The 113291-nt window shown below is 37.6% G+C and carries 106 protein-coding genes, 20 tRNA genes and 2 pseudogenes (1 of these 128 cut by a window edge); 39 read left to right on the plus strand and 89 right to left on the minus strand.

The window, feature by feature from the left end; genetic code table 11:
* The 3 genes from ENH66_00595 to ispH all read right to left on the minus strand — a co-directional run.
* A protein-coding gene (locus ENH66_00595; protein ID HDZ54200.1) for a DUF1858 domain-containing protein crosses the window boundary here: on the minus strand, window positions 1–79 show its start. Its footprint begins 134 nt before the window's first position; only the first 79 of its 213 coding nucleotides appear in the window; it begins with the start codon at window positions 77–79; its stop codon lies off the left edge, out of view.
* The gene (locus ENH66_00600) at window positions 67–1134 is read right to left on the minus strand and encodes a flavodoxin-dependent (E)-4-hydroxy-3-methylbut-2-enyl-diphosphate synthase (GenBank protein HDZ54201.1); all 1068 of its coding nucleotides are present in this window, start codon (window positions 1132–1134) and stop codon (window positions 67–69) included. Before ENH66_00600 ends, ENH66_00595 begins: the two co-directional genes overlap by 13 nt.
* Window positions 1135–1314: 180 nt before the next feature.
* On the minus strand, window positions 1315–2154 hold the full coding sequence (gene ispH / locus ENH66_00605; protein HDZ54202.1) for a 4-hydroxy-3-methylbut-2-enyl diphosphate reductase: 840 nt from the start codon (window positions 2152–2154) through the stop codon (window positions 1315–1317).
* Window positions 2155–2229: 75 nt separating this feature from the next.
* Here ispH and ENH66_00610 point away from each other — a divergent pair, with 75 nt between their 5' ends.
* Window positions 2230–3309: an RNA 3'-terminal phosphate cyclase gene (locus tag ENH66_00610; GenBank protein HDZ54203.1), complete on the plus strand. Its 1080-nt coding sequence runs from the start codon at window positions 2230–2232 to the stop codon at window positions 3307–3309.
* A 172-nt stretch (window positions 3310–3481) separates the two neighbouring features.
* Here ENH66_00610 and ENH66_00615 read toward each other — a convergent pair whose 3' ends face one another.
* The 13 genes from ENH66_00615 to ENH66_00675 all read right to left on the minus strand — a co-directional run bounded on the left by ENH66_00615 (window position 3482) and on the right by ENH66_00675 (window position 14040).
* The gene (locus tag ENH66_00615) at window positions 3482–4132 is read right to left on the minus strand and encodes a hypothetical protein (protein ID HDZ54204.1); all 651 of its coding nucleotides are present in this window, start codon (window positions 4130–4132) and stop codon (window positions 3482–3484) included.
* A gap of 107 nt (window positions 4133–4239) precedes the next feature.
* Window positions 4240–5334, minus strand: coding sequence for a CapA family protein (locus tag ENH66_00620; GenBank protein HDZ54205.1), 1095 nt, complete (start codon window positions 5332–5334; stop codon window positions 4240–4242).
* A 119-nt stretch (window positions 5335–5453) separates the two neighbouring features.
* Window positions 5454–5816 (minus strand): hypothetical protein, encoded by a 363-nt coding sequence (locus ENH66_00625; GenBank protein HDZ54206.1) that lies wholly within the window; start codon window positions 5814–5816, stop codon window positions 5454–5456.
* A 4-nt stretch (window positions 5817–5820) separates the two neighbouring features.
* Window positions 5821–6603, minus strand: a complete 783-nt coding sequence (locus ENH66_00630) for a metallophosphoesterase (protein HDZ54207.1) — start codon at window positions 6601–6603, stop codon at window positions 5821–5823.
* A gap of 53 nt (window positions 6604–6656) precedes the next feature.
* The gene (locus ENH66_00635) at window positions 6657–7613 is read right to left on the minus strand and encodes a 2-hydroxyglutaryl-CoA dehydratase (protein ID HDZ54208.1); all 957 of its coding nucleotides are present in this window, start codon (window positions 7611–7613) and stop codon (window positions 6657–6659) included.
* Window positions 7614–7679: 66 nt separating this feature from the next.
* Window positions 7680–8729, minus strand: a complete 1050-nt coding sequence (locus tag ENH66_00640; GenBank protein ID HDZ54209.1) for a hypothetical protein — start codon at window positions 8727–8729, stop codon at window positions 7680–7682.
* Between the two features lie 150 nt (window positions 8730–8879).
* Window positions 8880–9875, minus strand: a complete 996-nt coding sequence (locus ENH66_00645; GenBank protein HDZ54210.1) for a hypothetical protein — start codon at window positions 9873–9875, stop codon at window positions 8880–8882.
* The gene (locus ENH66_00650) at window positions 9799–11046 is read right to left on the minus strand and encodes a DNA helicase UvrD (protein HDZ54211.1); all 1248 of its coding nucleotides are present in this window, start codon (window positions 11044–11046) and stop codon (window positions 9799–9801) included. Before ENH66_00650 ends, ENH66_00645 begins: the two co-directional genes overlap by 77 nt.
* 328 nt (window positions 11047–11374) lie before the next feature.
* The gene (locus tag ENH66_00655; GenBank protein HDZ54212.1) at window positions 11375–11566 is read right to left on the minus strand and encodes a hypothetical protein; all 192 of its coding nucleotides are present in this window, start codon (window positions 11564–11566) and stop codon (window positions 11375–11377) included.
* A 63-nt stretch (window positions 11567–11629) separates the two neighbouring features.
* On the minus strand, window positions 11630–11776 hold the full coding sequence (locus ENH66_00660; GenBank protein ID HDZ54213.1) for an MgtC/SapB family protein: 147 nt from the start codon (window positions 11774–11776) through the stop codon (window positions 11630–11632).
* 113 nt (window positions 11777–11889) lie between these two features.
* Window positions 11890–12150, minus strand: a complete 261-nt coding sequence (locus ENH66_00665) for a hypothetical protein (GenBank protein ID HDZ54214.1) — start codon at window positions 12148–12150, stop codon at window positions 11890–11892.
* A 618-nt stretch (window positions 12151–12768) separates the two neighbouring features.
* Window positions 12769–12842, minus strand: a tRNA-Arg gene (locus tag ENH66_00670).
* 436 nt (window positions 12843–13278) lie between these two features.
* On the minus strand, window positions 13279–14040 hold the full coding sequence (locus ENH66_00675; GenBank protein HDZ54215.1) for a class I SAM-dependent methyltransferase: 762 nt from the start codon (window positions 14038–14040) through the stop codon (window positions 13279–13281).
* Window positions 14041–14042: 2 nt separating this feature from the next.
* Between ENH66_00675 and ENH66_00680 the strand changes: the two genes are divergently transcribed.
* Window positions 14043–15812: a tRNA uridine(34) 5-carboxymethylaminomethyl modification radical SAM/GNAT enzyme Elp3 gene (locus ENH66_00680; GenBank protein HDZ54216.1), complete on the plus strand. Its 1770-nt coding sequence runs from the start codon at window positions 14043–14045 to the stop codon at window positions 15810–15812.
* Here ENH66_00680 and ENH66_00685 read toward each other — a convergent pair.
* The 6 genes from ENH66_00685 to ruvA form a co-directional block, all read right to left on the minus strand.
* Complete coding sequence (locus ENH66_00685; protein ID HDZ54217.1) at window positions 15807–16349, minus strand: uracil-DNA glycosylase; 543 nt, start codon at window positions 16347–16349, stop codon at window positions 15807–15809. The two genes, ENH66_00680 and ENH66_00685, sit on opposite strands and share 6 nt — an antisense overlap.
* 217 nt (window positions 16350–16566) lie before the next feature.
* Window positions 16567–17757: a DUF763 domain-containing protein gene (locus ENH66_00690; protein ID HDZ54218.1), complete on the minus strand. Its 1191-nt coding sequence runs from the start codon at window positions 17755–17757 to the stop codon at window positions 16567–16569.
* A 292-nt stretch (window positions 17758–18049) separates the two neighbouring features.
* Window positions 18050–19495, minus strand: a complete 1446-nt coding sequence (locus ENH66_00695; protein ID HDZ54219.1) for an RtcB family protein — start codon at window positions 19493–19495, stop codon at window positions 18050–18052.
* 612 nt (window positions 19496–20107) lie between these two features.
* Window positions 20108–21883, minus strand: a complete 1776-nt coding sequence (gene murE, locus ENH66_00700; GenBank protein HDZ54220.1) for a UDP-N-acetylmuramyl-tripeptide synthetase — start codon at window positions 21881–21883, stop codon at window positions 20108–20110.
* Window positions 21883–22707, minus strand: a complete 825-nt coding sequence (aroF, locus tag ENH66_00705; GenBank protein ID HDZ54221.1) for a 3-deoxy-7-phosphoheptulonate synthase — start codon at window positions 22705–22707, stop codon at window positions 21883–21885. Before aroF ends, murE begins: the two co-directional genes overlap by 1 nt.
* Before the next feature lie 102 nt (window positions 22708–22809).
* Window positions 22810–23382, minus strand: coding sequence for a Holliday junction branch migration protein RuvA (ruvA, locus tag ENH66_00710; GenBank protein HDZ54222.1), 573 nt, complete (start codon window positions 23380–23382; stop codon window positions 22810–22812).
* A 193-nt stretch (window positions 23383–23575) separates the two neighbouring features.
* Between ruvA and ENH66_00715 the strand changes: the two are divergent.
* Window positions 23576–24832 (plus strand): annotated as a pseudogene (locus ENH66_00715) (excinuclease ABC subunit B).
* Window positions 24833–26148: 1316 nt separating this feature from the next.
* Window positions 26149–26415, plus strand: coding sequence for a 30S ribosomal protein S20 (gene rpsT / locus ENH66_00720; GenBank protein ID HDZ54223.1), 267 nt, complete (start codon window positions 26149–26151; stop codon window positions 26413–26415).
* Window positions 26416–26491: 76 nt separating this feature from the next.
* Here the strand turns inward: rpsT and holA are convergent, their stop codons facing one another.
* From holA to tsaE, 13 genes are all read right to left on the minus strand, one after another.
* A complete protein-coding gene (holA, locus tag ENH66_00725) occupies window positions 26492–27427 on the minus strand; it encodes a DNA polymerase III subunit delta (GenBank protein HDZ54224.1) in 936 nt (311 codons plus the stop codon).
* 78 nt (window positions 27428–27505) lie between these two features.
* Complete coding sequence (gene mutM / locus ENH66_00730) at window positions 27506–28426, minus strand: DNA-formamidopyrimidine glycosylase (GenBank protein HDZ54225.1); 921 nt, start codon at window positions 28424–28426, stop codon at window positions 27506–27508.
* A gap of 93 nt (window positions 28427–28519) precedes the next feature.
* Window positions 28520–28888, minus strand: a complete 369-nt coding sequence (locus tag ENH66_00735) for a response regulator (protein HDZ54226.1) — start codon at window positions 28886–28888, stop codon at window positions 28520–28522.
* Between the two features lie 120 nt (window positions 28889–29008).
* Entirely contained in the window at window positions 29009–29380 is a 372-nt protein-coding gene (locus tag ENH66_00740; protein ID HDZ54227.1) for a response regulator, read from the minus strand.
* 155 nt (window positions 29381–29535) lie between these two features.
* Entirely contained in the window at window positions 29536–31176 is a 1641-nt protein-coding gene (locus ENH66_00745; GenBank protein HDZ54228.1) for a PAS domain-containing sensor histidine kinase, read from the minus strand.
* Window positions 31177–31779, minus strand: coding sequence for a hypothetical protein (locus ENH66_00750; protein HDZ54229.1), 603 nt, complete (start codon window positions 31777–31779; stop codon window positions 31177–31179).
* A gap of 7 nt (window positions 31780–31786) precedes the next feature.
* Entirely contained in the window at window positions 31787–32521 is a 735-nt protein-coding gene (locus tag ENH66_00755) for a methyl-accepting chemotaxis protein (GenBank protein HDZ54230.1), read from the minus strand.
* A gap of 426 nt (window positions 32522–32947) precedes the next feature.
* Window positions 32948–33469, minus strand: a complete 522-nt coding sequence (locus tag ENH66_00760) for a PAS domain-containing protein (GenBank protein ID HDZ54231.1) — start codon at window positions 33467–33469, stop codon at window positions 32948–32950.
* Complete coding sequence (locus ENH66_00765) at window positions 33460–34056, minus strand: hypothetical protein (protein ID HDZ54232.1); 597 nt, start codon at window positions 34054–34056, stop codon at window positions 33460–33462. The genes ENH66_00760 and ENH66_00765 overlap by 10 nt, the downstream gene beginning before the upstream one ends.
* Before the next feature lie 136 nt (window positions 34057–34192).
* Window positions 34193–35068: a hypothetical protein gene (locus ENH66_00770; protein HDZ54233.1), complete on the minus strand. Its 876-nt coding sequence runs from the start codon at window positions 35066–35068 to the stop codon at window positions 34193–34195.
* A 14-nt stretch (window positions 35069–35082) separates the two neighbouring features.
* Entirely contained in the window at window positions 35083–35943 is an 861-nt protein-coding gene (locus ENH66_00775; GenBank protein ID HDZ54234.1) for a hypothetical protein, read from the minus strand.
* 79 nt (window positions 35944–36022) lie between these two features.
* A complete protein-coding gene (locus ENH66_00780) occupies window positions 36023–36922 on the minus strand; it encodes a hypothetical protein (GenBank protein ID HDZ54235.1) in 900 nt (299 codons plus the stop codon).
* Between the two features lie 3 nt (window positions 36923–36925).
* Window positions 36926–37486, minus strand: coding sequence for a tRNA (adenosine(37)-N6)-threonylcarbamoyltransferase complex ATPase subunit type 1 TsaE (tsaE, locus tag ENH66_00785; GenBank protein ID HDZ54236.1), 561 nt, complete (start codon window positions 37484–37486; stop codon window positions 36926–36928).
* 116 nt (window positions 37487–37602) lie between these two features.
* Here tsaE and ENH66_00790 point away from each other — a divergent pair, with 116 nt between their 5' ends.
* The 6 genes from ENH66_00790 (at window position 37603) to ENH66_00815 (ending at window position 46300) form a co-directional block, all read left to right on the plus strand.
* Window positions 37603–38928: a type II/IV secretion system protein gene (locus ENH66_00790; GenBank protein HDZ54237.1), complete on the plus strand. Its 1326-nt coding sequence runs from the start codon at window positions 37603–37605 to the stop codon at window positions 38926–38928.
* 256 nt (window positions 38929–39184) lie between these two features.
* On the plus strand, window positions 39185–40225 hold the full coding sequence (gene ruvB / locus ENH66_00795; protein HDZ54238.1) for a Holliday junction branch migration DNA helicase RuvB: 1041 nt from the start codon (window positions 39185–39187) through the stop codon (window positions 40223–40225).
* A gap of 497 nt (window positions 40226–40722) precedes the next feature.
* The gene (locus ENH66_00800) at window positions 40723–42567 is read left to right on the plus strand and encodes a hypothetical protein (GenBank protein ID HDZ54239.1); all 1845 of its coding nucleotides are present in this window, start codon (window positions 40723–40725) and stop codon (window positions 42565–42567) included.
* Window positions 42568–42571: 4 nt separating this feature from the next.
* Window positions 42572–43303: a YebC/PmpR family DNA-binding transcriptional regulator gene (locus ENH66_00805; protein HDZ54240.1), complete on the plus strand. Its 732-nt coding sequence runs from the start codon at window positions 42572–42574 to the stop codon at window positions 43301–43303.
* 73 nt (window positions 43304–43376) lie between these two features.
* On the plus strand, window positions 43377–43922 hold the full coding sequence (gene ruvC, locus ENH66_00810; protein ID HDZ54241.1) for a crossover junction endodeoxyribonuclease RuvC: 546 nt from the start codon (window positions 43377–43379) through the stop codon (window positions 43920–43922).
* A 458-nt stretch (window positions 43923–44380) separates the two neighbouring features.
* Window positions 44381–46300 (plus strand): PBP1A family penicillin-binding protein, encoded by a 1920-nt coding sequence (locus tag ENH66_00815; GenBank protein HDZ54242.1) that lies wholly within the window; start codon window positions 44381–44383, stop codon window positions 46298–46300.
* Window positions 46301–46337: 37 nt separating this feature from the next.
* Here ENH66_00815 and dnaN read toward each other — a convergent pair whose 3' ends face one another.
* Window positions 46338–47462, minus strand: a complete 1125-nt coding sequence (gene dnaN / locus ENH66_00820) for a DNA polymerase III subunit beta (GenBank protein HDZ54243.1) — start codon at window positions 47460–47462, stop codon at window positions 46338–46340.
* 184 nt (window positions 47463–47646) lie between these two features.
* Window positions 47647–48999, minus strand: a complete 1353-nt coding sequence (gene dnaA, locus ENH66_00825) for a chromosomal replication initiator protein DnaA (GenBank protein HDZ54244.1) — start codon at window positions 48997–48999, stop codon at window positions 47647–47649.
* A gap of 208 nt (window positions 49000–49207) precedes the next feature.
* Between dnaA and ENH66_00830 the strand changes: the two genes are divergently transcribed.
* From ENH66_00830 to ENH66_00850, 5 genes are all read left to right on the plus strand, one after another.
* The gene (locus tag ENH66_00830) at window positions 49208–49342 is read left to right on the plus strand and encodes a 50S ribosomal protein L34 (protein HDZ54245.1); all 135 of its coding nucleotides are present in this window, start codon (window positions 49208–49210) and stop codon (window positions 49340–49342) included.
* Window positions 49343–49447: 105 nt separating this feature from the next.
* Window positions 49448–49813 carry a ribonuclease P protein component gene (gene rnpA, locus ENH66_00835; GenBank protein ID HDZ54246.1) on the plus strand — a complete coding sequence of 122 codons (366 nt, stop codon included), beginning with the start codon at window positions 49448–49450 and terminating at the stop codon, window positions 49811–49813.
* Window positions 49794–50000 (plus strand): membrane protein insertion efficiency factor YidD, encoded by a 207-nt coding sequence (yidD, locus tag ENH66_00840; protein ID HDZ54247.1) that lies wholly within the window; start codon window positions 49794–49796, stop codon window positions 49998–50000. Before rnpA ends, yidD begins: the two co-directional genes overlap by 20 nt.
* Before the next feature lie 6 nt (window positions 50001–50006).
* Entirely contained in the window at window positions 50007–50744 is a 738-nt protein-coding gene (locus tag ENH66_00845; GenBank protein HDZ54248.1) for a membrane protein insertase YidC, read from the plus strand.
* Between the two features lie 3 nt (window positions 50745–50747).
* A complete protein-coding gene (locus ENH66_00850; GenBank protein HDZ54249.1) occupies window positions 50748–51227 on the plus strand; it encodes a KH domain-containing protein in 480 nt (159 codons plus the stop codon).
* 79 nt (window positions 51228–51306) lie between these two features.
* On the opposite strand, the gene ENH66_00855 is transcribed toward ENH66_00850, so the two are convergent.
* From ENH66_00855 to ENH66_00890, 8 genes are all read right to left on the minus strand, one after another.
* A complete protein-coding gene (locus ENH66_00855; protein ID HDZ54250.1) occupies window positions 51307–52797 on the minus strand; it encodes a hypothetical protein in 1491 nt (496 codons plus the stop codon).
* A gap of 18 nt (window positions 52798–52815) precedes the next feature.
* On the minus strand, window positions 52816–54129 hold the full coding sequence (locus ENH66_00860; GenBank protein HDZ54251.1) for a hypothetical protein: 1314 nt from the start codon (window positions 54127–54129) through the stop codon (window positions 52816–52818).
* 14 nt (window positions 54130–54143) lie between these two features.
* A complete protein-coding gene (locus tag ENH66_00865; protein ID HDZ54252.1) occupies window positions 54144–56381 on the minus strand; it encodes a M23 family metallopeptidase in 2238 nt (745 codons plus the stop codon).
* Entirely contained in the window at window positions 56378–56794 is a 417-nt protein-coding gene (locus ENH66_00870; protein ID HDZ54253.1) for a hypothetical protein, read from the minus strand. The genes ENH66_00865 and ENH66_00870 overlap by 4 nt, the downstream gene beginning before the upstream one ends.
* Before the next feature lie 45 nt (window positions 56795–56839).
* Window positions 56840–58627, minus strand: coding sequence for a DUF87 domain-containing protein (locus ENH66_00875; GenBank protein ID HDZ54254.1), 1788 nt, complete (start codon window positions 58625–58627; stop codon window positions 56840–56842).
* Window positions 58628–58691: 64 nt separating this feature from the next.
* A complete protein-coding gene (locus tag ENH66_00880; GenBank protein HDZ54255.1) occupies window positions 58692–59333 on the minus strand; it encodes a hypothetical protein in 642 nt (213 codons plus the stop codon).
* Between the two features lie 77 nt (window positions 59334–59410).
* Window positions 59411–59830, minus strand: a complete 420-nt coding sequence (locus tag ENH66_00885; protein HDZ54256.1) for a PrgI family protein — start codon at window positions 59828–59830, stop codon at window positions 59411–59413.
* A gap of 198 nt (window positions 59831–60028) precedes the next feature.
* Window positions 60029–60367 carry a hypothetical protein gene (locus tag ENH66_00890; GenBank protein HDZ54257.1) on the minus strand — a complete coding sequence of 113 codons (339 nt, stop codon included), beginning with the start codon at window positions 60365–60367 and terminating at the stop codon, window positions 60029–60031.
* 445 nt (window positions 60368–60812) lie between these two features.
* On the opposite strand from ENH66_00890, the gene ENH66_00895 reads away from it, so the two are divergent.
* Entirely contained in the window at window positions 60813–61985 is a 1173-nt protein-coding gene (locus tag ENH66_00895; protein HDZ54258.1) for a hypothetical protein, read from the plus strand.
* 50 nt (window positions 61986–62035) lie between these two features.
* Here the strand turns inward: ENH66_00895 and ENH66_00900 are convergent, their stop codons facing one another.
* The 3 genes from ENH66_00900 to rsmA are packed head-to-tail and all read right to left on the minus strand — an operon-like array spanning window position 62036 to window position 65472.
* On the minus strand, window positions 62036–62596 hold the full coding sequence (locus ENH66_00900; protein HDZ54259.1) for a hypothetical protein: 561 nt from the start codon (window positions 62594–62596) through the stop codon (window positions 62036–62038).
* 16 nt (window positions 62597–62612) lie between these two features.
* Window positions 62613–64499 carry a hypothetical protein gene (locus tag ENH66_00905; protein ID HDZ54260.1) on the minus strand — a complete coding sequence of 629 codons (1887 nt, stop codon included), beginning with the start codon at window positions 64497–64499 and terminating at the stop codon, window positions 62613–62615.
* A 43-nt stretch (window positions 64500–64542) separates the two neighbouring features.
* Window positions 64543–65472: a ribosomal RNA small subunit methyltransferase A gene (gene rsmA, locus ENH66_00910; protein ID HDZ54261.1), complete on the minus strand. Its 930-nt coding sequence runs from the start codon at window positions 65470–65472 to the stop codon at window positions 64543–64545.
* Window positions 65473–65720: 248 nt separating this feature from the next.
* On the opposite strand from rsmA, the gene ENH66_00915 reads away from it, so the two are divergent.
* Window positions 65721–66875 carry a LysM peptidoglycan-binding domain-containing protein gene (locus tag ENH66_00915; GenBank protein HDZ54262.1) on the plus strand — a complete coding sequence of 385 codons (1155 nt, stop codon included), beginning with the start codon at window positions 65721–65723 and terminating at the stop codon, window positions 66873–66875.
* A gap of 56 nt (window positions 66876–66931) precedes the next feature.
* On the opposite strand, the gene ENH66_00920 is transcribed toward ENH66_00915, so the two are convergent.
* The 6 genes from ENH66_00920 to ENH66_00945 form a co-directional block, all read right to left on the minus strand.
* Window positions 66932–68491 (minus strand): ATP-binding protein, encoded by a 1560-nt coding sequence (locus tag ENH66_00920; GenBank protein HDZ54263.1) that lies wholly within the window; start codon window positions 68489–68491, stop codon window positions 66932–66934.
* Window positions 68492–68618: 127 nt separating this feature from the next.
* Window positions 68619–69017, minus strand: coding sequence for a hypothetical protein (locus tag ENH66_00925; protein HDZ54264.1), 399 nt, complete (start codon window positions 69015–69017; stop codon window positions 68619–68621).
* Between the two features lie 120 nt (window positions 69018–69137).
* Window positions 69138–69746 (minus strand): rhodanese-like domain-containing protein, encoded by a 609-nt coding sequence (locus ENH66_00930; GenBank protein ID HDZ54265.1) that lies wholly within the window; start codon window positions 69744–69746, stop codon window positions 69138–69140.
* Between the two features lie 5 nt (window positions 69747–69751).
* Window positions 69752–70129, minus strand: coding sequence for a hypothetical protein (locus tag ENH66_00935; protein HDZ54266.1), 378 nt, complete (start codon window positions 70127–70129; stop codon window positions 69752–69754).
* A 195-nt stretch (window positions 70130–70324) separates the two neighbouring features.
* Window positions 70325–71701: a hypothetical protein gene (locus tag ENH66_00940; GenBank protein ID HDZ54267.1), complete on the minus strand. Its 1377-nt coding sequence runs from the start codon at window positions 71699–71701 to the stop codon at window positions 70325–70327.
* A 571-nt stretch (window positions 71702–72272) separates the two neighbouring features.
* A complete protein-coding gene (locus ENH66_00945; protein HDZ54268.1) occupies window positions 72273–72665 on the minus strand; it encodes a hypothetical protein in 393 nt (130 codons plus the stop codon).
* 524 nt (window positions 72666–73189) lie between these two features.
* On the opposite strand from ENH66_00945, the gene ENH66_00950 reads away from it, so the two are divergent.
* Window positions 73190–73372: a hypothetical protein gene (locus ENH66_00950; GenBank protein HDZ54269.1), complete on the plus strand. Its 183-nt coding sequence runs from the start codon at window positions 73190–73192 to the stop codon at window positions 73370–73372.
* 132 nt (window positions 73373–73504) lie between these two features.
* Here ENH66_00950 and ENH66_00955 read toward each other — a convergent pair whose 3' ends face one another.
* From ENH66_00955 to ENH66_00990, 8 genes are all read right to left on the minus strand, one after another.
* Complete coding sequence (locus ENH66_00955; GenBank protein ID HDZ54270.1) at window positions 73505–73873, minus strand: TraR/DksA family transcriptional regulator; 369 nt, start codon at window positions 73871–73873, stop codon at window positions 73505–73507.
* Window positions 73866–76424 carry a hypothetical protein gene (locus ENH66_00960; protein ID HDZ54271.1) on the minus strand — a complete coding sequence of 853 codons (2559 nt, stop codon included), beginning with the start codon at window positions 76422–76424 and terminating at the stop codon, window positions 73866–73868. The genes ENH66_00955 and ENH66_00960 overlap by 8 nt, the downstream gene beginning before the upstream one ends.
* Window positions 76425–76429: 5 nt before the next feature.
* The gene (gene pnp / locus ENH66_00965; GenBank protein HDZ54272.1) at window positions 76430–78553 is read right to left on the minus strand and encodes a polyribonucleotide nucleotidyltransferase; all 2124 of its coding nucleotides are present in this window, start codon (window positions 78551–78553) and stop codon (window positions 76430–76432) included.
* A gap of 1 nt (window position 78554) precedes the next feature.
* Window positions 78555–79061, minus strand: coding sequence for an NYN domain-containing protein (locus ENH66_00970; GenBank protein HDZ54273.1), 507 nt, complete (start codon window positions 79059–79061; stop codon window positions 78555–78557).
* The gene (locus ENH66_00975; GenBank protein ID HDZ54274.1) at window positions 79061–79327 is read right to left on the minus strand and encodes a 30S ribosomal protein S15; all 267 of its coding nucleotides are present in this window, start codon (window positions 79325–79327) and stop codon (window positions 79061–79063) included. Before ENH66_00975 ends, ENH66_00970 begins: the two co-directional genes overlap by 1 nt.
* 105 nt (window positions 79328–79432) lie before the next feature.
* Window positions 79433–79505, minus strand: a tRNA-Lys gene (locus ENH66_00980).
* A gap of 18 nt (window positions 79506–79523) precedes the next feature.
* Window positions 79524–79994 (minus strand): hypothetical protein, encoded by a 471-nt coding sequence (locus tag ENH66_00985; GenBank protein ID HDZ54275.1) that lies wholly within the window; start codon window positions 79992–79994, stop codon window positions 79524–79526.
* A 57-nt stretch (window positions 79995–80051) separates the two neighbouring features.
* Window positions 80052–80123: transfer RNA gene (locus ENH66_00990), tRNA-Arg, on the minus strand.
* Window positions 80124–80363: 240 nt separating this feature from the next.
* Here ENH66_00990 and ENH66_00995 point away from each other — a divergent pair.
* The 18 genes and pseudogenes from ENH66_00995 to ENH66_01080 all read left to right on the plus strand — a co-directional run bounded on the left by ENH66_00995 (window position 80364) and on the right by ENH66_01080 (window position 90914).
* Entirely contained in the window at window positions 80364–81812 is a 1449-nt protein-coding gene (locus ENH66_00995) for an HD domain-containing protein (protein ID HDZ54276.1), read from the plus strand.
* 127 nt (window positions 81813–81939) lie between these two features.
* Window positions 81940–82013: transfer RNA gene (locus tag ENH66_01000), tRNA-Pro, on the plus strand.
* Window positions 82014–82077: 64 nt separating this feature from the next.
* Window positions 82078–82151 (plus strand) — tRNA-Ala (locus tag ENH66_01005).
* Between the two features lie 74 nt (window positions 82152–82225).
* Window positions 82226–82690, plus strand: a complete 465-nt coding sequence (locus ENH66_01010; protein ID HDZ54277.1) for a YraN family protein — start codon at window positions 82226–82228, stop codon at window positions 82688–82690.
* A 110-nt stretch (window positions 82691–82800) separates the two neighbouring features.
* Window positions 82801–83304, plus strand: a complete 504-nt coding sequence (locus tag ENH66_01015; protein ID HDZ54278.1) for an NYN domain-containing protein — start codon at window positions 82801–82803, stop codon at window positions 83302–83304.
* 179 nt (window positions 83305–83483) lie between these two features.
* Window positions 83484–84890 (plus strand): hypothetical protein, encoded by a 1407-nt coding sequence (locus ENH66_01020; GenBank protein ID HDZ54279.1) that lies wholly within the window; start codon window positions 83484–83486, stop codon window positions 84888–84890.
* A gap of 313 nt (window positions 84891–85203) precedes the next feature.
* Window positions 85204–87090 (plus strand): ATP-dependent metallopeptidase FtsH/Yme1/Tma family protein, encoded by a 1887-nt coding sequence (locus tag ENH66_01025; protein ID HDZ54280.1) that lies wholly within the window; start codon window positions 85204–85206, stop codon window positions 87088–87090.
* Window positions 87091–87100: 10 nt separating this feature from the next.
* A tRNA-Ile gene (locus ENH66_01030) sits at window positions 87101–87175 on the plus strand.
* 122 nt (window positions 87176–87297) lie between these two features.
* A tRNA-Val gene (locus ENH66_01035) sits at window positions 87298–87371 on the plus strand.
* Window positions 87372–87432: 61 nt separating this feature from the next.
* Window positions 87433–88161 carry an RluA family pseudouridine synthase gene (locus ENH66_01040; protein ID HDZ54281.1) on the plus strand — a complete coding sequence of 243 codons (729 nt, stop codon included), beginning with the start codon at window positions 87433–87435 and terminating at the stop codon, window positions 88159–88161.
* A gap of 40 nt (window positions 88162–88201) precedes the next feature.
* The gene (locus tag ENH66_01045; protein HDZ54282.1) at window positions 88202–88654 is read left to right on the plus strand and encodes a 50S ribosomal protein L19; all 453 of its coding nucleotides are present in this window, start codon (window positions 88202–88204) and stop codon (window positions 88652–88654) included.
* Window positions 88655–88741 (plus strand) — tRNA-Leu (locus ENH66_01050). It begins immediately after the preceding gene.
* Window positions 88742–88893: 152 nt separating this feature from the next.
* Window positions 88894–89310, plus strand: coding sequence for a DUF523 domain-containing protein (locus tag ENH66_01055; GenBank protein ID HDZ54283.1), 417 nt, complete (start codon window positions 88894–88896; stop codon window positions 89308–89310).
* A 183-nt stretch (window positions 89311–89493) separates the two neighbouring features.
* Window positions 89494–89566, plus strand: a tRNA-Val gene (locus tag ENH66_01060).
* 90 nt (window positions 89567–89656) lie between these two features.
* A tRNA-Phe gene (locus ENH66_01065) sits at window positions 89657–89732 on the plus strand.
* A 43-nt stretch (window positions 89733–89775) separates the two neighbouring features.
* Window positions 89776–90033: pseudogene (locus tag ENH66_01070) on the plus strand (GIY-YIG nuclease family protein).
* A gap of 28 nt (window positions 90034–90061) precedes the next feature.
* Window positions 90062–90133, plus strand: a tRNA-Gly gene (locus tag ENH66_01075).
* Window positions 90134–90380: 247 nt separating this feature from the next.
* Entirely contained in the window at window positions 90381–90914 is a 534-nt protein-coding gene (locus ENH66_01080) for a hypothetical protein (GenBank protein ID HDZ54284.1), read from the plus strand.
* Between the two features lie 52 nt (window positions 90915–90966).
* Here the strand turns inward: ENH66_01080 and ENH66_01085 are convergent.
* The 9 genes from ENH66_01085 to ENH66_01125 all read right to left on the minus strand — a co-directional run bounded on the left by ENH66_01085 (window position 90967) and on the right by ENH66_01125 (window position 95584).
* Window positions 90967–91056 (minus strand) — tRNA-Leu (locus tag ENH66_01085).
* Between the two features lie 6 nt (window positions 91057–91062).
* A tRNA-Cys gene (locus ENH66_01090) sits at window positions 91063–91138 on the minus strand.
* Window positions 91139–91268: 130 nt separating this feature from the next.
* On the minus strand, window positions 91269–91610 hold the full coding sequence (gene rbfA, locus ENH66_01095; GenBank protein ID HDZ54285.1) for a 30S ribosome-binding factor RbfA: 342 nt from the start codon (window positions 91608–91610) through the stop codon (window positions 91269–91271).
* Window positions 91611–91612: 2 nt separating this feature from the next.
* Window positions 91613–93133: a translation initiation factor IF-2 gene (gene infB / locus ENH66_01100; GenBank protein ID HDZ54286.1), complete on the minus strand. Its 1521-nt coding sequence runs from the start codon at window positions 93131–93133 to the stop codon at window positions 91613–91615.
* A 179-nt stretch (window positions 93134–93312) separates the two neighbouring features.
* On the minus strand, window positions 93313–93774 hold the full coding sequence (locus ENH66_01105) for a DUF4446 family protein (GenBank protein HDZ54287.1): 462 nt from the start codon (window positions 93772–93774) through the stop codon (window positions 93313–93315).
* Between the two features lie 201 nt (window positions 93775–93975).
* A tRNA-Ser gene (locus ENH66_01110) sits at window positions 93976–94063 on the minus strand.
* A 148-nt stretch (window positions 94064–94211) separates the two neighbouring features.
* The gene (locus ENH66_01115) at window positions 94212–95168 is read right to left on the minus strand and encodes an FAD-dependent oxidoreductase (GenBank protein ID HDZ54288.1); all 957 of its coding nucleotides are present in this window, start codon (window positions 95166–95168) and stop codon (window positions 94212–94214) included.
* Window positions 95169–95308: 140 nt separating this feature from the next.
* Window positions 95309–95379, minus strand: a tRNA-Ala gene (locus ENH66_01120).
* Window positions 95380–95511: 132 nt separating this feature from the next.
* A tRNA-Arg gene (locus ENH66_01125) sits at window positions 95512–95584 on the minus strand.
* Between the two features lie 256 nt (window positions 95585–95840).
* On the opposite strand from ENH66_01125, the gene ENH66_01130 reads away from it, so the two are divergent.
* Complete coding sequence (locus ENH66_01130) at window positions 95841–96869, plus strand: trypsin-like serine protease (protein HDZ54289.1); 1029 nt, start codon at window positions 95841–95843, stop codon at window positions 96867–96869.
* 429 nt (window positions 96870–97298) lie between these two features.
* Here the strand turns inward: ENH66_01130 and ENH66_01135 are convergent, their stop codons facing one another.
* The 16 genes from ENH66_01135 to ENH66_01210 all read right to left on the minus strand — a co-directional run bounded on the left by ENH66_01135 (window position 97299) and on the right by ENH66_01210 (window position 110562).
* On the minus strand, window positions 97299–98459 hold the full coding sequence (locus tag ENH66_01135; GenBank protein ID HDZ54290.1) for a hypothetical protein: 1161 nt from the start codon (window positions 98457–98459) through the stop codon (window positions 97299–97301).
* A 234-nt stretch (window positions 98460–98693) separates the two neighbouring features.
* A complete protein-coding gene (locus tag ENH66_01140) occupies window positions 98694–99287 on the minus strand; it encodes a hypothetical protein (protein ID HDZ54291.1) in 594 nt (197 codons plus the stop codon).
* A 91-nt stretch (window positions 99288–99378) separates the two neighbouring features.
* Window positions 99379–99451 (minus strand) — tRNA-His (locus ENH66_01145).
* Window positions 99452–99481: 30 nt separating this feature from the next.
* Window positions 99482–99556 (minus strand) — tRNA-Arg (locus tag ENH66_01150).
* 42 nt (window positions 99557–99598) lie between these two features.
* Window positions 99599–99922, minus strand: a complete 324-nt coding sequence (locus tag ENH66_01155; GenBank protein ID HDZ54292.1) for a hypothetical protein — start codon at window positions 99920–99922, stop codon at window positions 99599–99601.
* Window positions 99919–100431 carry a hypothetical protein gene (locus tag ENH66_01160; GenBank protein ID HDZ54293.1) on the minus strand — a complete coding sequence of 171 codons (513 nt, stop codon included), beginning with the start codon at window positions 100429–100431 and terminating at the stop codon, window positions 99919–99921. The genes ENH66_01155 and ENH66_01160 overlap by 4 nt, the downstream gene beginning before the upstream one ends.
* Window positions 100428–100964, minus strand: coding sequence for a hypothetical protein (locus ENH66_01165; protein HDZ54294.1), 537 nt, complete (start codon window positions 100962–100964; stop codon window positions 100428–100430). The genes ENH66_01160 and ENH66_01165 overlap by 4 nt, the downstream gene beginning before the upstream one ends.
* 122 nt (window positions 100965–101086) lie before the next feature.
* Window positions 101087–102217, minus strand: coding sequence for a type IV pilus assembly protein PilM (pilM, locus tag ENH66_01170; protein HDZ54295.1), 1131 nt, complete (start codon window positions 102215–102217; stop codon window positions 101087–101089).
* Window positions 102218–102292: 75 nt separating this feature from the next.
* Complete coding sequence (locus ENH66_01175) at window positions 102293–104122, minus strand: hypothetical protein (GenBank protein ID HDZ54296.1); 1830 nt, start codon at window positions 104120–104122, stop codon at window positions 102293–102295.
* Entirely contained in the window at window positions 104119–104664 is a 546-nt protein-coding gene (locus tag ENH66_01180; protein ID HDZ54297.1) for a type II secretion system protein, read from the minus strand. The genes ENH66_01175 and ENH66_01180 overlap by 4 nt, the downstream gene beginning before the upstream one ends.
* The gene (locus ENH66_01185) at window positions 104661–105143 is read right to left on the minus strand and encodes a hypothetical protein (GenBank protein HDZ54298.1); all 483 of its coding nucleotides are present in this window, start codon (window positions 105141–105143) and stop codon (window positions 104661–104663) included. Before ENH66_01185 ends, ENH66_01180 begins: the two co-directional genes overlap by 4 nt.
* A gap of 11 nt (window positions 105144–105154) precedes the next feature.
* Window positions 105155–106030 (minus strand): hypothetical protein, encoded by an 876-nt coding sequence (locus ENH66_01190; GenBank protein ID HDZ54299.1) that lies wholly within the window; start codon window positions 106028–106030, stop codon window positions 105155–105157.
* Window positions 106031–106061: 31 nt separating this feature from the next.
* Entirely contained in the window at window positions 106062–107288 is a 1227-nt protein-coding gene (locus ENH66_01195; GenBank protein HDZ54300.1) for a type II secretion system F family protein, read from the minus strand.
* Window positions 107289–107317: 29 nt separating this feature from the next.
* A complete protein-coding gene (locus ENH66_01200; protein HDZ54301.1) occupies window positions 107318–109066 on the minus strand; it encodes a type II/IV secretion system protein in 1749 nt (582 codons plus the stop codon).
* A 57-nt stretch (window positions 109067–109123) separates the two neighbouring features.
* Window positions 109124–109492: a response regulator gene (locus ENH66_01205; GenBank protein HDZ54302.1), complete on the minus strand. Its 369-nt coding sequence runs from the start codon at window positions 109490–109492 to the stop codon at window positions 109124–109126.
* An 83-nt stretch (window positions 109493–109575) separates the two neighbouring features.
* Window positions 109576–110562, minus strand: coding sequence for a HAMP domain-containing histidine kinase (locus ENH66_01210; protein ID HDZ54303.1), 987 nt, complete (start codon window positions 110560–110562; stop codon window positions 109576–109578).
* Window positions 110563–110624: 62 nt separating this feature from the next.
* Between ENH66_01210 and ENH66_01215 the strand changes: the two genes are divergently transcribed.
* Window positions 110625–110697 (plus strand) — tRNA-Pro (locus ENH66_01215).
* Between the two features lie 284 nt (window positions 110698–110981).
* A tRNA-Gly gene (locus tag ENH66_01220) sits at window positions 110982–111052 on the plus strand.
* A gap of 87 nt (window positions 111053–111139) precedes the next feature.
* Here ENH66_01220 and rny read toward each other — a convergent pair.
* Both rny and ENH66_01230 read right to left on the minus strand, forming a co-directional pair.
* Window positions 111140–112669 carry a ribonuclease Y gene (gene rny, locus ENH66_01225; GenBank protein ID HDZ54304.1) on the minus strand — a complete coding sequence of 510 codons (1530 nt, stop codon included), beginning with the start codon at window positions 112667–112669 and terminating at the stop codon, window positions 111140–111142.
* A gap of 366 nt (window positions 112670–113035) precedes the next feature.
* The coding region (locus ENH66_01230; GenBank protein ID HDZ54305.1) for a PKD domain-containing protein at window positions 113036–113291 on the minus strand (256 nt) is incomplete at its 5' end.

The following is a 113291-nucleotide window of genomic DNA, read 5'->3' on the forward strand; positions in this document are numbered from 1 at the left end:
GATCAATAAAAACGGAGGCGGTTTCCGGGTACTTCTGAGCAATCTCTTTAATTGTCATTTCTTTTGTTATTTTTTCCATAAAACTTTCTTTAGAAAAGATTTTACCTCTGTTGGTTTAATATTTTGAATAAATTTCCCCTTTTTAAAAATTGCGGCTTTCTTGTTTTCCATTCCTACGATCGCCAAATCTACTTCCCGAGCTTCTCCTAATCCGTTAACAATACAACCCATTATTGCGATTTTAAGGGGTTTTTCTTCAAATTTATCGGAAAAACCTTCAATATATTTTACAATATCTTCGACTGGAATTTTAGTCCTGGCGCAGGTTGGACAGCTAATAATCGTTAGTCCTCGGTCTCTTAGTCTTAAGCTTTTTAAAATTTCCCAGCCAACTTTCACTTCTTCAATGGGCGAACCGCTCAAAGAAATCCTAATGGTATCGCCAATGCCTTCTAAGAGTAAACTGCCAATACCAATGGAAGATTTGACGATTCCTGTTCTTGCCCTTCCGGCCTCGGTAATTCCTAAATGAAGCGGCCAATTCCCTCTGCCAGCCAAAATCTTATAAGCTCTAATAGTGGTTAAAACATCAGTTGCTTTTAAAGAAACTACTATATCTTTAAATTTCAGCTTCTCTAAAAATCTAATTGACCTCATTGCAGATTCAACTAAAATTTCAGCTGTAATCTTTTCTCGATATTTTTTTAATAAATCTAATTCCAAAGAACCGCTATTGATCCCTATCCTTATTGGAATATTCTTCTTCTTAGCTTTTTCAACTATCGCCTTTACTTTCTCTTTGTCGCCTATATTGCCCGGGTTAATTCGAATCTTATCGGCTCCCTGATTTATTGACTCAATGGCTAATTTATAATCAAAGTGAATATCAACAACTAAAGGAATATTTATTTGTTTTTTTATTTTTCTTATTGCTTTGGCTGATCTCATATCCGGCACCCCAACCCGTACTATTTCGCAACCTGATCTTTCTAGCTCTTTAATTTGTCTTACTGTCGCTTTTACGTCTTTAGTTGCGGTATTGGTCATTGACTGAACAGAAATAGGATTTTTACCGCCAATTTTTACATTGCCTACTTTTATTATTCTAGTTTTTCTTCTGTTTATCTTTTGCATACCCCGTAGGAAATTAAATATTTTCCGTTGTTATATTAAGACCTTTGGATATCTCCATAATTATTGTTATTTACATAATCAAGGGTTTTTGAAGGGAAAATATTTGAAAATGTCTATGTCCCAAGGAAATCTAATATTGAACGCGCCATCTTGTCTTATCCACGAAAACCCTCTTGTTTCCTACGGGGCATAGCTTTTTAATTTTTGAATTACTTCTTTAATCAACCAATCGGGAGTAGATGTGCCAGTGGCTATCCCTAATGTTTTGACATTCAAAAACCGTTTCTTTTTTAATTGGCTTGCGTTTTCAATATGATAAACTGGTTTTCCAACTGCTTTGGCAATTTCTACCAGCCTATTAGTATTAGCACTGGTTTTCGACCCAATAATTAACAATAAATCTACTCTTAAGGCTAATTCTTTTAGCCCTTCTTGATAGGCTGAAACACTTGGGCAAATGGTATTATAAAATTTAAGATTTTTAAATCTCTTCTTAAGTACTCTTATAATTTCTTTAACTTTTACTGGATTCTGAGTAGTCTGGGCTATTATTGCTAAAGACTTATTTTTTATTTCTAGCCTAAAGGCCTCTTCTTCACTATCGATAATGATTCCTCTTCTTTTTATAACTGCCTGAATTGATCTGATTTCTTTGTGTTCTTTGTCGCCAATAATAATTATCTGGTTTCCTTTCTCGTGAAGATCTTTCGTTAAGTCTTGAACATTTTTTACTAAAGGACAGGTCGCATCAACCATTTTAATGCCCATCTCCTTTATCCTTTGCAGGACTTCTGGATCCTCTCCATGAGTAGGAATGATTATCACACCACTTTTTGCTTCATCTAAAGAATTAATAAATTCTACGCCTGATTCTTGAAGTTTTCTTATAACGCTTTCGTTGTGAACCAAAGGGCCCAACACCTGACAAGGTCTTACTGCTTTTGACGTCTTTAATGCTAAATTAAAAGCTCTTTTTACCCCAAAACAAAATCCTACCTTTGTAGCTAAAATTATTTCCATAAACAGTAATTTTTCAAATTTTAATTGGTACTCCTTTTACACCTCTTGTTCTTATTATAGAATAAATAGAGATTTATGAATAACGATTTAATTGAAATTGACGGATCTATTGGTGAAGCTGGCGGCCAAATATTAAGGACAGCTGTGGCTTTGGCGGCAGTAACTAAAAAACCCTGCCATGTATTTAATATTCGAGAGGGCAGGCCAAAGCCGGGGTTAGCAACCCAACATCTTTTGGGAATTCAGGCCTTAGCTCGGCTCTGTGATGGAAAATTAGAAGGAGATTATCTGGGTTCAGAAGAAATTAAATTCTATCCAGGTGAAGTTTACAGAGGCCGGGCCTCTGTTAATATTACTACTGCAGGAAGTATAGCTTTGGTTTTGCAAGCTTTAATTTTGCCGGCTTTGTTCGCCCCAGAACCAATTAAAATTTATTTTGACGGTGGATCTACCGACACCTTTTTCTCTCCAACCATTGACCATTTCCGCTATGTATTTTTAAAAATCTTAGAAAAGATGGGGATGAAAATAGAGATAAATATAATCAGACGAGGTTTTTATCCTGAAGGTGGTGCAAAAGTTGAAGTTATAGTTCATCCCCTCCTTCGGCAAGCCCGCCTGCCGGCGAGGCAGGGTTCCGGCGGGCAGGCCTCTAAACTAAACAGTGTGAATTTAATTGAAAGAGGTAAGCTTAAAAAAATTACAGTAACTTCAGGCGCTTCAGAATTTTTACAAGACAAAAAGGTAGCTGAAAGGCAATTAGCTGGAGTAAAAGAAATTTTAGGAAAATTAAAATTGTCCCTTGAAGAAAAAATTGAATATTATCAAACTTCCTGTCCGGGAAGCCAAATCTGCTTAATTGCTGAATTTAAAAATACAGTCATTGGGACTGATAATTTGGGGAAATTAGGGAAAAGAGCTGAAGATGTCGGCAAAGAAGCTGCTTTAGAATTATTAAAAGAACAAAAATCTGAAGCTTGTTTAGATAAACATTTAGCCGACCAAATTTTACCCTATATGGCTCTTGCCAAAGGCAAATCCCAAGTAACCGTCTCAGAAATAACCGATCACTGCAAAGCCAACATCTGGGTAATTGAAAAATTCATTGATGGAAAGTTTAAGATAGATGGTAATTTAATATCTTGGAGTCCATAAAAAATATTGTCTGTTGGGATAAAAAAGCCCGCGCTAAAGCGCGGGCTTTTACAATCTCTTGCTAAAAATTTACGGAACTTGCCCCGTGGTCCTGAGGTCATCGAAGGATTTTACGGGGAAAACCGAAAAGTAGAATAGTCAGTCAATAAATGTAATAGCAGAGAGGATTTGGTTATTCAGGAAGCTTAAAACTGTTCACAACAGTCTCAAATTCTTCTCGAAACTCATATTTTCCGTCTTTTACTTTTGGTGCGCCTGTGAGCCATAGACGGTAAATGTATTTTTTGCCGTAGAGAATATAGGTTTCACCCCAAGATGTTTCACCTTTAAGATCCTCAATATCAAAGATTACTTGGCCAGGAATATTATTAATGGTTGTATTTTGTACTTTTCTTGTCAGGATTGCTCCATATGATGTTTTTTCTTGGTCTATCTCTTCATACTTAAACGTCTCTCTTTCTGAAAGATTATGCACATTTAAATAGACGAGGAATGTACCTGCCCAAATGGTTATCACTCTCCCTGGTGACTCTGGAAATCCTTCATATAAAGTCCATTGACTAGGGTAAGCTAGAGAATAAAAGTATTCCGGGCTTTCATATCGAATTGTTTGTGGTATGGGGGTTAGTGTCACTTCCTCTGGGACTTCTATTGCTGGTGGCTTTACTTCGGGTAGTCTTATTTCTATTTCAGCTAATCTTGTTTCCAGGCCTGCTATCCATAAATAGTAATAACCTAAAGTCCCTCCGCCAACAATGGCAGCCAAAACAACAACAATTAAGATGTATTGCAGATTAATTTTACCTTGGGTAATGAATGGCATATTGGGTTATTATAGCATGTTTAACACCCGACGTTAAACATCTTTACCACTTTTTTGATTATTCATATTTTCATTCTCCAACGATTTCTGGCTGGCCCCGTTAGAAATTAATCAGTAATTTCTAAGCGGGGCTGGAAGAATTGATTAATTCTAATTTCGATTGGGATGACTTCTTTTAATTCCGCGCGGAACGAGGAATCAAGGTTCTGAGGGACTTTACTCCTCACGGTTCTTATTTTACCGTCTTCAATCACAACTTTCAACATTAAGCCCTGCATTGTTTCTTTTGAAAAACCCTGGTCGAAAATAAAATTTCCTAAGGAATAGGCGATATAACCATCTTTATAGCGTTCGATTTCTTGAACAACATGGGGATGATGGCCAATTATTAAATCTGCCCCAGTATCAATAGCTAGACGGGCGAAGTATTTTTGTTCTGAAGTTGGTTGGGATTTATATTCCTCGCCAAAATGCATTGAAACAACGATTAAATCTGCCTGATTTTTAGCTTTTTTTATATCTTCTTCTAATCTTTCTTCTGTCAGCCAGCTAATTCCTGAACGTTTTCCTGTAGCTTCCCAATTTTTAGAACCTAAATTAGTATAAGCTAAAAAGGCAATTTCTATATCATTAATCTCTTTTATTATCGGCGAGTAAGCCTCTTTTTCGCTAAATCCTCCGCCAACATAATCTATTCCGGCCTCTCTTAGTCTCAAAAAAGTATCTTCCATTGCTTCCCGGCCATAATCAAAAATGTGATTATTAGCAACTGATAAAATATCAAAACCAGCATAATTGAATCCTTCGATTGCTTTAGGATTTGTCCGAAAAGAATAAATTGAGCCGACTTTGCTGCCTTTATCAGAAATTGGGCTTTCTAAATTTCCGAATAAAATATCGGCCTTCTCTAAGTCTTCAGCAATTTCCAAAAATGGGAATTTCCAATCTCCTTTGCCGTATTTATTTATCGACCATTCCACTCCCCGATTAAGCATAATATCTCCGACGAAAAATAAAGTTATTTCTGAGGGTGGCTTTTTAAAAGATATTAATACTTGAGCTTGAGAAATTTCTGAAATTTCCTTTTCAAATTTCTGGAATTCAACAATAAAAAAGCTACTACCAAAGGCAGCGATTAGTAAAATAATCAAAATAAAAATGAGTAAGTTTTGATACTTTTTTTTGAAAAAAAGAACGTGCATGTTACTTTCTTAGTATAACAAAAAACCCCACGCGTGAAGCACGGGGTTGTCATACGCAAAAACCCCGCGTCTGACGCAAGGCTTTTTTGACTAACGGCAAAGCTGATTGCTTTATCTATTTAGCAGGTCAAATGAAAAAGGCCAATAACTTTATCTTGTTCTCCTTCTTCCTCTTCTGATTCTTCGTTTATTACATTAAAAGTTTTAGTAGCTTGCTCGGTTAAGTCAATTATCAATTCAATCCCTTTCGATTTTATCTCGTTTTTAGCGGCTTCGGTAACTTCAGCCATCCCAGATTCCCCGGTCCCAATAATAATAGTGTCTGGATTTTGTTTTATTGCCCTTTTTATGTCTTCCACGCCTATAATATGACCTTCTTTTCTCCACCATTTCAAAACTTCGTCCGTCCATCTAAGCTCAACGTCGTGATTATAAATTTTTCTATTCATAGTGATTGAACCAAATTTATACTCTTCAATCATATTTTTACTTTAGCTCAATTAAAGCAATTTCTGGGGGAGCGTTAAATCTAATTGGCAAAAGAGTTGTTCCAATGCCTCGGCTTACATAAAGAAAAGTAGAATTCTCTTCAAAAAGCCCACTTTTATATTTCTTATCGTATTTTAAGGGCAGTAAAAGATTGGTGATAAAAGGAATATTTATTTGACCTCCGTGGGTATGGCCAACAAGAACTAGGTCCACACCTTTTCCCTTCACTTTTCTAAAAATCTCCGGAGAATGGGCAATTAATATTTTTGATGCACCAGCTTCAATGCCTGCCATTGCTTTTTCAACGTCATCGTAGCCTTCATGTGGATCATCGACGCCAATAAGGTAAACCCCGTTAGAAATCGAAAGCTTTCTAATGGGGTGAATAAAATCTTCATTTCTCCTTAATATTACTGCTTCGTTCTCAAGGATTTTAATTCCGCTTTCTTCCAAAAGATTATTTATAATTTTAAATTGTGGATGATAATGATCATGGTTTCCTAATACTCCGAAAACCTTTTTTGAATAACTTTCGGAAAGTTTTTTCCAAAAATTTTGACAAGACTCTAGATCTTTAGTCGTCTCATTTATAAAATCGCCGGTGATGAAAATAAAGTCTGGATTTAATGATTGTAAAATTTCTAAAACTTTATTCTCTTTTTCACTAAAATTCTTTGAATGCAAATCAGAAAGATGCGCGATTTTAACTCCTCTAAAAGACGGGGGTAGGTTTTTTATTTCTATCGAAAATCTCTCGATTTTAATAGTTTTTGATTGCATAAAAAAATCATAAATCCTAATAAAATAGCGGAAAACCAGATAGGCAATTAACCTTATTGAAATTTAAGGCTGGAATATTTACCACAACGGTCATTCCACATAGAAACTACTTTTCCTTCAATTCTGGCTTCAATGACCTCACATAAGTTGGGACAACCTTTACATTGAAAAGAGGTACACTTTATGTCTTGATCGGAAACTCCCCAGCCCCTAAATTTGGTTTTCCCTTGGATATTTTCTTTGGCTAAAAGGGCTGCCCCCAAGGCTCCCATTACCGTGTTATGTTTTGGCACAATAACTTCTTCTCCTAAAACGTTATTAAAAGCTTTTCTCATTCCCAAATTTTCTGAAACCCCGCCTAAAAAAACTATTGGAGGTAAAATCTTTTTTCCTTTAGCTATATTGGCCAAAAAATTTCTGGCCAAACCGTGGCAAAGACCAGCAACAATATCTTCTCTGGAATGACCTATCTGCTGTTTGTGAATCATATCAGATTCAGCAAAAACCGTGCACCTGGAACCTACGATTGTTGGTTGTTTTGATTTTAAAGCAATTTGGCCGAATTCTTCTATTGGAATTCCCAACCTAAAAGCTTGGGCGTCAAGAAAACTTCCGGTACCCGCAGCACAAATAAGATTCATGGCAAAATCAACCACCACTCCGTTTTCTAAAATAATAATTTTCGAATCTTGTCCACCAATTTCAATAACTGTTTTGACTTCAGGAATAAAAAAGTTTACCCCCTTGGCGTGGGCAGAAATCTCATTCTTAACTAAATCGGCTCCAACTACTACTCCGGCTAAATATCTGGCAGATCCTGTTGTTCCTACTCCGGTAATTTCGATATTGTGAGGAGTCTTTCCTCGAAGGCGTTTCAAACCATTCTGAATCGCCCTAATAGGATTACCTTCCGTTCGAAGATAAAGAGCGCACAACACATGGTTATTTTCGTCAATTAAGGTCAATTTTGTTGAAATAGAACCAACGTCAACGCCAAGATAAGTATTCATAATAAAGATAAAATTATTGATTACCTGCTCCGCACTGTTTCGAAGGAATTAGTGCGTGGTTAATTATTACTTTGATTTCATTAAATCGACGAAAGCTTCTAATCTGGTTTGGATCCCTGCTTCGGCCGTCTGTTCATCTAAAGAGATAGAAAGAAATGGAAGTTTTTTTTCTTGGCTAATTTTTTGTAAGATTGGCCTAACGGTAACTTCCGGCATACAACCGAATGGTAATAAGTGAATAACACCGTCGAATCCCTTTCTAGCATATTCCAGTATTTCTTCAATTGCCTGACGACCGTGGCCGCCAACCGTTGTTTTTAGGTACGGATTTACTTTCCTTTGAAGTAACCATTCATTCCAGGGAGGAAAACCGCCCTTTAAGTGCTGAGTAAGGTTTAATTTCCTATGCACCGTAATGTTCATCTCGCCTAATTTTTTATCTAAATCAAAATTGACCCCTCCATCGATAATGGTATAAATTTCTCCGACTATCCCTACGCTCAAAATCTTTCGATTTTGATCTATTTTAATTTCGGAGAATTTTCCCCAAGTCTCTTTTTTAAGTTCAGATATTTTTTTTAAACTAGTGGTCTGCGTTAGTTTTTTTAGGGCCGTATTTAAAACTTTGTCTGTCTGACCCTTTTCTTTTTCTCTTGGTCTAAAGTATTGAGCTTTTTCTTCCAGTTTTTCAATAAAATTAATTTCTTTAAAAAAAACGCGGACTGCCTCGAGAAGTTTCCAAAATGAAATTTTGTTTGATTTTTTTATTTCTAAAATCCGGGAAAGAAGGTTTTGGGAATTGAAATTTAAAACTTTTATCTTGAAACCGGCCTCTCTTAAGGCTTTTTCTTGAATTATCCAATAATATCTCAACCTACAACTCCCTCCAAGATTTTCCCACATTATAACGGTATCGGCTCCTTTTCTTATGGCTGGGAGATAGTTTCCAATATTAACCTTCAGTGGAAAACAAAAAAGTTCTGGAGAAAGTTTTACCCCTTCTTCAATGACTTTTGGGTTGGTTTTTTCCGGTAAGATAACTTCGAAGCCTAATTTTCGAAGCAAGGTTTGAAAAGCTATGGTGTAATTTCCCCAATCTGCAAAAGTAATTTTCATAAACTTTATGGATTGCCTAATGTTTACATACAGCAAATTTATATTCACCCCGCACCTAATCTTTGTAATAAATTCGCCTTAGACTTATAGTGGAGGCGAAAACCGTAAACCATAAGAGATTAGATGCGGGGCGGATATGCGGATTTTTAACTAATGTAATGTGTCGAAAAAAGCTTCTAATCTAGTTTGGAGGCCGGCCTCACCGGTGTGTTCGTCAATTAAAAGATACAAGAAAGGAATCTTTTTGTTTTTAAATTCTTTTTCGACGAATTCTTTTAAAACTGCATCGCAACCACATTGAAAAGCAGATATTTCAATTGCTCCCGATATACTATCTTTAGCAATACCTTTAACCTGAGTCAATATTTCCTGCCCGAATTCCCAATGAAATTTAGGTGAAATATTTTCTTGATTTCCTGGTGATTGCCGGACAGGAACTTCGTCAATAAATATAACCTCTGCCCCTAGATCAATAATCTTCTTTTTTATGCCTAAGTTAATATAATCATCATATAAATTATAAGGGTGGCTAACAATAATTATTTTTTTCTTTTGAGATTGGATTTTCTTTAAATAGCCTTCTTCAATTCTTAATTCTTCTTTTTTTTCTTTCAAGAAAGCAGCCTTAATGGCTATTTTAACTAATTCTTTTTCCTTGCCAATCTTCCTGCTGAATTTCATTAAAATATCTTCGAGATTGGATTTGTCCAAATCAAGCCAGGGCGATAGAAGAGGAGTTTTTATCAATAAAGAAAACAAATCGGGTAGGGCGAAAAATTTGGGACAATATTCTAATTTTGCTTCACTTTTCAGTAATCTAGGGATAAAAATAAAATCTACTTTCCCGTCTAGCCATAAAATGTGGCCGTAAAGAACTTTAACAGAAAAACAAGACTCTGGATCTGCCGCCTTTATTCCGATTTCAATAATCTCTTTATTGCTCTCTGGGGAAAGAAGAACTTGGAAACCAAGCTTTTCGAAAAAGACTGGCCAGAAAAAAGGTTTTTTCCAATAGAATAAGGCTCTTGGAATACCAACCGTCGGTCTTTTTTGTTTGGACTCTTTCATGTTAAAAAAGGGTTTTTTGGCGAGATGAAAGTTTTTTTCCTTCCTCTCCAAAAATCTTAATTTTCCCGTAAACACCATCGTAACCAGGTTCAATTTGAATTTTTCCTCCCCTAACCTTTACGATGCCTTCGCCGATTTCAGGTAAAGTGGCGGCTCTAAGGTCTGATTCGGAAACTTCAAGTAAAATATTCAATTCGTTACCGAATTTTTTAATCAGATTATTATATTCTTGAATTCCTTGCTTTGTTCCGGGTGAAACGCCCAGGGCATCGGCAATTATTTCTTCTAGAGGAATAAGGCTCTTGAAAGGAATTGCATTTTCTGGTTTAAATCCTGCTTTTCTGTCGGCCAACTGCTCAACTCGATTTAAAACCCCAATTGTTAAAGGTTTTCTGCAGTTCGGGCAAATATTATTATACTTTTTTGTTTCTTGGGGATGAATATTAACCTGACAGTTTCGATGACCATCGTAATGGTATTTTCCTTCTTGAGGAAAGAATTCAATTGTGTAAAGAAATTTTTGAGGGTTTCTGGATTTTATAGCCTCTATAATTGCAGGATAACTAATTTCGGTATCAAAAACATTTGCCTCCCGGCCTATTTTTGCCGGACTATGGCTGTCGCTATTTGAAATCAAGGTAATCTTGTCTAGGGCTGACAATCGCCAGTTCATTTCAGGGTCTGAAGACAATCCTGTTTCTAGGGCGAAAATATATTTTGAATATTCCTCGAAACACTCTTCAATTGAGTCAAAACCAGAACGAGAACCAAAGAGGCTAAACCAGGGCGTCCAAATATGTGCCGGCACTATGAAACAACTCTCTGATACATCTAGAACAATCTTCGCCAACTCTTTGGCGTCTAGACCCAGAATTGGCCGGCCATCGGATTTTAAATTACCGATCCAACCAAGATGAGTATTAATTTTTTCAACGGCCTCAAAGGAAGGAGCAAAAACTATAATATGAATCTTCCGAACTCTTTCTTTTTTAGAATAGATGCAGCTAATTTCGGTAGTCAGAATAAATCTTGTTTCTGAATGATTAGTTTTTAGCCGAAATAAACTTTCTTCAGCCGGCTCCAGCTTCTCTTTTAAGTTTTTAAACCATTCAGGATGAGTGAAATCCCCTGTGCTTAAAACCCTAATTCCCTTTATCTTTGCCCACCTATCTAGGTTCTCCAGGTCCATATTCTTGGAAGTGGCTCGAGAATATTTAGAATGAAGATGAAAATCAGCAATAAATTTCATACCCCGTAGGAAGTTAAATATTTTCCGTTGTTATTATATTTAGACCCTCTAAACAATTTTCTAATCATAGTGATTGATATAAAAAGGTTTTTGGATAGAAAATATTTGAGTTTTTATATATGCCTCGAAGAAACTTACTTTTTATATTCTGTCTCGTTTTATCGACGAAAACCTTCTGTTTTCCTGCGGGCATATTTTTCCCTCTTTCATTTATATCATTTCTTGCATTAAAAAGAAATAAATAAAACCCGTTTTAATAACGGGCGGAGGAATAGCTTTGTTTGGTCTTCTTTAAGGCTCTTGGCTGCTTTTTCTCGTAACTCTTTCTTCAAACCATCTTAGGCAAGTTAAAATTATAATCGCAAAAGGTAACAAAAATGGCGGTCCAGTAAAGTTTTACGGCTACGGCCACCCCAATGCCCGCAGCAACCCAAAGACCAGTAGTAGTGGTTAGGCCTTCAACATGAAATTGTCGATAGATAATTAGACCGGCCCCAATAAAACCCACCCCCAAGACAATTTAACCAATTATCCGCGAAGGATCAAAATTAACACCAGACTTATCCCAAAACATTGCAGAAGCTTAAAAAGCAACAATTACAAATAAAGCTGCGCCCAGAGAAACCAGACTATACGTTCTCAATCCGGCTTCTTTTCTTTTATACTCCCGCTCTAGTCCCACTAGAGCTCCAAGAAAAGCAGCAAGTAGTAATTGAAAAACAATTTGAATTTAGGGATTTTCTAAAAACCCAGCCACATATTAAACACTAATTTTAATCACTAATTATCGCGAATAAATTATCAGCAGTTACTCGTGATTGAAATCCGTGCTTCTATTAGTGATTACACTTTATAAACCGAATAACCCTCTCGAATCTTTTGTTCCACCTTTAAGCCAACAGATTCTCCAGTTTTAGCCTCGTCGACTTTTTGGTGTTCAACTTCCATCGATTCAACGCTCTGAGTAAAATCAATTTCTCCGCCAACTATTCGGATGTTATCGCCAGCCTTTAAAGTATCGGAAAGTTTAATTACCGCTACTCCAATTTTTCCAAAATAGTGAGTAATTTTACCTATTAATTGGCCTTCAATTTTTTCTGGCATATTTTTTTTAAAAATTAGCTATTATCTCGTCGACCTCGGGCCTTGTTCTGGTGTTTCTCTTTGTCAATAAGTTTAATTAATTTTTTGACTAGTTTTTTAGGATCTTTCTCATAAATATTTTTTTTACCGCCCCCGAAAAGGGCCAGTTATTGTTCACGAAAATCCTTGTGTCTTCCTACGAGGCATATTTCTAAAGATATATTAATATTTTTATTATAACAAATGTAAAAAAAATAAATAGGCGTTAGATAACACCTACTTATTTTTGAGGGGGAGCAGTCTTAACAAACTCGGTTTGCGCCTTAGGCTGGACGGACAATTAGCCAGGGATATCCTTGATAACCTCCTTCATTAAGTTCCGCCTGTCCTTTGAGAATAAAATCTCGCACCCCCTCAATTCTTTATCTTAGTTTTTTAAAAATATCTGTCAAGAAGTGTTAAAGGCTACCTTATCCACATTCTATCCACAGTTTTTTATAGGTGCTTGGAAATTGTATTCTCAGTAAGAATTTTCACCCCGCACCAGATGCTTTTTAATTATTGTACCACGAGGGGAGTCGAACCCCTGTCTCAGGCTCCGGAGGGCTACATAGCACTTGTCCCGCACTAAATTTAATGTGTCCTCAGCGCGACTCGAACGCGCAACCTTCAGCTCCGGAGGCTGACGCTCTATCCAATTGAGCTACGAGGACATATTGGTGAGGGTATCCAATTAAGCTATAGGGACTCTTTTTTATTATACCTTAATGAAGTTATATTCAAAAAGGCCCTCAGATAGGTTGATGTTGTATCATCTTCGGGCCCTTTGCCGCAGTATTGCAGCAGCGGTTCGAGTGGCTTTACTGTAAGCCACGGGGGAAATCCAGAGCGATTCTTTGCTCCAAATCCTTGCACCATCCAATCTCATTCTGCCTGATTCTCGAGGATTTCCGTCGATAAGTACAAAGATAATGCGTTTGCCTTCAGTTTCAATTATAACCCTTCGGGCTTTCCCATTCTCTCTATCTACACTTATAACTTCCAGCTTCAATTCCGTTCTCCTTTCAGGATCTATATTGATAAGCTAATGAACTACTTTATTTTAGCTTATTTTTTGTTTTGTCAACCCCGTAGAATAATTTCGAAAAATTATATTCTTATTGAATGGGGCTCATTCGAAATTTCTCTGCGAGGCCAAGGTTTTTCCGCTATAAGATAAATATTAGTCAATTTTTCCTTTTTATTTTTCCTTTCTAAGATCCCGATTTCTTTTATTCGAAATCCTACTTTCTTGAAAAGTTTTTTTAGTTCTTTTTGGGTAAAAAAATGGAAATAACGCTGCGCTATTATTTTTTTATCTGAATTTTTCCAGGGATAAAATATATCTCTAAAATCCAGCTGAGATCTTCTTAAAAGTTTAAGAATTGTGGTTTCAATTAGTAATTTCCATGCTGTTTTTCTCTGCCATAGATTCCAAACAGTTAGAGCCAGAAGACCGCCAGGTCGTAAAGTCCTTTTTGCTTCTTTCAAAAATTGAAGGCGGAACTCAATTGATGGAATATGGTGTAAAACTGCGACACTATAGATTTTATCAAAACAATTATCGGGGAATGGTAAATTTAAGGCATCGGCTACCTGGAAATTCTTTTGTGGGTATTTTTCTTTGGCTATTTTAATTAATTTTTCTGAATTATCTATCCCAATATATTCTATGTCTTGATCTTCAAAAATCTGTAAAAGTCTGCCATTACCACAACCTAGGTCTAAAACCTTATCGCCTGGCGTTATATACTGAACTAACAGCTTTAATTCATCCCAAGCAAAAGAACGCGTCCTTGAAAAATCATCAGCAATTAAGCTATAATCTTCTTTAGTCTTATTTAAAATATATTTGGCATATTCTCTTTCCATTTATGAAGAAAAGTAAACTAGCCCCAAAGGACCGAGCACTCAACACTTTGAGTGCTCGGCCTACGAGGCAGGCAGTTAAAGAATTAATTAAAGCTCGAGTTAAAACTTTGGCCGATTTAGCTAAGGTGAAAAGAAAAATAGCTAAAAAATACAAAACATTCTGTCTGGCCAATGTTGAACTCTTGAAAGCATATCATAAATTACTGAAAGGCAAAAGGATAAAAGAGAATAAGATTTTAGAAGAATTACTGCGAATAAGAAGAGTGCGCTCTCTGTCCGGGATAGCGGTAATTTCTGTTTTAACCAAGCCTTATCCTTGCCCCGGCCATTGCCTTTATTGTCCTACCCAAGATGGCATTCCAAAGAGCTATTTGGACAATGAACCGGCTGTAATGAGGGCAATTTTGAATAAATTTGATCCTTATCTCCAGGTTAAAACACGGCTTAAATCCCTAAAATTAACCGGCCACCCAACAGATAAAATTGAATTAATAGTCATTGGAGGAACTTGGTCATATTTACCGAGAAAATATCAAGCCTGGTTCGTTAAAAGGTGCTTTGATGCTTGCAATAAATATGTTTCAAAAAATTTAGAAAGAGCTCAAAAAATAAACGAGAGGGCAAAACATAGAATCATCGGTATTACATTAGAAACTCGGCCAGACTATATCAATAAAAAAGAAATTGAAAGAATGAGGAAACTCGGAGCAACCAGGGTGGAAATGGGAGTTCAAAGTCTTTATGATAATGTTTTAAAAATAAATCAGCGGGACCATAAAGTAGAAACAGTTATTAAGGCAACTAAGCTTTTAAAAGACGCTGGTTTTAAGATCTGCTACCATATGATGCCAAATCTTCCTGGCTCGGATTTAAAAAAAGACAAAAAAATGTTTCAAGAATTATTTTCGAACCCTGATTTTCAGCCAGATCTTTTGAAAATTTATCCCTGTGTTGTCTTAAAAGAAGCTCAACTTTATAAGCTATGGCAAGTTGGGCAATATAAACCCTACAACATTCACCAATTAATAAAGCTTTTAAAAAATATTAAAAAGAGAATTCCATACTATTGTCGGATTCAAAGGCTAATTAGAGATATTCCTTCTCAAAGTATTATTGCGGGCTGTAAGACCTCTAATTTACGTCAGATCATCTTTAAAGATATGAAAAAAGAAGGCTGGAAATGCCGTTGTATAAGATGTAGAGAGATAAGAGAAGCATACGACCCAAAAACGAAACTTTATCTTTTTAGAAAAGATTATGATGCTTCCGGAGGAAAGGAGATTTTTTTAAGCTATGAAGAAAAAAACCGCAAAAAGCTTTATAGTCTTTTGCGGTTAAGAATTCCTTCCTGCGTTCCTCCTTCGTCAAAGACTACGGAAGGATACAGTAAAACTTCGGAGGGCAGGCCTTCTCAAAAACATTTTTTGCCGGTTTTACAAAATGCGGCCATTATCAGAGAAGTCCACACTTACGGCCAGCTTGTTCCGATTTCTGAAAGCAAAACCGCCCCTCAACACCGGGGCCTTGGCAAAAAGTTAATTAAAACAGCTGAAAAAATAGTTTACACTGAGTTTGGTCGAAGTGCTAAAAATGAATTTGGCTTTCGCCCCCACACCAAACGAAGACAGGACACCAAGATTAGTAAAATTAGTCCTCGTTATGGTGTGGTGGGGGTAAAAAAAATAGCAGTAATTTCTGGAGTAGGAGTAAGAAATTATTGGCGGAAATTAGGCTATCAATTAGAAAACGATTATATGGTAAAAAATCTATAATCTTTTAAGCTTTCTAAAGTCTCTTTCTAAAATTTTTCTGAACTTTAAGAATCTTATTCCTGCTGCCGGATGATAGACAATAAAATATTCTTTACCATCTTTTTGAAGCCATTTCCCGCGATAATCTTTCAGTTTTTTATTTTTAAAAAATATTGAAAAAGCAACTTCGCCAAACAAAATAAATTTTTGAGGATTAATAATGTGAATCTGCTCTTTTAAATAAGGCAGGCAGATTTGAATTTCTTTTTGAGTCGGCTTTCGATTTTTGGGCGGGAAGCATTTTACTGGCGAAGTTATGAAAACTTTTTCTCTCTCGATTTTTACTAACCTTAAGAGTTGGCTTAAAAGCTTACCCGCTCTTCCTATAAAAGGCCTTCCTGTCTTATTTTCTTCGGCTCCCGGAGCCTGACCAATTATCATAATTTTAGCATTTGCTGGACCTTCTCCCGGTACGGTGTTTCTCCTCGTTTTCCATAATAAACATTTTTTACAGTGAGAAATCTTTTTATGAAGTTTTTTTAGTTTGACTGTTTTCATCTTTAACTCTTTACTGTGATTAGTTCTTAAAAATTAAGTTTTTTATTTTCTTTTCTTCTGAACCTTGTTCCGTAATATCAATTTATATTTTACGGGACTCGGTGTCCGATAAGTTGATTTGCCTTTTTTAGCTTTTTTAGATGAATAATTTTTCATAGCCTCACCCCCCGACCCCCGTGTTAGACACCTTCGGTTTCTAACGTTTTCGCCCCTCGCTTCACTCGGAGCGAAGGCCTGTTTTTCCACCACGGGGTGAGTTAGTTAGTCTTTTTAAGGCATTGATTTTTTCTTTTGGGTTTACCTTGCTTCTTTTAATTCCTTTTTCCATGATTTCAAGGGTTCTATCGTAAATATCTCTCTCAATAAAATAGGGCGTGCCGTCTTTGCCGCCATGAGCAAAAGAATACCTGGCTGGATCATCATAAGAGGGTCTTGCCCCATAAATGATTTCAGCAACCAAAGAGAGGGCCCTTATGGTTCTTGGACCGACTCCTTTTATTGATAAAAGCTCTTCGAAACTTTGAGGATCTTGTTCTGTTGCAAGAAATATTGATTTTTTCAATCTTTTTAAATCAAATTTTTCCTGCAGTACCGGATGCCAATGAAATTCAATATTATTTAATTCCATCTCAGTAAAATTACTTAACCTTCTTTTCTTCATGAAAGAATTTGATTTACTTAAAACACTTTTAAGGTCTTTAAAGAATCTCTTTGGTTCTTCTTTGACCAGGCTGGCGCTAATTTTTCGATTCTCATCACTCTCTTTAGCTGTAAGATTCAGCGGCTTAACTTTGACATCAGAAATAATTCCAGAATGAGGTTCTTCAATAAAATTATACTCTGAGCCTGCTAAAGGATCTTTAATGTTAGAAGATAACCAATGGTAACGTCTGGCCCGAGAAAGCTGTTCTGACATCCCTTGTTGGACCACTGCCCACTGACCGGATTTTGTAAAGATTAAATTGTGGTGGTAAAGCTGGAAACCATCTTGAAGAGCAGTATTGTCTACTTTAGCTGACATTTTGGAAGCATACACTAATTCATCTATTTTCTCCAAAGGAAAGCCTAAAAACTCACCCCAATCCTGAATTTGCTCTGGAGTTTTTCTCGAAGTTTTTCCTTTACCACCACAGATAAAAAGGCCAAGCTCATTTTCTAACCCCCGAAGGCCCTCTTTTAAAGCTCCCATAGTAATTGTGGTTAAACCACTACTATTCCAATCAAAACCCAAAACACAGCCTAAGCTCTGGAACCAAACGGGATCAGACAGTCTTTTTAATAACTCTTCTGACCCGAATTCTTCAACAATGGCTAAGGCTATTCCCCGTCCTAACGTACGCATTCTTTCAAAAAGCCAAGGAGGACATCTTCCGTAATCCAATGGAACCGTGGCAATTCCTGTTCTCATGGTTCGATATACTCATTATGACCCCAAATTTATTGAAAGGTCATAATTTTATTGTATCAAAAAATCTGGTTCTTCAACCAGATTTTTAATTTGTTTTTTCTTTGTTCTCGGTGGATATGTTTAGAAACTTTTGATACAACTCATTTATTAATTCTTCCTGTTTTTTCAAACTTAAGACACTCCGGCGAATCCGGGCCTTTTCTCTGCGAATAAATTTCCTGAGACTTTTTGGAAGTTTTTTTTGTTTCATAAATAAAAAAGTGATTTAACAATGTAGCAATTTAACAATTTTTTATTCTCCTTTAATTACGGCTAAAGGTACAAGTCTGGCTACTTTTTTAGACAAACCTGCCCGATGAACCACCTCAACAACATTATCGATGTCCTTATAGGCCTGAGGGGCCTCTTCGGCAATACCCCTCAAACTCCAACATTTAATTAATATCCCCTTATTCTTTAATTCTTGAATTAACTGCTGAGGATTAACTCTTCTAACTGCCTCTCTTCGGGACATAGTTCTACCTGCGCCGTGGCAAGTACTAAACCAAGCTTCTTCCCCTTTCTGGGTTCCTACTAAAATGTAAGAGGCAGTACCCATAGAGCCTGGAATTATAACTGGTTGTCCGGTTTCTCGATATTTTTCTGGGATTTCTGGGTGGCCCGACGGAAAAGCTCTGGTTGCCCCTTTTCGATGAACACAAACCTCTATTTCTTTTTCATTAATCTTATATTTCTCAATTTTAGCAATATTATGAGCAACATCATATAAAACAGTTAAAGATAAAGCTTTTTCCCCTAAAACCGATTTCCAGGCCTTTCTAATATAATGAGTAATCATCTGACGATTAGCCCAGGCGTAATTTGCCCCGCAAGCCATAGCTGAAAAATATCTCTGGCCTTCGCTTGATTTCAAGGGACAGGCAGCCAGCTCGCGATCGGGAAGATCTATTTGATATTTGGGCATGGCTTGCATCATCAACCTGATATAATCTGTGGCTATCTGATGACCAAGACCCCTAGAACCTGTATGAATCATAATAACTACTTGGTCTTGAACTAAGCCGAAATCTTCAGATATTTTTCCATCAAAAATTTCATCAACTTTCTGAATTTCTAGAAAATGATTACCAGAGCCTAAGGTCCCCACTTGGTCTCTCCCTCGGTTCTTGGCCCTATCAGAAACCATTGAAGGATCGGCCTGTTGCAATTTCCCTTCGGTTTCACAATTTTCAATATCTTCTTTTTCGCCATACCCTTGCTCAACTAATCTTTGAGCGCCTCCTTCTAAAATTTTATTCAGAGAAGAAAAATCGATTTTTATTTGTCTCCCCTGACCTAATCCCGAAGGAACTTCTTTTTGAATTTCAGTTGCTAAGTTTTCTAAATAAGGTTTAATATCTTTCTCTGAATAATCAGATTTTAAAAGTCTCATTCCGCAATTAATATCATAACCTACCCCTCCTGGCGAAATTACCCCGTCTGAAAGACGGGTAGCAGCTATCCCTCCGATCGGAAAACCATAACCCTCATGCATGTCAGGCATTGCCATGCTGTATTTTACAATGCCAGGCAGGGTGGCAATATTGACTAACTGCCCAAGCGACCTATCTTTAAATGACTCTTCTAACATCTTTTCTGAAACATAAGCTCTGGCCGGAACCTTCATATCTGACCGAAAACTCTTTGGGATCTCCCATAAATAATCATGGATTTTTATAAAATCTTTTTTCTGAAGCATATTTTGATATACCCTGTTATTTTACTCGATTTCTTTAAAAATGAAAAGCCCCAAAGTAGAACAAAGTTCACTTCGGGACTAGTCCCGCACCGAGATTTGCTCTGGTGAGGGGGCCGTGAAAACACGGCAACATTTGGCTAAAATAGTCTATTGAATTTATTGGAGCATTTTTTCGCTTTTCTTAATTCTGCTTTAATTTTCTTTAAAACTTCCGCAATAAACTCTTTTCTGTTTTCAGTTTTTTGAAGATCAACGAAGTTCATATGTCAAAAAGTCGCTCGCTCTCCTCCAGTCTTCTCGCCTCGTCTTCGCCTCGGTGAAGCGGGCGACTGGCGCCATTCGGTCTTCGGGCTCACTCCTTAGAAACCCTCGGCACTTCGTCCTGAGCCCTTCGGCAGTGAGCTCAGGACGAATCTGCTCAGTATCGAAGGATTTCTGGCGTTTCTGCCTCAACGGCAGAAGCCTGTTTTTTTTCACCCCCCCCACCTTTCGAGGTGTTGACAATGTAAATGTCTAAAGAATAATAAATTACGTAGAATAATTTACGAAAGGTGAGGGGGCAAGCGGGGAGATACCCAATCTCCCCGACTCTTTCTGTATCTTTTTGACATTTTAAATGTCAAAAAGTACTGTTGCTTCCCAGGTGTCGTCTGTTCTCTGACGGATATTTAAGTCATGGTGGGTCACGGCCTTAATGTCTTCGCCAAAGTTTTTAACTTTTTGGCCAAAAAGTTCTCCTTCAAGATTAGCTTGCCCTGAACCCATTGAAGGGCTATCTGAAAATTTTCGGAATTTAACACTCGAATAAACCTCTTTATTGACCTGGTTTAAATAAAGAATTTCACTCAAGAAGTCGACCAGGAGGGCCGACAAATCAAGGGAGGTTATTTTAATTTCTCTGCTTATTTTTTGTTCAGATTTTCCAATCTTTGGCTTCATACTTTCTTCCATACCCGAGAGAGCGTTGGAAAATAACTCTTTCTTAGTTGAGCCAAAAGCTTTAATTTTTAAATCTGCTTTATGCTCAAGTATTTCGTATTTTTTCCATAAATTCAGGTTTTGAAATTCTTCTCTAACAATTTTTTTATCATCCCAAGGAATTTTTTTTCCGCCAGCTACACATATCCAGGGCTCTGATCCCTTTCCGGTAATAATCAACTTGTCTCCAGGCTCTGCAAATTTCAAAGCCACCCTAATTGCCTCTTTTCTATCGAGAATTCTATGAAGCGGAACAGATATGTCTTCGTCTGCGGCAGCTCCTTCAACGCCATTGGCTACCTCCTCGATAATCTTCATTGGGTCTTCATCGTAAGGGTCCTCATTGGTGATAAAAATTCGATCACAATGTTGAGAAGCCAATTTTCCTAAAATCGGTCTTTTCCACTTATCTCTACCTCCTCCTGCCGCACCCAAAACACAAATCATTTTAGAATCGGACTTGTTAAGTTCTGGCCCCAGTTTCTTTATGGTTTTATAAACTTTTTCCAAGGCAGCAGGAGTAAAAGCGTAGTCAACAAAAACTTTGAAGGGTTTGGAAATTACAAGTTCCATTCTCCCTGGAATTCCCTCAATTTCTTCCAGGGCTGATTTACAAATCTCTAGAGAAATAGCCTGAGATAAACCGACACATATTGCTGCTAGGGCATTATATATATTAAATTCACCGAGTAGATTGAGCTTAAACTGGGTTTTCTCGATCCAAAAAGTAATTCCCTCTCTTTCTAGCATCCAAAAATAATTAGTGGCTCGTACTTGTTTATAGACTAACTCATCATTTTCTTCATCTGCTGGCTGCCAGCTACCCGTTCCTAAGCCGTAACCATATTTTTCATCGGCTGGGAAATTTAAAAAATAACCAGCTGCTTCGTCATCCAAATTAACGATGCTGATTCTTCTGCCTTTTAGGGATTGAAATAATTTTCCTTTCGCTTCTTTGTATTTTTCAAAAGAGCCATGGGCTTCGATATGTTCCGGGGTTAAATTAGTAAATACGGATATATCAAAATTGATGAATTTGTGTCGATATTGTTTTATCCCCTCGGATGTTACTTCTAAAATTGCGTACTGGCACCCAGAATCTAAAGCCTTTCTTAAGAATTTTTGCAGTTGAAAACGACCGGGCATGGTTTGTTTCAAAAGATTCGACCATTCTTTCTCTCTAATTTTAAATTTAATAGACGACAGAGAAGCTATTTTATATCCTGCTTTTTCGAAAATTTTAGTTATTAGCTCTATTACCGTTGACTTTCCGTTAGTCCCGGTAACTCCAACAACTTTTAAGCTTTTTGACGGAAACCGGTACAAAATAGCACCGCAAAAAGCTAAGAAAAAATGGTACCAACTGACTAAAAACGAAGGGATGAGTTTTTTGGCAATATTCTTTATCATTAAATTTGCCGGTCAATTGCTTCTGAAATTAATTTTAAATCTACCATTAATGTCTTAAATCCGAAGAAACTTAAAGATTGAGGACCATCAGATAGGGCTTTTTCGGGTTGAGGATGGATTTCAATTAAAAGACCATCTGCTCCAGCAGCTACGGCTCCCTTAGCTAAAGAGGGAACAAATTCTCTCTGGCCGGCTGGATGGCTTGGATCGACAATAATAGGTAGGTGACTTATTTTTTTTACTACGGCGATTGAGCTTATATCAAGGGTAAATCTAGTTGAGGTTTCAAAGGTTCTTATCCCTCTTTCACATAAAAGAACCCGGGAATTACCCTCTTTTAGAATATATTCAGCTGCTGCCAACCATTCTTCAATAGTGGCCGCCAAGCCTCTCTTTAAAACTACTGGTTTTCGGCTTTTGCCTACCGACTTAAGTAAAGAGTAATTCTGCATATTTCTGGCACCAATTTGTAAAATATCTGCATATTTTGCCACCAGAGAAACATTTTCTGGTTTTAAAACCTCGGTAATTGTCAAAAGGCCTGTTTCTTTTCCTACCGAAGCTAAAATTTTCAACCCTTTTTCTTCTAAGCCCTGGAAGCTATAAGGAGAGGTTCTGGGTTTAAAAGCCCCTCCTCGCAATATTTTTCCACCTAATTTTTTTACTAGTCTTCCACAAGCTAAAAGTTGTTGTTTATTTTCAATAGCACAGGGACCGGCCATAATAATAATATCTTTTCCGCCAACCTTTAAGTCGCCTATTTTAATAATAGTTTTTCCTTGTTGAGTTGTTCGGCTAGCTAATTTATAGGGCTTATTTGCCATTTTGATTTTCTCACCTTTGAATTTACCACAATTTGCCAAAGAAAAAAAGCCGGACAAAAGAGTCGGTTCCGGAATCCGGCTGATGAATTTGTTGCCTAAAAATCATCTAAGACGTTTTCCTAAGATTTTAAGGGCTTCTTTCACTCTATCCTCGATGTCTGTCGTCTCTTCTGGGATTTTAGTCAAGGCCTCTTTTATTGTCTGGCGAGGGAAACCAAGATTAATTAAAATCTGGGAAGTCTCATCTTCCGGGGTGGATTTTTTCTTCGGAGGAGATTTTATCTTCCGAGACAACTCCAGAATGATTATTTGGGCTTTTTTCTTGCCGATACCAAAGATTTCTTTAATATTTTTTTCATCTTCTTGCTCAAGGGCCTCTTTAATTTTCTCTATTGGTCCTAGGGAAGAAATCTCTAGAGCGGCTTTAGGGCCAATACTGGGAAGACCTATTAAAAGTTCGAAAGATTCTAGCCCTTCTTGGCTCAAAAATCCATAAACATCCAGGGCTCGTTCTCTAACGTTCAAATAACAAAAAAGCTTGAAGTCATCTGTTTTTTGTGGTATCTTATTGAGTGTTTTCTGAGGTAAAAAAACTTTGTAACCCACTCCGTTAACATCCAGAATTATAAATTTTTCTCTTATAAGTATAATTTTTCCTCGAAGATAAGAAATCATAAACCCTTCACTGAAATGAACGATAAAATATAAGAACCTGCTTTGCAGAACCTTAATTCCTCGCTTTGCTCGTAATTAAAAGATAAAAAACAAATGTGCAAAGATGTGAAAATGTTTTTCTGTGTTTATATTTTTGTTTCTAATGTTTCTTCTTTGATCTTTTATTTTCCAGACATCAATAAGTTAATTATACATGAGATTTAAACTTTACTCAAAGTTCAGACCTACGGGCGGTCAGCCCAAGACAATCGAAAAGTTAACAAGAAATTTAAAGGCTGGGGTCCGCCATAATGTTTTATTAGGAGTAACAGGCTCTGGGAAAACAGCTATTATGAGTTGGATTATAGAAAAAATTCAAAAACCCGTGCTTTTGATAGTGGCCAATAAAACCTTGGCCGCTCAATTATATCAAGAGTTCAAGGAATTTTTCCCAAAAAATGGCGTCCATTATTTTGTCTCCTACTATGATTATTATCAGCCGGAAGCCTACATCCCCCAAACAGATACATATATTGAAAAGGACGCTAAAATCAACGAAGAAATCGACAGATTAAGGCACGCTGCCATCCAGGATTTGTTGAATAGACGAGACTGTGTTGTGATAGCCTCTGTCTCTTGTATCTATAATATCGGTTCTCCTAAGGTCTATCGAAAAGTATCCTTAGAAATTAAGTCTGGCCAAAAAATTAAGAGGAGAACATTTTTAAAACACCTAACCGGCCTACGGTACCAGAGGAACGATATTGATTTTAAACCCGGATCATTCCGAGTCAGGGGGAATATTGTTGATATTTATTTGGTCACCGGAGAGAAGATTTTAAGAATAGAATTCTTGGGCGATAAAATAAATAATACTTTCATTACACCCGCCGCTTTGGCTCCTGGGTACCCACTGTTCGCACACAGTAAAGCACTGAACGCTAAATACCAACTTTTTCCTGCTCATTTTTGGGTTACTCCTCAAGAAAAACTGAATATTGCCATTGAAAATATAAAATTAGAGTTACAAGAAAAGTTAAAAGAATTCGGCAAGAAGAATAAAGAAGCTCCCGCCCTAAAAGGGCGAGGCTCGCTCAATTTGGTTGAGCGGCAAAGATTAGAACGACGAACAAAATATGATTTAGAAATGTTAAAAGAATCTGGTTTCTGTCATGGAATTGAAAATTATTCAAGGCATCTCGAATTTAGAAAGATTGGGGAACCGCCCTATACTTTGATGGATTATTTCTCTAAAGATTTCTTAATTTTTATCGACGAATCGCACTTGACCATACCTCAATTAAAAGCTATGGCGATCCAAGACAGAGCAAGAAAAGAAACTTTAATCGAACACGGCTTCAGACTTCCTTCGGCAGTTGATAATCGTCCGTTAACATTCGAAGAATTTAATAAAAAGGCGGGCCAAATAATCTATTTTTCGGCTACTCCTAATAAATACGAGATAGAAAAAACTCTTCGACCCATTCAATCAATTCCCGTTCGAGGGCCTGAGCGGCCCCTCAGGGCCAGTCGAAGGCAGGGTCACCCCGAAGACCTTGAATGGCGACAATCCAAGGGTAAACTAGATAAAAAACTCGACACCAAAGCAAAGCACGGCGCCGAATCAGCCCGAGAATTAAACAAAATTTCCCCTCGGCCCGAGGACATTCGACCGAGCTCAGCCGAGGACCTCGGGACGAAGGCTGGTACGGAACACATCGTTGAACAATTAATTAGGCCAACTGGTCTCTTAGAGCCATCGATTGAAATTAGACCAACCAAGAATCAAGTTAAAGATTTAATTAAAGAAATCAAGAAAATGGTCGGGAAAAAACAAAGAACACTGGCCTTAACCTTGACCAAAAGATTAGCAGAAGATCTATCGGGTTATTTAACTGAAGAAGGAGTTTTGAGCCAATGGCTTCACTCAGAGATTAAAACATTAGAAAGACCGCAGATTCTAAAAGGTTTAAGAGAGGGAAAATATGATGTCTTGGTGGGAATTAATCTTTTGAGGGAAGGCTTAGATTTACCAGAAGTAGCTTTGGTGGCTATTTTAGACGCTGATAAAGAAGGTTTTTTGAGGTCGAAAACCACCTTAATCCAAACAATGGGCAGGGCAGCCCGTCATCTCAATGGTCATGTTATTTTATATGCCGATAAAATCACCCGTTCTATACAAGAAGCAATTCAGGAAGTTAAAAGAAGACGGAAAATTCAGATGGAATATAATATGATTCACAAAATCACCCCTGCTCCAATTATAAAAGAAATTAGAGAATGGCCTTTTGCTAAAAAAGAGGCGATTAAGTCTGAGTTTTGGTTAATTCAGGATAAAAAACTTTTAGAAAAAGAGATGGAAATAGCGGCTAAAAACTTAGATTTTGAAAGAGCGGCTAAAATTAGAGACCTAATCGAAAAGATTAAAAATAAAAAATAAAAAAGCGAAAACACAAATTAAAAATTTAAAAATATTTACACCTAAAGACCTCTCACTTGCACAATGTAATTTTATATCGTATTATATTAAAGGATAAACATTTTGTATATTTAATTTTAGAGAGCAGCGCTTATGCCAATAATAAAATCACGATCACACGATTTCCCCCGACCCCTCTCTTTTAGACACCCACGGCACTTCGTCCTGAGCTCAGTGTCGAAGGATTTCTAACTCTCACTCACTCCGTTCGTTTTCCTCCACGGGGGAAATCGAGATTTTGTTCTAATTGAACCAACCAAGATTTTCTTAAAAACAAAAATAATATCTAACTTCACGCTTAATTTAAAATGCCCATCACAAAATCTGCTAAAAAAGCTCTCCGTCAGAGCATAAAAAGAAGGACTAAAAATCTTCTCTATAAAAATAAAATAAAAAATCTCATTAAAGAGGTGCAAAAATTAGTTGCCGATAAAAAAATTGAAGAGGCTAAGAAGATTTTACCTAAAGTTTATAAAATCCTTGATAAAGCAGGTAAAGTTGGGGTAATTAAATTAAGGACTGCCGATAGAAGAAAATCTAGGATCGCCAGGTTGATCGGTGGGTCTAAAGCGTAGAAGTGGCAGAAAATTATAGACATCATGAACGATGTCTATAATTTTTGCATTTTACTTCAAAACAGCTTAATTTTAGTCATATCTCGGCAACCAATAAGTCTAAGGCCGTTTTGGCATCCACCTTTCCTGTTTTGATAGCTAGATCAAATTGAAAGATCTTTTGATAGATCTTTTTTAATTCGTCTAAAGAAAATTTTCTTGATTGTTCTACGGCTTTCCTCGCCACATAAGGATGCATTCCCCACCTCTTTGGAGATGTTGACAGATAGCCTGTGTTAAATTTATGGGATTTCATTATTAGTAAATTCCGAAATTGAAAATTAATCATTGAAAGAAGGTATAAAGGAGAATCTCCTTTTTCTAAATGTTGGTGAATTAAAGAAAAGGCGCTTCTTCTATTTCTAGCAGCAATCGCATCAATGGTTTTAAAAATATCTGTTTCAATTTTCGGACGGATTAAAAGCTCAATATCATTTGTTTCAATTTTCTGATTGTATTTGTAAGCAACTAATTTTTGGATTTCTTTATTAAGCCGCCAGAGATCATTACCAATGAAAGCAATAAGTTTCTCTAAAGGTTTCTGGTCTATTGTTGATCCAAGGTTCTTAAATTCTTTTTTCACCCAATTTATCAGCGGTTGACCGCTTAATGACCTAAATTCTTGAGACTTTACGTGTTTCTTAAGAAATTTAAAAAGCTTGCCCTTTACTGGAATATCTTTGTCTTCGTAAAATAAAATTATATCTTTAGAATTAATAAGTTTTTTAGAATCTTTGATGAAGTTTGTTTGAAAATTTTCATTTAAAATTGCGTTTTTCAAAACTATTAATTTTTTCCCAGCAAACATTGGAATAGATTGAATCTCATTCTGAAAATCATTATAATCGTCTTTCTTGAAATCAAAATGTTTTAAATTGAATCCGTCTTTGTAGGTTTTTTTATAGTGATCAACAATTTCATTAACTTTCTGACGAGATCTATAAGTATCTTGACCGTAAAGAAAGATGATCATAATAAAATTTCTAATTAACTTAATTTCTAAAAACTTTAGTCATTTAATCATTGATTTTGACTAAACACTAGAAGTCAATCATTTTTGGCATTTAGGACAGAAATGAGCACTTCTTCCTGCCAACTTTATCCGTTTTATTTTTGTACTACATCTGGGACATTTTTCTCCGTCTTTGCGATAAACTTTCCTAACTTTACCGAAAGATCCTCTTTTTCCCTCAAGGTCTCTAAAATCAGAGATCGATGTTCCTCTAAGCTCAACTGCTTTTTTAAGAATTTTCTTAATTGCCTGATAAATTCTTTTTAATTCTGCTAAAGTTAGTCTTGGAGCTTCTTTAAGGGGACGAATTTTTGCCTCAAACAATATTTCATCAGAATAAATATTGCCAATTCCGGCAATTACTGTCTGATCCATTAAAATTTGTTTAATTTTCCTTTTTTCTTTCTTTAGGATTTCTTGGAATTTTTGAAAGGTAAAAGACTTCGCCAGGGGTTCTGGCCCCAAGCCTGTGAACTCTTTAGATTCTTTTAATTCTTGGCTATTCCATAGTTCAACTTTGGCAAACTTCCTTAAATCAGAAAGGGCAAGCTGTTTAGGAATAGACAGATGATATTTATTGTCTAACCAAAAAATTAGGTGTAAAAATCGGTTTATAGGATCTTCTAATGGTCCTGGCTTGATTGGTCTCCAAGCTTTAACTTCTCTTTCCCAATCTCCTAAAAGTAAGTGGCCGGTTAATTTTTGGTGGATTAGAAGGGTTTTGCCCTCCGAAAGCTCAAAGAGAATATTTTTCCCTCTTCTCCAGACTTTTTTAATCTTTTTACCTTTGATCTCTTTCTTGAATTTCTTAAAACTATCTGGTCTTTTTACTTGTCCACCGAAGCCTTGGCGAAGGTGGATCATTTTCTTCCAGTCGGTCCAAACATCAACAAAGGCCCTACCAAGGACCTTTCTGTTTAAATCACGGACAATAGTTTCCACCTCGGGAAGTTCCGGCATCTCTTAAATTGCTAAACTGTTAAATTGTCAAATTGTTAAACTGGGAATAATAAAATTTCTTTTATCGACAAAACAATTTAATAATGTGGCCATTTATTTCAGAACGTTTTTAATTTTCTCGATTATCTCCCCCGGAGTAAAGTGAGCTTTAATTAAGTAATCAATTGCACCTAATTTTAAGCCTCTTTCAACATCTTCTTTTTGACCAAGATTCGAAAGGATAATTACTGGTATCGAAGACAAATTAGAATCCTCTCTCATCTTAGACAACACCTCAAACCCATCAATACCCGGCAGAATCAAATCAAGCAAAACCAGATCTGGCTTTTCTTCTTTTATTTTCTTTATTCCTTGTTCTCCATCAACGGCCTCGGAAACTTTATAATTTTCCTTGATGAGCTTCTGGACGATTAACTCTCTTAGAAATTTATCATCTTCAATGACAAGAATTGTTGTAGACATAAAATAAGATAATCCGAATCTACGAATGATAATCCAAATGCTACGAATATTCGGATGGGCGCATTCGGATACCCCGAGCCTTAGCGAAAGTAAAGGCGAGGGTTGCGCTATTCGGATGCTTTATTTACCAATCTGTTTTATTACTTTGTCAATCACTTCTTGGGGATCAAACTCGGTTTTAATCAACCAATCTTTAGCTCCCAATCTTTTTGCTCGATCAAGTTCTACTGGTTGACCAGAATTAGAAATAACAATAATCGGAATTTTTTTTAATTCTTCATCTTCGCTCATTGTCTCCATCACTTCAAACCCCCCCATTTTTGGCATAATGATATCAAGCAAAACTAGATCAGGTTTTACTTCTTTTATTTTTTTTAGGCCCTCAACTCCGTCCCTGGCCACCGCAACCTCATAGCCTTCCCGAATAAGTCTTTTTTCTAAAAGTTCGATCATTAATTGTTCGTCTTCAATTAGTAATATTTTTTTTGCCATAAAATCAATGAACAATGAACAGCAAACAGAGAGTAGTCTTTTTATTTAAGGCACTATCTTGTTCTTTGTTCTTTTATTCTTTGTTTTTTATTCTACTTCTATTATATCTTTACCTTAAAAACTTTTCAAGCCCTCCCACCGAGCACATAATAAAATTATGTGCTTCGGTTGGAAGAGTGAGTCTTTACTATTGGTAGAGTAAAACGGAAAGTAGAGCCTCTTCCTTCTTTTGATTCAAACCAAATAGTACCGCCGTGAGCTTCAATAATGTTTTTGGCTATAAACAAACCAAGACCAGATCCCTCGGTTTCCATTCTTATCACATTAGCTCCTCGAAAGAATTTAGTAAAAATCCTATCTTGTTGATCTTTGGGAATACCAACCCCGGTATCTTTAACCGAAAACTCTATTTCTTTTTTACCACATTTCAAGGTAACTGTCACTTGACCTCCTGGAAAAGTGTATTTAAGGGCATTATCAATAAAATTTTCAATAGCTAGCCCTATCTTTTCTTTATCGATCTTTACTTTCGACAATCTCGTTTTGGGTTTTTTAAAGGTAAAAGTAATTTTTTTTCGCTTCATCTCTTCTCGGTAAGACTTTATTATCGGGTTAATTACATCTTCGATCTGAGCCAAAGCAGGTTTAAAAAGATATCTTCCTTCTTCGATCCGAGTTACGTTTAAAAGATCATTAATTAAATGAATCATTCTTTCGTTGGACTGATAAGTTTTTTGGAGGAAATCTTCTTGTTCCCGGGTAATTTCCCCGAGATCTCCGTCAAGAATCATCCTTAGGGTCCATTTGATCGCTGAAAGCGGAGTTCTTAGCTGGTGGGCAGCCAAAGAAACAAATTCTGTCTTCATTTGTTCAATGAATTTTTCTCGACTGATATCGTGTAAGATAACCGACGTCCCAATCCTTGCTTTATTTCTTAAGATAGAGAAAGTAGAAACTTCTAGAACCAGGTTTTTCCTAAGATTAAATTCTCGCCTAAAGATACTCTTAATTCCTTTGTCTATTATGCTTTTGTCAGAAGGGCTGTTATTCAGAAGTTGGAATAGAGAGTTTAAATTTGATATCTTAGTCAAGTCAGCAAATGACTGGCCTACTATTTCTCCTGCCTTTACTTTAAAGAAAGTTTCTACCTGAGGATTAGCCAAAATTAGAATATTTTCTTTATCAAAGACCAAAAGACCATCAACGAAATTAGTAATTATAGCCTGGGTTTTACTTCTTTCTTCTTCAGCCTTTATTCTTGCCTCCTCAACGTCTTCCAACATATTAATTAAAGCTCTTCTTGTATCCTCTAGCTCTTTTGTTCTTTTCTCTAATGCCTTCGTTCTTTCTTGAACTCTTTCTTCTAATTCTGTCTGAAGTTTTTTAAGTCCACCAATACCAGAGAAAGTTAAAAAATATCCGACTATCTTACCTTTTTCATCCTTTCGAGGAGAAGCAGAAAACAAAGCCTCTATTCTTTCTTTATTCTTAGCCACCAGTATCATCTCTTTATTTTTAGTTATTTTTTGTTTTAGAGTCTTTTCTCTAAGAACTGAAGCTTCTTTTTTGTTCGAAAATAGGATATCTACCTCTCCCCCCACTATCTCGGTCTTACTATATCCAGTAAAATCAGAGAAAGCTCTATTGATACTAATAATAATGCCTAGGGGATTAACTATACAAAAGGGCAAAGGCAAAAATGCCAAAAAACCTTCGATATATCTCTCGAGTTCTTTAATCTCTTGTCTGGCTCTCTCCAGTTCTTCTGTTTCGTTTTTATATTTATTGTTTCCCATTTATTCCCAACGGATTATGAATTCATGAAAAGAATCCCCTTGAAAATTACATTTTACTTCTTGACACCAGATTTTTTTAACTCCTCTAAGCACGAATCCAGAAATTGTCTCAAAATAACCCTCTAAATAACGGCAAAAAAATGGATGGATGTTGAAATCCTTTATTCTTAGAATGCCGTATTTTTCTTTTTGATTAAGCTCTATGGTTTCTAATTTACCAAAGTTATAGGTCTTTTTCCAAAAAATTGTTGCCGCCTGATAAAGTCGCTTGATGGAAATGATATATTTCGCTAAATATTTTACCAAAAAAGACATTTTTGGCTCAACTTGCCCCATTTCTTTCATTTCTTTCTCACCCCAGTTCAACGTTTCGGAAATAGCAAAAAGCAAAGCAGCGGTAAGAGCAACCGGGTACCATCCCAAAGCTCTAATCTCTTTTAAAATTACTGGATAACCATACTGGGCCAATTTTTCTTCAATTTTAGAAACAGCTTCTTTACCTTCTTTTTTTTCAATATATTCAGCGATCGCTTTAATGCCGTTTCCTCTTTCTTGATATTTTGTTTTGGAAAGGCGATCAATAGTCTCTTTGAAATTTTCCATATTTTTTTTATAAGTAGTTTTTATTTTTGTTATCCAAAGAGGTCTTTTGTTTGCCTGGCTCATCTTGTAGCTTCTTAATCTCTTCTTTAAGCTCTACCATTCGTAACTCTCTGCCTACAGCTAACTTATTAAACTTCTCCAATTCTTCTATTCTTTCGTGAAGAGCTAACCTCGCCTCCTCAACGTCTTCTAAAATATTCAAGGTCGCTAAACGATTTTCTTCTATTTCTTTCCTGGAATGCTCAAGGTCTCTTATTTTTTTAGATAGCTCTGAAGTTTTTTCTTCAATTTCTTCTTCTTTAATTTTTAATTGCAACTGAGTTTCTTTTAAATTTTCAACGATTTTATTTAAAAGATAGGTAATTTCTCCTATTTCATTCCTGTCTTTTATCTTAATTTTAAAATTAAGGTCACCAGCTAAAATTTTTTTGAGGCCTGTAGAAATTTTTCCTAATCTTCTCGAGAAACGCCAAGAAATTAAGGTTCCTAGAAACAAAGCTAAAACGAGAGTTAGAACTAAAATTAATCTGGTCTGAAATTCGATATCTGTCATAATTAAGGGAAGTTTTCGAAGGGTCTCTTCAGGAGGATAAGGTAAAAAAACTTTGGCCAGGAAAGCCGAATAGCTAAGAATGATTATTGGTAGTCCTAAAAAAAGGAGAGGAATTAATATCTTTATAAAAATTCCTGTTTTCCTTTGAAAGATATTCTCCTTGTTTGGGTTTCTTTTAATTTTTCGCATAATTTTTTAAGGCTTCAATTGCCCTTGAAGAACATTCAATTCATTTTGGAGTTCTTCTGGCTTTTCCTCGCGACCTAAAGCCATCTTTTTGAACCTTTCCAATTCTTCTGCCCTTTCCCGAAGGATTCATTGATTACTGTCTGTGGCTTCTTAATCTTAACCCTATTTATTAAAAGATCGATAGGAATAGAAGATAAAAGGAGGTTAGGAAAAACAAGATATCTGGCAAGGGAATTTTGGGGGCCATTCTCAAAATAAATATTAAGAAAAGAAGGAAACTAGCTATAGGAAATCTTTGATTGATATCTACTTTAAGTCTTGGTAAAAATTCACTGGCTTCAATAATAATATTTTTTCCATATTTATATTACTCAAATTATGAAAACAGGTTGGAGACTATAATATTTATCTTTTGCTCTGGATTTCTTATTTAAGTCTAGCTATTTCTTTTTTAAGCTCAATCATTTTTAACTCTCTGCCGGTGGCTAGTTGATTAAGCTTTTCCAATGCTTTAACCTTCTTTTGAAGCTCTTTTTCTTTCTCTTTAATTTCGGTCATATCTATAAAAGCGAAGAAATAACCAGTAATTATTCCTTTTTCATCTTCTCTCGTTTTTGCCGAAAGGTTAACTAAAATTTCTTTCTTTTCTTTTGTTAAAAAAATTGTCTCTTTGCCAAAAATAGTTTTCTTTATGTTGAGCTCTTTTTTAATTCCTTTGAAATATTTTAAGAAATCTTTTAAATGTTCCCCAATAATCTCAATTTCCTTATAGCCGGATACCTCCTTGAAAGCTTTACTTATATTCACAATGTTAAAAACTGGATTTGTTAAGCATACTGGAATCGGTAAAAAATGCCAAAGATCCTCGGTGTGAGTCTCAAGTTTCCCCAGGTTTTCTATTAACAAATTGATGTCTTTTTTCTGATAATCTTTATTCCTCATTTCCATTGGGAAGTGTATTCGTGAGAAGGGTCACCTCTAAACATACACTTTGTTTCTTTAGTAACTACTCCTTGTTCTACGAATAGAAGAACTCTTTCAATAAATCCTTCAAGGTATATACAAAAAATAGGGTCAATCTTAAAATCCTTTAAATGAAGGGCCATTTCTTTGTTTTCTTCATCAAATTTCAGCACTTCCATTTCTCCTATTGTATAATGTTCTTTCCAGTCTGAAGGGATTTCTTTGACTAATTTTTTTAATGGAGCAAAAAGCTTGAAGATAAATTTTACTAGAAAAGAAAATTTAGGAGCTCTCTTGCCTATTTCTCTTATCTCTGAATCTGTCCAGTCGAAGGTATCTTTAATAAGTAAAAGCGAAATTATTCTTAAACCGACCGGGTGCCAATCTGTTGCTTTTCCCGACCTATAATCTATGTCATAACCTAAATCCTTAACCCGCTTTTCTAGTTTCTGAAGACCCTCTTCGCCTTCTTTTGCTAAAACATTTTTAGCATCAGTTTGGAAAACTGCACCTCTGACTTTACCCTTAATTTCTATTAATTTATCTAATTTTTCTTTTGTTATTTTTTCCATGGTTTTAATTTTTAAAAGTTTTTAATTTTCTCGACCTTTACCCCCCCCACACCAAACGAGGACTGGATTTGGTCAATTTAGGCGCCTTCGGCGCCGTATCCTCGTTTGGTGTAGGGGTTTTCCAAACAGATATTTTTTATCTGCTCGATGATTTTTTAAGAGCTTTTTCTAATTTCTCAATTTCTTTTTTAAGCGCTCTCATTTTTAGCTCCCGGCCAACAGCTACTTTGCGGAATCTCTCCAGTTCCACTATCCTTTTTGTCAATTCCTTTCTTCCACCCTCTAACTCCCTTGTCCTTTCTCTAACTTTCTCTTCCAGGCTTTCTCTTTCCTCCGAAAGCTCCTCTGTCCTAGCCCTCACCCGAATTTCTAAAGAAGCCCTTTCTTCTTTGAGCATCTCTTTTGTTTTTTGTAGTACCTTAATTTTCTCTTGTAAAAATTTATAAAAAGTATCGCCGTAATAACCAAAAAGCCAGAAGAAAATAATAGCCGCTATCCAAGCGGAAAATGCATAAGGGAAATTTTGAGGAATCCTTTCTTCTAAAGAAAAACTGGATTGGAGAGGCAAAATTTCTAAATATTGAACAATGACCAATGCGGTATATAAAAAAGAGCAATAGAAAATAAAAAAAAGTGAGTAAATTCTGGGAAAGAGTAAAAAGCCAGTATAGATATAAAGACCATAAAAAATAAACCCAAGCCAGGTTATTCCGCCAACAAGATAAATAACTATAGATAAAATAATTACATCAAAAAGCAGGTAACCAAAATAACCATTAACAATTTGAGAGCTTTTAGGTTCTTTAATCTGCCTAAAGAGAAAGTCATAAATAATTGTTGAGATAAGCATAAACGAAATAAGAAAAAATAATAAGTTAGGGGAGGAAACGTTAAAAGAAACTTTTAAAATAAAAGCGGCGAAAAGAAAAGCAGTCATTGCCGGAAACCTAATATTTATCAACTGATCGTATCTTCGTAAAGCCTCCTCTTTTTCAATGAAAAATTGGGCCATGTTTTAATTTATTTTTACTTTTTTCTTTTTTTAAGTCTTTCGATTTCTCTTTTTAACTGAGTCATCTTTAATTCTCTGCCAACCGTTAGCTTGTGAAACTCTTCTAATTCTCCAACCCTCTTTGTTAGTTTTTCTCTTCCTCTTTGTAACTCCCTTGTCCTTTCTTTAACTTTCTTTTCAAGGCTTTTTCTTTCTTCCCAGAGCTCTTTTGTCCTGGCCCCGACCCGAATTTCTAGAGATGCCCTTTCTTCTTCGAGTATTTTTTGGGTTTTTTGGAGTCCTTCAATTTTTTTCTGCAACATTTTATAAAAGACATCGCCGTAAAGACCCAAAATCAAGAGAAAAATGACAGCCACCGCCCAAGAAGCTACTACATAATTCAAATTTTGAGGAACCATTTCTTCTGAGGAAAAAATGTATCGATAAGGTAAAATTTCTAAATATTGAACAATGACCAATGTGGTATATAAAAAAGAGCAATAGAAAGTATAAGAAATAGAGTAAATCCTGGGAAAGAGTAAAAAACCAAAATAAATATAAAGACCATAATAGATAAAGCCGGTCCAGGTTACTCCGCCAATAATATAAATAATTATGGTTAAAGTAATTGTATCGAAAAGCAGGTAACCAAAATAACCACGAATGATCTGAGAGGTTTTAGGTTCTTTAATCTGCCGAAAGAGAAGGTCGTAAACAATTGTTGAGATGGCTATAAGGCAAATAAAGAAAAATACAGGATCTGGAAAATGAATCTTGAAAAATATTTTTAAAATAAGGACAAGGAGAAGGTAAGCACTGACTGCCAAAAGTTTAATATTTATCAGTTGATTGTATCTTATCAGGGTTTCTTCTTTTTTAATGAAAGTTTCTGCCATTTTTATTTTTTTTAACTTTCGAGTTTTAAAACTTTAAAGAATGGAGGTTGACTTTATTTTAACAGAAATAAAGAAATTCTTAAGGCAGACGGCTAACTAAGCTGAAAAATTCAAGGTTCTTAAGAAGTTGAGATGTTTTCTCTTTATCATATTTACTCCAGATATATTTCTCTAAATTAAAATCAATTTCAACATTTCTGTCAATTGTGGCTAACATTTTTGACAAAAATACTTGCTCTTTTGATTGAATTAATATTTCTCTGATTCTGACTTTCAGTTTCTTTGCTTTTTCTGTCTTTAATTCTAGCTCTTTATAAAGGCTTTCTATTGTGCCAAACTTTGTCAGGAGTTCAATGGCTGTTTTTTCTCCAATTCCTGGCGCTCCCGGAATATTGTCTGAAGGATCTCCTCTTAAAGCTTTATAATCAGAAAGTTGGTCTGGCCTTAACCCTTGATATCTTGTGCCAACTGCCCCCTCATCATACAAGACAATATCTTTCACTCCTTTTCTTAAAAACCAAACTTTAGTTTGAGGGTTAATTAATTGTAGAACATCTAAATCGCCGCTCAAAATAATAGTGTTTATCTTTGGTAAAGCTTGTTTTTTGGGAATAAGACGAGCAATAGTTCCAATAAGGTCATCTGCTTCGTATCCTTCTTTTTCAAAAATAGCAACATTAAAACTCTTTAAAATTTCTTTAATCCTGGGAATTTGCAGGTAGAATTCTTCTGGGGTTTTGGGTCGAGTGGCTTTATAAGCCTCAAATTTTTTGTGGCGAAAAGTTGGGCCTGGCAAATCAAAGGTAGCAACAATATAATCCGGCTGGAGTTCTTTTATGGCTTTAAAAAAAACCAACAGAAATCCATAGACAGCTGAAACTAACTCTCCTTTTTTAGTAGTAAGGGGGGGTAAAGCATGATAGGCCCGATGCAAAATAGCATGACCATCGATTATAATAAAGCGCTTTTCATCTTTCATCGTCTATTTTACCATAATTGGTTTAATTAGAAAGGTAATTTTTCTTGTATTCTTATTGATGACCGTCAATTGAATCCAAAGAGTATTTTGTGGCAAGATTTTTAAGATTCTTTCTGCCCACTCAATGGTTATAATATTTTGGGGGTTAGAAACTATCTTTTGAAAACCTAAGGCTAAAATTTCTCTTGGTTTTTGAATCCGGTAACAATCGATATGGTAAAACCTAGAATACAAACTCTGCCGTTTTTGACTTGTTTCGCCCTCACTTTTGGTAGAAATCCTTGAAGATTTTTTGTTGAGTTTTTTCGTGTTTTGTAATTCGTACTTTTTCAATATAACGAAAGTGGGACTTAAAATATTCTCTTGTATCCCTAATCCTTTGGCAAAACCTTGCAAAAAAGTAGTTTTGCCTGCTCCCAAATTACCCTTTAACCCTAAAACAACAGCCTTATCGCTGTGTAAATATAAATTCAAAATGCTCTTAGCCAAAATAGTGCCAATTTTTTTAGTCTGGCTTGGTTGTTTCGTTAAATATTTTGATCTAAGTAAAGTTTTTTTTGCCAAAGTTGACTATTTTAAAAAGATAGTATAAAGTTAAATAATCCGAATTGAATTTCGGTTCCTTATTACACTTTAAAATAGATAGATAAAAATGTAAATTACCTAGAGGTTCTCAGATGATGAATCCTTCTAATTCGAAAATTACTGGCGAAATTAGAATTTCTCCAGTCATCTTAACTAAGCTCCAAAAAAAAGTAAAAAACATCTCTCTCTTTAAAAAGATAGTCGAAGATTATTTAGAAAAAAAAATTACTGAGCTCTCAGAGGTTTTGTTGGGAGGAGGGATATTGCTAGAAGCTTCTGATTTACATATCGAACCAGAAAAAAATCAGGCCAAATTAAGACTAAGAGTGGATGGTATTTTGCAGGATGTTACGTTTTTCAATTTAAAAACATATGAAGTTCTCCTCTCTCGAATAAAACTTCTGTCTGGTATCAAATTTAATATCACTGATCGCCCTCAAGATGGGCGATTTTCTATTTTACTGACCCCAAAAAAAGATAAAAAAGAAGAGTCGATTGAAATTAGGACGTCTACTCTCCCCACGGAATACGGAGAGTCAATTGTTTTGCGAATTTTAAACCCGAAAAACTTAATTACAATGGAAGCTTTGGGTTTAAGAAAAGACCTTCTGTCTCTTTTTAAAAATAAGATTAAACAACCAAACGGAATGATTATTGTCACCGGCCCTACCGGTTCTGGAAAAACAACTACTCTTTATGCTTTTCTGAAAGGAATCCAAAAACCAGAAATTAAAATCATTACTATCGAAGATCCTATAGAATATCATTTAGGGAGCATCTCTCAAACCCAAGTGAATCCTGCGAAAAAATATGACTTTGCTAATGGCCTCCGTTCAATTGTCAGGCAAGATCCAGACGTTATTTTGGTTGGTGAAATTAGAGATTTAGAAACTGCCAAAATTTCTCTTCAAGCCGCCCTGACGGGGCATTTGGTTTTAACTACTTTGCACACAAACGATGCCGCCGGCACCATCGCCCGTCTCCAGGCTTTAGGAGAAAAACCAGTCAACATCGCCCCAGCTATTAGCTTAGCTATTGCCCAAAGATTGGTTAGAAAAATTTGCAAAAAATGCGGGAAATTAACTGCTGTTTCTCCAGCTGCTTTAAAAAAGATAAAAAGTGAACTTAGAAAACTTTCTAAAGAGGTTGAAATTTCTATCCCAAAATCAAACCTAAAAATCCCCGCAATTAAAGGCTGTACGGCTTGCAACTTGACTGGTTATCGTGGAAGAATTGGGATTTTTGAAGCTTTTTTGGTTGACGATGAAATGGAAAAATTTATTATGTCTTCGCCCTCAATTGCTGCTCTGAGAAAAAAGGCAATAGAAAAAGGAATGTTAACTATGCGGCAGGATGGTCTGATTAAAGTGCTTCAAGGAACAACTACCTTAGAAGAAGTGGAAAGGGTAGCTGGAGAATAAACCGAGCACATAAATGATGTGCTCGGTGAAATTAGCCTGGAGCTGGGGGCAAGGCTTTAGTGTTAGAACGTAAAGTTTGGAATTTTTCCGAGGAATAACCCAGCCCCCCACCATCTTTACCATCTTTTATAAAGCCTTTATAAAGCCTTTTGGATTAATTCTAAAAAATGGTAGAGGGCCAGGTTATCCAACTGAGAAAAATTCCAACCCCCAGCTCCAGGCTAACAACTATATATAATAACAGATTATTAAATTTATGTCAAGACCAAATAGGATTTTCCCTTCGAGTCCGCCTATTCTTCAAAAAAAGGTCACTGAAGAAGATAGGGTTTTAGATGTAACGCTTAGGCCAAGAAATTGGGAAGAATATATTGGTCAAGCAAAAATAAAAAGAAACTTGGGGATAATTATCCAAGCGGCCCAAAAAAGAAAGGAAAATCCTGAACACCTTTTATTTTACGGCGGAAGCGGACTAGGTAAAACCACCATTTCTTATATTATTGCCAAAGAGCTAGGAGTTAATATTAAAGTTACTTCCGGCCCAGCTATTGAAAAAGCTGGTGACTTGGCCGCTATTTTAACCAATCTTTCAGAGGGTGATATCCTTTTTGTCGATGAGCTTCATCGGCTTAATAAACTTTGCGAGGAAATATTATATCCAGCTCTGGAAGAATTTAAATTAAATTTAATTGTGGGTAAAGGACCGATGGCCAGAACCATGGAGCTTAAACTCCCCCGTTTTACTTTAATTGGAGCCACAACCCGAATTGCTCTTTTGTCCTCTCCTTTAAGGTCACGCTTTGGAGCTACTTTCCAGTTAAATTTTTATGAGATTGAAGATATTGAAAAAATTCTTCAAAGATCAAGCCGGATTTTAGGATTAGAAACCGAACCTGAATCTATAAAGATTATTGCCCAACGTTCGAGGTCCACGCCAAGGGTAGCCAACCGGCTCTTAAAAAGAGTGAGAGACTTTGCCCAAGTAGAAGGTCAGGGAATAATAACTAAAGAAATTGCCCGATCTGCCTTAGAATTTTTAGAAATTGATGAAAAAGGCTTAGAATCTGGCGATCGAAAAATCTTAGAAGTAATTATTAAAAAGTTTGATGGTGGGCCAGTCGGTTTACAAGCACTAGCTGCTTCCACCTCAGAAGAAGAAGATACAGTTTTAGATATCTATGAGCCTTATTTAATGCAATTGGGCTTTATCGAAAGAACATCCCGAGGCAGAATGGTGACCAAATCTGCCTATCAACATTTAGGAATAAAATATAAGGGGGCTCAAACTTTGCTTTAAATAAAGAAAGGGGGTAGCTAAAGTTGTTGGGCGTCTGGAGTCATTATTATAAAATCGCTATTTTGGCGGTTTTTATTTTAAAAAATTATCCACTTGCCCCCCACCTATTTTACTGCTCAATCTTAAGTCTAACCAAAATACACAAAATAGAGGGGTAAAATTCCGGAAACACACTCTCATGAACAGTAAGGTTCACCTTCGGTGGACTGGCTGATTCATCCACCGTGTGCCGCCAGTATATCAGCTGGCAAAATAGGTGGGGGGGGCTTGACAGCCAGGGGCCTTTTTATTTTTAGAAAGAGACTCGTCCTGAGTTTGTCGAAGGAGTTTACCTTGAACTTACTGAAGGGTTGCCTCGGGAAATAAAAACTGCCCAGCGATGGGCTTTTTTTTGCTGTAACACTTCTCTCTTTATTGTTCGTTGTTTAACATCGGATGTTAAACATGTCTAAATTATAGACTATCCTCCAATAATTTGTTAAAGTTTGGGTAGGATCATGAAAATTAGATTCTTGGAAATCGCCGTTTTTTTCTTTCTTGTTTTATTTATCTTCGTTCTGTCGAATGCGTCAGTTCAAGCTGCTAATCCTTTGGACGTGGTTATCAACGAGATAGCGTGGATGGGCACTCAGACAGCCCACCAAGACGAATGGATTGAGTTATACAATAACACGTCTTCTCTGATAAGTCTTGAGGGTTGGCAGCTGGTGGCTCAAGACGGAGTCCCAGAGATTATCCTGGCGAGAACTATTCCCGCTAACGGCTATTATCTCTTAGAAAGAACCGACAACACTACTGTTCCCAATATTGCTGCCGATAAAATTTATATTGGAAATTTAGGTAATAACGGTGAGTATTTAAAAATTTTTGATGCTCAGGATGATTTAATTGATGGAATAAATTATAGCAAAGGTTGGCCTGCTGGCGACAATTCAACTAAACAAACAATGGAAAGGGTAAATTCTAACTTAACGGGAACTATTCCCACTAATTGGCAAACGAGCCAAAATTCTGGTGGAACTCCCAAGGCTGAAAATAGTACTATTGAATCCGAACCGGAACCAGAACCTGTATGTGAACCCACTGAAGAAATTTGCGATGGAATAGACAATGATTGTGATGGAGAAATAGACGAAGACGGCATCTGTGAAACGCCTGAGCCTCCGACCAGCCAACCTGAGCCAATAATTTATCCATCGGGTATTTTTATTAATGAATTTTTGCCATCACCTGAGGGACCCGATCTGGATGAGGAATGGATTGAGATTTACAATAACAATCCAACGTCGATTGATTTCTCTGGGTGGACAATCGAAGACACACAAGGCAGCATCAAAATCTACACCCTGCCTCAGGGTATTAATATCCAAGGTTATGGATTCTTGGTGTTGAATCGCCCGACATCTAAAATAGTACTGAATAACGATGGAGAGGGATTGATTTTAAAAGATCCCTTAGGAAAATTAGTAAATTCTGTTAATTATAATGACAAAGCGCCGGAAGGGCAGTCTTATGCCAGGAAAACTAACGGAATTTGGCAATGGACTTCAGTCCTTACGCCGGAGCAAGAAAATCGTTTTGCAATTCCAGCAGAAGCTAATCTTGAGGCCGAGGCTGAACCAGAGCCCCAATCCTCCTCCGATAAATCTTCGACGGACAAGTCGGAGGACAGACCCAAACCTCAGCCGAAACTTGAGGCCGAAGCCTCCTCCGTTCCACAGAACGGAACTTCGAAAGATAAGCCTCGGTTTGAATTGACTACCTATCCATCTGGAATTGTTATTAATGAAATTTTACCTTCTCCTGATGGGCCGGACAAAGACAATGAATGGATTGAGATTTTTAACCAAAACAATTTCGAAGTTAACCTTTCCGATTGGCAAATCCAAGACATGAAGGGCAAAACAAGGACTTATACCTTCTCTCAGGAAACAAAAATTATCCCCCGAGGATTTTTGATATTACCCCGACCAACAACAAAAATTACTTTAAATAACGATGGTGATGGATTGAATTTAGTCCAACCCAATGATAACATCGTAGATCAGGTTATTTATGATAAGGCTCCTTTGAATTCTTCTTACAGCCGAACCCACTCTGGATGGGCATGGAGTAATATTCTAACTCCGGGTTCTGAAAATACCGTCCCGGCCAAGACTTCTCAAGGGGCTAAAGAAAATGAAAGCAGCTATTCTAAAATATCAGACAAAGAGCTGGCAGCCGTTGGAAAACAACTTCCGAAAGCATCTCGTTCTTTGTTTATTCTGTTGGTCGCCGTAGTCATCGCTATTTTTTCCGGAGCAACAGTTTTGGTTTTGAAAAATAAAATCAAGTTAAACTAAAATTATGTCAGGCCATTCGCATTGGAAAAGTATAAAACACAAAAAAGGGATCGCCGACAAGGCGAAAAGTAAGGTTTTCTCGAAGCTTTCTCAGGCAATCTCGATTGCGGTCCAAGAAAAAGGGCCAGATCCAGAAACAAATTCTAAATTAAGGTTAGCTATAGAAACGGCGCGTTCTTTTAGTTTACCGAGAGATACTATTGAACGTGCGATCAAAAAAGGAAGCGGCGAGCTTGAGGGAAAAAAATTAGAACCGATAACCTTTGAAGCTTATGGCCCCGGCGGAATCGCTATTATCGTCGAGAGTATTACCGATAATAAAAACCGTACTGTAAACGAAATTAAGCAAATTCTAAATCAGAACAACGGGAAACTTGCCGATGCTGGCGCGGTAAAGTGGCTCTTTGAAAGGAGAGGAATCATCACCCTACGAATTACGAATCAGTACGAATATACAAATAAAGAAGATCTAGAATTAAAAGTGATTGAGGCGGGGGCCGAAGATATTACTTGGAATAATAACGCCCTGAATATTTACACAAAAATTGAAGATTTCGATAAGGTTAAAAAAAACCTTGAAAGTCAGGAAATCAAGATAGAATCCGCCTCTCTGGACTGGGTGGCTAAAGAGAATGTCCAGACCGCGCAAAAATACAAAGAAGCAACTGAAAAATTATTTGCGGCCTTAGACGAATCAGATAGCGTTCAAGAAATATATTCAAACCTTAAAGTTTAATTGTTAAACTGTTACATTGTTATAGTGACTTCAATTGAACAATGTGACAATATAACAATGTAGTAATGTAATAATGGTAATATTAGGTATTGATCCCGGAACGGCTAAAGTGGGATATGGAGTGATTAGAAAAATCCAAAACCCACCGAACCGAACGAAGTTCGGGACTCCCCGTAGGGTTGCATCTAAAACTCAATATGGATTAAAATGTTTGAGTTATGGATTAATTCAAACTAGTTCTTCTTCGCCTCCGGCTGAGCGTTTAAAAAAAATAAGCCAAGAGTTGGGCCAGTTAATAAATAAATACCGGCCAGAGATTTTGGCCGTTGAAAATGTTTATTTCTTTAGAAACTTAAAAACTGCTCTACCCGTTTCTCAGGCTAAAGGGGTAATTTTACTCGCTGCCGCTAATCACAATATTCCGGTTTACGAATTTACTCCTTCACAGGTAAAAATGGCGGTGGTGGGATACGGTCGGGCCGAAAAAAGACAAGTCCAAGAAATGGTTAAAATCTTACTTAATTTAAAAGAGCTGCCCCGTTCAGATGACGCAGCAGACGCACTTGCGATAGCAATCTGTTACACGATTTCCCCTCAAGAACAATATCTTGCGAAGTAACTGATACTCAAACCATCGCTCTTGGCTGTGGAAATCTAACTAAAAAATAAGGTGAATTTCCTATTCTTTCCGATAAAAAACAATGATTTGTTTTGAAAAGAAAAACCTTGACAGAGTGTCTTAAAAATCTATAATAGTTTTAAGCTGCTGGAAAAGGGGGACGGTAATCAAGAAAAAAAATAAAAACAGGGTTATTATCTCGTTTTTCAAGCGAGCAAAGGTCGCAAAAAACAGGAATACAATGAAAACTATGTTTTACGAAGAAGATTTTTTTGATCCTCTCGGCCAAGACGAGGAAGGAGTAGGGGTCCCGGAAGAACCATCTGAAGAAAAAACAGAAGAGGAAGAAGAAACCGAAGAAGAAACTCAATAAACAAAGCCCCGTTTCAAACGGGGTTTTACTTTTTAAAAACTTATTGCCGTAATGGCAGAAATTTAGTGAAATAATTCAAATAATAATGGCTCAAAGAAAATACTATCGCCATACTTTTCGAAAGAAAGAAAAGTATAAATTGCTTTTAAAAATCTTATCTGGTTTTCTTTTTTTTATTGTTGCTATCTTTCTAATGGTCGCTTTTTTGTTTGTCTTTTATGCCAAAGATTTGCCTCGTCCGGAAAAATTTACCGAACGTACTTTCATTGAATCTTCAAAAATATTTGACCGTTCAGGAGAAATTCTCTTATATGAAATTTATGGAGAAGAAAGAAGAGAAATTGTCCCCATAGGTATTGTTCCCGAATATTTGAAAAACGCTGTTATTGTTACGGAAGATATCGAATTCTATCATCACTTTGGTATCAGCTTTAAGGCAATCGCCCGAGCTATCCTGATCGATTTGAAATTAGGAAAACCGGCTCAAGGAGGTTCTACAATTTCTCAACAGTTAATCCGTTCCTCATTTTTAACTCCCTCGAAAACGGCAAAAAGAAAAATTCGAGAAATTATTTTGACTCTTGAGCTAGAAAGACGTTATTCTAAGGAGCAAATTTTAGAATTTTATTTGAACCAAATCCCTTTTGGCGAGAACGCTTATGGTGTCGAAGCTGCCAGTCAGGTTTATTTTGGAAAATCGGTTTCAAACATCTCGATAACAGAAGCTGCTATTTTAGCTAGTTTAATCCAGGCTCCCAGTCGTCTCTCACCTTACGGAGAACATAAAGAAGATCTTCTAATAAGGAAAGATTATGTTTTAGAGAAAATGGCAGAATATAATTTTTTAACCCAAGAAGAAGTCGAAGACGCAAAGAGCCAAACCTTAAAATTTATTTCTCCTCGTCTTATTAAAGCTCCTCATTTTGTTGTATATGTGAGAGACTACTTGCTTAATCAATATAGTGAGGATTTTTTAAAAGAAAAAGGGTTAAAGATAATAACTACTTTAGACTGGGGGCTACAAAAATGGGCAGAAGAAGTGGTGCAGGAAGGAGCCCGAATTAACCAGGCGTCACGAGCTCATAATGCTGCCCTAGTGGCTATTGATCCAAAAACTGGAGAAATTTTAGCGATGGTGGGGTCGAAAGATTTTTGGGCCGATTCTTATCCTGAAAACTGTATGCCTGGCGAAAATTGTCTTTTCGATCCTCAGTATAACGTAGCGACTGGAATTTCCGGTCGTCAACCAGGATCAGCTTTTAAGCCTTTTGTTTATGTTACCGCCTTTAAGAATGGGTATTCAGACGAAACAATTGTGATTGATGAAAAAACTGATTTCAATGGCTATATCCCTCAGAATTATGATGGAATTTTCCGTGGGGCTGTAACTTTAAGAGAAGCCTTGGCGCAGTCTCTTAATGTCCCTTCAGTCAAAGTTCTGGCTAATTTTGCCGGCGTAGAAGATTCAATAAAGACCGCAAAGAGCTTTGGAATTACCACTTTGAATCAACCTCTTTCTTATTATGGCTTATCTTTAGTTTTAGGAGGAGGAGAAGTAAGGCTTCTTGATATGGTCTCAGCATACGGAGTTTTTGCCACCGGCGGCTTTCGGTTCCCGCCGAGAAACATATTAAGAATAGAAGACTCTTCGGGGAATATCCTTGAAAAAAGAGAAAATAATGGCCGGAGAGTAATGAATCCCGAACCAATTTATTTAATCAACAGTATTCTCTCTGACAATGAGGCCAGGGCTCCAACATTTGGTTTAAATTCTCTTTTATATTTTAAAGACTATCAGGTGGCGGCCAAAACCGGCACGACCCAAAACTATAAAGATGGTTGGATTATCGGTTATACCTCTTCTATTGTCGTTGGAGTATGGGTTGGCAACAACGATAATTCTCCAATGTATGAAAAACCCGGAGTTTCCGTGGCTGCCCCTATATGGAGAAGATTTATAGAAAAAGCTCTTCTAGAATTTCCTAAAGAGCTTTTGTTTGAATAATTTCCGAGCCGTTGGTGTTTTCGTATGGTTGAGTAGGTTAAGTGGCTTTAATCGGCATTATAACGTAAAAATAACTTTGGTCGTCCACTGGTTTTAGAATTGCCGGCCCTTCTTCCCCGCTTAATTCGAAAACGACCTCCCGGCTTTTAATATTTGAAAGTCCTTCGGCAAGAAAGCGCCAGTTAAAGGAAACTTCTACTGCTTCGCCTTTTACTTCGCCAGAGAAAGAAGACTTATTCTCTCCCAAGTCGGGACTTTGAGAGAAAACTTCTATTGTTTTTTGTTTTGGGTTAATTTTTAATTTAACTTCGTTGATTTTGCCGCAAAAAAGACCCGCTGTTTTAACTTGGTTTAAAAAGGTTGGCCTGGGAACGGTAATTTGAGTACTATGTTTTTGGGGGATAATTTCTTGATAATTCGGGTAATCCCCTTCAATTAAACGAGAGAAAATTTGAATGCGAGGCTGCGTTATTTCATCAACTAAAAATTCAAAAACAACTTGATTTTTTGTGAAATAAATAATTAGTTTGCCTTTTTTTTCGGAGAAAATATTCACTAATTCACGAGCTGTTTTTTGAGGGATAATAAAAGCAGTTTTTTGTTTTTCTTTTTTTTCAAAGAAAAGGGTTTTTTCGGCCAACCGGAAACTGTCGGTAGCTACTAACTTTAAAGTGTCGGGGCTAAAATCCAGAAAAACACCGGATATTTCTGGTTTCGTTTGAGAAGGGGAAGTAATTTCGATAATTTGTTTCAAACCTTCGACGAAAGGAATGGTGTTGATTTGGATAGAATTTTTTTCATCGAAAGAAGGAAAAAGAGGAAAATCCTCTGTTGTCGTTTTTTTAATTTTAGTTTGAAAATTTTTACTCTCAATATTGAGAAAATTTCCCTCTTCTTTTAGACAAATTTTATCTGGCTCTAATGAATTTATATAATTTGAAAGAAACTTGGCTGGAAGAGCAACGCTTCCCTCTATTTCGATTTTGGCCAAAATCCAACATTTAATAGCCGTTTCAAGATCTGTGGTTGTTAGAATTAAGAAATTTTTCTCTGTTGATATTAAAACATTTTCTAAAATAGGAAAATTAATATTTTTATTCGCCACTCTTTCTACAATTTGAAGGCCGGATTTAAAATTATTTTTCAAAATAAAAACTTTCATATAATAATAATAAATTTATAATAAACTTATTTATAGTTATTGTTATAGAGGGGTAAATTTTAAATAAATAAGGTTAATTTGATTGGGGAAAAACTTTGTTTTTCCTTTGGGAAAGACATGGGAATGATATATAAGAAAATGAAGAAAACAATTTTAAAATTACAGCGGGTTATTTTTACACCCGTTATGCACTGAAAATCCGCTGGCGAATTAGGTTTAATTCCTCTTTTAAATTTTCATTAGAATTAAGTTCTTTTTTGATTTTTTCGTAGGAATGGATAGCAGTAGTGTGGTCTTTCCCCCCTATTTTCCTCCCAATGAAAGGGAATGAATTTTTTAATTCTTCCCTTAAAAAATAAACAATAATTTGTCTTGGTTGAACAATTTCTCTCTTTCGAGACGAAGATAAAATATCTTTCTCTTTTACGTCATAAAATTCAACAACCGTTTGGATTATTTTTTTAGGACTGACTATTTTTTTAGGAGACTGAATTAAATTTTTCAAAAGATTTTTTGTAATCTCTAACCCAGGAATTTGCTTATTTAATTTTTGGAAAGCAATTAACCTGTTAAGGGCACCCTCTAATTCTCTGATATTCCGTTGAATATTATTGGCTAAATAAGTCAAAATTTCGTCTGAGAAATTCATTTTTCTTTCCTGGGCTTTGACCTTGAGAATAGCTATCCTTGTTTCGAAATCAGGCAAGCCAATATCGGCTATCATTCCCCCTTCAAACCTTGAACGTAATCTTTCTTCGAGAGAAGGGATGGCTTTTGGGGGACGATCAGAGGAAAGAATTATTTGTTTGTTATTTTCATACAAAGTATTAAAAATATGAAAAAATTCTTCTTGGGTTTTTTCTTTGCCAGCCAAGAACTGGATGTCGTCAATAATTAAAACGTCTACCTGACGATATTTATTTTTAAAAGCTTCTACATTATGGTTGCGAATGGAGAGGACAACCTCAGAAGTGAATTTCTCGGACGGTATGTACTTAACCTTTTTTGAGGATAATTTTTTTGTCACCTCGTTTCCGATTGATTGCAAAAGATGGGTTTTGCCCAGGCCGACACCGCCGTATACAAACAAAGGATTATATACTAACCCCGGCTCTTTGGCGACAGCAATGGCCGCGGCATGGGGCAGTTCGTTGAAAGAACCAACGATGAAATTTTCAAACGTATAACGAGGATTTAGGTTAGTTGTTTTATCAATCTTAAACTCCGAAAACTCCAATTGATCAGATTCCGGCATGGTAATAGTTTCTTTCATACGAAGACCTTTTGGTTGTATAGATTCAACAGAGTATTTCACCTCCTTAATTTCTCCATCAAGGCTGCGAAGAGTTGTTAAGATTAATTTATGATATTTGTTTTCTATCCATTCTTTTGAAAAAGAGTTAGGGACAGCAATTTGAACCTCATTCTCCTTTTGAGAGAGAATATTAGTGTTTTTAAACCAAGTTTCGAAATTAGCCGGAGAAATATGAAATTGAATTTGGGCAAGGACAGCTTGCCAGAGTTCTTCTTGTTGCATAGCTTTTATTTTTTATCTTTCTTTGATTATAGCATTAAAAGAAAAGAAGATGTCAAATAGAATTAAAACCAAACCGCAAGACCAAATTTTGTTAATAAAATGGGGGAAATCTGTGGATTCTTAAATGAAAATGAACCGGCGATTCCGATTGACTAAAACAAAAATTTTTGATATCTTAGTCTATAAAGTCTAAAATGAATTTTTCAAAATGTCAATTACTTATCAACCCAAAAAAAGAAAAAGAAAAAAATCCCATGGTTTCAGAAAAAGGAAGAGAACAAAAGGCGGAAGGACAACATTGACCAGGAGGAGAAGAAAAAAAAGACAGCGACTAACCGTTTAAATTGACATACCGTCACATTATTGCATTATTCAATTAGTTTTATTGAGCAAAGAAATTTCGTTATTTTTAGTGCAACAGTTTACCAATTTAACAGTTTAACAATTTATTTTGTTGCCCAGAGAAAATCGACTTAACCAAAAAAAAGACTTCCAGAGAGTTTTTCAAAAAGGAAAGGGTCTTAGAGAAAATTTATTAACATTCAAATGGGCTCCAAATAATTTAAAAGTAAGTCGTTTCGGTTTCATTGTCAGTAAAAAAATTTCCAAAAAAGCCATTGTAAGAAATCAAATTAAAAGAAGGTTAAGAGAAAAAGTGAGAATAGAACTTCCTCGTCTTAAGAAAGGCATAGATGGAGTAATCATTGTCCGGCCCGGAGTAGCAAAAGAAAAAAATCAGGAAATTTCCAAAAATTTAAACAAAATTTTTCTTAGAGCAAAATTAATTAGAAAAAATGGAAGCAGCAATTTCTAAAGCTATAAAATTTTATCAGAACTTTATCTCTCCAGGACTGGGTTTGCATTGTCGTTTTTGGCCCAGCTGCTCAGAATACACCAATCAGGCGATAAAAAAGTACGGCCTTAAAAAAGGCTCTCTTCTTTTTTTTAAAAGAATATTAAAGTGTCATCCCTGGCATCCGGGCGGCATAGACCTACCTTAAAAAAATATGGATTTTATAATTACTTTTTTCAATACATTTTTATATAGACCGTTATTTAATCTTTTGGTTTTGCTTTATCAATATTTGCCCGGACACGATTTCGGAATAGCGGTTATCGCTTTAACCGTTTTAGTAAGAGTCGTTTTTTATCCTTTGAACCTCAAGGCCATTAAATCACAGAAACTTCTTCAAGAGTTACAGCCCAAAATTCAAGAAATTCAAAGAAAATTTAAAAACGATAAGGAAAAACTAACCAAAGCCACTATTGAGCTTTATCAAAAAGGTAAGGTCAATCCTTTGTCTGGATGTTTGCCGATTTTAATCCAATTCCCAATTTTAATTGCTCTTTTCTGGGTATTTCAAAAAGGACTTCGAGTTGAAGAAATGGTTAATCTTTACAGTTTCGTTCCTAATCCCGGGCAAATTGTCCCTACTTTTTTGGGGATTTTAAATTTAGCCCAGCCTTCGGCTGTTTTGGCAGTCCTTTGCGGTTTCGCCCAGTTCGTTCAGACAAAAATGTTGACCCCTAAAACCCAGACTAAAAAAGGCAAGGCCGATTTTTCTACGATGATGCAAAAACAAATGCTTTATTTTTTTCCAATTTTTACAGTTTTTATCCTTTGGAACCTTCCCTCTGCCATTGCTCTTTACTGGCTGGTTACCTCCCTTTTCTCGATTTTCCAGCAATATTTAATCTTTAGACCCAACACTAAAACTTCACTTAATGCAGAGCAGAAGACATAAAATATGATTTCTCAAAAAGACTTAGAAAAAGCCAAAGAAATCACAGAAAAGTTTTTTCAGAAAATGACCATTCAGGTAGAAATTAAAGTAAAAGCCCAAAAAGAGCAAACTTTTTCGATTGATTTAGAAACAGAAAATCCTCAGATTTTAATTGGCGAAGGGGGCAGGACCCTTGCGGAGATTCAACATCTTCTCAGGTTAATTCTAAGAAAAAAACTTTTTTCTTCTAAAGAAAATGATAAAATTTTCTTCGTTGATCTTGATATAGTAGATTACAAAAAGAAAAAATATCAACACTTAAAAGAACTGGCACGTTCCATAGCTGACGAGGTTGCTCTGTCTAAAAAAGAAAAAAATCTTCCTTCAATGTCGGCCGCAGAAAGAAGAATTATTCACCTGGAATTAGCTGATAGATCAGACGTTGTTACCGAAAGCCTTGGCCAAGAGCCAGAAAGAAGTATAGTCATTCGACCCCATCCTTAAATCATAATCAGTATTTTTCTAAAGACCTAAAAAGAGCTGCCAGTGGCAGCTCTTTTTAGGTCTTACTCGATATCAAAACCTACATACCTTTTTTAATAACCGGAATAACTAACATAGCTCTTGTTTGGTTATCACCAATATGGTTATCTTTAAGCCTGATATCACTCGCCGTAAACACTTCTCCTCTTCCATCCCCTCGGAATAAAACAGCACTAAAATTACCTTCAACTCTCAGCGAGGAGATTCCGTTACTATCAGTAAAGGTTGGACACCACCCCGCATCTATCCACTGGGGATAGTCTAGGGCCATTGGCGGGATAGGATAAATACCACACTCAGCCCCATTCTCATCTTCGTTAAAATTATAATTTTGATAAAGAGTTATTCCTCCAGAAGGTAAAGAGCTATCTGGTGGACGCTGAACAAAAACACTGATTGATGAAACTCTGTCTTTTTCGACGTGCTCGACACAATATGAGTTATCCATACCAATAAGAGGATTACATTCAGGGATTGCACCTCCTTCGCTTAAGGGAATACATCTTGGAGGCCATTCGTCAATTGTGCCACCAAAAAAGACCTCAGCATCGCCTCGGAAATCATTGTGTTCGTGCAGAACTGCTCCGAGCTTACCGACGATGACCATTTCTCCTCTACAACACTGTGGATTAATGTTACAGTCGATAACCCATGGCCCAGGGCATAAACCATCATCCCACACTAAATTTTCCGGCTTTTCTATTCTTCGTGGTATTATTTTAATCGATTTGGCTTTGTTGTCAAAATTTATAGAACCACTCAAGTCAGACACGCTGCTTGTAAAAAGATGAGGATCTGCTTTACAACCGTCATCAGAGAAAAGATAAACCCCGGGCATTTTCCAGATTAATCTAACAGATTGGCTGTTTCCACTGATTGGTTTACAATCATCTCCATCATGATCATCAGATTCCCAAGGTGTTCCTTCATAATTTTCTTCAGGGAAAATTTTGATCTCCATTTCTTCTGCAGAATCATAAAAATAAACTGATGTGGCCTCATTGTTGAAGTCTCCCAGCGAAGAATAGTTGCTTCTTACTCTTAAAAAGTCTTCTCCCTCTATTAATCCCGAAGTGTCACTTTTGAGAGAATTACAATCAATTCCCGGCCTTTCTTTGTACAAAATAACCCCTTTATTAAATTCTACTTTTCCTATTTTTAAAACCACCAACTCCGGATTAAGTTGGATTAAAATGACATAAGCAATAAGTAGAATAATTAAACCTAAAATGCCAGCTGTAATCTGGCTTTTGGCATCAGATATGGCTAAAGGGTTGCCGGCTGAAGCTAAATAGCGAAAGCCGCCGTAAACTAAACTACCAAAAGTAACCAAAGCGGCAATAAGCAAGGCGAGATTGAACAGATATTTAATATAATCTGGTAAAAAAGTTTTGACTGTCCTTGGGGTTTCTGCCCCCGAAACCTGAGGATAATCCACTTCTGTTTTTTGCGCCAGCGCTAAGCCGTTCAAAACCAAAAAACAGAAACTGGCAAGAATCAAAATTAAAAAGATTTTTTTAAAGCTTTTCATTTTTAGCTTGGATAAAAATTATTTCTCTATTGGTTCGCAGCAAAAGAAATTAGTTAAATAGCACTCTTCCTGGTCGTCTGATAACATTCTTAACCATTTAGCTTCGTCACAACTAACAAGAGTTTCAACAAGCTGAACTTCCTCTGTTGGTTCGTATCCCGAAGCCGGAGTGGTGCACGCTGCCAGTCCTATCCTTGCTTTTTCCAACATAGCTCTAAGTCCCGGCGCCTTTTGAACTTCAGTGTTTATTGCAGCTGCGTAGTTAGCGATTTGTAATGATCTGATATAAATTATAGCTCTCTGATCCCCTAATTCGACAATAGCATCTATGGGGCAGGCATTACCCGTGCAAGAGGAAATCCCGCAGTCGAAGTCTCGAACATATTTTTCTTCACAGGCACCACCAAAAGACTTATCAAAACATTCATTATCTCCCCAACACTGCGTTTCTGTCCCAATATTAAAACAGGTAGGGTCTATTGCCGGGTCACAAGAACCAACCGGCCCACAATCACAGGCCCCTATGCCCGGTCCATACCAGCAAGTTTCCCCTGTGACGACATCAGTCCAACAGCATTCGTCAGAGGGAGCCGGAGGAAAAAATATACACATTTCCGGACCACATGATGATATTGCACAGACGCCAAAATCACTACATTCATCATCTCCCCAGACCCATGTTTCAGGATCATTAGATATTTTAAAACAGGTGGGGTCTGTCGGGTTTGCCGGGTTGCAGGTATTTCCATATTCGCAAAAATCTCCTTTTTCTTCCCAAGTACACAACCAACTACCACAGACACAGCTGCCTGGAAGTGCCTCGGGTGGGCAGCCCGGCGGATTTAGTCCGGTACGTGATATAGTTACATCCGCACAATTAGCGGTACACTCTTGATAAAGACAATTATCTGGATTCGGGTCGCAAAACTGTTCTGTTACAGTAACAGCATCACATTCGCCCCAGTAATTTTCACTATAATTCATCCAACAGTCTGTATTGCAATTTTCAGCTTGACATTCGTCAGGCAGAGGAAGCTCATAAACTGCATTGGCAGCTGCAACCACTTGTCCTCCTGCCGGCAGCATTTGATCATAATTCCAGATAATAGCCGTAGCCATTGCATAAGTGCCGTCCATTGCTTCTCCAATCGGGATTTCTCCACCCCCTAAATATTGTCCAAATGCGCCAATTTCTTCTTCCTGGCATTCCCAATCCCATTGCTCTACAGCTGAAATTGCCTCCTCTTTATTATAGAAGAAAGAAAAGGTAAAGAAAAGCAGTCCCAAAAGCATAACAGGGAAAATAATCTTTTTATAGTTTCGTAATTTCATAAACATAAATTAAATTACCAGCATAAAGCAGGGTCATCTCTTCGATCAGGACCGCAAATCCCAGCAGTCCAATCGGGAGCTGCATCAACACATTCAAGTTGTACACATTCTGCCGGGTAAGGATTTACTGTGTCTGGAAAATAACCCATATGGAGGTGGTCGCCTTCACTAAAACCAGTATCATCGACATGGCCAATTAAGTCTCCTTTCAAGATTCCTATGCTGGCTTCATTCGCAAGACATATATTCTCGCCACAGGTGTCTAAAAGGTGGCAATAGCGAAATTCGCCGAATTCTGTAAAAAGTCTAATGGCAATACCACAGCTGCCAAAAGGATGATAAGCAGTAATCGTACCATCAGCTACTGCATAAACAGGATCGCCTCTTGCGGCAGAAAGATCAATTCCATGATGCCCGGGATATCCTTCCCAGCCGCAGGTAAAACCAAAACCAGGCTGAAGGGGACAACCCGCTAATTCGGGAGGCAGAGGACCGCCGCCGCCAGGGGCTGTCGTGGTGCAGCTGCCCGTAGGATATGCCGGGTTTTCTTCAGCTTCTTGCTCGCCAAGATCAGGGAACAAGCTGATATAGAGTGGAAAAAAATTGGGCCAAAAGTTGGGGTTATTGGAAAGGGTGCAACTAGCTCCTCCTGACCAACAGCGCATAAAAGAACAAAAGTCAGTGTTATCTTCTCCGCAAAAACCGCTACAATTACTTACTATGTCGAGGAAACATTGTAATTGGGCAGGAACGCCCCGGCCAGCTGGGCAGTCTACTATTCCTAAAGTCCAACAGAGTTCACCGCCAATATCGCACGGCGTACCATCATCATCAAACCCAGACTCTTCTCCCCACATAGTTAAAATCAAAGCTTGGTTCCAGTTGTTAGCTTGCGCCCAGTTTACTATATAATCCCAGCAATCAATTCCACCAGGACAGGTTGTGTTTTTTATTGTCGGATATGTAGCAGCTAAATCTTCTTTGATGCTTGCTGGTATGTCAAAATCATTAAAATAGAGGTCAATTTCGCACTCGTTACAACCAGCGAGGGTATCTAAGATGGGGAAGGAAGGCCAACCCCCGCTGGCCATTAGCTCTTTTACTTGTTCTTCGTCAGTATAAAAAGTAGCAGGGTCGCCTTTTCCCCTAATCGTCTGGCCCAAAAAAGTAAAGGGAACAATCTCCACATCTCCGCCCAGTTCCAGTATAATCTGTTTCATCTCCAACATATTGTCGTAATTTATGGGGTAAATCGTTTCTCTGATGATTTTTATCCCTAATTCTAATCTCTGGTTATCTTTTTTGAAACTGGTCAGATCGGGAAGTATTGCTTCCATTTCAGCCGCCAAAACCGCAGCCAGATTGCGAATATCTATTTTTAGATTTTCAGCGTCATCTCGTTTATCCAAACAAGGTTCGCCCGTGCAAATCACTGGCTCTGGATCCCAGTCCTGACAGGGACCTCCACAAAACTCAACGTCTAAACAGGGATCACCTGCACATTGCATCGGCAGACAATAATTTAACCCAAAATCAGGAGGAGGATCAGCACCGGATTGTCCAAGATCGCACTCTGAAGGATCGGGTTCGGTGTTGCCGCATACATTACAAGGATTATTGATTATGTCTTCAAATTGGATTGTTTTGTCGGAAATTTGTGCTGAGAGGTTCTTAATGCTCTGGGCAGAACTATTGAGTCGATTTAGCCTGTTTGATTCTAAAACCCTTTCGATTAACTTTCCAATGGGAATTTCATAGAGTCTATAAACTTTGGCCGTTAACTGAAGCGGTTTAATTGGCACCATACAAACTCCACCATTACATTCCTGGCCTTCGTAACAATCTGCATCAACACTGCATTCTAAGGCGAGGTCAAGAGGGCCGATGCGTAAAATGGTTAATTCGGGGTTAACAGCCACTAAAAATAAATAAGAGCCCAGTAAAATCATTAAACCGACAATTCCAGCTGTGATTTGGTCTTTGGCGTCTGACATGGCAGCTGGTTGGCCTACTGAAAACATATAACGAAAGCCGCCATATATTAGAGAGAAAAAAGCTATCAGGCCGGCAATAATTAGTGCGAAGTTATAAATATATTTTATATATTCCGGCAAAGTAGGTTCTGCCGGAAGAGGCGCTCCCGGGATGGTTGGATAGGTAACCTCTAAGTCCTGGGCAAAAACAAAAACAGCAAAAAACAGGAGGAAAGAAACTAAAAAAATTAATTTGTATTTTTTTACTTTCTTGTTCATTGCTTAAGTTCGAAATAAACCAATAGAACCCAGAGAGGGAGCATTCCCACAATAGGGATGAACTCTATGGCAATTAGCAGGGGTCTTAACCATCTTAGTCTTTTTGCCCATTTGGCTGCTTTTCCTAATCTGGCCGTTGCCCCCCGGGTGGCTTTAAGCTGTCCAGAGCGGGAATAAATCCAGCCCCCGATTACAAGTATTGCGACGATATCAAGAATAAGAAGACTTCCAATGAAGAAATCGATTATATCTATTATAGCGGCAAGAGGCAGCATAATCAATCCTGCCGGGCTAAGTAGAGCTCCTTGTCTTTCGATTTCTGCCGTTTCTATTTGTTCTTTTATTTTCTTTTCTAGAGATTTATTTTTCTTTTCTAAAGGCTTAGTAGTCGTTTTTAAAGATTTAATAGCCATAGTCATTATCTTTTTTCTTTACCCGCTCAAGTTTTCCCAAAAAATTTAGGTGGGTTTACCCAGTTCTTTCTTTGCTTTTCTTATTTTCAGGATTTCTTCGGGAGTAGTAGTGATTAACTGATCTTCCCCGTAAGAGGCAACGATCTTGAGCGCCACATGTTTTTGGCCGGCAAAAAACAATCCTTCTCCGACCGATGATTCTAATAATAAATATTTTTCTTCTTCAGTCAGATTAAAAGTTTTTTTAACAATGTCTATGGTGGCAGGGCTTTGTTTCATTAAAAGCTGTAGGGCGGAGTTGGCGATTATTGGTTGGCCGTATTCTGATTTCATAAAATCATTTACATCCTGGGTAATCGTTGTTACTCCCAACCAGTACTTTCTTGCTCTTTTTGCTATTCCAAACAAGAAAGAAGCCCCATCTTCGGTCTGCATTAACCACCAGGCCTCGTCTACCACTAAAATTCTTTTTTTCAATTTTGAGCGGATGGTATTCCAAACATACCTCAAGACTATAAACATTGCCATTTGTTTTAATTCTTCTTCCATGTCTCTGATGCCAAAACAGACAAAGTGGCCCGTTGTTTTAATGTTTGATGGCTGGTTGAAAAAACTGGCAAAAGTTCCTCGGGTAAATTTTCTCACCCTTGTAACCAGACTTTCTGCTCCTTCCATGCTATCCAAAACGGATTCTAAATCTTGCATTAAAGGCGGTTCAATCTTAGAAAAATCAGACTCCGGAGTAATATCTTTAGCGGCATAAGTTTCGGTTAAAGCCCGGTCAATGATAGCATCTTCTTCCGGGGTTAATCCCCCCAGCATAATTCTCAAAAGACCAACCAAGTTGATAATATTCGATCTTAAAATATCTTCCGGTCTTTCATCTTCTCTGGGAATTGGCAAATCAAAAGGATTAAGGTGATTGGGAGAGGTCAGGGAAATTTTAAAGAAGGAGCCGTCAACAGCATCAGACAAAGACTCATATTCATTTTCAGGGTCAATAATAATAACATCTACGCCCTGCATTAGAAGTCGTAAAATTTCTAATTTTACTGCATAACTTTTTCCTCCGCCTGCCTTTCCGAAAACGACCGAATTCGCATTTTCCAGACTGAAGCGGTCAAATAAGACCAAAGAATTATTGTGAAGGTTAAGGCCGTATAAAATCCCTTCATTTGAAGAAAGGTCAAAAGAGATAAAAGGAAAACAACTTGAAAGAGGGCCGGTATTCATTGGGGTATAAACCTGCATGAGGTCTAATCCGTAAGGAGAGGTTGAGACAAACCCTTCTCTTTGCCGAAAGAGGGCCGGTTTAATGTAGATTAAGCGCGATTCAAAAATTGAACGTAGAGTATTCTCGGTATTTTTTAATTCTTGTTCGTTATCGCCATAGATAGTTAAATAAAGGCCGAATTTAAACATTCTTTCCTGGGCCGACATAAGCTTATCTCTTAAAGACTCAAGGTCTCGATAGGCTGTTTCTAGGGCGGGGTCGCGTACCAGCCCTTTTTCTTCTTTATCGATAATTTCAGATTGGATTTCGGTAACTTTTTTCCGTAGCTTCTTTAAAATTGTGCCTGTGTCAGTTGGGTTAATAAATAGTGAAATATCAAGAGGGCTTTCTAAATTTACAAGGGGTGAAAACCAGCCAGAGCCAATATATCTAGGAAAGGAGAAAACAAAAAAAGATCTGGCCATTCTATCACCGAATTTAAGATTACTTTGACCTACTTCAATAGACGAGGGCGCAATAATATCAACAGCTGTGATTGGCTCGTCTTCAAAAATTTTTTCTGGAATTTTTATTTTCTTTTTTAAAAAAGGTATTTTCATATCCCTGCGAATTACCAACCCTACGAATTACGAATCAGTACGAATATACGAATTTGTAGGGTTATTAGATACTTAGTTCGGGAGGAATTTCTGGGTAATAGCCAAATTCAGATTCTCTTGGGTGATGAAGACCCCAGAGAAGTTCGATTAATTCTTCGGTAGTTAGGGGAATCGCTCGTAGTCCGGATCTTCTTAATCCCAAGGCCACAAACTCCATTCTCTGCCAAAGTTGAGATTTGCATCTTTGAAATTCTCCCTCGTTCAAAACAGACATTTTCTGGGCTTTAAGTAATTGCAGCGGAGTTTTTATCCCCTGGGCTTCAAAAATAGTGAAAGGAACAACCACATAAAAAGATTTTGTCATTATTGTGCCTGACTCAACCAAACTCTTTATAAAATCATAATATCCACCCGTTTGAATTTTAAGCAGTTCGTTTTTCTGATTTTTTTCCAGCTCTTTTATTTTTTCAAGGTATCCCGTAATATTTAATCTCCTTGAGTGAACTAAAATTTGGCAAGGGAAATCAAGCGAATTTAAGAAATTCTGAAATTGATAGATGGTGGCATTTTGTTCGTCTTCAGATTTTAAGGCAAAATTTAAAGAAGACACCATTAAAACTCCTCTTAGGGCTCTATTTTTTAAAACAATTACCCCTTCTCTTATTTGTTTAACCTCCAAAAATTGTTGAGTAGTTGCTTGTGCCATAAAACTACATTGTTACATTGTCAAATTGCCACATTGTTAAATCGAAAATTTCTGATTGGTAAATTGAATTAGAGAATTTATTTCGTTTTGAGTTCAATTTGAGTTGATAAATCTTTTAAACGGCCTTGCTTGGTTATTTTCAATAAAGCAGCTGGTTCGGCTTTTTCTTTTCCGGCCTTTACTTTTTCTTTTTTATAAACAAGCCTTGGCTCTGTTTGTTTTTTTCTCCAGGTATAGACTTTCGATGAAATATTAAAAAATACAAAGCTTATTAATACGCTTAACAAGGGCCGGTTCCCAATTTTAATTAAGGCGAAGCTGAAGGCTGTAATTGCCAGAATAAAAGCAATGACAAGGAAAAGGTAAAAATTACTTAAGATAAAATAGAGAAAAAAAATAATAATTCCAGCTCCACCAAGAAAAATAAACTGGCGCCAAGTAAAAGGACCAACTATCTTCGTTTCCATTTCAATAAATTGGGGAATAGAAAATTCCATGTTGTTATTTATCTTTAAGAATAAAAAACTATTTAATTAAACCGCGCTAAGTAATTATCTTAATTATATCACAAACAAAAAATAGTAGTAAATAACATCAAAGACAATAAACATCAAGGCGTCAAAAAGAAGACATTGTTATTGACAAATTATGAGGGTATGCTATAATACAGGCGTAAGAGGAGAGAGCAAGTATTTTCATATTAAATTCGTCATAGACGGCTCTCTCCGAGGGCCTTGTTTTTTAGGAGAGTTCTTTTTTCCGCAAAGTTCATCGAAATTGGTGGATTCTACGGAGAGAAAAACGAATTTCCGCAACAATGCGGACTCCGAGTAATCTCGGAGAAAAAGAACAGAAAGGGAGGAAAAATGGAATCCAATTCTGGCTTTGTTGTTGATGCTGGGTTTATCCTGGGAATGGTAGGCAATTACCTTGTCCTGGGGATCTTCATCCAGCGGGCAGTGGGGAAAGAAAGGTGCGGGGGTGCTCTCTGCACTTATCAAGCTTCCCACCATCCCGGGATTGAGGGTAGCCATAGCAGCATCGCTTGGCCTCGACGGCTGGCAATCATTGTCGGCTGGCTTCCCTGGTTCGTACTCCGTGTTATCCGCTTTGTCTTCCAGACTCTGGGTTGGACAATCAGCAGGTTCCGTCCTCGGAGGATCTGGATGAGCCTTTGTGTCACAGGCCGAGCGGTGCGCTGGACAGTCCAGGGCACCTAATACCAAGGGGAGGAGGGCCTCATGATTCGTAGTCGATGAGACCGCGATCTGGCCTTCCCCCCTTACCCAATTTTTCTAGCAAAGAAAATTTTTAAACTATTTAACATTATCTAATCCGAGGAAGTCCTAAAAGGGGCTCTTTTTTATTTTTGTATTAGCAAAAACTTGACAAAAAACTTAAATCTTATATAATTAAAAAGCTAAGAAAAGGAGAAATCTTGGCAAAAAGTTATTTAACAACTGCATTAGGAGGTGCAAAATGGTAGCAACGATAGTAACTGGAATAGTCTTCGGAGTAGTCTTCCTTTCACTCTTCACCATTGTCTATATAAAGTTAGGATGGTGGAAGTTTCCCATAATACCCCAGATAGTGAAGCCAGAAGAGATGGCAATAAAAGTTATCCTGGGAAGACCAGAAGAGTTTTTCGACAGCGGCCTTCGCTGGATTCCTCTCTGGTTTAGCTCTCTCAGAAGGTTTCCCAAAACGATGTATAACCTGGATTATCCGGCCAGAGAGGCTGTGACTAAAAGAGAAACGATAGATGGAATAGAATATGGAGCCCAGGTATTAAAAGTAGATTCAGTAGCTTATGTGAGCTTCCCGCAGTGCTACGTATGGCTTCGGTACAAAGACCAGCAGGGGAAACTGCAAATAGCGAGGGTGAACAGCGAAACGGCCCTAACAAAGAAAAAAGATGAACTCAAGAAAGCAGGAATGACAGACATTGAAGCCAAAGGCGGGCTTGTCGAAATATACCGGCGACAGATTCCCATTGACGAAGGAAAGCTAAAGGATTTCACTGGAGAGGCAATAGTCGCAGCCCTGCGTGTAGCTATGGGTAAGGTTACCTGGAGACAGGCAACCGAGGATATTGAAGACGTTAGAAAGGCAGCTGAGGACGTTTTTAAGTCTAGCGATGGTGCTTTGCTTGCGGCAGGATTCCATCCAGACGATTTGAGACTGGCTATTGAGGAAGTAAAGCTTCCTCAAGAACTGGAGCAAGCTCTGCCAGGGCCCGACAGGGCAAGGCTAGAGGCTCAAGCGGCAAAGTTTGTTTCTCAGACTCGGGCCACCGAAACGGTCGGAACAGTCATTGAAATGATGGCTCAAAGCAGAGGCAAGTCGCTTCAGGAAGTTCAGGCGGAAATTGAAGCTGACCCCGACGCCAGAAAGGAATTCCTAGCCCTGTCCAAGGACTTGATTGTTCGAAGGATGGGTCTTGACAAGAATGCCTACCTTGACATCCGGGTAGAGGGAGCCGATGGAATTGAGAAATCTCTCTTGAACCTTGTTGCTGCCTGGCAAAGAATGCCAGGGGGCGGAAAAGAAAAAGAAGAAAAAGAAGAAAAAAAAGGCCGTAGAAGAGTCCGCGTTCCAGGCGGAACCAGAGAGATGGATGAAGAAGAGAGAAGAAGGTATGGGATACCCTAATTATAAAGGGGCGACTACTGTCGCCCCTCTTTTGTTATTTATATCAATATTTATTCAAATGGTTCCCGGTAAGTATCTTCTTTCCGCGGCATAGGTTTTTCTTCTTCTAAGGGAGTTTCAGGCTTTTCTATTTTTGGTGGAACAGTCTCTGGTTCAGATGGAGCCGGAGTTTTTAAGGATTCCTCTGGCGGCGGAGGAGCAACTGGCAGAGGTTTAATCGGAACTCTTTTCCTGGTAAGAGGAGTAATTTCCCTTTCGATTACGACTTTTCTGGCAAAAGTAAGAACGTTTTTCTCAAGGTCTTTAGCTAAATCTTTTGCAATTTTCGGAGAAATATTAAAAATTTGCCGAAGTTCTTCTGGAAAATCCTTAATCATTATTTTTTCCTCAGCCATATCCTTGATAAGTCTTGCTATTTTTCTTTCCGGCTGTTTTCCAGTAATTTTCTCCTTTTCTTTAAAAGTTTGAGCTTCTTTTAACTCTTGTGCCAACTTCTCCATTATTTCTTTCGGCTCTCTGTGCAGTTTATACTTTTTCAGTATTTCTTGGATGACAAAATGAGATTCGTCCGGGAAAATTATTTCTTGATTTTTGGATAGTTTTTGAGCCATATTTTTTACATTTTATTTAGGTTTGATAATTTGGATTACCTTGAATATTGATCCACATCGCTTCTACTTTTTCAGCCTCTCTTATTGCTTTGGGGGTGCCTGTAAGTGTCAAGCCACGAATCATATCGGTGATATCTTGCTCCCTTTGGTTGATAAGATTTCTCAGAGCGTCTTTTTGCAGTTTGTTTCCTGTGCGGCCTAACTCCTGCACCTTTGCCATGTCCATAGAGTAAAATACTTGAAGATTTTCGTCGGTGTACTTTGGCCCACCAGGTGTTTGAGTTTCAAAGGCTTGGGGCAGAATGTTTCTCCTGAATTCTCTAGTTTCTTGTCTTTCTATATGCCCACGGATACTTTCTTCTGTAGTCATGCCGGGAGAAACACCGGGAGCTCCCGCTACTGCCGCAGTCGGCATTTTACCATAAAGCATTCTAGGAGAAACCCCATATTTGATGGCTTCACCGAAATATCTTTGATCTTTTGCCTCGAGCCGGTCTCTCTTAGCCAGCTCTTCTATGGCCGCTGCCCGCGTTAATCTACCCTCTCGGGTCATAACACCCTTTTCCGCAATCCCTCGAATGTTTTCTACACTTTCAGCCCCAAGATTTCTCCCTGCTTTTTTTCTATCTCTTTCTAATTCTGATGCATAAGCCCCAGGCCCTCCCACAAGCCCACTAAGAGGTGTTCTTTCCAGCCTTTGCCTTATTCTTTGTTCTGTCCTTGCGACAGCCGGAATGCCTCTGGCCGTTGATACTCCCGCAGCTCCTGCTATTTTAGGCATCGCTTTTCCCGCCTTTTGAGCTATAGAAATAACTCCGGAGGCTCCCATGGCTGAGGTGCTCAGGGCGGCAAAAAATCCAAGTAAAAGGAAAGCCAAAGCTATTCCATAAGGCAAAACCTCGTTTAAAATAGCAGCGACAGGATTGGGGTCTCCTACTGCTCCTGTCAGGCCGCCTCTACTGGCTATCCCAATCATATGGTCTCCTAACCATAAGAAAAAGGCGGCAAAGACTCCAATGAATGTCCATTGAAGAAATTGACTCCACCATGTTCGGAACCAACCCCTGGTAGCGGGTAGAACATAAAAGACAAAGGCAATTGGGGACATGATAACCAACAGCCAAATAGCCACCCTTCTCATTATAAAAAGGATGGCAAAGAGAAAGAAAACAATAGCAGCAAAGAACATAAATAGCGCAATAACTATAATTTTAATGAAAAAACTTAAAAGCGCAATAGGATTAAAAAAGTTAAACCCTCCCAAGTCGCTGGCAATCATATTGCTTATATTAGTGAACACGCTACCTATAATTTTTCCTCCGGTTAAGCCCCCCAAAAAAAAGTTCATCAGAATGTTGGCAAAATCTACAATGACACCTAAAATAACCGGAGTAAAATTAATTAATAAAGCTACCCCAATTAAAATCGGCAGAGTTTTTCTGGCCCGATATTCTTCTAATCTAAGAGCGGTGGCTAAGCCAATAATAACTAAGACCAAGACTATAAACATATTGGCCAAATCTCTGACAACCGGCCAGCCAACGTCAACTACTCCTCCCGAAGTATAAGGAACAGTGATAAACCAGGGGTCAATTGACCACCCCAGAAGTATAGAGGCAATACCTAAAATAGCCGTAGGAATCATTAATATATAAGAGGCGATTAGCCAGCCAATTGCCTTACCAATAGCGTCGGCTACACCCCCGAGTATTCCAAAAATAGCATAAGCACGATAGAGGGGAAAGAGTAATCCAGAAATAACAAAAAATAAAAGAGCCCACCTGGCCGGAGCACATAATTTCTTTATGTGCTCGGTTCTGGGTAAGCAAGCTAAAATTATCAATCTACCGTCTCTGCTTAAATGCAGAAGAAATTTTTTAATGTTTTGATTAATTAATTTCATGATATTCTCTCGAAGATTAATTCATTATAATAAAACAAAACAATCAAGTAAAGTTAAAGGTCTTGGTTAATTTTAACCATTCCTGGACACTTAAAGTTTCGGCTCTTTGACTTGGCCGGATTTTATTTTTCAAAAGCCAGTTTTCGATTTTTTGCCGGTCAGTTTCTGAAATTTTTGCTTGTCCGCCAAAGCCTTGGCGAAGACGGGCAAGATTATTAATTAGTTGTTTTCTCGGCTGTGAAAAACCAGCCCGAACAATTCTAAAGAATAAACCACAGAGGTCCGGCCTCTGTTGGTTTTTCTCAGGGGTTATTTTTAATATAGCCGAATCAACCTTGGGCTGAGGCCAGAAAGATTTTTTTGATATATAACTGACGATTTCTGGCTTAGCATAAAATTGGACAGAAACAGCCAAAAGACTCATATTGGGAGGTTTGGCTATAATTCTTTGGGCCACTTCTTTTTGGGTCATTAAAATCATCAGCTTTGGCGGGTAATTGCTTTCTAAAAATTTACGGATTACCGGGGAAACAATATAATATGGTAAATTGGCCACCAATTTATAGTTTGTAGTTTTTAGTTTGTAGTTTTTCGAACCAGTCGCTTCGCTCCTTGTAATTGCTCTGCAATTAACAGTGTTTAGCTTGAGAATATCGCCTTGAATAATTTTAACATTTTTTAGATTTTTTGTTGTTTCTTGTAAAATCTTAACCATTTTAGGATCTTTTTCTATAGCGATTACTTCCTTAACTTTCCCGGCTAATCCTTGGGTTAAAATGCCGGTTCCGGGGCCTACTTCTAAAATAACGTCTTTGGATCGAAGGTCGGCAGTTGTTATAATTTTTCTGAGAACATTTCTGTCTATTAAAAAATTCTGACCAAATCTTTTTGATGGGCGAACTTTATATTTTTTTAATAAATTTTTGACTATTTTTATTGAAATCACGGTTCTTAAAACATTATAGCAGAGAATTTTCGGCTGTGGAAAAGTACCTTGCCTTCACAAATTTTTGAGCCGTTTTCGCCCTAAATCTGGAGTTTCTGGCTCTTGTCCAAAAAACCTGAGAGGGCTTGACTTTATTGCCCAAAAGATTACATTAGAGAAAGGATGCTCGACTGGGTCTAGTCGAAGCTAAAGCCGTCTTTAAAGACGGGAAAATCTAACTTTCCATTAAGCTACGTTTACGGCTTAATGATCACAATAATATTTCTAGTTTATTTTTGGTCAGACAGTTGTTGGCTGTATGGCCCTTAATTCAGAAAGGATTCTGGATTTTTCCAAAGATAATTATAAAAGGACTTAGGGATAACCTCGGAGGATCTTTGAAAGACCCTCTGCTTTATTTAGGCATTATCTCCTTTTTTCTGTTTAGTTTCGTTTCTTTGGGAGCTCCGGCTTTTTTGAGGTCTCTGCCGGGCAACACTTCTTCATCGTTACTTTCTCCAATACCGTCTTCCCGGCATTTTGGTCAATTGAGCAATAATAAACTTTTTTTACATCAAGAGAAGGAACAGAAATTTGATTTTTCTCTTTTCAGTGTCTTACAAGGAAATGCCATGCTGGGTGTTTCTACGCCGGTAAATATTTCTCCCCAAGTTTTAGGAGCTTTGGCAGAAGGAAATTCTAGCAGCTTGCCAGAGACAAGAGACGAAATTCTTGAATACATCGTTCAGTCGGGCGACACCTTGTCTGGTTTGGCCGAAAAGTTTGATATTTCCTTAAATACCATCGTTTGGGCTAATGATCTTTTGAAGGATTCTAATCTTCAAATTGGCCAAAAGCTGGTTATCTTACCGGTTTCTGGGTTAATCCATCACGTAAAAAAGGGAGAAACAATAAGCGGTATAACTGCATTGTATAAGGCGGAAACTGACGCAATCATATTGTTGAACGATCTTTCTGGGGACGGAGATATTGTTGTGGGAGATATTTTAATTATTCCGAACGGCCAAAAGCCTTCTTTGTCAAGCTATATACCAGTGCCTGCCCAGATGCCGTTAGCTTCAAGTTATTTTATCTGTCCCATTACATCTCCCTGCGGGATAAGCCAGGGACTTCATTGGTACAACGCCATAGACTTTACCAATGGACAATGCGGTGAACCAATTTATGCCGCAGCTCAGGGAACAGTATTAAAGGTAAAATATGGCTGGAACGGCGGGGCAGGAAATTATGTAAGTCTTTTACATCTTAATGGGATAGTAACAATGTATGGCCACTTAGCTTCAATGTTAGTTAGCCCGGGGCAAGAAGTTTCGCAGGGTCAAATGATAGCGAAAATGGGCGGAAAGCCCGGAACACCCGGAGCCGGCACATCTACTGGCTGCCATGTTCACTTTGGAGTTCGTGGCGCCAGAAATCCGTTTAGTAGATAGGCATTAACCTTAATATCTTTTGCCAATGTAAAAAGCCGATAAACTCGGCCTTTTTTTTATCGCTCTTCTCTTATTCTATACATTAAAGCTTCAGCCACATGTTCAGTTAAAATATTTTTTGAATCTGCCAAATCGGCAATAGTTCGAGCTACTTTTAAAACCCGATGATAACCACGAGCTGAAAGCTGGCCCGAATCTACAGCCTTCCTTAGAAGATTGCCAGCCTTACTATCAACTTGACAATATTGTTTAATCTGAGGGATCCTTATTTCAGAATTAGTTATAACTCCATCTTTGTTAAATCTTTCTTTTTGTAAAATTCTAGCCTTCTCGACCCTTTCTTTGATTTTAGAACTACTTTTTTCTGAATTTTCTTGGATTAGTTTTTCGTACTTTAATTGAGGAACTTCAATAAAAAGATCTATTCTATCAATCAAGGGGCCCGAAAGTTTTCTTCGATATTTTTGGACCTGAGAACTTTGGCACTGACATTCCTTTTCCGGGTCGTTTAAATAGCCGCAGGGACAAGGGTTGGAAGCTCCAACCAGAATAAAGTTGGCTGGGAGGGCTAAAGAATGTCTCGCCCTCAAAATAGAAATTTCCCCTTCTTCAATCGGCTGCCGCAGGCTTTCCAAAACATCACGGTGGAATTCTGGGAATTCATCTAAGAATAAAACGCCCCGATGAGCCAGGGTTATCTCGCCTGGCCTTGGAGGATTACCACCGCCGATTAAAGCAGCCTCTGAAGAGGCATGATGAGGAGCGCGAAAAGGCGGTAAGTTTATTAAAGGTTTCTCTTGAGGTAGAATGCCAGTTATACTATAAATCTTAGTTACTTCTAAAGCCTCTTCAAAAGAAAGAGAAGGCAGAATTGAGGGAATAGCTTTGGCTAGTAGCGTTTTCCCGGCCCCAGGAGGGCCAATCATAAATAAATTATGAGCGCCAGCAGCTGCAATTTCTAAAGCTCGTTTGGCATATTCTTGGCCCTTAATCCAGGCTAAATCAACCGGATAATCTATGTCTTTTGAAAGTCCCTCAATTCTTGTTTCGGTTGGCAAAATTTCTTTTCTTCCTTCTAAATAATCCACCGCTTCTTTCAAATTTTCTATTCCGATGACCTTTATTTTTTTTACTTTATTAGAGGTTGATTCTCTAGCGGGGTTCACCAGGGCTGCCTCTGCAGCGTTAGCTTTTGGCAAAATTATTTCTTTCCAACCCTGTTCTTTGGCCGTCAGGGCAATAGAAAGTACTCCCCTTGTCGGCCTTAATTTGCCATCTAAAGCTAATTCTCCAAGAAAAATTTTATTTTCAGGATTAAATTTAGTCTGTTTTGAAGCCAAAAGATAGCCCAAAGCAATAGGAAGGTCGTATAATGAGCCCTCTTTTTTTAAATCAGCTGGAGCTAAATTAACTAAAATACGATGAGGTTGTTGATGGGGCGAAGAGAACTTAATGCTTTTTATTGCCGCCCCCACTCTTTCTTTTGATTCCTCTACTGCTTTGTCTGGCAAGCCGACAATACTAAAATTCCTTAACCCATAAGAAACATCTGTTTCTACTTCAACAATTTGTGCATCAAGTCCAACGATGGCTGCTGAATAAACTTTAGAAGGCATTGATTTAATTATAACAGATACTAAATAGAAGGAAACAAAAAAAGGCCCATCGCTGGGCAGCTTTTATTTAAAATAAGCTTGTTTTTTAAAGGTAAAAAAGTGATAGTTTTGAAGCTTTATATGATTATTATAAATAAGACGTTCTTGCTCTTGGAGCGTGAGGAGGGTCAGGATTTCGTCTTGTGGTTATAACTCTATTTTTGCACTCAGGACATTCACCATAAGCAGGGTTACCTAAAGGATGCATTCTTATAGTATCCTTGTTTTTGTCCCAACAACGAGAACAGAAAGGACCTTCTCTTTGATCATTGTCTTTTTTAACCCAATAACAATTATTTTCGTAAAACAAACTTTCTTTAATTCTCAGCTTTTCTTCTAAGTTTTTAATCTTTTCTTCTGAATTATTTAGTTCTTTTTGCATTTCCAAAAGTCTTTTTTGTGCTTCAAGGATTTGTTGATATTGTTCAATTTTTCCAGCTTCTTGAAGAACTTTCCCTATAGATTTTAATTCATCAAAAATTGCCATGTTTTTTATTAAATTCTTTTCTTTATTCTACCAAAAAACCGTCCAAAAGGCGATCAAACCCTCACCTCCATCTCAAATTTAAGGTAATTAGTAGACCACGGTACATGGCTTCTCCAAATTTTAACAACCGAAATCTCCTTCAATTGGACATCCTTGAGAATTATCCTTTATTTTTGGAACACCCGGTTCTTTACCGCTTGCAATATAATCTTCAACATTTGTTGTATCCCACTCATGTTCGTGATTCCATAAATTCCAAAAGTGTTTCCACTCATTCCAACCTATTCCAAGATGTTTTACATAAATACCATTTTCAGCGAGCAATTTCCCAATTTTTCTACCAGTCATACACGGCATACTATAGCAATAGACAATAATTTCTTTGTCCTTCGGCAGTTTTGAAAACTCCCCAAGAATTCTATCTATATCGCCATAAGCTGAGGTATCCGGGTCTTTGTAGGCAGGTATGTTTATTGCGCTCATTATATGTTCTTTTTCATATTCTTCTTGGCTTCTTAAATCAACAAGAACAAAGTCATTAATTCCTTTATCCATTTTCCCTCGTAAGCCATGAGGACTGACATGAACCGCATTTTCAGTTAGATAAAAATCTTTTATAAGTTCATTTTGGCTCGGGGATTGATACTTTAAAACTAAAAATCCAGCTAACGCTCCGGATATTGCGCCAACAATTATTGCAAAAACTATGATTTGAGTTGATGGCCTCATATTTATTATTTTAATTCACAATCGCCATATTGACTTAATTGTTCAAGAGATAGCTTGCCCTCAATTTTTTGACCGTCTTGAAATTCCCAGGTTGGATAGGCCTTTACATTATTCTGTTGACATATAAGTTTTTGGCCAGCCTGATTGGGAAGCGAGCATTCAATATAATTTATATATTTCCAACTATTGCCGAATATTTCTTTCTGGTCATTGCAATAAGGGCACCAGTATGCACCATACATTTTTATCTCATTATCACTAAGACACTTCGCGAAGGCATCATATTTCCCAGGTTCATTATCCGTCCTGTTGAAAGCAAAAATAGCCAAAAGAATTATGGCGACTATTATTCCGCTAATGAAAATTGATTTTGAAATTTTCATATATTTCATTCTACCAAAAAATCGCCTTTTTACCCCCTAAAACTTTGTGGAATAAAACTTAGGAGGGCTTGACGATTTTGTTGGCTTTGATGATGAATGTGTCAAATCAGCTTTTAAACAATTATACGGTGAAACCATCTGCTTTGACTTTCCAGGGATTGAAGCACTAAAACACGGGTAAATTTTTGTAAATATTCATTGAAGAAGCTTTGCTAATTTTTGATTTTCTCTTGCAGAAGTAATAATCCTGGAAATAGATATTAAATTGGAAATTAAGGCAATTAATATTAATGTAGGAAATATTAAACCTGTTATTCCGGCGAACATAATAAGAAGAAGCCTTCCTGGTCTTTTAAATTTAGGCCCATACCACACAAGGTTACGATTTATTATGTCGCGATGTTTGGCAGGTAGATAATTAAGAAGCGCAAGCCCCATGACCGTAAATGCTGCAATAGGCCAAACTAATGAATTTTGACTAATTGTCCAATAGCCGTAAGCCATGCCAATTACAATTAACATATCTATATAACGATCAAATACATCATCAAGCCAGGCACCAAATTTACTTGATAAAAACTTGAGCCTTGCAATTTCTCCGTCACAGCCGTCGGTAATCGAAGTCATCTGGGCCAATATCCCTCCCATAAAGATCCAAGGGAAGCCCCCTTTCGCAAAAAGAAGGGCAGATGAAATTCCAAGCACTAAATTGAGTATAGAAATTTGATTAGGAGTAAGTCCGGTTTTTACTAAGTATTTTGAAATAAATATAGAAATTTTTCGATTAATTATTTTTGATACAATACCATCCTCGGATTTATTGAGATTTTTAAGAAGTTTGTTTTCTGCAAACTTAATATCTGCATAAGTATCACAGTCTGACCAAAATCTGCCCTTAATGTTAAACGCCCTCAATTTTCCTTCTTTTGCAATAACTCTCATTCCATTAGTCAATGAATTTTTATGATTCGAGATAGTTTCTCTTAGAACTTTAAAAATATAGGGAGAGCATAAAAACATTCCGGTATCGTAAGCGTTATAGACATCAAGGCCCTTGTTTATTGAGGTAATTTTATTATTTTTAACTAAAACTTTTGTGGTATCATCTATGTCTAAAACAGAGTCCAAATTTTTATCTATAACTAGAGCACATTCGTCTTTTTTTAATTTTATCCTTTTAAGCTTAAGGAGTGTCTGCCAGTCAAAGACGTGATCAGACATTAGAAGAATAAAATTTTCCTTAAAATAACCCTTCGCTTTAAAAACAGAGATTCCATTTGCCTTCTCCCATTTATTATTCTGAACATAAGTGATCGAAATACCAAAGCGACTTCCGTCACCGATAGCTTCTTTAAGCTCTTTTCCTTTATAGCCAGTAATAATTACGAACTCAAAAATTCCCGCTGCTTTTGCCGCTAAAATTACTCTTTCAATAATTTTTAAACCAAGCAAATTCATTAGAGACTTATGTCTCCCGCGAGTTACTGGCTGCATTCTTGTGCCATTGCCGGCTGCAATAATTAATGCTTTCATGGTTTTTAAATCAAAAATAAAAAGGCTGAGAACACGCATTCAATTGGCCTAAACCGCTCTATCTATTATCCCGATCTTGGAGAAAAGTTACAGCACCCCTTCGATTCATCGCCAGATTAATCGATCGTTATTCTCGCAAGGTGGGATTGGTTGGTCAACGAGCAGTTTGTGTCGTCCACTTGTTTGCTTGGTTCCCCAACCTAATTCATTTCAATATAGCTTAAATTTGGATTTGTGTCAATAGGAAACTCTACTGATAAATGGAGCAGTTTATCCTCTTAAACGAGACTCGAACCCCAAAACTCTCGTCTTCACCTCAAATTTAAGCCAATGGTTCGGCGAGGGGTCTTGACTGAGCAGGTTCGTCTTGAGTTCACTGCCGAAGGGCTCGGCGAAGTCCTCACCATAATCCCCTTCGACGGGCTCCCGCCCCTTCGGGGCGAGCCTCGCTCCTGCTGCCAGGGGCGGCAGCAAGTTTAATAGGCCACGGTACATGGCCTATTAAAGGGGGCAACTCTCTTTGGGAACAAAAAGGCCTCTGACTGGTGTCTGAGGCCTGTGATGCGTATTGTTTCTGTGATGGATATGGTATGAAATACCGTATATGAGACTAGTACTTTCCTTTCAACCCGAATCCTTGTGTTAAGAAATCTCTTTCTTCTTTGATTCTTCTTTTTTCCTCTCCTGTTTTGGCTCGATGCTCTTCCATTCTCATCTTTTTAAGTTCACTTATGGCATTACTTCTTGAAATAAAGCCTCTATCTGTACTCCACGGAAATCTTTTATCTAACATTTGATCTATTTCCCGTTTTTTGTAATATTTGCTTCCGCTACCAGGAATTAAACGTGACTGGCTGAGCTTTTTTTTTGCGTTACCCTTTTGCCAATTTCTCTTTTCGTCAAAAAAACTTAGGGGACCAGAGGGTTTTTTCTGTTTTTTTACAGTAGGCCTTAAAACAGTAGGCCTCAAAAAAGATGGTTTTGATCCTAAGGTGTTCTTCATGATTTTGAATTACAACCAGTAAATTTTACCGATTGGCTTTAATTCTTTTTTGGGGTCATTTCTGAAATCAATCCTATGATCATTTGGTTATCCTATATTTATTTTAACACAAAAACCGCTTTCTTGGCAATTTTTTAATACTAAGGCCGCTTGGTGAACCAGATTAGAACCTTTTGGGTGAATAAAAAGGCGACTCGAGAAGAATGAGAGCTACCTGCGACCTATATCTGTACGAGATGTTTTGGCTTCGCTTAGACTATAGAGAGACAGAACTACTTGACCAGTCGGCTTGACTTATTTTGAATAACGAGTATAATGATACTAGACTTATAAGTCGAGTTATCTTAAAGTAAGTCTTTGATAGTTTCAAAGAATTAACGAGGGCTCAAATAAGTAGAGCGACTTAAGAGTTATCCTTTGAGGCTTTGACTGAGATCAGCCGAAGTCCAGGCTCAGGATAATCCCGAGCAATATCGAAGGGTTATAAAGGTCGCTTTTTCTTTTAATATAATTTAATTCAATTCATGGCTTTCAAAAAATTTGAATCCAATAGAGGAGATTTTCCCAGAAAAATGTATCAAGGGGATTGGAAATGTTCTGAATGCGGCACCGCAATAACTGAGCTTCCATTTGAACCATCTGGAGATAGACCACTCTATTGTAGAGAGTGTCACGCTAAACGAAGAAACCAAAGCTTCGGACGCTAATCTAGTATAAAAAAAACCGAGCACATAGTTTATGTGCTCGGTTTTTTTATTGATTCCCTTGGCCGACACAAAAAGACCGTAACAGATAACTTCCGGACCTTAATTCACATCCTGAGCATCACTACCTACGTCTTATTTCCTGCATTTTTGACAGGTCTTAGCTCCGGGATAAGCTTTTAGTCTTTCTAGGTCAATAATTTTTTTGCATTTTTCGCATTTACCATAATTGCCTTTTTTTATTTTCTTTAAAGCTGAATTGACCGTCTGAAGCTTTAACTCAAGGCTGGCTTCTATTGGCAATAAAGTGACATATTCTTCAACTTCATCAGCCGCTTCTTCTAGTCTTTGGCCACCTGTTCCTCCGTTAAAATGCGGATATCGAGTGTTCCAGTTTTCGGCAGTTTTTTCATCTTTTTTGGCAAACGAAGACAGTTCTTTTTCAAGGTTTTCTTTATCTTTTTCTAATCGTTCTTTAAACTCTTGAATATTTTTTTTATCCATTGTTACTAGTCAATGATTCCATTATTTCTTCTATTATATAAGTCATACTTTCAAAAGACGAAGTCCAAATTAAGAATTGGTCAGTAACCAAGTAACAAATTCCTAAGTCATCTTTGGTAAAAGTTTGACAACGCGAAGCTATTCCCTTGTATTTTAAGTCAACAAAATAATCTCGACTGGCAGGTTCAGTTTTTCCCAATAACCTGAAAAGTTCTTCAAAGTTTTCCTCCATATCCGCCTCCCATAATCTTAATAAATTTTCCATTGCCTCTTTTTCTGTAATGTCAATTAGAAAACCAAATCTTTTGCCTTCTTTTTGAGTCCAGATGAAAAAGATTTCATTATTCGCTGTTTTTGAATAAAAGCCATCTAAAGGTTGAATTTGAAAGGCAGAAAAAAGATCAGCAAGATTCATTAATTGGCCGTTTTTCATATCTCTAAAGACAAGCCGGGTAAACTCCCCGTTTGTCAATTTCAACGTCAAAACCTTTTCTATAAAAGAGGAAATTTCGTTAACCTCGAAAATTTCAAAAGTTTTTGTTTCACCGATAGAAAAAGGAGAAGGAGGAATGGTAATTTCTTCGCTGGCCGGAGTTTCTTCAGGAGGAACGATTTCTTCGGGGGGAGTGATCTTTTCGGGAGGAGGCGGCTTTCTTGTCAAAAGCCAGTAACCAAAGAAAAGGCTACCAACTAAGATTACCGAAAATGTAATTAAAACCAAGAATCGGATGAAGATTTTCTCATAAGAAGAAGGTCTTTTGGGAAGAGGCTTTAAGATTACAGAGGGTTCTCTTGCCGTTTTTATAGGTTCTTTTCCAATAGGCTCAGCCATTTTTTCTTTTCCAGCATCAATTCTTTCTAGAAATTCTCTTCTCTGCTTTTCGTCTGTTCTTCTCATTTCATCGGTTCTAATTTTTTTTCTAATTTTTCCACTTTCTTCTTTCTTAGGGATGGGTACAAATTTTTCTTCTTTTTCTTCTTTCGCCTCTTTTTCCTTTTTGAAAGATATTATTATTTTTTTGATTGGTTCTATTATCGATTTCTTTTCTTTTCTTTCCGGTTGAACAAGGGGTGGTATAAGTTTTTCTTCCGCCAGTTCTATTGCCGGTCTTCTCTCTTTTCCCGTTTCTTTCTTAGGGATGGGTACAAATTTTTCTTCTTTTTCTAGTCCCGTAGATTTAGTTCCATTTCTTATTTTCTCTAATCTTTCTTGAGCTTTTTTGATAAGTTCTTCATCAGCTAATTCTTCTTTGGGTGATCCATTTTTTCTTTCTTTTGCCTTTTCTTTCGAGGTTTCTTCTTGTTCTGGAGGCTTTTCTTCTTTTCCTGAAACCATTTTTCGCCCCTCTTCTATTAAAATATTTTCAATTTCTTTTATTCTTTCTTTGATACGTTCTCCTTTATTTTTAATTCTTTGGTGCTTCAAGCTAGCTTCTTTTATCTGAAGGTCTATCTTGCTCTTTTTTTCTTCTATGTTCCACCTTTCTTTTTCTATTTCTGTTCTTTCTTTTTCTGCCCCCCATCTTCCTTTCTCGATTTCCTTTCGTTCTTCTACCGAAGGAGACTTAGCTTCTCTTTCTTCAACAATTCTTATTTCTTCTTCAATAGATTTTTCATCTCGGGCAATGTTGGCTAACTTCTCTTCCATTTTTTTTCTCCTTTCCGAAAGTCCGTCCAATTCTTCTTCTAAGGGTGTTTTTTCTTTCTGGATTCCCGCTAGTTCTTCTTCTAATTTAGTTTTCTCTTCCTCCAGAGCCATTTCTTTTTCTCTTTGAATAATCTCTTCCTGTCTTTTCTGCAGTTTTTTTTCTTCTAAAAAAATTATCTTTATTTCATTTTCTGTTGCTTTTATTTCCGTGTTTGTTTTCTCAATTGCTTCTTCTTCTGCCCATTTTCTTTCCTCAATTTTCTGCCTTTCCTGTTCAACCTGCCATCTTGTTTGTTCAGCTTCTCTCCTTTTCTCGGGCGTGGCTGCCTTCCTTTCTTTTATCTCTATTTCTTTTTTTCTTCCTTCAATTTTCCTCTCCTGTTCCAAAATAGGCTGAAGACCTGATTTCAATTGTTCAATTTTCTCTAAAAAGTCCTTTTTTTCATTTTGAAGAGGCCCTTTCTTTAGGGGGAGTTCTTGAAGCGAAACTTCAATTTGAGTTTTTTCCTTTTCTAAATTCTGTCTTTCTTTTTCTCGGGATAATATTTTTTCTTTAATTGCTTTTTTCCTCTCTGTTTCTTCTTTCTCTCTTCTCTCTTTTTCTTCAAGCCATTTTCTTTCAATTTCTTCAACTAACTTTTTTTCTTCCTCTTCTTCTCTTTCTCGAACTCCTTCCCTTCTTGTTTTTATTTCTTCTTTAGGGCGTTCCTCTTTTTTTACTATTTCTTTCGCCTCTTTTCCCTTTTCTTTTTTTATCTCTATTCCGGTTTTTAGGACTGATACCCTCTCTCTTTCTTCTTTTGCTTGTTTTTCTTTTAGTCTTAAAAGATCTTTCTCCATGGTCCTAATATCTTCTCTTCGTAAAAATTCCTTTTTTTCTTTTTTATTTGATTTCTCCGGCATTTCACTTAGTTTTTCTTAGACGCGGCCTGGCCATTGGCATCTTCAAGAGATAGGCCTATTTTCCCTTGCTCGTCGATGTTAATCACCTTAACCGGTAAAATATCGCCTATCTTTATCAATTCCTCAAGGTTGTTTACCCGCCACGGTCTAAACCGAGAAATATGAATTAAACCCTCTTGACCAGGTAAAATTTCAACAAAAGCTCCAAAATTAACTATTTTTTTGACTTTTCCTTGAAAAACTTCACCAACTTTTACCTCTCTAGTTATATCCTTTATTCGGTCAACTGCTTTTTTAGCCGACTCTTCAGAGTCAGAGGTAACAAAGATTAAACCAGTTGGCTGGATATCAATTGCTGCCCCAGTATCAGCGATTATTTCGTTAATTATTTTTCCTCCTGGCCCCACCACGTCTCGAATTCTTTCTGGGTTAATTTGCAAGCTTAAAATTCTGGGAGCAAAAGAAGAAAGTTCTGGCCGAGGGTAAGGCAAAACTTTCGTCATTTTGTCTAGTATTTGGAGTCGAGCCTTTTTCGCCCGTTCCAGAGCCTCTTTAAATATTTTTTCCGTGATTCCTTTAATTTTAACATCCATTTGAATTATCGTTACCCCTTTTTTGGTTCCCGCCATCTTAAAATCCATTTCACCGTGAAAATCTTCTGGTCCTTGAATATCAGTCAGAATCTTATAACGGCCATTTTTATCTGTCATTAATCCGAGAGCAATACCAGCTGCTGGTCTTTTGATTGGCACTCCTGCATCCATTAAAGCCAGAGAAGAAGCAGAGACCGAAGCCATGCTGGTGGAACCGTTTGAAGAAAGAATTTCCGAAACCACTCTTATTGTGTAAGGGAATTCATCAAAGCCAGGGATTAAAGGTAAAAGAGATTTTTCCACCAATGCCCCGTGGCCAATGTCTCTTCTGCCCGGCCCTCTCATCGGTCTAATTTCTCCAACCGAATAGGGAGGAAAGTTATAATGATGCATAAACCTCTTTTTTCCAACAATTTCCATTCCTTCTAGTAATTGTTGGTCCTCGGGCGCTCCCAAGGTCAAGATAGATAAAGCCTTGGTTTGGCCTCGGCAGAAAAGAGCCGAACCATGAGTTCTAGGCAATAACCCAACTTCTATTGTAATTTCCCTTATTTCATCTAGAGATCTGTCATCTGGTCTTTTTCCTTTCTGGAGAACATTTTGATGCATTAATTTTCCAATTTCTTTTTCAAAAAAATCTTTGGCATATTTTATTTTATCCTGATCAGAATATTTTTCTTCAACAAAACAAGAAAGATCTTTTCTGGTTTTATTCACGTTCTCCGTCCTTTCTGTCTTTTCTTCCTGGAAAAGAGCTTTTTCTAACTTATTACCTAAAAATTTATTGATTTCTTTTTCTAGCTCTAAATCAGGCATCGGAACTGAAAAAGTAATCTTTTCTTTGCCGATTTTTTTTCTAATTTCTTCTTGAAAATCAACAAGTTTTTTTAAATCAGCCAAGGCTGACTTGAAAGATTTTAAAATTAAATCTTCTTCTATTTCTTCAAAACTGCCTTCAATCATGTTAATCAAAAACTCTTTCCCGGTTTTTCCTCCGGTAAGAATCAAATCCATTGGGCTCCCCCCCCTTTCTTCATAAGTAGGATTTAAAAGAAATTTGTCATTGATTTGACTTATCCTGACTGCCCCAATTGGGCCTGACCAGGGAATGTCGGATATTGAGAGAGCAACAGAAGCTGCAAGTAAGCCCAAAATATCTGGATCGTTCTGGCCATCCCAGGATAAAACAGTAACAACTATCTGAACCTCCCGGTTTAAGTGCTTAGGGAATAAAGGCCGAATAGTCCTGTCAATTAACCTGGCGTTACAAATTGCCTCGTCAGAGGGCCGACTTTCTCTTTTAATGTAGCGAGGACCTTTAATTTTACCGGCCGCATAATACCTTTCTTCATAATCAACAATTAAAGGGAAAAAACCCAATCCTTCCTTTTCTTCTTTCGACATTACTGCCGTTACAAGAACCAAGGTATCTCCGCAACGAACCAAAACATCGGCGTTGGCTTGTTCGGCTAAATGCCGAATTTCTACCTTAAGTTTTCGGTTACCAAATTCTGTTTGAAAAGTATAATTTTGCATTCTATTTTTTAAAAAGATATTTATCTGGATTTTTGTCCAAATCAATAAATTCGTCAGCTACTTCTTTTAATTGCCCTGAAGCCGATCTGCCAAAAGCAATGACCTCTACTCTTTTGCCCTGATTCTTTAAATATTCCACCAAAGCAATAAAATCTCCGTCACCGGAAACTAAAACTATTACATCAACCGAAGGAGATGTTCTAATGGCATCAATGACAATTCCGACATCCCAGTCCGCTTTCTTTGCTCCCCCAAAAAATTCTTGCAAATCTCTGATTCTCGTCTCAATACCTAATTTGGTTAAGGCTTCAAAAAACGGTTTTTCCTCTCCAGTTTTTGTCCTAACAACATAGCCAAAAGCCCTGATTAGTTTTCTTTGGCTAACGGCTGTCTTTAGTATTTCTTGAAAGTTAACTCTGGCTCGGTAAAGATTTTTAGCCGAATGATAAAGATTCTGAGCATCAATGAAAATACTTACTCTTTGTTCTTTGTGTTTCATCGCTTTCATTATTTCTTAAGCCCCATTTTTTTTAAGATATTCTTATATCTTCTTGTACTTTCTTTTTTTAAATAACCTAAAAGGCTTTTTCTTTTAGCCACCATTTTCAAAAGGCCCCTCCTGGAATGGATATCTTTAGGATGTTTCTTTAAGTGCAAAAGCAGCTGTTTAATTTCTTCGGACAACAAAGCAATCTGAACTTCGGGTGAACCGGTATCTACTCCGTGGAGCTTGTGTCTTGATATAATTTTTTCTTTTTCTTTGGGAGTTAACATAAACTCTTTCTCTTTTTATTGATTAAACCTGTCTTTTTCAATTATAGACCTTTTTAGTCAAAAACAAAAGGCGGCCTTAACCCACCTTGAATTTTTGTATTCATGTGCACCCAGCAGGAATTGAACCTGCAACCTTGGGCTTAAGAGGCCCCTGCTCTACCTGTTGAGCTATGGGTGCTGCTTTATGGATTCTGTTTTAAGTGTGAGTAATCTCGCAATCTATTATGAACCATCCTGTTGATAGGCCCGTCCAATCAGCCACTCCAATGATCACAAGAAACATGTTCACAATTATCCAAGCGGCATAAATAATTATTAATCCAACAATCACAGAGGTAATTACTGACTTTGCCTGAGTTAAAGCTCCAGGATTTCCGGCGGCGAGAAAGAACATTATTCCGCCAATAACCAGCATTAAAACGGCAACTATCGGAACCAGGGTAAACATAATAAAATCAACAATCCGGTCAAACATAATAAAAAAGTGACAAAGCTGACAAGGCTGGGATTCATCAATACCGCCAGTACTAGGATCGTCGCAATCTCTGCCGCAAGGAACTAATCCTCCTTCGGGACATCCAATTTGAGCCTGGACTTCTTGGGGAATTAACGAAAAAAAGGCGATTGGGAATGAAAGAATTAAAATTACTAAAATTATTTTCTTCATGTTTAAAAAAAATTTATACCTTCGGCATGATTCACCCCGCACTATTTTTAAACTCTGTGTCCCTGGAGGGATTCGAACCCCCAACAACAGTTCCGAAGACTGTTGTGATATCCATTTCACCACAGGGACAAAAAGTACGGGGTAAAAACCTTAATGATACTTGCCCCGCACCAAGTTTTGTTCCGATGTGCGGTTGCATTATACTACGAGGGCGTCTTTATTTTATCAAAATCATTGTCCTTCGGCAAGCTCAGGACAATCGTTCGACTGAGCTCACGACTCGAAGTCCTGAGTTAATCGAACGGATTGAAAAAAACAAGCTTTTGAATTAAGATTAAATTGTTGACATATGAGTTTAATGTAAATTATATGAAGATTCCAAAAGAAGTAAAATTTATTATTGATCAATTGAACAAAAGAGATTTCGAAGGTTATATTGTTGGGGGGTGTGTCCGGGATTTGCTTAGGAAAGCAGAACCTGAAGACTGGGACATAGCTACCAACGCTAAACCAAAAGAAATTAGCAAGGTTTTTTCAAAGAGTTTCGCTGATAACAAATTTGGAACAGTCACAGTCTTAACCGGATCTGAAAACCCGAAATTAAAGGAAATTGAAATTACTCCCTATAGAATTGATGAAAAATATACCGATAAAAGACATCCAGACTCCGTAAAATGGGCAAGGGGCATCAAAGAAGATTTGGCCAGACGAGATTTCACGGTTAACGCAATGGCCTTAAGCCAGAAAGCAGAAATTATAGATCCATTTGGCGGCCAGGAAGATCTTAAAAACAAGACGATTCGGACAGTCGGAAATCCTCAAGACAGATTTTTTGAAGATTCCTTGCGAATGATGAGGGCAGCAAGATTCGCCACTACCCTGAATTTTAAAATTGAAAAGAAAGCCGCTCAGGCTATTCAGAAAAATGCCCCCTGGATCAGGGCTATTTCTAAAGAGAGAATTCGAGACGAGCTAATGAAAATTATTATGGCCCAGGAAGCTTCGAAAGGTATTGAGTTATTAAGGGAATTAAAGCTTTTAAAATATATTTTGCCAGAATTAGAAGAAGGATACAGGGTATCTCAAAATAAGCATCATATCTATGACTGCTATGAGCATTCTATCTTTTCTTTGAAATATGCAGCAAAGAAAAATTTCAATAAATATGTTAGGCTAGCCGCTTTATTCCATGATATCGCTAAACCCCGGGTTAAAGAAGGAGAGGGACCTGATGCTACCTTCTATAGCCATGAAATTTTTGGGGCTAAAATGACAGCTCAAATTTTAAACCGCCTGAAATTTTCCAAGAAAGAAATTGAAAAAATCAGTAAGCTCGTTAGATATCATCTTTTTTATTATAATGTTGACGAAGTTTCAGAAAGTTCAGTCAGAAGATTAGTTCGTCAAGTAGGACTCGAAAATATGGACGAATTGCTTCAGGTGAGAATGGCAGATAGAATAGGATCTGGCGTTCCCAAGGCTGAGCCTTATAAACTCCGCCATTTGAGGTATGTGATAGAGAAAGTTTCCCAAGACCCAATTGCAACCAGAACGTTAAAAGTTAACGGCAATGATGTAATGAAGATTTTAGGATCAAAACCGGGACCCAAGATAGGTCAGATGCTCGATATTCTTTTAAGTTATGTTTTAGATGATCCCAAGAAAAATAAAAGAGAATTTTTAGAAAAAGAAACTAGAAAATTGGGTAAATTATCAGAAAAAAAACTGAAAAACTTAGCCCAAAAAGCTCGGGAAGAAAGAGAGAAGTTGGAAATGAAAAGAGATAAAATGACCAAAAAGAAATATTGGGTGACTTAGTTCGGGAACGCAATTAAGCAAACCAGTCGCTTCGCTTCTTGTAATTGCAGAGCAATTAAGTAAGACACGCTCTGCTTTCCAGCGAGAAGCAAGCTCATTTCTTCGCGAGTTGCCCCGCACTAAAATTCGGAGCGTAGCGTAGCAGCCTAACGCGCCGCGTTCGGGACGCGGAGATCGCCGGTGCGAATCCGGCCGCTCCGATAAAAATCCATTTTACATTTCGAATTTTTAATTTCGGATTTAAACCCAGTCGTGCTGGACGTATGGGCCTGTAGTTTAACGGCAAAATACCTCATTCGCATTGAGGAGATGGCAGTTCGATTCTGCCCAGGTCCACCACTTCGCCCCGCTAAGCCGCGGGGCTTCGCGTAGCTTTAGCGAAGGGTGCCAAGCACAGATATAAGAGCGAAGAAGTGTCCTCCGAAGCCCTCTTGTCCTCCGTAGCTTTATGCGAAGGAGGAGGCGGAGAAGGGCACCAGTTTTTAAATATGGGTTTTTCAACGAAAAAATTGGGAGATTTGGGAGAGAAAATCGCCATTGATTATTTGAAAACCAAAGGCTACCAAATTTTAGCTGAAAATTATATTCCCAGATGGGCTTCATTCGACAGAAAAGAAATTGACATTGTGGCTAAAAAAGCAGATACAATTATTTTTTTTGAAGTAAAAACCCTTCGGCAGGTTCAGGGCAAGCAATTTTTGCCAGAAGATAAAGTTAATTTTTTAAAACAAAAAAAGATAAAAAAAGCAGCTGAAAGTTTTCTTTTAGAAAAGAAAATTCCCTTAGACACAAAATGGCAGATTGATATAATTTCAATAAGAATTAATCCCATTTTAAAAAAAGCCAAAATTCGTCATCTCCAAAATACGGTTAGCTAAACCTTAATTTTTCTTGACAAATTTTTTATTGGTGATATAATTAAAAAACCGATGCGACAATAATAGGACCTTAACAATTACTTATCATTCAGTAGAATAGGAGGAAGCTCGTGTTCTTTAGAAGGCCCAAGAGAAATAGAGTTCTTTTTTTGATAGATTTTGAAAATATCCTGAAGAATCTTAAGCAGTTGCCTTCGCCAGAAGATCTTTCTTTTTTGGCGGGATTTGACCGGATTGTCAAAGAAATCGCCAGAGAAATAGGCGAAATTGTTGATGTCTTTATTTTTTTGCCGCCTCATCTGGCCAGCATCTATGGAGAGGACCTTTACCGGGCAGGCTTTTTCATTATAGTTTGTCCGAAAGTAAGAGACAAAGCAGGAGAACAAATAGACACAACGGACGAGACCTTGATCAGATTCGGTCAGAGAGCTATTGATGAGCTTAATATAACCCATCTATGCCTGGGGAGCGGAGACAAAGACTTTGGCCCTTTGGTTCGACGAGCCACCCGAAAAGGACTGAAAATCATTATTGCGACTGCTTCACAGCAATCATTAGCAACAGAACTGATCACGTTGGCCGACAGGATTTTCTTTTATTCACCCACTGAATAGTGGGTATTTATAAATGCGTAGCAAGTAGGCAGCGAGAGCAATCTCGCTGCCCTTTTATTTATAAAATTGCTCTTGACAAATTTCCTTATTTTGTTATAATTATAATATTGTTCTTTTGCAATTCGCTGCGGGATTTACCATGTTTGTTTCATTTCTGTAAGGAAGAAAGGGAAAGTCAGATGGCAAGACAAAAGGGTATTCGTCTCCATGAGCTAGACCCAGATCAGTTCGGCCCGGAAGAAGATCTCCCGGACAACTCCCGGCACGGTTCCAACGATGACTCCGTAGTCGAGGAGGAGGCGGGGTTGGTTCCCTCTCCTAAGCTGCCGGACGTCAGCAGCACCTTGCTCGCTGACGAGACGGTGGCCGACAAAGTCCGGGAGGGGGCCGAGAAGGTTAGAACCTGGGTAAAGGCCACTTTGGCCGCGTTGAGCCAGGTCGCCCGGGGTTCGCGGGAACTCCAGGAGATCAGAGCGCCAGCGGTGGCTGAGGCTGAGAGGAAGCTTAATCGTTTCCTCAAAGAGGAAGAAATGCCGGCTTACAGGCGGGCAGCCTGGCTCGGTCTCTTCGATTTTGAGTTCTCTCAAGAGCTCAAAAACCGGGAAGAGGTGAAGGGTCTTCTCTCTCGTTTGGTCGCAGAGGGTCGTCTCGTTGAGACGACCGATGGCCCCATCAAGGGCTATAAGGATAAGGCCGATGAGCCAGAGCCGGCCTACGCCTTTTCCGACGAGGCCCAGTTCGGAGATCCAGAAATGTGGGAGGTTTCGAGCCTCTACCGGCAATGCCGGCAGAGGGCTTGGGAGGCCACAGGGAAGGCCCGGACCGACGAGGCCCGAGAGCTTATGAAGCAGAGCGAGCTCTCGGTGGAGGAGTTTCTCGAAGGCAAGCCCGGCATCTTCACGATCGGCATCCCGCCAGAGCCGATCGTGAACCTTACGACAGACAGTATTATAGCCTGGCGAGGTGGCGGCACTCTCCAGGTCAAGAGCGACGGCCAGAAGATTTTTCCTTTGGCCGCCACCGGTAATATCCAGGCGTCTGTTCAGGAGGCCAAGGAACTCAAGGTTCATCTCTTCAGGGATTTCCTGAGTTGGGAGACCCCTCCTTTCATCAAGGAGCTTCCCATAGAGATGGCCAAGAAGATTCAGCTTCTCTGGCACCTTTTGCAGCGCGGACTCCGTGCCGCGGAGGAGACACGGCAGCTTCAGGCCGTTAAGGATGAGATGGCCATCCTGGTAACCGTCACTCCCTCAGAGTTTTTCCTGGAGGACAAACCAGGCATCTGTCTGGCGGAGTACCGAGGGATCTGGGAGGAGCTGGTTCCAGACGAGGAGAAGGTTAACCGGCGTCCCAATCTGTTCTTCTCTGTAGAGAGGTTCAGTCAGGAGGGAGAAGAAGGTGACCAGATGTTCATTCGTCTGGTTCAGGTTCCTGATCACCTCGGAGACTTTTTTGAGGCTTGTTCTGGCGAGTATCCCGAGGGCGAGCAGTTCGGGGGTTGTCCGCAGCCTTTGCGGGCAGTTCTCCGGGCCATCTACGGGCAGACCATGAAGGCTGCCCAGCTCAACGGCAAAACCAACGGCTAGTAGCTAACCATTGCAGACCCGCAGCGAAAAAGGCCCTGGCGTGGCACTCATCCATGCCAGGGCTCTTTATTTTCCCCCACACCATAACGAGTTTCCATCAAGCCTTTAAAAGCTTGATGGCGAGCGGATTCGTTTCACGAATTTGCATATCCTCGTTTGGTGTGGGGGTTTTCCTTGTCCCGGACCAGAAACTTCGTTTCGGTACGGGACTGTGCCCCGCAGCATGTTTTATTCTGATGCGGGGCTTGAAATTCGCTTTAATTTTTGCTATACTCGAGTTATGAGAAATCACGGTGCAATTCAAAAGAACGCTATGAGAAAACTATTTCAAAATTTTCTTTGGATTATTCTTATTTTTGTGTTTATCTCAGCAGTTTTTACTTTATTTGTCCAACCCTTTGAAAAAAAAGAAGAAGTTTCTTTAAGCCAGTTGATCGAAGACATTAATCAGGAAAAGATTAAAAAAATTACAGTTATTGGCAATAATGTTTCGATTTTATACAAAGATGGCGACTTAAAAGCTGAAACCAAAAAGGAGATAGAATCAGATTTATCCGGTACTTTAATCAACTTAGGAGTGAATCAGGAAAAGTTAGCTAAAGTTGAGATAGAGATAAAAGAGGATAGGGGAATTTTGTTCTGGCTGGGGCCTATCTCAATATTCTTATTCCCTCTTTTGTTATTTTTATTCTTTTTCTGGTTTATTTTCCGCCAGGCCAAAACAGGAGCAATGCAGGCTTTTGATTTCACCAAGGCTAAGGCCAGATTATTTGGAGCTGAAGGCCAGTCCAAAGAAAAAGTCACCTTCAAAGACGTGGCTGGCCTTCAGGAAGCCAAAGAAGAGCTGATAGAAATTGTTGATTTTTTAAAGCATCCCCAAAAATTTTTAAAGATGGGAGCAAAAATCCCCAGAGGGGTTTTGTTAATGGGGCCGCCGGGATCAGGAAAAACTTTACTTGCCAGGGCAGTGGCTTCTGAAGCCGGTGTTCCTTTCTTTTCGATCGCAGGATCAGAATTAGTTGAGCTTTTTGTCGGAGTGGGAGCAGCCAGAACAAGAGATCTTTTTGCTATGGCGAAAAAACGCCAGCCGAGTATTATTTTTATAGATGAATTAGATGCCATTGGCCGAGTTAGAGGGTCAGGAATCGGCGGAGGGCATGATGAAAGAGAACAGACTTTAAATCAAATTTTAGTAGAAATGGATGGATTCGAGAGAGAAAGTACGGTTTTAATCTTTGCAGCAACCAATCGCCCTGACGTCCTCGACCCTGCTCTCTTAAGGCCGGGCCGTTTTGATCGCAGAATAATTTTAGACCTACCGGACATTAATGACAGAGAAGAAATTTTAAAAATTCATTGTCGGGGGAAACCATTGGTTCCAGGCGTCAATTTAAGAGAAATTGCAGAACGCACTCCTGGCTTTTCAGGAGCCGACCTGGCTAATTTAGTTAATGAAGCTACTATTTTAGCTGCCAGGAGAGACAAGAACCAGGTCTATCAGCAAGAATTTTTAGAATCAATTGAAAAAGTGCTTTTAGGACCAGAAAGGAAAAGCCACGTTTTATCTAAAAAAGAAAAAAAAATCGCTGCTTATCACGAGATTGGCCATGCCTTAGTGTCAATTTCTCTGTCAGGGACAGATCCTATCAGAAAAATTTCAATTATAGCCAGAGGGATAGCTGCAGGCTACATTTTAAAAATGCCAAAAGAAGAAAGGAGGATGAAGACTAAATCTGAATTTTTGGCCGATTTAGCATCTTTACTTGGAGGTTATTGCGCAGAGCAAGTAAAATTTAAAGAAATTACTACCGGCGCCAGCAATGACTTGGAAATGGCCTCTATGTTGGCCAGGAAATTAGTTAAAGAGTATGGGATGTCATCTTTTGGCCCTATTTCTTTCGGAGAAAAAGAGGAATTAATATTTTTGGGGAGAGAATTGGGCGAGCAGAGAAATTATTCTGAGGAAGTAGCGGCTAAGATTGATAAAGAAGTGGCAAAATTCCTTGAAGACGCTCAAAAAACAGCCAAAAAAATCCTGACCAGAAAGAGAAAATTATTAGATAGGCTCGCCGAGGCTTTGATTGAGAAGGAAACTATCGAAAAAGAAGAATTCGAACAATTAATCAAAGAAGGAGAAAAAAGAAGTAAAAAAGAGAAGAAGATTACAATTCCTCGTTTAAAAATAAAAGAAGTGAAATAGATAAAATTAAGCGCGTGTAGCTCAACTGGTTAGAGCTCCGAGCTTATACCTCGGCGGTTTCCAGGTTCGAGTCCTGGCACGCGCATGTTTTAGTATGGGGTTCGAGCCAGAGCACTGAAGTATTTTAGTGCTTCGGTGTCCTGGTCCACCCACGCGCACAACGGAAATAAGAAGTTTCCTTGGTGTTTATGTTGAGCGCAATGAGGAGGGCGTATAGCTCAACTGGTTAGAGCGTCTCGGTGACATCGAGAAGGTTTCCCGTTCGAGTCGGGATACGCCCACATTATTTCTTGGTTCTCTGGGATATCAGAGAATTTATTTCCGATCTATCAACGGTTAAAGATGGAAAAAAGGAAGAAACTAAATATTATTTTTGAAGACAAGAATATTTTAGTGGTTGAAAAACCGCCCGGTCAGATAATAATTCCAGATGAGACTCATCGGCTCGGTACTCTTTTGGAAGATCTTTTGAATCTTTTTCCCGAACTTGAAAAAGTAAATGAAAGGGCCGGTATTTTACATCGTTTAGATAAAGATACTTCGGGCTTGATCTTGGTTGCGAGAAATAAAAAGAGCTTCGAATTTTTAAAAAAATCTTTCAAAGAGAGAAAAATTAAGAAAAAATATCTTGCCTTAGTTGTTGGAAAAATTAAAAATAATCAGGGAATAATCGAAACTTTAATTGCAAGAGACCCAAAAGACAGAAAAAGGCAAAGAGCATTTTTAATGCACGAACCACAATCTAAAAGAAAAGGAATGAGAAGAGCAATTACTGAATATAGAGTATTAAAAATCTTATCTGACGAGGCAAACAATTATACTTTAGTTGAGGTTTTCCCTGAAACCGGCAGAAAACATCAAATTCGAGTACATTTTGCTCATCTGGGCCATCCGGTTGCTGGTGATAAAATTTATGGATTCAAAAGACAACCAACTCCCCGGGGGCTCACTCGTCAATTTTTACACGCCAGTGACCTAAAAGTTAAATTACCCAGTGGTCAGATGAAAGAGTTTCATTTACCTTTAACCGAAGATTTAGAAAAAGTACTAGATAAGTTGAGCAATGCTTAATTGGCTTGCCAAAATATAAAGTAATGATTAGAATTAAAACATGGAAAAATTAAAAACTGTTTTACAATCTTTTCTTAAGAAGAATTTACCAGATATTAGGCCGGGCGATACAGTTGCAGTTTATCAAAAGATAAAAGAAAAAGACCAAGAAAGAGTTCAAACTTTTGAAGGTTTGGTTTTGGCTAGAAAGCATGGAAAAGAAGCAGGGGCAACAATTACTGTTAGAAAAGTTGTTTCTGGTATTGGCGTAGAAAAAATTTTTCCCATTCATTCCCCCGCGATTGAAAAAATAGAGATTTTAAAAAGAGGAAAAGTTAGAAGGGCTAAGCTTTATTATTTGAGAGAAGCCAAAGGAAAGAAGGCAAGATTAAAGACGAAAGAGTTTACTGAAGTGATGCCGGAGGAAGAGCCATCTGAAGGGGTAAACGAAGAGAAAACAGCTGACAATAATCCCGGAGCAGAATCTAAAGCCGGACTCAAAAAAGAAGAATAAGCCCAGGTGCTGGAACTGGTAGACAGGCTAGCTTGAGGTGCTAGTGAGCATTAGCTCGTGGGAGTTCAAATCTCCCCCTGGGCACGAAATATGAACCCCCACACCATAACGAGCTTTGTGCTTCGCACAGTGAATTATAGTATTGGGGATGAATTCAACAGAATAAATTAAACAACAGCGAGTAAAACTTTTAGGATGATGTTATTTTATCTTAAAATATAAGCTCGTTTGGTGTGGGGGTGAAATTAGTCTCAGCTTGTCTTATTGGTGTAAATTGCCGATACGATGGGAAATCAAAACTTGATCGAAAATGTCTCAAGCTTTTTAAAAAAAGAGAGTTAATGCCAGTTTGCCCTGAACAACTCGGGGGACTATCTATTCCCAGAGAGCCGGCTGAAATTAAAAAATCGGGTAAAGTTTTAACAAAAAACGGAAAAGATGTAACCAAAAATTTTAATAAAGGAGCTAAAGAGGTTTTAAAAATTACCAAAAACTTAAAAATAAGAGAGGCAATCCTGAAATCCAAAAGTCCTTCTTGCGGCTTAGGATTGGTATATGATGGGTCTTTTTCTGGGAAATTAATAAAAGGAAATGGAATAACAACAACTTTGTTGAGAAAGAATAAAATTAAGGTTATAACAGAAAAAGAATTATAATAAGGGCGTGCCCCGTTAGAAGTTGTGTGAAATTTGACTATTACTAAAGTTTTTTCGAAACTATTTTTCTATGGAAATTTCCTTAATTACCAGAACTTCTAACGGGGCGTGTAGCTCAACTGGTCTACCCGCCAAAATTTTGCGGAGCAAGACTTAGGCGGATTAAGAGCGCCCCGCCCTTTTGGGCAGCTAGCTCAATGGTTAGAGCGTTTGGTTTACATCCAAGAGGTTAGAGGTTCGAGTCCTCTGCTGCCCATAAAAATAAAAGGGGCGGGAAGGTTTCGGGCCTGTCCCGTAGTCAACCGAAGGTTGTACTTCGGTGCTCTGATCCTGACACGTCCACCAGGCCGCGGTAGCTCATTGGTAGTAGCACTTCTCTGAAAAAGAAGGGGTAGTGGGTTCGATTCCCACCCGCGGCACCTCGTCGCTTCGCTCCTCGGTGTAAACTTTTACAAAACTAAAAATATGGGCTGTTTTGTATATTGAATTCATTGCAAAGATGACTCTTTATATACAAAAATTACCTGGAGCTTAAAAAAACGAATTAATGAACACAATTCAGAAAAAAAAGGCTTTACAAAGAATAAATTTCCAATAAGGTTGGTTTATTGGGAGAAATTTAAACCAAGAATAGAAGCAGCCCAGAGAGAAAAAGAAATAAAAGAATGGCGGAGAGAAAAGAAAGAGAGACTAATCTTTCACTTCTTTCAAGGCAAATTCTAGTTTATACTGAGAAGATTATCTGCGAAGTGCGGGTGTCGTATAGTGGCCATTACACTGCCTTGCCAAGGCAGCGAGGTGGGTTCGACTCCCATCACCCGCTTATAAAGAAGGGGCGGGGGTTCTGTACCAATCCTGGGTTGTTGTATTGGAGTTACAACGGCTTGAGTCGATAGGCGGCTTCGCCTTACAGCCCCTAAAAATTCACAATACCTATCGGGATTGGTACGGGGTGAGCATTCCCATCACCCGCCCCAAAGACCAAAGGACTAACCACCAATCAAGCTAAAACCCTTGACAATCATTACAGGATAGGCTATTATGATACAACCCCTTTAAGGGGTTTTAAAATGGATAAAAACTCAGAAAAACTTCCTATTTTAAGCAAAAAATTGATGGTAAATAGCCTGATTTTTCTAATAGTTATTTATTTATTAGGATTCTTTCCTTTATTGGCTAGTCAAAAAGACGAGGTTAACTTTAAAGCATCTTTAGAGGAAAATTTTGTTTTCTCTAAATCCACTATTATTCAAGGAAATAGCCTTTTGCCGCCTGTAAATCCTCTTTTAGTTAGAGAAATTAAAGTGGCAAGGACAATAAAGGTTGTGGTTACAGCTTATTCAAGTTCTCCCTGGGAAACAGATGATACTCCTTATTTGACAGCTTCAGGATCTATGGTTAGAGATGGTATTGTGGCCACCAATATCTTGCCTTTCGGGACAAAAATTAGACTTTCTTCTCTTTATGGTGATAAAATTTTTGTTGTTGAAGATAGAATGAACCCTAGAAAAGGTTATCAGGTTGATATTTGGCATTCTTCTCATTGGGAGGCGAAACAATTTGGCGTTAAGTTGGCTGAGATGGAGATAATCGAGGAAGGATAAGAAGATTTTTTAATAAGATAAAAAAGCCCGCACCACACGGTGCGGGTTTTTTTGGTGCCGAGGGCGGGACTTGCACCCGCAAGGAGGGATTACCTCCACAAGATTTTAAGTCTTGCGTGTCTGCTAATTTCACCACCTCGGCAAAACCTTGAGGCCTGGGCGGGAATTGCACCCGCGTATAAGGGTTTTGCAGACCCTCGCCTTAGCTACTTGGCTACCAGGCCAACATTTATTTTAGTATTTTTTTATTAATTGCGGTAGCAATTACAAGGAGGAGCGAAGCGACGACTGGTTTGCTTAATTGCGGTAGCAATTACAAGGAGGAGCGAAGCGACGACTGGTTTGTATTTTCTTTTAACCGTTTTTCTCAACTTTTTCTAAAAGCTCTTCAATTCTAGCTGCTTCTCGGGTTTTTTCCTCCTCAACGAATGTTATTTTCGGCACTTTTCTTATAATTAATAGTTGATTAATTTTATTTTGAAGAAAAGAAACATTTTTGTTTAGTATCTGGAAAATCTTTGAAAAATATTTTTCCGGGATAACGCTAATATAAATTTTGGCCTGACTTAAACCAGTTGAGATTTGAACCCTAGTGACAGTTACCAAAACATCTTTTGGAAATTCAATTTCTTTCAGTAGAAGCCGAGCAACCTCTCTCTTGACAAGTTCGTTAAGGCGTTGAATACGTTTAGACATTTTTATAGTTCTCCCTTCTGCCTTTCTTCGGTATAAATTAACAGAATATCTCCACTCTCGACCTTAATATCTCCCTCAAACAGTATCCCGCATTCCTCTCCTCTTGCGCATTGGTCAATATCTTTTTTGTTTTTTTGAAGATTAAGTAATTTCCCCTTGCCAATTTTTTCTTCTTCTACACCTTTTCCCGCAGAGGTTGATCGAAAGACTTCAATTAGCCCTCCTTTTTTTACTTTCCCTTCGATTACTCTCCCGCCGATAATTTGACGATTCTTCTCTGTTTTGAAAACAATTAAAATCTTAACTTTTCCAAGGTCGGTTCTGATAGCCTTGGACTCTAATCGTCTTTCCATAACTTGTCTTATTCCTTGCGATAATTCATAAATTATTTCGAAATTCATAATTTTTATTTTCTCTCTTTCTGCCAACTGTTTTGCAATAGGATTTATTTTTATACGGAAACCTAAAATTTTGGCCTTACTTGATTTAGCTAATTTGATATCAGACTCATGAATTTCTCCAACCTCTTTTTTTAGCATTCTTAGAATAACTTTCTCCTGAGGAAGATTTTTCAAAAGACCATCAATTGCTTCTAGAGAACCAACGGCGTCGGCCTTTAAAATTAAATTTAAAACCTTTTTTTCTGGAGTAATAAAAAATACGGGCGGTTCTTCTTTTTTCTTTTCTTTCTTTTTGAGATATTCTTGAGCTAACTCTATATTTGGAAATATTTTAAATTTTTCTCCCACCCGGGGAACCTCTTCAAAACCCAAGATAATAACCGGCATTGAAGGAAAAGCTTCTGTGATTGGTCTGTTTCGGAAATCTTCCAAAATTTTAATTTTACCCAAAACAGAAGAAGTAGCAATATTATCACCTACCCTTAATACCCCATTGCTTAAAAGTAGAGTTGCCATCGGACCTCTCTGATTGTCTAAATAGGCCTCAATTACCATGCCTTCGGCTGATTTTCCTAAGTCTCCTTTTAATACTTCTATTTCAGCTATTAATAGAATTACCTCCAAAAGCTCTTCAATGTTCTGACCAGTTTTAGCAGACAATTCGACCGAAGGAATTTTTCCTCCCATTGATTCAACTAAAACGCCTTCCTGAGATAATTCCCGTTTAACCTTTTCTGGATTCGCCCCAGGTTTATCGATTTTATTTAAGGCTATAATCATTGGAATGCTTGATTTTTTTATCCAAGAAAGTGCTTCTTTAGTTTGAGTCTTTATTCCTTCTGAGGCATCTATGACTAGAATAGCTAAATCAGCAACCCCGGCTCCTCTCGATCTCATAGCCGAAAAAGCTTCATGACCAGGAGTATCAATGAAAGTAATTTTTTTACCATCTTTTTCGATTTCGTAAGCTCCAATATGTTGAGTAATACCGCCTGCTTCTTTCTCGGCCACATGATCTTTGCGGATATAGTCTAAAATCGAAGTTTTGCCATGATCAACATGACCCAGAATAACCACTACTGGTGGGCGGGTTGTTAAATTTTCACTTTGTTTTTCAGTCATAATATTGGAATAAAAATCCGAAATTCTAATATCGAAATACAAACCACTCGCTTCGCTTGCTGTAATTGCCCTACAATTAAACGAAACAAATTCAAAATTCAAATGTTCAAAACTCAAGACTCCTTTGTTCGTTTAAGTTTTTAATGATTTGATATTGTTTAGAATTTCGAATTTAGGATTTAAGCCACTATGGCTTTTTGGATTGCCTCTTTTTCTTCTTCAGAAAGTGGATATTCTGACTTTCCGTTATTCACCGATTTGGCATAAACCTGGTTTCCTTCTTGGCTATAAATTGAGGTTATGACAAAGCCGTTGTTGCCTAAATCAAGCAAGGCGATTGAAAAACTTTGATCACCTCCGATATTTTTAAAAGGATTAAATCTAACCAAGCTAATTTTTTGGAAACTTTTTTGGGACTGCCCTTTTAGTCTTGAAATCTCTTCGGAAATTTTTTTAATATCCTTTTCTTGTTCCTCTAATTTCTTCAATTGGCTCGCCAGAAGCTTTTCTAGGTCTTCTTCCCCTTTTTTAAAAAACAAATCAAACTTTTTCTTCAATTTAAAGCAATAAACAGTCAATCCAAAAACGAGAACTATCAAGAAACCAAGAACTATTAAAATGTAAATCAGAACATCTTCCATTGGCTTTACATAGTAGTAAAATATAACTTATTTTTTCAATTTGGACGGCGAGAGAAGGACCAGAGCACTAAAAGTTTTTAGTGCCAAAACACTAAAATACTTTAGTGCTCGGCCGAGCACATAAGATAAATTTTATGTGCTCTGGTTCGAACTCTTGATGACTTTTAACTATGGTGGTTTTTTTGCGACCCCGTAAGAAAGCGGTGGGGGTGAGATTTGAACTCACGGTAGCCTTCACGACTACAATGGTTTTCGAAACCATCTCTTTAAACCACTCAGACACCCCACCATTTTTCTACGGTGTCACTTTGGCATCCCGCCGAATCTATCTAAAATACCACTTTTTTAATTGAAAATCAATCCTTTAACCAGCTTAGGATTAATACTGAGTTGTATTGAAGTATCAATGAAGCTTTTATGAAGCCGACGATTTTTCATTAGATATTAAGCAAAAAGTCATTATCAATTGATATTTTTCGGGGCAAAAAGAAAGAAAAATTATTCCCGCCACGGAAAACCAGCGTTTTAGCAAGCTTGCCAAAGAAAATTTTTGGGAGGAAAAAAATACTGGCTTCACGGCGATATCTATCAAAATCGGGGAAATTTTTTATTAGAATATTAGCCGCAGTTAACCCCCAAATTATTCCTCCTCCAGACCAAGGTTTGGTTAGGCCGGCAGCATCGCCGCAGAGAGTAATATTTTTATTTTTCGGTAAAATTAAACTCTGGGGAACTATGGCTGACTTCAATTCACTTTGGTGAAAATTTATTTTCTGGTTTTGACAAAATTTTTCAAATTTTTTCTTGATAGAATTCAAAGATCCCAAGGCCCCATATTCAACATGAGAACCTCGGGGAATTTTCCAAAAAAACCCTTCTTTTATCGGCCAAGCCCTGACATAATCTGAAGAGTCTTTGATTGGTAAAAAGAACTGAAGGCCGAGTCGGAAAAAGGGTTGCGATAAAGAAAGTTTTTTTCTTATTTTTGACAAAGCTCCATCGCAACCGATAACCTTATCAAACCCAGACGGAATTTCATTAACCGATTGATCTAATAAAATTTTTACTCCTGATTTTTGAGCAAGATCAAAAAGGAATTCAGTGAGTTTTCGGCGATTTATAACCAAATATGTCGGATTTAAATTTAAGGCTACAGTCTTTTTAGGAAAGTGAATAAGGCAAGCATTAATCTTGTTCTCAATTAAAGATTGGTTGAGGGGAAAGAAACTTCTTAATCTTTCAGATATTAACGATGAACAAATTTTTTCTTCGATTCCACTCTTTTTTTCAAGGACAGTAACTTTATGGCCAATTTGAGACAATTGCCAGGCCAAATAAAGACCGATTATTCCTGCTCCAACAATAACAGTGTTCTGAGGTTTGTTTTGGCTCATTTAAGGTTTTTTAACTTTTGAATTTAATCCCGTCCTTCGCGAAACGGGGGCGGGGAAGCCTGTGGACTTGGGGGGAACTCGAACCCCCGATTCCGCACCAGAACAAGTTCGGTACGAGGCAACCTCTTCTTAAATTTCTATGGACCCACGGGGAATTGAACCCCGGACTCGTCCATGCCATGGACGCGTGTTACCCCTATACCATGGGCCCATGTGTCCCCGAAAGGAGTCCGAACTTAGGCCTTGCGCTAGAGCCAAGCTCAGTGCGGGGTAAAAGCCTCTTGCCTGCCGTGCACCATATCTTTATGTCTTCCCGGGAGGAGTTCTCACCCCGTCCTTTTTATGCCCTCGGGAGGAATCGAACCTCCATTAGCGGCTTAGGAGTCCGCGGTTCTAATCCGTTGAACTACGAGGGCAAAAGTGGCGGGGCGGGCTCCCCAACCTTCTCCTTAGGACGAAGCCGTTCTATTTGCCCCGCACCGAACTTGTTCTGGTGCGGGATCCAATTGAGCTGCGAGGAGATATTGGTGCGGATTGTTCTACTTGCCCCGCACTTAAATGCAAAGCATTTATAGTGTCGGGGTCCGTTGAACCATGGGGGGCAAATTCAAAATTATAATATCAAATTTCTTTCTTGTTGACAAGCTTTCTCTCTGTTATAATTGATGTGTAATGTTAGAAAAATCTCCAATAATTGAAATTGCAAAAAGGATTTGTCCAGCGGTGATTACCATTGTTGTTTCCAAAGACCTGCCAAAAATTGAAGGATTTTTTTTGATGCCTTATGGCGAAGGAGGAGTTATTATGCCGAAAATACAGAAAGGCAGGAAAGAAAGAACAAAAATTGGCGGGGGATCTGGTTTTGTCATTTCTTCTGATGGCCTTGTTTTAACTTCCCAGCATGTAGTTTCTGACCCCGAAGCTGAATATACCGTTGTTTTGGAACCGACCAAGAAATATTCAGCCAAGATTTTGGCTCGTGATCCAATTAACGACATTGCCATTTTAAAAATAAAGGCTAAAGAACTTCCTTGCTTGGAGCTTGGCGATTCAGGTAAAATTGAGCTCGGCCAGACAGTGGTAGCGGTAGGAAATGCCTTGGGAGAATTCCACGATACTATAAGCACCGGCATTGTTTCTGGTTTAAGCAGATATATTACAGCTTTTAGCGGTTTAGCTTCTCAGGCCGAAAGTTTGAGAGGATTAATCCAGACAGATGCTGCCATTAATCCTGGGAACTCAGGGGGACCTTTGGTTGATATTGAAGGAAAAGTTATTGGTATAAACACTGCCATGATTATGGGAGCCCAGAATATTGGCTTTGCTATTCCTATTAATTGTGCTAAAAAAGACTTAGAAGAAGTTAAAAAATACGGAAAAATTATAATTCCATTTTTAGGAGTAAGATACATTATTTTAAGTAAAGAAATTTCTAAAAAAAATAAGCTGCCGGTAGATTATGGAGCCTTTGTAATGCGAGAAACTTTAGGGGAATCGCCAATAGTCAAAGGGTCTTCGGCCGATAAAGCCGGCATTCAGGAATTTGATATAATTTTGGAAATGGGAAATGAGAAAATCACAATGAAAACCCCCTTGTCAGGCATTCTACAGAAATCCAAAATAGGAGATGAAATAAATTTAAAAGTTTTAAGAAAAGGAAAAACAATAGCCATAAAGGTAAGGCTGGAAGAGAAAAAATAAAGGAATAAAAATTAAAATCTTAAAAACTCGTCTAGATGGCGGGTTTTTTGATTCGGTCAATCAGGCCAGATTATTTGTCCGTCCGACTTGTCCGCCGAAAGTTTACCCCGCTAGAAAGCCCCACCCCTTGGGGTGGGAATGAATATAATCCCGCCACCTTGTTTTAAGAAAGGGCGGGGTTTAAAGTCCCCCTTTCTAACGGGGTTTACTGAAGGTGGAAGTCTTGACGAAGGAGGACTTGTTCTTCCTTTAATACTAGGCTTGCCATTCCGTAGCCTTGGCTGAGGATGGGTCAGGTAATGGACGCAGCATTCAGAACCGTGGATTGGGTTAAGATTAGGGAAAGTCTTAGAGATTTGGAGCCTCTTATGGGTATTTATCTGACTCCTTTGGCTGGACGGCGTTAGGACCTTGTTTTAGTCTAAAAACCTATTGAGATAAAGGTTTTTTCTCTATTATTTTCCCTGTTTTTGCATCAACTAATACTTTAAATGGTGGTGGTCCCTCAGCAAACGATACGGCTCTTGCCCAAAAAGAGCTTGAGCTTTCCCAGTATTCAAAAAAGATATTATAACCTTTTAATTCGGGGTTTTCATATATTAGAGATGTAAAGGGTTTTACGATAAGGTCACCCTTCTCATCTGCAATAACTAAAGTTAAATTATCACTTCCTCGAAGTTCTATTACAATATATTTTTTCTCACCAACTCCAGCAGATATAAATGGAGAATTACGAATATCAGAACCGACGATATCAATAATTTTAATCGCTGAATCCCAGGTTAGATTCCCGTCTGTTAAATAAATGGCTATCTGACCGTTTTCATCAAAAGTATTATAAACAAATATCTTTTTCTCAATTCTATTTGAGTCATAAAAAGAGACTAATTTTTCTATCTTTTCAGAATCAAATTTTTCTTCTATGGTTTTGTCAATAAACTTAAAAGCAGAAAGCATTTGGTCGAAAAGTTTTCTTGGAACAGTATCTTCTGGATTTTCCAAAGACCCAGCTAAATGTCGCTGAAGATGATATAAAATATTTCCATTCTTAAATACAGCATTATCCCCGCCACCACTTACGCCCCACCAATAAAATATTGTTGCATCTGAACCAGCTATTATTTTATGTTCTATTTTTGAAGTCACCTCATTTTGAACACCAGAAACAATTTCCTCATCGCCTTTTTGCGATAATTGAATCGGGGAAAAATTATCCTCTATCCAGTCTTTAACTGAAAGGTCAGTTTCATAAATTGAAATATTAATAAAAGGGTGGTTTGCTTGATAATTTTCCCATTTTTTGGATTCAAAAGTAATTTGTTTTTTATCGTCATACTCAACGAAGTAAAAATCAGAAGGATATTTCACCTCAAAGCCATATTCTTCATTTCTGTAAGTTTTCCAATTGACGGTTTCGTCTTCTGGCGGTTTTACCTCTGGCAGTTTTAATTCCAATTCAGCTAATTTAACTTCCAGCTCCTTTATCCAGGAATAGTAATAACCCAAAATCCCACCACCAACAATAACAGCCAGAACAATAACAATTAAGATGTATGTTAAGTTAGTTTTACCTTGAGTAATGAAAGGCATTAAATCATTATACCTCCTTCCCTACAAAACAAAAACCCCGTCAATTAAGGCGGGGCAGGCAGGCTTGCCATTCCGTAGCCTTGGCTGAGGATGGGTCAGGTAATGGACGCATTCAGAACCGTGGATTGGGTTAAGATTAGGGAAAGTCTTAGAGATTTGGAGCCTCTTATGGGTATTTATCTGACTCCTTTGGCTGGACGGCGTTAGGAGCTATTTTACTCTAAAAACCTAAAATCAATCAGAGGGAGAAATAGTAGTAAGTATTTTTTCATAGATACTGTCTAATTCCGGAGAAAGATTAGTTTGTCTAATCTGTAGGATTCCATCTCTTTGGTGGGTTTCGAATACAAATATTTTTTCTATCTTTGTGCCCAAAAATATTCCAAAGAATTCTCTCCCTTTCACATTATTTATTGTGCGTTCTTTCTCATACTCAAGTTCCGTAAATGAATTGCGAACTCCTTTTAGGCAGTCATCGTAATCTGTTCCGCATACGCGCGCGCGTTCCGTGCTATACCATCCTCCAGATCCAATAAACAAATCGTTTGAATAAGAACCATTCATACATACGGGATATCCCTCTGTTGGCCCACAAGGATAAGGCGAGGGGGGATACTTTATGTTCCAACCAAAGATTTCCACTGTCTCCCAATTGGCGGTTTCGTCTTCAATAATTCCTTCTGGTGGTTTTACTTCTGGGGGTGTAATTTCCTGTTTTGGCATCCACAAATACTGATAACCCAAAATTCCTCCACCAACAATAATAGCCAGAATAATAACAATTAAGATATAAGTTAAATTAGTTTTACCTTGGGTAATGAATGGCATATATTTATTTTTTAGTTAGTTTATTATCTTTCCTCATTATACCTCCTTCCCTTCAAAACAAAAACCCCGCCAATTAAGGCGGGGAATAGCCTGGGTGGCTAAGCGGATTTGAACCGCCTCTAGCAATGCCACAGATTGCTGTGCTGCCGTTACACCATAGCCACCATAAAATATTTCTCACCTTGCATCACAATTTGTGCCCTCAGGAGGAATCGAACCCCCATTGCAGACTTAGAAGGTCCGTGTTCTATCCGTTGAACTATGAGGGCAGTATTCGAACCCTAATATTATAACTGAAATAATTCATTCGGTCAACGTTCTTCTTCGATAATGATTATTTTTGTAAACGGATCGGGGTATTTTTTTGTTTCGGTTTCTTCAAATTTTTTCTGTTTGTCTCTAGATTTCTCTAAAATTTTTTGGAAAAGTCCTTCATCAAATTGAAGAGAACTTTCTATTATTTCTGGCTGAGCCTTTTCCACTAAAAAAATATATTTATAAAACAAGAAAGCGCCAAAAACTAAAAACACAACTAAAAGTCCTAAAAAAGTCAAAAAGACCTTTTCTCCTAAAATTCGGAGCAATTTTCCAAAAACAACCTTTATTTTATCAAATCTTATTTTTTTTATTTTCATTTAACTAAAACAATTAATTCCAAATTAGCCGTAATGTTGTCCGATGACTCTTGGGCGATTTTCCTTACATTTAAATTAGTGATTTCGATTAAATAAGGACTATTTTCTAATTTATCAATCAATTTTAAAAGGTTAGAAAAAGAACCAGAGAATAAGATATTAAAAGAGAGGGCAGGTTCTGGTTCCGTTATTTCTTTGGTTAAAGAAATTTTTATTGAAGATTGAGAGTTAAGAATAGATTTTTCCAGGAAATCCATAAATTCAATTGGTAAGGTCGAATCAACAAAAAAATTATTAATTTTTTCTAAATTTTGCTGATGGGTTTTATATTTTTCCCGGAAATTTTCCAGGTTCTTTCTTCTTTGCTCAAATGAAATTAAATCTTTTTTCTGCAAAATTAATGCTTGGGAGCTTTTACTAATTTCTTGCAAAAGAAATAAAATTAATATTAAAACTAAAATTACAACAATAATTCCGGAAATATAAATTTTTTTATTTGAAATTTTCATTGCCCGAAATCAATTTTAACTCCGGCAAAATCTATATCAACGGGTTCAATCCAGTTTGAAGGAGGAAAATATATTGCTTGGAATTCTTCTTTTTGTTCAAGATTCTTTTTAAACTGGACTAATAAATCCCGCGAAGGAGAGAAACCGGCCAAAATGATTTGTGAGGAGGTTTTAGAATAAAAGAGGTCGGTAAGATATATTTCTTTAGGAACAGCTTGGATTAATTTTTCTAAAATATTTTCCAAACCGTATTTCTGCTCATAGAAATCGTTTATTTTTGCAAGTTTTTGATTAGAATTATCGATTTTTTCTTCAATAATCCGGGCCTCAGAATCTTCGCCCTTTTCTTTTATTGATTCCAGGACATTTTTTTGAAGATCAATTTGGATTAAAAGATATACTTTCAAAAAACCCAAGATTATTATTAAACAAAGTAGAGAGAGTAAAACGATAAGACCCAAGGTTATGGCCAACCTTTTTATCTCTTCGGCTAAAAGTTCTTTTCTCTCTTCTGGCGGTAAAAGATTTATCATATACCACTAATGAATATAACGAATTTTGCGCTCTTAATTGCGAAGCAATTACAAGGAGTGGAGCGACTGGTTTGCATTATCACGAATAAATAATTAGTGAGTATTCGTAGGAAATTAGTGTTTTATTGGTGGATGTTTATTCCCCTCAGGGCCAAGCCCAAAGCAGTCGTAAAAGTCAACGATTTTTTATAAGATAATTCAGGAATTTCCTTTAAAGGAGTTTTTAGAATATTTGTCCAGGGGTTACCTAATTCTGCCGGCATTTTTAGAGCCAAAGAGAGAAATTCTGGCAACCCCTTGAGATTGGCTCCTCCTCCACAAAGCAAAATTTTATTGATTTCCCCACTATCAGGTGCTAAATGTTCGTGGCGAATATGGGTTGGATAATAATCGAGACATTGCTTTATTTCTTTAACTAAATTAGTTAAAAGAGGAGCTATGATGTTTGACACTTTGCCTGAGATAATTTTCCTTTCGGTGCCATCTTTAATTTTTAACTGGTATTCTTTTTCTAACCCAAATTTTATCTTCAACATCTCCGCCTCTCGAAAAGAAATATCTAGTCCACGAGAAATAGCTTTTGCGAATTCCCGAGAAGAAATAGGGATCGCGCGGGTAAATCTTAAAGAATAACCAGAGAAAATCATTAAGCTTGTTTTGTCGGCGCCAAAATCAATTAATAGAAGCGGACGAGGACTAAACTCATTTTTTATTAAAGCCCGGGCAATAGATAAAGATTCAATCTCTAAGGCCTGAGGCCGAAGGCCCGCTTTTTGAAGACAAGAAACATAAGAAGCAACAGTTTTTTTCGGCAGAACAGCGATTAAAACATCGGAATGGTTAAGATGATTATAAACCGGCCGGACGACCTGGAAGTCCAAATAAACCTCTTCAATTGATAAGGGAATATAATTTTCTGCTTCAAAATAAATAGCTTTTTTTAACTCTTCAGCTTTCATTTTGGGCATTTGGATGACTTCTAAAAATGCTTCTTCTTCCGGCAGAGAGGCTACTACATAATTTGTTTTTATCTTTTCTCCTTTCACCTCAATCAAAGCTTTTTTAATCATTTCAATTAAAGCTTCTTCGTCTTGTATCTCTCCTTTTTTGATTATTCCTGGAGTAATTTCCGTTTCTCCAAAAGAAGCCAAAGATAAAAATTTGTCCTTCTTCTTTAGCTTAACTATCTTCAAAGAGGAGTCAGATACATCTAAACCAAACGCCTCTGGTTTTAAAGTAAGAAATTCTAACATTCTTGATTAACTTTAGCTATCTATTACATTCTAGCATTTTAATATTCAACTAAGAACCTAAAAACTAGAGGTTATTTATTCAGTTTCCTGCCAGCGTTGAACCTCCCAGGCTGCTCCGGGTCCAGCTGAAAATTGAGCGTCAACTAACCCTTGTTCATACTGGATCATTGCATTTTCCTTTAATTGAACTTTATAACCAACTATTTCAGAGATAATTACTCCATTATGAAGATAAATCAGACCATCTGTCGCATAAAATATGGCCCCGGTTGCGTTATTATGTATATCCATTGCCGCATTATGATGGGTGCAGGTCGATGTTTCTTCTCCCTGACAATCAGATGTCGTTAAAAGCATAAGATAGCTTCCAGGCTGCCCAGACCCTTGAAAAATTTTATTGTTTTTAACATGAATCCAACCATCAGAAATTACAATACAACTCAGTTCTTCATAAGAGGTAGAGCATTTCATACCCGACTCAAGACTGGCACCACCTTCAATATCAATATTGCCTTGAACATAAACTGTACCCGTAATCTCTAAAAGCTGGCGATTGGTTAAATTAAGATTGCCGGTGATTGTTACTGGGCCCAAACTTGAAGTGCCAGGAGGTGGACTATAATCGCCTTCGATAAGACAGGGGGGGGTAGGAGGTTGTTGGCCGCATCCAGCTTCATCTTTCCATTCCTGAATGTTAGCATCGGAAACGGGCATGTCACCGACCGCCGGATCTGGAGAATCAGGATGAGCAGTACCCGGGCTTCCAGAATAATTATTTAACCAGTCAAGCGAACTTTGATCAATGAATTGATAATAAGCATCGCCCTGTATCTCGCTATTTAAAATAGTATTGGCATAAGCATTCCCATAAATTCTTACTTCCTCAATAGAGGTAATAATACCCCCAAGCCAAATTTTGATATTGAGGTCACCGGTTATTTGAGTCCAACTTGGATTATCATCGTTCCAATCAGGACTATATTTAGCCACCCCATTACCATATCCTTCATTTTGATCCTTACACCAAATCCAGTATTTATTACTATCGGCTTTTGTATCTACTATTAACCAATAAAAAGTATTGGCGGTTAAAAGAGGAGGGTTAGGAATGGCGACATTAATCCAGCCATAAGTGTCAGTTACTTTAGAAGCATCTAAAGTGGCGGACGTTAAAACTGTTGTACTGGGTGAACCGTTATCGTCAGTTAGAATTCTAAGAGTCCGATTCTTTGGATTCCCGTTTTTTTCCAGATAAAGGCTGACTTGAACTAAGCGTTCGGTTTTGTTGGTTTTGAAGCTTTGAGCTAAATCTAATACTGGTGAACTTTGACCAAAAACTTGGTCATTGTTACAAACGGCCCACTGCTGGTTAAGATCCGTGCCCGAAGCTACAAAAACATCGCCAGTGATTGTGGCACCAGGATCACCATCAATGTTGCCATTAGAGTAAACATTGCCAATCACGCCACCAATACCCTCAATCCGACTATTATTTTCCATTTTTAGTCCTCCTTCGCCAATCTGAGCACCGTAATAAAAAGCAGGGGTGGTTGTATTAAGTTTGAGTACAGTAGTTATAGTCCGTAAAATATTATTAAGATTACCCTGAGAAGTGACTGTTTTTTGAGTTGGGCTACCAGAAATATTAATATCCGCACTTGCTCCATTAATACTCAAAGTATTGTCAGCAACATAAAGCTTGCCTTTCTGAATTCTTAAAAGACTGTCTTCTATTCCAGCTTCAGCTGCATAATAAGCTTGGTTTGATTTGGTAATATTGGCAGAAATTATTTGTTGCCCTAGAGTTAGAATGGCAACGCTTATTCCAATGGCAAAAATTAGAGCCAGAATTATAATGGTAAAAAATAGGGCAGCAAAACCTTCTTGACGAGTTAATTGATTCATTGTTGATATTGCCGAAGAGAGGCGGCTGATTTTAAATTAACTGAAGCCTGATATTCTGTTCGACCACTTGAATCCTTATAATTGATTATCAAATCAATCTGAACCGAAGGAATTTGATTTGTAATAATTTGGCGAAACACCAAGTTTGTGATTTCTACTCTTTCTGAGGTTAAAACAATAGGATCTTGCGACTCTTTTTTAAAACAAAGATGAGTACCGCAGATATAAAAATCTATATAAGTTGAGTTTTCTCCGGTTGGTAAATGATTGCTTGTTTTTAGAGAAAGTTGGCCGGGATGAGCATTAAAGATACTAGTCGGTTCATAAATATTTTCTGCTTCTTTGACTTCGTAAACTATTACTTCCATAACTCTTCTGGCATTGTCTAAAGTTTCTCTCATGACCCGTGTTTTTATATTGATTTCGATCGCCCAAATTAAAAAAGAAAAAATAACAACAATCACGGTTGCCAAAATAGCAATATAAACCAAAACTTCTATTAGCGTAAAACTTTTTTGTTGGCTACGGTTCATTATTATCATCGCCAATTGGTAAGATAAGTAGTAATCTCTACATTTTTATCTTGCCAAGAAACAGTTACTGTTATTTTCCTTGTTTCGGGATCATCTGTTCCTCCGCTCTCGACAATGTTATCGTTAGCATCCCTGTCTACACTTTCAAAAATAACCTTACGTAAAAATCCATTGATTATTTCTTCTCCTAAAGCCAATGTCCACTGTGGGGGGGTGTCCCCGATTTGTTCTTGGTGGTAAGCAACTTCGGTAGTTAAAGTTCCAAGTCCGTCCACGTTCCACGTAGTTCCATCTCTAAAATTGCGAACAGCCTCGATTGTTTCTTGGGCTAAGAAATTAGCCAGAGTAGTTTCTTTAATTGAATGAGAAGTTTTTAGAGAAAAAACCAATATACCAAAAATTCCGATAAAGGATATTAACAAAACAGCAATAGCTACTAAAATTTCTATTACAGAAATTCCTTTTTGATTATTGATGGTTGTTGACATAGATTAAAGTTTTATTGTATTTCTTTGGTTCCTCCATATGGCCCTTCGGTTACCGAATCATTGACGTCAGCTAAATAGTGAGCAATCTCCTTATCTACTCCGCCCTCTACGATATAGATTATGACTTCTTGGTTAGTTCTCCCTTGATTACGATCACGATGGATACAAAGATTAAAAGTATCAAGAGAGTGGGTATGAACTTGGAATGTTTGATCAATCCCATCGACAATAAATATTCCTGCCCAATCAAATTCTGTTTTATCAGCATTGAAATAATCAGCCATATCAACTTGTTCTGTCTGAGGAATATCGGGAAAATAAAACTTTAACAAGGTTGCACTTTGAATACTCCATCCCAAATCAAAATGAACGTGGCGAGAATCTTTTATTCTTGCTGCATCAGAAGGAGTAGAGGGACTTGTTAGTCCAACTTGGCCAGAGTTTTCAATATAGACGGTCTTTGTTTTTGTTGGATTATCTTTCAGTCTTATAATTAGAGATCCGAATTGAGAAGTTGTTCCTGAAATTCGATCGAAAATTATTTCTGACTCGCCTCCATTTAAACTTATATCGGATATTTCAACGGATTTTGGCAATTTATGAATTTTATCAAATGAGCTGTTTCTTGAGGCATAATCATTTCCTTTAAATAAGGTGTACTGATGAGGAGAAGTAGTTTGATCGAAATAGACTCCGTACTGGCTGGCTCCTTCAGAGGCCAAGGTCTTATTTTGAGCTATTCTTAAAGTATTAATAATTTCTTCGGTGGAATTATTTAGATCTAATTCATTTTGGAAGGAACGATAAGCAGGGAGAGCCAAAACCATCAGAATAACCATAATTCCAATAATTACCAATACTTCAATTAAAGTAAAACTTTTCATCATTAAAGCCAAGAAATATTTATCCTTAAAGCTTTTATTGTATTGCTCCCAACATGCTGTACATAGGTTGAATCATTGAGATGGCAAAAAAACCAACTGCTCCACCAACTAGAAGCATTAATAATGGTTCCATTATTGCCGAAAGGTTTTTGGTATGATTCGTTACTTCTTCTTCATAAAAATCAGCCAACTTGGCTAAGATTTCTGACGTCTGGCCTGTTTCTTCCCCGATCTCAATCATCTGAATAACCATCGGAGGATAAAGATCTTGATAGGGCGTTAAAGCCAAAGAAAGTTTTTCTCCTTTCTGAATCTTTTCTATCGCACTGATCATTGCTTCTTTAAAATAAATATTCCCTAAAGATCCAGAAACAATCCTTAAGGCTCTAACAAGAGGAATACCAGAGACAATAAGAGAACTTAGGGTTCTCAAAGTTTGAGCTGAATTGGTCTTTTTAATGATCGGAGAAATAATAGGAATTTTTAAGGTTATACTATCCAAAATCTTTTTTCCTCTCTTTGTTTTCAAAGCGTTTTTAAGAAGAAAAAATAAAACAAAAACTATAATTAAGAATAAATACCATTTTGTAGCTAAAAATTCTCCAAGACCAATTACAAAACGAGTAGTAAGAGGAAGATCAATCTCTAGCTCTCTAAAAGTTTCTGCTAGTTTAGGTATAACCATAATAAGCATCAAGACTCCAATACCTACCATGGCAAAAATAATTACGGCAGGATAAACCATTGCCCCTATTATCTTTGATCTTAAGTCGTGCTCTTTTTCCATTTGGTAAGCCAAATTTTTTAGAACATTTTCCAGAGTGCCGGATTCCTCTCCAGCTTTAATCATACTGACAAAAAGCTCAGAGAAAATTTCAGGATATTTTTTTAAGCTTTCAGACAAGCTTTTTCCCTTATTTACTGCTTCTAAAATTTCAGCAAGAGCTTTTTTGAATTTTGGATTTTTACTTTGAGTTGATAAAATTGACAAACTTCGAGGAAGAGAAACGCCGGCCGAAACCATTACCCGAAGATTTCTGGTAAACATCATTTTTTCGGTCAGAGAAACCTTCCCAAAAAAAGACAGAGATATTTCAAATTTATTTTTTTTATCCTTAATTTCAAGTTCGGCTTCGGCTCTAATCAAAACATATCCTTCTTGGTGAAGGATTTTTGACAGCTCTTTTTTGGTTCCAGCTTCTAGAGTTCCTGTCTCGATCTCTCCTTTAAAAGATTTTGCGGTATAAAAATATTGAGGCAAATGAAAAAATAATTATTAAAAAATAGTTATCAGGAAATGATTACCCTTAAAACTTCCTCAATTGAAGTGATTCCCTGGGAGGTCTTTAAAAATCCATCTTCAACCATTGTTCTCATGCCTTCTTTTTGGGCCTGTTCTTGAATTTTGTCGGCACTTGTTCTTCTGATAATAAGCTCTTTAATTGATTCAGTGGCCAGCAAGACTTCATAAATTCCAATTCTTCCTTTATATCCTTCTGGGCAGTTCTTTGAGGGTTTTGGACGGTAGAATTCAATATTGGGCCAATCATCTTTCTTCTTAACAATTTTCTCTTTTTTGATAATTTCTAAAATTCTATTTAAATCGCAATTTTTTTCTAAATTTTTAATCTCTGTCTTTCCAAGTTTATATTTTAACTTTTCTGGGCATAATTTTCTGACCAATCTTTGGGCTAAAATAACATTTAAAGTTGAAGAAATCAGAAAGGGTTCAGCCCCCATATCAATTAGGCGGGGGATGGCGCCAGCTGCTGTATTGGTGTGGATGGTAGATAAAACCAAATGACCCGTTAAGGCAGCATTGATTGCCAACGAAGCTGTTTCTTTATCTCGAATTTCTCCGATCATTAAAATGTCTGGATCTTGTCTGACCAAAGCCCGCAGGCCGGAAGCGAAAGTAAGCCCGATTTTAGGGTTGACCTGAGTTTGATTGATTCTGGGCATTCGGTATTCAATCGGATCTTCAATAGTAGCAATATTTACATCAGGAGTATTGAGAATTTCTAACATTGAGTAAAGAGTAGTTGTTTTTCCAGAGCCCGTGGGCCCCGTGACCAATATCATTCCGACCGGTTTTCTTAAATTATCTTGAATTTTTTCCAAAGCTTCTCCCCGTAAGCCCAATCCCTCTAAGGTGAAAGCCTTGGCAGTTTCAGACAATAATCTCATCACAATTTTTTCACCGTTAAAGACCGGTAAAATCGAAACCCTAATAGAATATTTATAATCTTCTGTTTCGGCCTTAAATCTTCCGTCTTGGGGCAAACGATGTTCATCGAGCTTTAAATTGGAAAGAACTTTAATTCTGGCCACAATCCCAGATCGTACAACTTTTGGCAAGGTCATAGCGTCTCTTAAGATTCCATCAATTCTATAACGGACGATTACTTCTTTTTCTGTTGGTTCAATATGAATATCAGAAGCTCTTTGCAAAATCGCGTGTTTTAACAGAGTTTCGACAATTCGAATTATTGGTAATTCTTCAGCCGCTTTTAGGAGTTCGGCTTTTTCTTCAACTACCTTTCTTTCTTTAATTGATTTAATTCCCTTTGTTTCTCTTTTAATAATTTCTCCAAATTCAGCCTCTAAAGTCTTTTGATATTGAGATAAAACATTTTTGATGCCTTCCGGAGTAGTTAATCGTGGCAATATTTTTAAATTAGATTTTTTTCTAATAAACTCAATAGTTCTTAAATCTTCTGGATCAAGCATAGCCACTTCTAAGTTTTGTTCCTTTTTTCTGAAAGCAACGATATTATGAGATTTAGCAATTGGCTCAGGAATAATTTTTAAAATTTCTGGTGAAACCTTCTCTTTTTCTAAATTGATGAAAGGGATACCTAAAATATAAGCTTCAAGCTTTATTAATTCTTCCTGAGTGATTGTTCCCTCAGAAACCAAAACGTCGCCAACTTTTTGGTTAGTTTTTTGAGCCTTTTTTTGAGCCTGACTAAATTTAGCTTCGGTCACTAAACCCGAATCCAAGAGAAAGGCTTTTAACCGTTTTGGTTCAATTTTCATTGTTCAATAAACAGAAAATAGTAAATAAAAAAAACATAATTCTTTGAGCTCCGTTTCTTATTCGTCGAGGATTTTCTTAATTTTTTTTACTATTTCTTCTAAACTGTAATTTTCCTTTACTAAATACGTAGTAGCTCCCAATTCAAGAGCTTTTTCAATATCTTCCATGTCTTCCAAATTAGTCAAAACAATAACTGGAATTTGTTTAGTTTGATGATCTTTAGCTAATTGTTGAAGTACCTCAAAACCATGAAGCTTGGGTAAGATTAGGTCTAACAGAATTAAGTCGGGCTTTTGATTTTTAGCTAATTCTAATCCGACTTCTCCGTCTAAGGCCGAGATCATTTGGTAGCCCTCTTGTTTTAAAATCTCGCCCAAAGTTTTTTGAAGGGCTGATTCATCTTCGATAAATAGAATACGCTTCATTGCTACATTGTTTCATTGTTTCATTGTTAAATTGATTTTAAATGTCTCAATATAACAATTTAGCAATTTAACAGTTTAACAATTTATTTTACTGGGAGGGTAAACCAGAAGGTGGTTCCTTTACCCTCTTTTGATTTGAAACCCATTTTGCCTCCCGCTTGATCAATAATTGATTTGGTAATATAGAGGCCTAATCCCGTGCCTTGGGTTCTGTATCTTAAAATATTTCGAGCTCTAAAAAATTTTTGGAAAATGTATTTTTTGTCCCGGACAGGAATTCCCACTCCATTGTCTTTTACCTCAAAATAGATATTGTTTTCCCGTCTTTTAAGATTGATCTCAACCGTTCCTTTGTCTTTTACATAACGAATAGCATTATCTATAAGATTCTCAATAATTAATTTTAGTTGAGAAGGGTCAATGAAAATTTTTGGTAAATTTTCTTCGATGTCTAATTGTATCTCTACGTTAGAAGCTTTGGCAAAAGGTTTAAGATTAGAAATTAAATTTTTAACCGAATCAACCAAGGAAACTTCTACTTTCTGGGAAGGGAGCCTGCCTTGCTCAATTCGGGAAACAATTAGAAGATCTTTGACTAATTCTCCCATTCGAGCACTGTTTTCTTTTAAGATTCGGAAGTATTCCAGTTGAGGTTCTTCAATTGTTCCCAATCTTCCCGACATTAAAAGCTCAATTGTCCATCTCAAATTGGAAAGAGGAGATCTGAGCTGATGAGAGACAATACTGACAAATTCTGATTTTAAACGACTAGCCTCAGCCAACCTCTCAAAACTTTGGGTAATAGTGAAGGTAACAATTAATAAAAGTGCCGAGAGGACAAGGACGACTAGAATTACAATTTCCGGTTCCTCAACAAACTGAATGCCAACAGCATAGGCGGTCAGAATGATCGCAATGGTAATGATCCCCATGACTAAGAAAATAAATTGAGGATATTGCCAAGGGGGAATGCCATATTTCCGACTTTGTTTAAAGATGTTGAGTTGTTTAAGTCCTCCTAAGTTTTTCTTTAAGAAATTTGGGAGGGTAAGAATTTTCTTGAAATCCATAATTTTATTATATCATATCATAAATTGACCGAAAGGGAATAAGTTGATATAAAGATTATGAACGGGGCATGGTGTAATGGCTAACATTTGCGCTTTGGGAGCGTAAGATTCTGGGTTCGACTCCCAGTGCCCCGAAATTTAGGCGGGTGAAGGAGCGCTTGGCCCGAGCCCGCCCCGCACCAATTTTGCCTTTTCAAGCTACACTTTAGTTTAAATAATTAAGAGAAGCGGAATTAAGCTTTTGAGACACATATTACACGAATAGTGTGGTCCGCCTTCGGCGGACTGGGCTATTCGTCCACCGTGTGTCGTTACTGAATAGATGGCGAAATTGGTGCGGGGTGAGAAATCTCGGCATCCCGAAAGTTGATTTTTAGTGCGGGGCGGGAAGTCCGGGAATTACGACTGAGAATTCCGGTGCGGGTATCGTATAGTGGTATTACCTGGCCCTTCCAAGGCCATGACAGGGGTTCGACTCCCCTTACCCGCTTTTAATAGAAAACGGCTCTAACGAGCCGTTTTCTAATTTTCAATTTTTTCGCATTTAACTATATTTAACACTCGACGTTAAACATGGTTATTTGGCGTATTCAACCACCCGGGTTTCTCTAATTACATTGATTTTAATTTCACCTGGATATCTTAATTCTGACTGTACTTTTTCTGCAATTTCGTGGGCCAATTTTTTGGCTGCAAGATCGTCAATCTCTTCCGGCTTAACAAAAATTCTTATTTCTCTACCGGCTTGCAGGGCCCAGGCTTTTTCAATTCCAGGAAAGGCCAGAGCTGTTGCTTCCAGGTCAGCCAATCTGTTCAGATAGTTCTCAACCGTATCTTTTCTGGCCCCAGGTCTTGCTCCTGAAATTTGGTCAGCCACCTGAACAATTACTGATTCTAAAGTTTCGTAAGGATATTCTTCATGATGGGCCTTCATGGCTGTAATGACTTCTTTCTCCATTTCAAATTTTTCTAAGACTTTAATCCCAATATCTACATGGGAACCCTGGATCTGGTGGTCTATTGCCTTGCCAATATCGTGAAGGAGACCTGCTTTCTTGGCAATTATAGGATCAGCTCCCAATTCTGAAGCTAAAGTTGCAGCTAAGTGGGAGACTTCAATTGAGTGTAAAAGGACATTTTGGCCAAAACTCGTTCTAAAATTTAATCTTCCCAAAAGCTTAATAATTTGGGGAGGAAGGCTAGCAATACCTACCTCATAAAGTGCTTGTTCGCCAGCCTCTTTTATTTTTTTGCTAATCTCTGTTTCTGCTTTCTGAACCTGTTCTTCTATTCTGGCCGGCTGGATTCTGCCGTCAGAAATTAATTTTTCCAAAGCTATTTTCGCAATCTGGCGGCGAATTGGATCAAAGCCTGAAATTACTACTGCTTCCGGGGTATCGTCAACAATAATCTCTACTCCGGTTAATCTCTCCAAGGTCTTGATATTTCTGCCTTCCTTGCCAATGATCCTCCCTTTGATTTCATCAGAAGGAAGAGAAACTGTAGTAGTAGTTAATTCCTGGGTTTGAGAGATAGTGCATCTTTGGATAGTTGTGGCTAATATTTCTTTTGCTTTTTCTTGGAATTTTTCTGTCCCCTCTTTTTCTAATTTTCGCATTCTTTCCAGGATCTCTACTTGATACTCTTCTTCTAAATTTTGAAACAGTTCTTTTTTGGCTTCTTCTTTGGAAAGCTTCGAAACATTTTCCAGTTTTTTTAGGGTTTTTTCCTTGAGATCGTCCAGATTTTCCTTTATCTGTTTTAATTTTTTGACTTTCTGTTCAAATTCTTTCTCTTTTTCTTCCAAAAGAGAAAATTTATTGTCTAAACTGGTTTCTCTCTTCAATGATAGCTGTTCAGATCTTAATAATCCTTTCTGTCTTTCCTCGAAATCTCTTCTAGTTTTTCCTAAAAACCGGGAGGCTTTTTCCTTAGCTTCGGTTAAGATTGATTGAGCCTCATCTCTGGTTTTAGCAATTTTTTTCTGGAGTCTTTCCTCTAAAGTGCCTGCTTGTTTTCTGGCGATGGACTGCCGGGCATAATAACCCAAAACTGAACCCATGACCAAGGTTAATATCCCTACAATAAGTAGAACAAATTGATTCATATTTCAAGATAGAAATTTGGCTGTTTTTCATTAAATAAAATCACCAATAAAGACCACTAATAGAACACTAATTCAACATAAATACTCACTAATAACGTCTTCGTGATAATTAGTGAGAAGATTCGTGATATTATTCGTGGACCAAAATTCCATAATTAATTAACTTTACTGATTTAAGTTTAGCAAATATTTTTAGAGATGTCAAAAACCATCTTAAAAGAGGGTTTGTATGCGATAATCAGACATTTACAGTATAAAACTCGTCACAATAAAGCTGTCAGAGGACGGGCCTCTGTAAGTTCTACTATTCTTTCAGAAAACAAAGCCCACCCAAAAGGGCGGGCTTTGTTTTAATTATTAGGGAGATTAAGCCTGGAAAAAACTAAAAATGGAAGCCCAGAATTTTTCCAATAAGCCGGTGGGGGAAATTTCCCTCCATTCAGGAAGAGGGGAGCCGGTAGTCAAAGTCTGTTGAATCGAGCAACTACCGTCACTATCTACCGCTATTAACTCTACTATATAATCTCCAGACACTGAGTAAGAATGAGTTGGATTTTGTTCGATTGAATCTGTCCCCCCATCACCGTCAAAATCCCACTCCCAGCCTGGACTTGTACCATAA

This window comes from Candidatus Nealsonbacteria bacterium, from assembly GCA_011050465.1.
Classification (GTDB): Bacteria; Patescibacteriota; Minisyncoccia; order Minisyncoccales; family RBG-13-36-15; genus RBG-13-36-15.

Excerpts from the sequence above, each read along its gene's own strand:
- ENH66_00600 (HDZ54201.1), bottom strand. The coding sequence starts at position 1,134 with ATGCAAAAGATAAACAGAAGAAAAACTAGAATAATAAAAGTAGGCAAT.
- ispH (HDZ54202.1), bottom strand. The coding sequence starts at position 2,154 with ATGGAAATAATTTTAGCTACAAAGGTAGGATTTTGTTTTGGGGTAAAA.
- ENH66_00610 (HDZ54203.1), top strand. The coding sequence starts at position 2,230 with ATGAATAACGATTTAATTGAAATTGACGGATCTATTGGTGAAGCTGGC.
- ENH66_00615 (HDZ54204.1), bottom strand. The coding sequence starts at position 4,132 with ATGCCATTCATTACCCAAGGTAAAATTAATCTGCAATACATCTTAATT.
- ENH66_00620 (HDZ54205.1), bottom strand. The coding sequence starts at position 5,334 with ATGCACGTTCTTTTTTTCAAAAAAAAGTATCAAAACTTACTCATTTTT.
- ENH66_00625 (HDZ54206.1), bottom strand. The coding sequence starts at position 5,816 with ATGATTGAAGAGTATAAATTTGGTTCAATCACTATGAATAGAAAAATT.
- ENH66_00630 (HDZ54207.1), bottom strand. The coding sequence starts at position 6,603 with ATGCAATCAAAAACTATTAAAATCGAGAGATTTTCGATAGAAATAAAA.
- ENH66_00635 (HDZ54208.1), bottom strand. The coding sequence starts at position 7,613 with ATGAATACTTATCTTGGCGTTGACGTTGGTTCTATTTCAACAAAATTG.
- ENH66_00640 (HDZ54209.1), bottom strand. The coding sequence starts at position 8,729 with ATGAAAATTACTTTTGCAGATTGGGGAAATTACACCATAGCTTTTCAA.
- ENH66_00645 (HDZ54210.1), bottom strand. The coding sequence starts at position 9,875 with ATGGTGTTTACGGGAAAATTAAGATTTTTGGAGAGGAAGGAAAAAAAC.
- ENH66_00650 (HDZ54211.1), bottom strand. The coding sequence starts at position 11,046 with ATGAAATTTATTGCTGATTTTCATCTTCATTCTAAATATTCTCGAGCC.
- ENH66_00665 (HDZ54214.1), bottom strand. The coding sequence starts at position 12,150 with ATGCCAGAAAAAATTGAAGGCCAATTAATAGGTAAAATTACTCACTAT.
- ENH66_00675 (HDZ54215.1), bottom strand. The coding sequence starts at position 14,040 with ATGGAAAGAGAATATGCCAAATATATTTTAAATAAGACTAAAGAAGAT.
- ENH66_00680 (HDZ54216.1), top strand. The coding sequence starts at position 14,043 with ATGAAGAAAAGTAAACTAGCCCCAAAGGACCGAGCACTCAACACTTTG.
- ENH66_00685 (HDZ54217.1), bottom strand. The coding sequence starts at position 16,349 with ATGAAAACAGTCAAACTAAAAAAACTTCATAAAAAGATTTCTCACTGT.
- ENH66_00690 (HDZ54218.1), bottom strand. The coding sequence starts at position 17,757 with ATGAGAACAGGAATTGCCACGGTTCCATTGGATTACGGAAGATGTCCT.
- ENH66_00695 (HDZ54219.1), bottom strand. The coding sequence starts at position 19,495 with ATGCTTCAGAAAAAAGATTTTATAAAAATCCATGATTATTTATGGGAG.
- murE (HDZ54220.1), bottom strand. The coding sequence starts at position 21,883 with ATGATAAAGAATATTGCCAAAAAACTCATCCCTTCGTTTTTAGTCAGT.
- aroF (HDZ54221.1), bottom strand. The coding sequence starts at position 22,707 with ATGGCAAATAAGCCCTATAAATTAGCTAGCCGAACAACTCAACAAGGA.
- ruvA (HDZ54222.1), bottom strand. The coding sequence starts at position 23,382 with ATGATTTCTTATCTTCGAGGAAAAATTATACTTATAAGAGAAAAATTT.
- rpsT (HDZ54223.1), top strand. The coding sequence starts at position 26,149 with ATGCCCATCACAAAATCTGCTAAAAAAGCTCTCCGTCAGAGCATAAAA.
- holA (HDZ54224.1), bottom strand. The coding sequence starts at position 27,427 with ATGATCATCTTTCTTTACGGTCAAGATACTTATAGATCTCGTCAGAAA.
- mutM (HDZ54225.1), bottom strand. The coding sequence starts at position 28,426 with ATGCCGGAACTTCCCGAGGTGGAAACTATTGTCCGTGATTTAAACAGA.
- ENH66_00735 (HDZ54226.1), bottom strand. The coding sequence starts at position 28,888 with ATGTCTACAACAATTCTTGTCATTGAAGATGATAAATTTCTAAGAGAG.
- ENH66_00740 (HDZ54227.1), bottom strand. The coding sequence starts at position 29,380 with ATGGCAAAAAAAATATTACTAATTGAAGACGAACAATTAATGATCGAA.
- ENH66_00745 (HDZ54228.1), bottom strand. The coding sequence starts at position 31,176 with ATGGGAAACAATAAATATAAAAACGAAACAGAAGAACTGGAGAGAGCC.
- ENH66_00750 (HDZ54229.1), bottom strand. The coding sequence starts at position 31,779 with ATGGAAAATTTCAAAGAGACTATTGATCGCCTTTCCAAAACAAAATAT.
- ENH66_00755 (HDZ54230.1), bottom strand. The coding sequence starts at position 32,521 with ATGCGAAAAATTAAAAGAAACCCAAACAAGGAGAATATCTTTCAAAGG.
- ENH66_00760 (HDZ54231.1), bottom strand. The coding sequence starts at position 33,469 with ATGGAAATGAGGAATAAAGATTATCAGAAAAAAGACATCAATTTGTTA.
- ENH66_00765 (HDZ54232.1), bottom strand. The coding sequence starts at position 34,056 with ATGGAAAAAATAACAAAAGAAAAATTAGATAAATTAATAGAAATTAAG.
- ENH66_00770 (HDZ54233.1), bottom strand. The coding sequence starts at position 35,068 with ATGGCCCAATTTTTCATTGAAAAAGAGGAGGCTTTACGAAGATACGAT.
- ENH66_00775 (HDZ54234.1), bottom strand. The coding sequence starts at position 35,943 with ATGGCAGAAACTTTCATTAAAAAAGAAGAAACCCTGATAAGATACAAT.
- ENH66_00780 (HDZ54235.1), bottom strand. The coding sequence starts at position 36,922 with ATGAAAGATGAAAAGCGCTTTATTATAATCGATGGTCATGCTATTTTG.
- ENH66_00790 (HDZ54237.1), top strand. The coding sequence starts at position 37,603 with ATGAATCCTTCTAATTCGAAAATTACTGGCGAAATTAGAATTTCTCCA.
- ruvB (HDZ54238.1), top strand. The coding sequence starts at position 39,185 with ATGTCAAGACCAAATAGGATTTTCCCTTCGAGTCCGCCTATTCTTCAA.
- ENH66_00800 (HDZ54239.1), top strand. The coding sequence starts at position 40,723 with ATGAAAATTAGATTCTTGGAAATCGCCGTTTTTTTCTTTCTTGTTTTA.
- ENH66_00805 (HDZ54240.1), top strand. The coding sequence starts at position 42,572 with ATGTCAGGCCATTCGCATTGGAAAAGTATAAAACACAAAAAAGGGATC.
- ruvC (HDZ54241.1), top strand. The coding sequence starts at position 43,377 with ATGGTAATATTAGGTATTGATCCCGGAACGGCTAAAGTGGGATATGGA.
- ENH66_00815 (HDZ54242.1), top strand. The coding sequence starts at position 44,381 with ATGGCTCAAAGAAAATACTATCGCCATACTTTTCGAAAGAAAGAAAAG.
- dnaN (HDZ54243.1), bottom strand. The coding sequence starts at position 47,462 with ATGAAAGTTTTTATTTTGAAAAATAATTTTAAATCCGGCCTTCAAATT.
- dnaA (HDZ54244.1), bottom strand. The coding sequence starts at position 48,999 with ATGCAACAAGAAGAACTCTGGCAAGCTGTCCTTGCCCAAATTCAATTT.
- ENH66_00830 (HDZ54245.1), top strand. The coding sequence starts at position 49,208 with ATGTCAATTACTTATCAACCCAAAAAAAGAAAAAGAAAAAAATCCCAT.
- yidD (HDZ54247.1), top strand. The coding sequence starts at position 49,794 with ATGGAAGCAGCAATTTCTAAAGCTATAAAATTTTATCAGAACTTTATC.
- ENH66_00845 (HDZ54248.1), top strand. The coding sequence starts at position 50,007 with ATGGATTTTATAATTACTTTTTTCAATACATTTTTATATAGACCGTTA.
- ENH66_00850 (HDZ54249.1), top strand. The coding sequence starts at position 50,748 with ATGATTTCTCAAAAAGACTTAGAAAAAGCCAAAGAAATCACAGAAAAG.
- ENH66_00855 (HDZ54250.1), bottom strand. The coding sequence starts at position 52,797 with ATGAAAAGCTTTAAAAAAATCTTTTTAATTTTGATTCTTGCCAGTTTC.
- ENH66_00860 (HDZ54251.1), bottom strand. The coding sequence starts at position 54,129 with ATGAAATTACGAAACTATAAAAAGATTATTTTCCCTGTTATGCTTTTG.
- ENH66_00865 (HDZ54252.1), bottom strand. The coding sequence starts at position 56,381 with ATGAACAAGAAAGTAAAAAAATACAAATTAATTTTTTTAGTTTCTTTC.
- ENH66_00870 (HDZ54253.1), bottom strand. The coding sequence starts at position 56,794 with ATGGCTATTAAATCTTTAAAAACGACTACTAAGCCTTTAGAAAAGAAA.
- ENH66_00875 (HDZ54254.1), bottom strand. The coding sequence starts at position 58,627 with ATGAAAATACCTTTTTTAAAAAAGAAAATAAAAATTCCAGAAAAAATT.
- ENH66_00880 (HDZ54255.1), bottom strand. The coding sequence starts at position 59,333 with ATGGCACAAGCAACTACTCAACAATTTTTGGAGGTTAAACAAATAAGA.
- ENH66_00885 (HDZ54256.1), bottom strand. The coding sequence starts at position 59,830 with ATGGAATTTTCTATTCCCCAATTTATTGAAATGGAAACGAAGATAGTT.
- ENH66_00890 (HDZ54257.1), bottom strand. The coding sequence starts at position 60,367 with ATGGCTACCCTCAATCCCGGGATGGTGGGAAGCTTGATAAGTGCAGAG.
- ENH66_00895 (HDZ54258.1), top strand. The coding sequence starts at position 60,813 with ATGGTAGCAACGATAGTAACTGGAATAGTCTTCGGAGTAGTCTTCCTT.
- ENH66_00900 (HDZ54259.1), bottom strand. The coding sequence starts at position 62,596 with ATGGCTCAAAAACTATCCAAAAATCAAGAAATAATTTTCCCGGACGAA.
- ENH66_00905 (HDZ54260.1), bottom strand. The coding sequence starts at position 64,499 with ATGAAATTAATTAATCAAAACATTAAAAAATTTCTTCTGCATTTAAGC.
- ENH66_00920 (HDZ54263.1), bottom strand. The coding sequence starts at position 68,491 with ATGCCTTCTAAAGTTTATTCAGCAGCCATCGTTGGACTTGATGCACAA.
- ENH66_00925 (HDZ54264.1), bottom strand. The coding sequence starts at position 69,017 with ATGGCAATTTTTGATGAATTAAAATCTATAGGGAAAGTTCTTCAAGAA.
- ENH66_00930 (HDZ54265.1), bottom strand. The coding sequence starts at position 69,746 with ATGAGGCCATCAACTCAAATCATAGTTTTTGCAATAATTGTTGGCGCA.
- ENH66_00935 (HDZ54266.1), bottom strand. The coding sequence starts at position 70,129 with ATGAAAATTTCAAAATCAATTTTCATTAGCGGAATAATAGTCGCCATA.
- ENH66_00940 (HDZ54267.1), bottom strand. The coding sequence starts at position 71,701 with ATGCGTGTTCTCAGCCTTTTTATTTTTGATTTAAAAACCATGAAAGCA.
- ENH66_00945 (HDZ54268.1), bottom strand. The coding sequence starts at position 72,665 with ATGAAGAACACCTTAGGATCAAAACCATCTTTTTTGAGGCCTACTGTT.
- ENH66_00950 (HDZ54269.1), top strand. The coding sequence starts at position 73,190 with ATGGCTTTCAAAAAATTTGAATCCAATAGAGGAGATTTTCCCAGAAAA.
- ENH66_00955 (HDZ54270.1), bottom strand. The coding sequence starts at position 73,873 with ATGGATAAAAAAAATATTCAAGAGTTTAAAGAACGATTAGAAAAAGAT.
- ENH66_00960 (HDZ54271.1), bottom strand. The coding sequence starts at position 76,424 with ATGCCGGAGAAATCAAATAAAAAAGAAAAAAAGGAATTTTTACGAAGA.
- pnp (HDZ54272.1), bottom strand. The coding sequence starts at position 78,553 with ATGCAAAATTATACTTTTCAAACAGAATTTGGTAACCGAAAACTTAAG.
- ENH66_00970 (HDZ54273.1), bottom strand. The coding sequence starts at position 79,061 with ATGAAAGCGATGAAACACAAAGAACAAAGAGTAAGTATTTTCATTGAT.
- ENH66_00975 (HDZ54274.1), bottom strand. The coding sequence starts at position 79,327 with ATGTTAACTCCCAAAGAAAAAGAAAAAATTATATCAAGACACAAGCTC.
- ENH66_00985 (HDZ54275.1), bottom strand. The coding sequence starts at position 79,994 with ATGAAGAAAATAATTTTAGTAATTTTAATTCTTTCATTCCCAATCGCC.
- ENH66_00995 (HDZ54276.1), top strand. The coding sequence starts at position 80,364 with ATGAAGATTCCAAAAGAAGTAAAATTTATTATTGATCAATTGAACAAA.
- ENH66_01020 (HDZ54279.1), top strand. The coding sequence starts at position 83,484 with ATGGCAAGACAAAAGGGTATTCGTCTCCATGAGCTAGACCCAGATCAG.
- ENH66_01025 (HDZ54280.1), top strand. The coding sequence starts at position 85,204 with ATGAGAAAACTATTTCAAAATTTTCTTTGGATTATTCTTATTTTTGTG.
- ENH66_01040 (HDZ54281.1), top strand. The coding sequence starts at position 87,433 with ATGGAAAAAAGGAAGAAACTAAATATTATTTTTGAAGACAAGAATATT.
- ENH66_01045 (HDZ54282.1), top strand. The coding sequence starts at position 88,202 with ATGGAAAAATTAAAAACTGTTTTACAATCTTTTCTTAAGAAGAATTTA.
- ENH66_01080 (HDZ54284.1), top strand. The coding sequence starts at position 90,381 with ATGGATAAAAACTCAGAAAAACTTCCTATTTTAAGCAAAAAATTGATG.
- rbfA (HDZ54285.1), bottom strand. The coding sequence starts at position 91,610 with ATGTCTAAACGTATTCAACGCCTTAACGAACTTGTCAAGAGAGAGGTT.
- infB (HDZ54286.1), bottom strand. The coding sequence starts at position 93,133 with ATGACTGAAAAACAAAGTGAAAATTTAACAACCCGCCCACCAGTAGTG.
- ENH66_01105 (HDZ54287.1), bottom strand. The coding sequence starts at position 93,774 with ATGGAAGATGTTCTGATTTACATTTTAATAGTTCTTGGTTTCTTGATA.
- ENH66_01115 (HDZ54288.1), bottom strand. The coding sequence starts at position 95,168 with ATGAGCCAAAACAAACCTCAGAACACTGTTATTGTTGGAGCAGGAATA.
- ENH66_01130 (HDZ54289.1), top strand. The coding sequence starts at position 95,841 with ATGTTAGAAAAATCTCCAATAATTGAAATTGCAAAAAGGATTTGTCCA.
- ENH66_01135 (HDZ54290.1), bottom strand. The coding sequence starts at position 98,459 with ATGCCTTTCATTACTCAAGGTAAAACTAACTTAACATACATCTTAATT.
- ENH66_01140 (HDZ54291.1), bottom strand. The coding sequence starts at position 99,287 with ATGCCATTCATTACCCAAGGTAAAACTAATTTAACTTATATCTTAATT.
- ENH66_01155 (HDZ54292.1), bottom strand. The coding sequence starts at position 99,922 with ATGAAAATAAAAAAAATAAGATTTGATAAAATAAAGGTTGTTTTTGGA.
- ENH66_01160 (HDZ54293.1), bottom strand. The coding sequence starts at position 100,431 with ATGAAAATTTCAAATAAAAAAATTTATATTTCCGGAATTATTGTTGTA.
- ENH66_01165 (HDZ54294.1), bottom strand. The coding sequence starts at position 100,964 with ATGATAAATCTTTTACCGCCAGAAGAGAGAAAAGAACTTTTAGCCGAA.
- pilM (HDZ54295.1), bottom strand. The coding sequence starts at position 102,217 with ATGTTAGAATTTCTTACTTTAAAACCAGAGGCGTTTGGTTTAGATGTA.
- ENH66_01175 (HDZ54296.1), bottom strand. The coding sequence starts at position 104,122 with ATGAATCAATTAACTCGTCAAGAAGGTTTTGCTGCCCTATTTTTTACC.
- ENH66_01180 (HDZ54297.1), bottom strand. The coding sequence starts at position 104,664 with ATGATAATAATGAACCGTAGCCAACAAAAAAGTTTTACGCTAATAGAA.
- ENH66_01185 (HDZ54298.1), bottom strand. The coding sequence starts at position 105,143 with ATGTCAACAACCATCAATAATCAAAAAGGAATTTCTGTAATAGAAATT.
- ENH66_01190 (HDZ54299.1), bottom strand. The coding sequence starts at position 106,030 with ATGATGAAAAGTTTTACTTTAATTGAAGTATTGGTAATTATTGGAATT.
- ENH66_01200 (HDZ54301.1), bottom strand. The coding sequence starts at position 109,066 with ATGAAAATTGAACCAAAACGGTTAAAAGCCTTTCTCTTGGATTCGGGT.
- ENH66_01205 (HDZ54302.1), bottom strand. The coding sequence starts at position 109,492 with ATGAAGCGTATTCTATTTATCGAAGATGAATCAGCCCTTCAAAAAACT.
- ENH66_01210 (HDZ54303.1), bottom strand. The coding sequence starts at position 110,562 with ATGGATTTCAAGAAAATTCTTACCCTCCCAAATTTCTTAAAGAAAAAC.
- rny (HDZ54304.1), bottom strand. The coding sequence starts at position 112,669 with ATGAATCAATTTGTTCTACTTATTGTAGGGATATTAACCTTGGTCATG.